At 61.9% G+C, this 111,875-nt stretch carries 108 protein-coding genes and 4 pseudogenes (1 of these 112 only partly in view); 56 read left to right on the top strand and 56 right to left on the bottom strand.

Features of this window, described 5'->3' with window-relative positions; all coding sequences use genetic code 11:
* Positions 1-264: 264 nt before the first annotated feature.
* Positions 265-693: a YqaA family protein gene (locus tag TM49_RS07800; protein ID WP_082074663.1), complete on the top strand. Its 429-nt coding sequence runs from the start codon at positions 265-267 to the stop codon at positions 691-693.
* A gap of 194 nt (positions 694-887) precedes the next feature.
* Here TM49_RS07800 and TM49_RS23860 read toward each other — a convergent pair whose 3' ends face one another.
* Positions 888-1,085 carry a helix-turn-helix domain-containing protein gene (locus tag TM49_RS23860; protein ID WP_045680335.1) on the bottom strand — a complete coding sequence of 66 codons (198 nt, stop codon included), beginning with the start codon at positions 1,083-1,085 and terminating at the stop codon, positions 888-890.
* Between the two features lie 100 nt (positions 1,086-1,185).
* Between TM49_RS23860 and TM49_RS07810 the strand changes: the two genes are divergently transcribed.
* The 7 genes from TM49_RS07810 (at position 1,186) to TM49_RS07840 (ending at position 8,329) form a co-directional block, all read left to right on the top strand.
* Positions 1,186-1,884, top strand: a complete 699-nt coding sequence (locus tag TM49_RS07810; RefSeq protein WP_045680336.1) for a DUF4129 domain-containing protein — start codon at positions 1,186-1,188, stop codon at positions 1,882-1,884.
* The gene (locus tag TM49_RS07815; RefSeq protein ID WP_045680338.1) at positions 1,881-3,215 is read left to right on the top strand and encodes a hypothetical protein; all 1,335 of its coding nucleotides are present in this window, start codon (positions 1,881-1,883) and stop codon (positions 3,213-3,215) included. Before TM49_RS07810 ends, TM49_RS07815 begins: the two co-directional genes overlap by 4 nt.
* Entirely contained in the window at positions 3,184-4,140 is a 957-nt protein-coding gene (locus tag TM49_RS07820; protein WP_045680339.1) for an AAA family ATPase, read from the top strand. The genes TM49_RS07815 and TM49_RS07820 overlap by 32 nt, the downstream gene beginning before the upstream one ends.
* Positions 4,140-5,453, top strand: coding sequence for a DUF58 domain-containing protein (locus tag TM49_RS07825; RefSeq protein WP_045680341.1), 1,314 nt, complete (start codon positions 4,140-4,142; stop codon positions 5,451-5,453). Before TM49_RS07820 ends, TM49_RS07825 begins: the two co-directional genes overlap by 1 nt.
* On the top strand, positions 5,450-6,517 hold the full coding sequence (locus TM49_RS07830) for a stage II sporulation protein M (RefSeq protein WP_045680343.1): 1,068 nt from the start codon (positions 5,450-5,452) through the stop codon (positions 6,515-6,517). The genes TM49_RS07825 and TM49_RS07830 overlap by 4 nt, the downstream gene beginning before the upstream one ends.
* Positions 6,514-7,452 (top strand): RDD family protein, encoded by a 939-nt coding sequence (locus tag TM49_RS07835; protein WP_082074665.1) that lies wholly within the window; start codon positions 6,514-6,516, stop codon positions 7,450-7,452. The genes TM49_RS07830 and TM49_RS07835 overlap by 4 nt, the downstream gene beginning before the upstream one ends.
* Positions 7,453-7,516: 64 nt before the next feature.
* Complete coding sequence (locus tag TM49_RS07840; protein ID WP_144409506.1) at positions 7,517-8,329, top strand: hypothetical protein; 813 nt, start codon at positions 7,517-7,519, stop codon at positions 8,327-8,329.
* Positions 8,330-8,528: 199 nt separating this feature from the next.
* Here TM49_RS07840 and TM49_RS07845 read toward each other — a convergent pair whose 3' ends face one another.
* The gene (locus tag TM49_RS07845; protein WP_082074666.1) at positions 8,529-9,170 is read right to left on the bottom strand and encodes a trimeric intracellular cation channel family protein; all 642 of its coding nucleotides are present in this window, start codon (positions 9,168-9,170) and stop codon (positions 8,529-8,531) included.
* Between the two features lie 129 nt (positions 9,171-9,299).
* On the opposite strand from TM49_RS07845, the pseudogene TM49_RS22985 reads away from it, so the two are divergent.
* A pseudogene (locus tag TM49_RS22985) lies at positions 9,300-9,521 on the top strand (pyridoxamine 5'-phosphate oxidase family protein); the annotation flags it as partial.
* Between the two features lie 97 nt (positions 9,522-9,618).
* A pseudogene (locus TM49_RS23865) lies at positions 9,619-9,762 on the top strand (SAM-dependent methyltransferase); the annotation flags it as partial.
* A 92-nt stretch (positions 9,763-9,854) separates the two neighbouring features.
* Here the strand turns inward: TM49_RS23865 and TM49_RS07850 are convergent.
* Positions 9,855-10,061, bottom strand: a complete 207-nt coding sequence (locus TM49_RS07850; protein WP_045680345.1) for a hypothetical protein — start codon at positions 10,059-10,061, stop codon at positions 9,855-9,857.
* A 152-nt stretch (positions 10,062-10,213) separates the two neighbouring features.
* Complete coding sequence (locus tag TM49_RS07855; protein ID WP_144409507.1) at positions 10,214-11,038, bottom strand: hypothetical protein; 825 nt, start codon at positions 11,036-11,038, stop codon at positions 10,214-10,216.
* A 214-nt stretch (positions 11,039-11,252) separates the two neighbouring features.
* Between TM49_RS07855 and TM49_RS22995 the strand changes: the two are divergent.
* The 3 genes and pseudogenes from TM49_RS22995 to TM49_RS07870 all read left to right on the top strand — a co-directional run.
* Positions 11,253-11,434 (top strand): annotated as a pseudogene (locus TM49_RS22995) (IS66 family transposase); the annotation flags it as partial.
* 181 nt (positions 11,435-11,615) lie between these two features.
* Positions 11,616-11,768: pseudogene (locus TM49_RS23380) on the top strand (IS3 family transposase); the annotation flags it as partial.
* 368 nt (positions 11,769-12,136) lie between these two features.
* Positions 12,137-13,180: a magnesium transporter gene (locus TM49_RS07870; protein ID WP_244464817.1), complete on the top strand. Its 1,044-nt coding sequence runs from the start codon at positions 12,137-12,139 to the stop codon at positions 13,178-13,180.
* A gap of 100 nt (positions 13,181-13,280) precedes the next feature.
* Here TM49_RS07870 and clcA read toward each other — a convergent pair whose 3' ends face one another.
* Positions 13,281-14,633 carry a H(+)/Cl(-) exchange transporter ClcA gene (gene clcA / locus TM49_RS07875; RefSeq protein ID WP_342021361.1) on the bottom strand — a complete coding sequence of 451 codons (1,353 nt, stop codon included), beginning with the start codon at positions 14,631-14,633 and terminating at the stop codon, positions 13,281-13,283.
* A 294-nt stretch (positions 14,634-14,927) separates the two neighbouring features.
* Here clcA and TM49_RS07880 point away from each other — a divergent pair, with 294 nt between their 5' ends.
* Positions 14,928-15,680: a siderophore-interacting protein gene (locus TM49_RS07880; RefSeq protein WP_244464818.1), complete on the top strand. Its 753-nt coding sequence runs from the start codon at positions 14,928-14,930 to the stop codon at positions 15,678-15,680.
* A 10-nt stretch (positions 15,681-15,690) separates the two neighbouring features.
* Here TM49_RS07880 and TM49_RS07885 read toward each other — a convergent pair whose 3' ends face one another.
* Positions 15,691-17,433 (bottom strand): CHASE domain-containing protein, encoded by a 1,743-nt coding sequence (locus TM49_RS07885; protein WP_052699765.1) that lies wholly within the window; start codon positions 17,431-17,433, stop codon positions 15,691-15,693.
* Between the two features lie 333 nt (positions 17,434-17,766).
* On the opposite strand from TM49_RS07885, the gene TM49_RS07890 reads away from it, so the two are divergent.
* Positions 17,767-17,967: a CsbD family protein gene (locus tag TM49_RS07890; protein ID WP_045680348.1), complete on the top strand. Its 201-nt coding sequence runs from the start codon at positions 17,767-17,769 to the stop codon at positions 17,965-17,967.
* Between the two features lie 158 nt (positions 17,968-18,125).
* Here TM49_RS07890 and TM49_RS07895 read toward each other — a convergent pair whose 3' ends face one another.
* A complete protein-coding gene (locus tag TM49_RS07895) occupies positions 18,126-18,287 on the bottom strand; it encodes a DUF1328 domain-containing protein (protein ID WP_045684985.1) in 162 nt (53 codons plus the stop codon).
* A gap of 114 nt (positions 18,288-18,401) precedes the next feature.
* On the bottom strand, positions 18,402-19,196 hold the full coding sequence (locus tag TM49_RS07900) for a response regulator (protein WP_045680349.1): 795 nt from the start codon (positions 19,194-19,196) through the stop codon (positions 18,402-18,404).
* A 135-nt stretch (positions 19,197-19,331) separates the two neighbouring features.
* Between TM49_RS07900 and TM49_RS07905 the strand changes: the two genes are divergently transcribed.
* Both TM49_RS07905 and TM49_RS07910 read left to right on the top strand, forming a co-directional pair.
* The gene (locus tag TM49_RS07905; RefSeq protein WP_045680350.1) at positions 19,332-19,568 is read left to right on the top strand and encodes a NepR family anti-sigma factor; all 237 of its coding nucleotides are present in this window, start codon (positions 19,332-19,334) and stop codon (positions 19,566-19,568) included.
* A 5-nt stretch (positions 19,569-19,573) separates the two neighbouring features.
* Positions 19,574-20,140 (top strand): RNA polymerase sigma factor, encoded by a 567-nt coding sequence (locus TM49_RS07910; RefSeq protein ID WP_425283279.1) that lies wholly within the window; start codon positions 19,574-19,576, stop codon positions 20,138-20,140.
* A 125-nt stretch (positions 20,141-20,265) separates the two neighbouring features.
* On the opposite strand, the gene TM49_RS07915 is transcribed toward TM49_RS07910, so the two are convergent.
* The gene (locus TM49_RS07915) at positions 20,266-20,778 is read right to left on the bottom strand and encodes a Dps family protein (RefSeq protein ID WP_045680354.1); all 513 of its coding nucleotides are present in this window, start codon (positions 20,776-20,778) and stop codon (positions 20,266-20,268) included.
* 218 nt (positions 20,779-20,996) lie between these two features.
* Between TM49_RS07915 and TM49_RS07920 the strand changes: the two genes are divergently transcribed.
* Together TM49_RS07920 and TM49_RS07925 are read left to right on the top strand one after the other, a co-directional pair.
* Complete coding sequence (locus TM49_RS07920) at positions 20,997-22,502, top strand: sensor histidine kinase (RefSeq protein ID WP_045680356.1); 1,506 nt, start codon at positions 20,997-20,999, stop codon at positions 22,500-22,502.
* A gap of 221 nt (positions 22,503-22,723) precedes the next feature.
* Positions 22,724-23,701, top strand: coding sequence for a PRC-barrel domain-containing protein (locus tag TM49_RS07925; protein ID WP_045680358.1), 978 nt, complete (start codon positions 22,724-22,726; stop codon positions 23,699-23,701).
* Between the two features lie 63 nt (positions 23,702-23,764).
* Here TM49_RS07925 and TM49_RS07930 read toward each other — a convergent pair whose 3' ends face one another.
* Entirely contained in the window at positions 23,765-24,436 is a 672-nt protein-coding gene (locus TM49_RS07930) for a phosphoribosyltransferase (RefSeq protein WP_045680360.1), read from the bottom strand.
* Between the two features lie 119 nt (positions 24,437-24,555).
* On the opposite strand from TM49_RS07930, the gene TM49_RS07935 reads away from it, so the two are divergent.
* From TM49_RS07935 to folD, 7 genes are all read left to right on the top strand, one after another.
* Positions 24,556-25,533 (top strand): magnesium transporter CorA family protein, encoded by a 978-nt coding sequence (locus tag TM49_RS07935; protein ID WP_045680362.1) that lies wholly within the window; start codon positions 24,556-24,558, stop codon positions 25,531-25,533.
* Between the two features lie 191 nt (positions 25,534-25,724).
* Positions 25,725-26,069 (top strand): AtpZ/AtpI family protein, encoded by a 345-nt coding sequence (locus TM49_RS07940; protein WP_045680364.1) that lies wholly within the window; start codon positions 25,725-25,727, stop codon positions 26,067-26,069.
* 57 nt (positions 26,070-26,126) lie between these two features.
* Positions 26,127-26,879 (top strand): F0F1 ATP synthase subunit A, encoded by a 753-nt coding sequence (locus TM49_RS07945; RefSeq protein WP_045680367.1) that lies wholly within the window; start codon positions 26,127-26,129, stop codon positions 26,877-26,879.
* 87 nt (positions 26,880-26,966) lie between these two features.
* The gene (locus TM49_RS07950; protein ID WP_018063478.1) at positions 26,967-27,194 is read left to right on the top strand and encodes a F0F1 ATP synthase subunit C; all 228 of its coding nucleotides are present in this window, start codon (positions 26,967-26,969) and stop codon (positions 27,192-27,194) included.
* An 87-nt stretch (positions 27,195-27,281) separates the two neighbouring features.
* Positions 27,282-27,854 (top strand): F0F1 ATP synthase subunit B, encoded by a 573-nt coding sequence (locus TM49_RS07955; RefSeq protein WP_045680371.1) that lies wholly within the window; start codon positions 27,282-27,284, stop codon positions 27,852-27,854.
* Positions 27,855-27,859: 5 nt separating this feature from the next.
* Positions 27,860-28,345: a F0F1 ATP synthase subunit B gene (locus TM49_RS07960; protein ID WP_144409667.1), complete on the top strand. Its 486-nt coding sequence runs from the start codon at positions 27,860-27,862 to the stop codon at positions 28,343-28,345.
* Between the two features lie 99 nt (positions 28,346-28,444).
* Positions 28,445-29,344 carry a bifunctional methylenetetrahydrofolate dehydrogenase/methenyltetrahydrofolate cyclohydrolase FolD gene (gene folD, locus TM49_RS07965; protein WP_045680375.1) on the top strand — a complete coding sequence of 300 codons (900 nt, stop codon included), beginning with the start codon at positions 28,445-28,447 and terminating at the stop codon, positions 29,342-29,344.
* Between the two features lie 13 nt (positions 29,345-29,357).
* Here the strand turns inward: folD and TM49_RS07970 are convergent, their stop codons facing one another.
* Positions 29,358-29,600, bottom strand: a complete 243-nt coding sequence (locus tag TM49_RS07970; protein ID WP_045684987.1) for an Lrp/AsnC family transcriptional regulator — start codon at positions 29,598-29,600, stop codon at positions 29,358-29,360.
* Between the two features lie 94 nt (positions 29,601-29,694).
* Positions 29,695-30,621, bottom strand: a complete 927-nt coding sequence (locus tag TM49_RS07975; RefSeq protein ID WP_045680377.1) for an ArsR/SmtB family transcription factor — start codon at positions 30,619-30,621, stop codon at positions 29,695-29,697.
* A 233-nt stretch (positions 30,622-30,854) separates the two neighbouring features.
* On the opposite strand from TM49_RS07975, the gene TM49_RS23000 reads away from it, so the two are divergent.
* Positions 30,855-31,103, top strand: coding sequence for a 2-dehydro-3-deoxygalactonokinase (locus tag TM49_RS23000; RefSeq protein ID WP_158498616.1), 249 nt, complete (start codon positions 30,855-30,857; stop codon positions 31,101-31,103).
* Here TM49_RS23000 and TM49_RS07985 read toward each other — a convergent pair.
* Complete coding sequence (locus tag TM49_RS07985; protein ID WP_045680381.1) at positions 31,100-32,176, bottom strand: glycosyltransferase; 1,077 nt, start codon at positions 32,174-32,176, stop codon at positions 31,100-31,102. The genes TM49_RS23000 and TM49_RS07985 overlap by 4 nt on opposite strands.
* A 250-nt stretch (positions 32,177-32,426) precedes the next feature.
* On the opposite strand from TM49_RS07985, the gene TM49_RS07990 reads away from it, so the two are divergent.
* The gene (locus tag TM49_RS07990) at positions 32,427-33,173 is read left to right on the top strand and encodes a Crp/Fnr family transcriptional regulator (RefSeq protein ID WP_045684989.1); all 747 of its coding nucleotides are present in this window, start codon (positions 32,427-32,429) and stop codon (positions 33,171-33,173) included.
* Between the two features lie 2 nt (positions 33,174-33,175).
* On the opposite strand, the gene TM49_RS07995 is transcribed toward TM49_RS07990, so the two are convergent.
* From TM49_RS07995 to TM49_RS08040, 10 genes are all read right to left on the bottom strand, one after another.
* Positions 33,176-34,507, bottom strand: a complete 1,332-nt coding sequence (locus tag TM49_RS07995) for an MATE family efflux transporter (protein WP_045680382.1) — start codon at positions 34,505-34,507, stop codon at positions 33,176-33,178.
* Between the two features lie 6 nt (positions 34,508-34,513).
* On the bottom strand, positions 34,514-35,092 hold the full coding sequence (locus TM49_RS08000) for a peroxidase-related enzyme (protein ID WP_045680383.1): 579 nt from the start codon (positions 35,090-35,092) through the stop codon (positions 34,514-34,516).
* Between the two features lies 1 nt (position 35,093).
* Entirely contained in the window at positions 35,094-35,576 is a 483-nt protein-coding gene (locus tag TM49_RS08005) for a CMD domain-containing protein (protein WP_045680384.1), read from the bottom strand.
* A gap of 3 nt (positions 35,577-35,579) precedes the next feature.
* Positions 35,580-36,173: a 2-hydroxychromene-2-carboxylate isomerase gene (locus tag TM49_RS08010; RefSeq protein WP_045680385.1), complete on the bottom strand. Its 594-nt coding sequence runs from the start codon at positions 36,171-36,173 to the stop codon at positions 35,580-35,582.
* A gap of 1 nt (position 36,174) precedes the next feature.
* Positions 36,175-37,614 (bottom strand): NAD(P)-binding domain-containing protein, encoded by a 1,440-nt coding sequence (locus TM49_RS08015; RefSeq protein WP_045684990.1) that lies wholly within the window; start codon positions 37,612-37,614, stop codon positions 36,175-36,177.
* Positions 37,615-37,656: 42 nt separating this feature from the next.
* The gene (locus tag TM49_RS08020; protein WP_045680386.1) at positions 37,657-38,727 is read right to left on the bottom strand and encodes an ABC transporter ATP-binding protein; all 1,071 of its coding nucleotides are present in this window, start codon (positions 38,725-38,727) and stop codon (positions 37,657-37,659) included.
* 1 nt (position 38,728) lies between these two features.
* Positions 38,729-39,508 carry an ABC transporter permease gene (locus TM49_RS08025; protein ID WP_045680387.1) on the bottom strand — a complete coding sequence of 260 codons (780 nt, stop codon included), beginning with the start codon at positions 39,506-39,508 and terminating at the stop codon, positions 38,729-38,731.
* A 10-nt stretch (positions 39,509-39,518) separates the two neighbouring features.
* Positions 39,519-40,490, bottom strand: coding sequence for an ABC transporter permease (locus TM49_RS08030; RefSeq protein WP_045680388.1), 972 nt, complete (start codon positions 40,488-40,490; stop codon positions 39,519-39,521).
* Positions 40,491-40,550: 60 nt separating this feature from the next.
* A complete protein-coding gene (locus TM49_RS08035; protein ID WP_045680389.1) occupies positions 40,551-41,651 on the bottom strand; it encodes an extracellular solute-binding protein in 1,101 nt (366 codons plus the stop codon).
* Between the two features lie 76 nt (positions 41,652-41,727).
* Positions 41,728-42,471 (bottom strand): aspartate/glutamate racemase family protein, encoded by a 744-nt coding sequence (locus TM49_RS08040; protein ID WP_045680391.1) that lies wholly within the window; start codon positions 42,469-42,471, stop codon positions 41,728-41,730.
* A 385-nt stretch (positions 42,472-42,856) separates the two neighbouring features.
* On the opposite strand from TM49_RS08040, the gene TM49_RS08045 reads away from it, so the two are divergent.
* A complete protein-coding gene (locus TM49_RS08045; RefSeq protein WP_045680393.1) occupies positions 42,857-43,318 on the top strand; it encodes an Lrp/AsnC family transcriptional regulator in 462 nt (153 codons plus the stop codon).
* 7 nt (positions 43,319-43,325) lie between these two features.
* Positions 43,326-44,396, top strand: a complete 1,071-nt coding sequence (locus TM49_RS08050; RefSeq protein ID WP_045680395.1) for an NAD/NADP-dependent octopine/nopaline dehydrogenase family protein — start codon at positions 43,326-43,328, stop codon at positions 44,394-44,396.
* Between the two features lie 122 nt (positions 44,397-44,518).
* Here the strand turns inward: TM49_RS08050 and TM49_RS08055 are convergent, their stop codons facing one another.
* Positions 44,519-45,061 (bottom strand): phosphoribosyltransferase family protein, encoded by a 543-nt coding sequence (locus TM49_RS08055; protein ID WP_244464819.1) that lies wholly within the window; start codon positions 45,059-45,061, stop codon positions 44,519-44,521.
* Positions 45,062-45,198: 137 nt separating this feature from the next.
* On the opposite strand from TM49_RS08055, the gene TM49_RS08060 reads away from it, so the two are divergent.
* A complete protein-coding gene (locus tag TM49_RS08060) occupies positions 45,199-45,714 on the top strand; it encodes a gluconokinase (RefSeq protein WP_045680397.1) in 516 nt (171 codons plus the stop codon).
* Positions 45,715-46,161: 447 nt separating this feature from the next.
* Here the strand turns inward: TM49_RS08060 and TM49_RS08065 are convergent, their stop codons facing one another.
* Positions 46,162-48,219: a M3 family metallopeptidase gene (locus TM49_RS08065; RefSeq protein ID WP_045680399.1), complete on the bottom strand. Its 2,058-nt coding sequence runs from the start codon at positions 48,217-48,219 to the stop codon at positions 46,162-46,164.
* Positions 48,220-48,358: 139 nt separating this feature from the next.
* Here TM49_RS08065 and TM49_RS08070 point away from each other — a divergent pair, with 139 nt between their 5' ends.
* Together TM49_RS08070 and TM49_RS08075 are read left to right on the top strand one after the other, a co-directional pair.
* On the top strand, positions 48,359-48,802 hold the full coding sequence (locus TM49_RS08070) for a MarR family winged helix-turn-helix transcriptional regulator (RefSeq protein ID WP_045684992.1): 444 nt from the start codon (positions 48,359-48,361) through the stop codon (positions 48,800-48,802).
* Positions 48,803-48,809: 7 nt separating this feature from the next.
* On the top strand, positions 48,810-50,105 hold the full coding sequence (locus TM49_RS08075; RefSeq protein WP_045680401.1) for a multidrug effflux MFS transporter: 1,296 nt from the start codon (positions 48,810-48,812) through the stop codon (positions 50,103-50,105).
* A 281-nt stretch (positions 50,106-50,386) separates the two neighbouring features.
* Here the strand turns inward: TM49_RS08075 and TM49_RS08080 are convergent, their stop codons facing one another.
* Entirely contained in the window at positions 50,387-51,607 is a 1,221-nt protein-coding gene (locus tag TM49_RS08080) for an argininosuccinate synthase (protein ID WP_045680403.1), read from the bottom strand.
* 214 nt (positions 51,608-51,821) lie between these two features.
* Here TM49_RS08080 and TM49_RS08085 point away from each other — a divergent pair, with 214 nt between their 5' ends.
* The 3 genes from TM49_RS08085 (at position 51,822) to TM49_RS08095 (ending at position 53,785) form a co-directional block, all read left to right on the top strand.
* Positions 51,822-52,700, top strand: a complete 879-nt coding sequence (locus TM49_RS08085; RefSeq protein WP_045680405.1) for an SDR family NAD(P)-dependent oxidoreductase — start codon at positions 51,822-51,824, stop codon at positions 52,698-52,700.
* A complete protein-coding gene (locus TM49_RS08090; protein ID WP_045680407.1) occupies positions 52,690-53,031 on the top strand; it encodes a TfoX/Sxy family protein in 342 nt (113 codons plus the stop codon). Before TM49_RS08085 ends, TM49_RS08090 begins: the two co-directional genes overlap by 11 nt.
* 124 nt (positions 53,032-53,155) lie before the next feature.
* Positions 53,156-53,785: a riboflavin synthase gene (locus TM49_RS08095; RefSeq protein ID WP_045680409.1), complete on the top strand. Its 630-nt coding sequence runs from the start codon at positions 53,156-53,158 to the stop codon at positions 53,783-53,785.
* Between the two features lie 58 nt (positions 53,786-53,843).
* Here the strand turns inward: TM49_RS08095 and TM49_RS08100 are convergent, their stop codons facing one another.
* The 4 genes from TM49_RS08100 to TM49_RS08115 form a co-directional block, all read right to left on the bottom strand.
* Positions 53,844-54,446 (bottom strand): superoxide dismutase, encoded by a 603-nt coding sequence (locus TM49_RS08100; RefSeq protein WP_045680410.1) that lies wholly within the window; start codon positions 54,444-54,446, stop codon positions 53,844-53,846.
* A gap of 143 nt (positions 54,447-54,589) precedes the next feature.
* On the bottom strand, positions 54,590-56,920 hold the full coding sequence (locus tag TM49_RS08105; RefSeq protein WP_045680411.1) for a glucose/quinate/shikimate family membrane-bound PQQ-dependent dehydrogenase: 2,331 nt from the start codon (positions 56,918-56,920) through the stop codon (positions 54,590-54,592).
* A 135-nt stretch (positions 56,921-57,055) separates the two neighbouring features.
* A complete protein-coding gene (locus TM49_RS08110; protein ID WP_052699767.1) occupies positions 57,056-58,321 on the bottom strand; it encodes a DUF2254 domain-containing protein in 1,266 nt (421 codons plus the stop codon).
* 78 nt (positions 58,322-58,399) lie between these two features.
* Positions 58,400-60,514, bottom strand: a complete 2,115-nt coding sequence (locus TM49_RS08115; RefSeq protein WP_045680412.1) for a S9 family peptidase — start codon at positions 60,512-60,514, stop codon at positions 58,400-58,402.
* 156 nt (positions 60,515-60,670) lie between these two features.
* On the opposite strand from TM49_RS08115, the gene TM49_RS08120 reads away from it, so the two are divergent.
* Positions 60,671-61,060, top strand: coding sequence for a DUF930 domain-containing protein (locus tag TM49_RS08120; protein WP_244464820.1), 390 nt, complete (start codon positions 60,671-60,673; stop codon positions 61,058-61,060).
* Between the two features lie 28 nt (positions 61,061-61,088).
* Here the strand turns inward: TM49_RS08120 and TM49_RS08125 are convergent, their stop codons facing one another.
* Positions 61,089-62,381: an NAD(P)/FAD-dependent oxidoreductase gene (locus TM49_RS08125; protein WP_045680414.1), complete on the bottom strand. Its 1,293-nt coding sequence runs from the start codon at positions 62,379-62,381 to the stop codon at positions 61,089-61,091.
* 287 nt (positions 62,382-62,668) lie between these two features.
* Here TM49_RS08125 and TM49_RS08130 point away from each other — a divergent pair, with 287 nt between their 5' ends.
* From TM49_RS08130 to TM49_RS08150, 5 genes are all read left to right on the top strand, one after another.
* Positions 62,669-63,079, top strand: a complete 411-nt coding sequence (locus TM49_RS08130) for a universal stress protein (RefSeq protein ID WP_045680415.1) — start codon at positions 62,669-62,671, stop codon at positions 63,077-63,079.
* Between the two features lie 30 nt (positions 63,080-63,109).
* Positions 63,110-63,430, top strand: coding sequence for a TraR/DksA family transcriptional regulator (locus tag TM49_RS08135; protein WP_045680416.1), 321 nt, complete (start codon positions 63,110-63,112; stop codon positions 63,428-63,430).
* Between the two features lie 192 nt (positions 63,431-63,622).
* Positions 63,623-64,288, top strand: coding sequence for a PAQR family membrane homeostasis protein TrhA (gene trhA, locus TM49_RS08140; RefSeq protein WP_045680417.1), 666 nt, complete (start codon positions 63,623-63,625; stop codon positions 64,286-64,288).
* A gap of 59 nt (positions 64,289-64,347) precedes the next feature.
* A complete protein-coding gene (locus tag TM49_RS08145) occupies positions 64,348-64,851 on the top strand; it encodes a lysozyme inhibitor LprI family protein (protein ID WP_045684995.1) in 504 nt (167 codons plus the stop codon).
* Positions 64,852-64,917: 66 nt separating this feature from the next.
* Positions 64,918-65,412, top strand: coding sequence for a GNAT family N-acetyltransferase (locus tag TM49_RS08150; protein ID WP_045680419.1), 495 nt, complete (start codon positions 64,918-64,920; stop codon positions 65,410-65,412).
* Here the strand turns inward: TM49_RS08150 and TM49_RS08155 are convergent, their stop codons facing one another.
* On the bottom strand, positions 65,413-66,786 hold the full coding sequence (locus TM49_RS08155; RefSeq protein ID WP_045680421.1) for an aminotransferase: 1,374 nt from the start codon (positions 66,784-66,786) through the stop codon (positions 65,413-65,415). It lies immediately after the preceding gene.
* Between the two features lie 184 nt (positions 66,787-66,970).
* On the opposite strand from TM49_RS08155, the gene TM49_RS08160 reads away from it, so the two are divergent.
* From TM49_RS08160 to TM49_RS08175, 4 genes are all read left to right on the top strand, one after another.
* Positions 66,971-68,149: a M24 family metallopeptidase gene (locus tag TM49_RS08160; RefSeq protein ID WP_045680423.1), complete on the top strand. Its 1,179-nt coding sequence runs from the start codon at positions 66,971-66,973 to the stop codon at positions 68,147-68,149.
* 4 nt (positions 68,150-68,153) lie between these two features.
* Positions 68,154-69,323, top strand: a complete 1,170-nt coding sequence (argE, locus tag TM49_RS08165) for an acetylornithine deacetylase (protein ID WP_045680425.1) — start codon at positions 68,154-68,156, stop codon at positions 69,321-69,323.
* Positions 69,320-69,973: a GntR family transcriptional regulator gene (locus tag TM49_RS08170; RefSeq protein WP_045680427.1), complete on the top strand. Its 654-nt coding sequence runs from the start codon at positions 69,320-69,322 to the stop codon at positions 69,971-69,973. Before argE ends, TM49_RS08170 begins: the two co-directional genes overlap by 4 nt.
* A 240-nt stretch (positions 69,974-70,213) precedes the next feature.
* Complete coding sequence (locus tag TM49_RS08175; protein ID WP_045680428.1) at positions 70,214-71,425, top strand: GTP-binding protein; 1,212 nt, start codon at positions 70,214-70,216, stop codon at positions 71,423-71,425.
* Positions 71,426-71,428: 3 nt separating this feature from the next.
* Here the strand turns inward: TM49_RS08175 and TM49_RS08180 are convergent, their stop codons facing one another.
* From TM49_RS08180 to TM49_RS08190, 3 genes are read right to left on the bottom strand one after another with little or no spacing between them, the layout of a single operon-like run.
* Positions 71,429-72,718: a TRAP transporter large permease gene (locus TM49_RS08180; RefSeq protein WP_045680430.1), complete on the bottom strand. Its 1,290-nt coding sequence runs from the start codon at positions 72,716-72,718 to the stop codon at positions 71,429-71,431.
* The gene (locus TM49_RS08185) at positions 72,715-73,230 is read right to left on the bottom strand and encodes a TRAP transporter small permease (protein ID WP_045680432.1); all 516 of its coding nucleotides are present in this window, start codon (positions 73,228-73,230) and stop codon (positions 72,715-72,717) included. The genes TM49_RS08180 and TM49_RS08185 overlap by 4 nt, the downstream gene beginning before the upstream one ends.
* Positions 73,227-74,243, bottom strand: a complete 1,017-nt coding sequence (locus tag TM49_RS08190; protein WP_045680434.1) for a TRAP transporter substrate-binding protein — start codon at positions 74,241-74,243, stop codon at positions 73,227-73,229. The genes TM49_RS08185 and TM49_RS08190 overlap by 4 nt, the downstream gene beginning before the upstream one ends.
* Positions 74,244-74,512: 269 nt before the next feature.
* Between TM49_RS08190 and TM49_RS23620 the strand changes: the two genes are divergently transcribed.
* The gene (locus TM49_RS23620; RefSeq protein WP_158498617.1) at positions 74,513-74,659 is read left to right on the top strand and encodes a hypothetical protein; all 147 of its coding nucleotides are present in this window, start codon (positions 74,513-74,515) and stop codon (positions 74,657-74,659) included.
* A 13-nt stretch (positions 74,660-74,672) separates the two neighbouring features.
* On the top strand, positions 74,673-77,117 hold the full coding sequence (locus TM49_RS08195) for a glycoside hydrolase family 94 protein (protein WP_045680436.1): 2,445 nt from the start codon (positions 74,673-74,675) through the stop codon (positions 77,115-77,117).
* 127 nt (positions 77,118-77,244) lie between these two features.
* On the opposite strand, the gene TM49_RS08200 is transcribed toward TM49_RS08195, so the two are convergent.
* Positions 77,245-77,832 carry a TetR/AcrR family transcriptional regulator gene (locus TM49_RS08200; RefSeq protein ID WP_045680438.1) on the bottom strand — a complete coding sequence of 196 codons (588 nt, stop codon included), beginning with the start codon at positions 77,830-77,832 and terminating at the stop codon, positions 77,245-77,247.
* Positions 77,833-77,976: 144 nt separating this feature from the next.
* On the opposite strand from TM49_RS08200, the gene TM49_RS08205 reads away from it, so the two are divergent.
* Complete coding sequence (locus TM49_RS08205) at positions 77,977-78,384, top strand: RidA family protein (RefSeq protein WP_045680443.1); 408 nt, start codon at positions 77,977-77,979, stop codon at positions 78,382-78,384.
* Between the two features lie 68 nt (positions 78,385-78,452).
* Here the strand turns inward: TM49_RS08205 and TM49_RS08210 are convergent, their stop codons facing one another.
* The 7 genes from TM49_RS08210 to TM49_RS08240 form a co-directional block, all read right to left on the bottom strand.
* Complete coding sequence (locus TM49_RS08210; protein WP_045680445.1) at positions 78,453-79,817, bottom strand: GH1 family beta-glucosidase; 1,365 nt, start codon at positions 79,815-79,817, stop codon at positions 78,453-78,455.
* A 246-nt stretch (positions 79,818-80,063) separates the two neighbouring features.
* Complete coding sequence (locus TM49_RS08215) at positions 80,064-81,248, bottom strand: Gfo/Idh/MocA family protein (RefSeq protein ID WP_045680446.1); 1,185 nt, start codon at positions 81,246-81,248, stop codon at positions 80,064-80,066.
* A gap of 174 nt (positions 81,249-81,422) precedes the next feature.
* Positions 81,423-82,475 carry a sugar phosphate isomerase/epimerase family protein gene (locus TM49_RS08220; protein WP_045680448.1) on the bottom strand — a complete coding sequence of 351 codons (1,053 nt, stop codon included), beginning with the start codon at positions 82,473-82,475 and terminating at the stop codon, positions 81,423-81,425.
* A 175-nt stretch (positions 82,476-82,650) separates the two neighbouring features.
* Positions 82,651-83,595 (bottom strand): substrate-binding domain-containing protein, encoded by a 945-nt coding sequence (locus tag TM49_RS08225; RefSeq protein WP_045680449.1) that lies wholly within the window; start codon positions 83,593-83,595, stop codon positions 82,651-82,653.
* 85 nt (positions 83,596-83,680) lie between these two features.
* Positions 83,681-84,682, bottom strand: a complete 1,002-nt coding sequence (locus tag TM49_RS08230; RefSeq protein WP_045680450.1) for an ABC transporter permease — start codon at positions 84,680-84,682, stop codon at positions 83,681-83,683.
* On the bottom strand, positions 84,679-86,214 hold the full coding sequence (locus tag TM49_RS08235; RefSeq protein ID WP_045680452.1) for a sugar ABC transporter ATP-binding protein: 1,536 nt from the start codon (positions 86,212-86,214) through the stop codon (positions 84,679-84,681). Before TM49_RS08235 ends, TM49_RS08230 begins: the two co-directional genes overlap by 4 nt.
* A 272-nt stretch (positions 86,215-86,486) precedes the next feature.
* Positions 86,487-89,489 (bottom strand): transporter substrate-binding domain-containing protein, encoded by a 3,003-nt coding sequence (locus tag TM49_RS08240; RefSeq protein WP_244464822.1) that lies wholly within the window; start codon positions 89,487-89,489, stop codon positions 86,487-86,489.
* 216 nt (positions 89,490-89,705) lie between these two features.
* Here TM49_RS08240 and rocF point away from each other — a divergent pair, with 216 nt between their 5' ends.
* The gene (rocF, locus tag TM49_RS08245; protein WP_045680459.1) at positions 89,706-90,629 is read left to right on the top strand and encodes an arginase; all 924 of its coding nucleotides are present in this window, start codon (positions 89,706-89,708) and stop codon (positions 90,627-90,629) included.
* A gap of 5 nt (positions 90,630-90,634) precedes the next feature.
* Here the strand turns inward: rocF and mbfA are convergent, their stop codons facing one another.
* Positions 90,635-91,618: an iron exporter MbfA gene (gene mbfA, locus TM49_RS08250; protein ID WP_045680461.1), complete on the bottom strand. Its 984-nt coding sequence runs from the start codon at positions 91,616-91,618 to the stop codon at positions 90,635-90,637.
* Between the two features lie 168 nt (positions 91,619-91,786).
* Positions 91,787-92,824 (bottom strand): glycosyltransferase family 4 protein, encoded by a 1,038-nt coding sequence (locus tag TM49_RS08255; RefSeq protein WP_045680464.1) that lies wholly within the window; start codon positions 92,822-92,824, stop codon positions 91,787-91,789.
* A 207-nt stretch (positions 92,825-93,031) separates the two neighbouring features.
* Between TM49_RS08255 and bglA the strand changes: the two genes are divergently transcribed.
* Complete coding sequence (bglA, locus tag TM49_RS08260; protein WP_045680465.1) at positions 93,032-94,675, top strand: beta-galactosidase BglA; 1,644 nt, start codon at positions 93,032-93,034, stop codon at positions 94,673-94,675.
* A gap of 45 nt (positions 94,676-94,720) precedes the next feature.
* On the opposite strand, the gene TM49_RS08265 is transcribed toward bglA, so the two are convergent.
* The 6 genes from TM49_RS08265 to choV all read right to left on the bottom strand — a co-directional run bounded on the left by TM49_RS08265 (position 94,721) and on the right by choV (position 100,207).
* On the bottom strand, positions 94,721-95,377 hold the full coding sequence (locus TM49_RS08265) for an aquaporin (RefSeq protein ID WP_045680468.1): 657 nt from the start codon (positions 95,375-95,377) through the stop codon (positions 94,721-94,723).
* A 204-nt stretch (positions 95,378-95,581) separates the two neighbouring features.
* Positions 95,582-96,454, bottom strand: coding sequence for an aldose 1-epimerase family protein (locus TM49_RS08270; RefSeq protein WP_045680470.1), 873 nt, complete (start codon positions 96,452-96,454; stop codon positions 95,582-95,584).
* A gap of 60 nt (positions 96,455-96,514) precedes the next feature.
* Positions 96,515-97,843, bottom strand: coding sequence for an omega-aminotransferase AptA (aptA, locus tag TM49_RS08275; protein ID WP_045680471.1), 1,329 nt, complete (start codon positions 97,841-97,843; stop codon positions 96,515-96,517).
* Between the two features lie 107 nt (positions 97,844-97,950).
* Entirely contained in the window at positions 97,951-98,274 is a 324-nt protein-coding gene (locus TM49_RS08280; RefSeq protein WP_144409509.1) for an ArsR/SmtB family transcription factor, read from the bottom strand.
* 92 nt (positions 98,275-98,366) lie between these two features.
* Positions 98,367-99,083 carry a HugZ family pyridoxamine 5'-phosphate oxidase gene (locus TM49_RS08285; RefSeq protein ID WP_179945016.1) on the bottom strand — a complete coding sequence of 239 codons (717 nt, stop codon included), beginning with the start codon at positions 99,081-99,083 and terminating at the stop codon, positions 98,367-98,369.
* A 71-nt stretch (positions 99,084-99,154) separates the two neighbouring features.
* Complete coding sequence (choV, locus tag TM49_RS08290; RefSeq protein ID WP_045680475.1) at positions 99,155-100,207, bottom strand: choline ABC transporter ATP-binding protein; 1,053 nt, start codon at positions 100,205-100,207, stop codon at positions 99,155-99,157.
* A gap of 59 nt (positions 100,208-100,266) precedes the next feature.
* On the opposite strand from choV, the gene TM49_RS23625 reads away from it, so the two are divergent.
* Both TM49_RS23625 and TM49_RS08295 read left to right on the top strand, forming a co-directional pair.
* Positions 100,267-100,437: a hypothetical protein gene (locus tag TM49_RS23625; protein WP_158498618.1), complete on the top strand. Its 171-nt coding sequence runs from the start codon at positions 100,267-100,269 to the stop codon at positions 100,435-100,437.
* A complete protein-coding gene (locus tag TM49_RS08295) occupies positions 100,394-100,975 on the top strand; it encodes a thymidine kinase (RefSeq protein WP_045680476.1) in 582 nt (193 codons plus the stop codon). The genes TM49_RS23625 and TM49_RS08295 overlap by 44 nt, the downstream gene beginning before the upstream one ends.
* Positions 100,976-100,995: 20 nt before the next feature.
* On the opposite strand, the gene TM49_RS23385 is transcribed toward TM49_RS08295, so the two are convergent.
* Positions 100,996-101,667: a helix-turn-helix transcriptional regulator gene (locus TM49_RS23385; protein WP_052699769.1), complete on the bottom strand. Its 672-nt coding sequence runs from the start codon at positions 101,665-101,667 to the stop codon at positions 100,996-100,998.
* A gap of 454 nt (positions 101,668-102,121) precedes the next feature.
* Between TM49_RS23385 and putA the strand changes: the two genes are divergently transcribed.
* Positions 102,122-105,229 (top strand): bifunctional proline dehydrogenase/L-glutamate gamma-semialdehyde dehydrogenase PutA, encoded by a 3,108-nt coding sequence (gene putA / locus TM49_RS08305; RefSeq protein ID WP_045684999.1) that lies wholly within the window; start codon positions 102,122-102,124, stop codon positions 105,227-105,229.
* Positions 105,230-105,239: 10 nt separating this feature from the next.
* On the opposite strand, the gene TM49_RS08310 is transcribed toward putA, so the two are convergent.
* Positions 105,240-107,564 (bottom strand): NADP-dependent malic enzyme, encoded by a 2,325-nt coding sequence (locus TM49_RS08310; protein WP_045680478.1) that lies wholly within the window; start codon positions 107,562-107,564, stop codon positions 105,240-105,242.
* 251 nt (positions 107,565-107,815) lie between these two features.
* Here TM49_RS08310 and TM49_RS08315 point away from each other — a divergent pair, with 251 nt between their 5' ends.
* Both TM49_RS08315 and TM49_RS08320 read left to right on the top strand, forming a co-directional pair.
* A complete protein-coding gene (locus tag TM49_RS08315) occupies positions 107,816-108,205 on the top strand; it encodes a DoxX family protein (RefSeq protein ID WP_045680479.1) in 390 nt (129 codons plus the stop codon).
* 169 nt (positions 108,206-108,374) lie between these two features.
* On the top strand, positions 108,375-109,667 hold the full coding sequence (locus tag TM49_RS08320; protein WP_045685001.1) for an alpha/beta fold hydrolase: 1,293 nt from the start codon (positions 108,375-108,377) through the stop codon (positions 109,665-109,667).
* 20 nt (positions 109,668-109,687) lie between these two features.
* Here TM49_RS08320 and TM49_RS08325 read toward each other — a convergent pair whose 3' ends face one another.
* The 3 genes from TM49_RS08325 to TM49_RS08335 form a co-directional block, all read right to left on the bottom strand.
* On the bottom strand, positions 109,688-110,953 hold the full coding sequence (locus TM49_RS08325; protein WP_045680480.1) for a GGDEF domain-containing protein: 1,266 nt from the start codon (positions 110,951-110,953) through the stop codon (positions 109,688-109,690).
* A gap of 145 nt (positions 110,954-111,098) precedes the next feature.
* The gene (locus tag TM49_RS08330; RefSeq protein ID WP_045680482.1) at positions 111,099-111,803 is read right to left on the bottom strand and encodes an RlmE family RNA methyltransferase; all 705 of its coding nucleotides are present in this window, start codon (positions 111,801-111,803) and stop codon (positions 111,099-111,101) included.
* Between the two features lie 11 nt (positions 111,804-111,814).
* Positions 111,815-111,875, bottom strand: the 3' portion of a protein-coding gene (locus tag TM49_RS08335) for a Ppx/GppA phosphatase family protein (protein WP_052700023.1). 1,511 nt of this gene lie beyond the right edge of the window; 61 of the gene's 1,572 nt are visible here — the last part of the coding sequence; the start codon falls outside the window, past its right edge — the gene reads right to left on this strand; its stop codon occupies positions 111,815-111,817.

Here is a 111,875-nt window from a genome sequence, read left to right on the forward strand (position 1 = left end):
CGGGCAGAGGTTCCAACGGGCGCTCCGGCAGATGGGGCGCTCAAACAATGCTGTCGCTGGCTGCGGCGCGCCATGGATCAGACTGCCCGCTTCCCCGCAGAGGCGGCGGGCGTCTTTTGCGAATGGTCGGTCGGAAAGCGACCGTGACTGTGGTAAAGACGCTGGCGCTGTGCTCAGGACGGCGCTTGCCACCCAGCTGAATGCCTTAGTAACGGTAGCGCCCGGTGCACGACCACATCCGCGTTGACCAGAAATGTGGATGCGTTGTTCTCACTAGCCGGGCTTTTCGCAATTGCGTTCGTCGCAGCCACAATCCTGCCTGCCCAGTCGGAAGCCGCCCTGGTCGGATTGCTGGTTCTCGGCAAGCAATCGCCTGTCCTGCTGATTGCCGTCGCGACGATCGGCAACGTGCTCGGCTCCGCCGTCAACTGGGCGCTCGGACGCTGGATCGAGCGGTTCCGGCAACGACGATGGTTCCCAGTCAGCGAAAAGGCTCTCGGTCGGGCGACAGGCTGGTACCATCGATGGGGGCGCTGGAGTCTTCTGCTCAGTTGGGCTCCGGTCGTCGGCGATGCCCTGACGATGGTCGCAGGCGTTCTCCGCGAACCGATCTGGAGCTTCCTGGCGCTTGTGACGATCGCCAAGGCCGGCCGCTACATCCTGCTGTCGGTCATTGCATTGGGGGTGCTGTGATGGGGAAATTCCGCCAGCACATCCTGCAACACAGCGGAACACCGACCCTGCCTTTACGACCGTATCAGGTCGTCTGAAAGCGCATTTGATCGAGCATCCTCTCTGCGTTTCCGCAGCTTCGACCTCGAAGCGGCGGGTTATTGAGCTTGGCGTACCACCGCATAGTCCCTCGTTCTGAGGTAGAGTTTGCTCAATCATGTGCAGTGCGCCATCAGGTCTCGCAAACGCGTGACGACGACAGCTGCCAGTAGCTCTTCTTTGGTTGCGAAATGTCGGAACACAGTGCCTTTCCCGACACCGGCGTGGCGGGCGATCTCGGCGACGGAGACATCCACGCCTAGTTCCACGAAGGCCTCTTCGGCCGCCTTCAGCGGGGAGGCCTGGTTCTTCACTCCATCTGAAGACTGACAGCAGGTTTCGACATTTTTCGCGCGTTTGAAGCCACCTGGAACACATGCTATGGCCCAAGCAGCATTCTAGAAGGCGGATTCGATGAAGGCAGAAAGCCGTATATTGTCAGCAATTTATGCGACCTTGTTGCTGGTGATGGCAAGCTTTGGCAGCGGTTGTACCAATGCAGCCGAGCCTTCGCAGGCGCCTCCGCGATCACCATCGGGCGAGGCCTATCTCGCTGCCGTCCAGGGAATGGGGCTGCAAACCGACATAACCTACAGTTCCGGTGAAAAGGAGGCGCCCGAGCTTCCCGACAGCCGGTCAGGCGACAATTTCAGCATCGGCAAGACAACAGGATGGGCGCTCCTGGCGTTTATGGTGCTGGCTTTGGCGGTTCTTGCCTACCGCTCCCGCAACATGTTCGCCGAGCTTGCTGGTTCAAATGGGGGAAGAGTTCTGTCTGCGACGGCAGAGCCTGAGGAGGCAGCCCCAACCGCGATCGACCATGACCTTATCGAGCGGCTGCGAAGCGAACCGGATCACCGTGAAGGCCTGAGAGCCGTGCTTCAGCGTTTTCTCGCCCTCGCAGCGCAGGAAAACAGCATTCCGGTCAAGCGCAGCCTGACCACAAGGGAAATCATGCAACGCCTGCCCGGCAGTTTTACGCAGCGGGAGCAGCTTGAAACGCTGGCCATGGAAGTGGAGCGCGTCGTCTTCGGCGGCCACTCTATTGATCCCGAGCAGTATCAGCATTGCCTCGACCTTGCTGCGCCTTTCCTCAGGAGGGCCAGGTCATGAGCGAGCGATCGCCCGCAGGCGCCAACGGAAACTCCCTCCCTGTCATCACGCTGTCCGTGATTGTGATTGCCGGGCTTGCCCTGCTGTACTTCTCATCGTCGAACCGTATTGAACGCAGTGCCATCGGCACAGACGGACTCGGGGTATGGCTTGAGGAACAGGGTGTCCCGGTGTTGAAGAGCGCGCCGGAAGAAACCGCCGGCGAAAAAACGCCGATCCTGCGTATTCTACCACTGTACGACACTGATCTCACAGTCGGGCGCCGGGAAACGGAAGCGCTGGAGGGAGATACCCCGCATACAACGCTTCGCAACCTGTCTCTTGAGACGTTTCGGGCCAAGATCGAAAGCGCGGACACGCTCGTTGTTCTGCCCAAATGGCGCAGCGATATGATAACCAGCGGGACTGCCGATCAGGGTGTCCTCATTCCACCGGGACAGATGACGATCTTCGGCATCTGGCGTGGCCCTTTGGTTGCCAGTGCCGGCGAGGATTTCGTACATTCGGCCATCACAGACGCGCAGACGGGCGACGCGTTTGAGGGCGAGGCAGCGCTGTATGCGCCGCGGGTGCTCAGTGATATCGTCGATGACGCCTGCATGCCCGTTCTGGCCCTTGACGGGCGCGGCACGCTTCTCGCCCGTTGCACCGACCTCTGGGGCGAAGGGGTGAGCTTTTATCTGCTGTCCGACCCCGATCTTGTGAACAATCACGGGCTTGCCAATGGCGACAATGCGCAACTTGCTTCCGTCATCATCAGGGGCTTCACCGAAGGGCGTCCGGCCTATATCGACACGACCACCTACGCCAATATTGCCGATACCAGCGGGCTTGACCCAAGGGAGCGCACGCTTGCTGATCTGGGCCGGTTCTTTGAATATCCGTTCTCGCTGTTCTGGCTTGGCGTTGTCATAGCGGCAGGGCTTGCTCTTTGGCGCGGAAGTTTCCGTTTCGGCTTGCCGATCGGCGAAGCGGGGTCTATCGATCTGGCATCCAAGGTGCGTACAATTGCGGCCTCAGCGCGGCTTTTGCGGCTGGCCGGCAGCCAGGACGATCTCGTTTCGGCCTATATCCGCGCCCGGATGGAAACACTGGATGGCATCGTGCTTGGCGCGTCGCGCCGCCCGATGACGGCAGACGAGATTGCCGTCGAAATCCTTCGCCGTGTGAGGCATCGCGCTCCCGAAACCGGCGAACGACTGGCAACAGCCTATGATCGGGCGGCAAGCCTCAACCGCGACACCCAGCAGCGCTTTTCAGCGCTGATCCCCTTTGAAAAAGCATTTCAGGAGACCCTCGATGCATTTGGATATGCTTCGCGACCTTCGTGACCGGCTGACCGGTGAGATTGAGAAAGCGGTACAGGGACAGGAGGAGATTGTCGAACTCCTGCTGATTTCGCTGTTTGCGCGTGGTCACTGCTTGCTTGAAGGACCGCCCGGAACCGCCAAGACCCTGCTGGCGCGCAGCCTTGCCGCAGCGCTGAGCCTTGATTTCAAACGGATCCAGTTCACCCCGGACCTGATGCCGGGGGATGTGACGGGCTCGAACATATTCGACTTCGATACCCGGCGTTTCGAGCTGGTCAAGGGGCCTATCTTCACGGATATCCTGCTGACGGATGAGATCAACCGCGCGCCGCCGAAGACGCAGGCTGCGCTTCTGCAGGTCATGAGCGAACGTCAGGCGACGATTGACGGTGTTGATCATTCGGTTGGCGACATTTTCTTCGTGATCGGCACGCAGAACCCGATCGAACAGCAGGGCACCTATCCCTTGCCGGAGGCCCAACTCGACCGATTCCTATTCAAGCTCGTTATTGATCATCCGGATGAGGCAGCGGAGTTCGAAATCCTCAAGCGCCACGCCAATCAGGGACTCGACGCGCACGCAAGGCAGGCGGCGATTGCGCCCGTGGCCGGGCTTGACGATATCCGCGCCGGACAGGCGGTGATCGACGAAATCCGACTGGATGAGACGATCCTGCGTTACGTTCTCGCCCTTGCGCGGGCAACGCGTGAGGATGGAGATATTGCCTACGGTGTGTCAACCCGCGCCGCCGATGCCCTGTGCGGCGCGGTCCGCGCCCGCGCAGCACTCGACGGACGCGATTATGCGCTTCCCGATGACGTCAAGAGCCTGTTCATTCCGGTCATGCGCCATCGCATCGTTCTGGGGCCGGCTGCCGAAATTGAAGGCCGCACCCCGCAGGCGGTTTTGGCGTCCATCCTCGACAGAACCGAAGCGCCCCGCTGATGCGTCCGTCTGTCCTGCTCCTGGTTCTGGCATGTGCTGTGGCGACACTGACCGTTGCAGTCCTGGCGATGCCGTCGGCTCCGGTTGAAATTGCCATCGTCACATGGCTGCTGCTTGGCGCCGCCGGCATCGTGGACTGGGTCTTCAGCCCCGGCGCCCGTCACTTCACGGTGGAGGTCAACGCGCCTGCTGAAATCTTTTCGGGCGAGGAAGGGATCGTCGCGCTTCGGCTGAAAAGCAGGGATGGCGTGCGGCCGGTTCCACAGGCCGCGGGCCGTTTGCGCTGGCCGGATGGGGTGGCGGGTCCTGTGGGCTTCATGCTTCTGCCCGAAAGCCGGGAAATCGCCTCTGTCGCTCTGCCCGCGCGCGGGCTGAGGAGAGGCAAGTGGAGGCTCCTGTCCGTCTCGACGCTGCGCAAGAGCCGTCTCGGCCTCCTCGATCTCATCGGCAATCATCCGCTCGATGTCGAGATTGCCGTCGTGCCGAATGTCCGCTCGATCACAGCGGGCGAAGTCGACACGCAACTGGCGGCGACGGAGTTTGGGGCGAAAGCCGCCAGTATCCATGGCGAGGGCTCGGAGTTCCATCAGCTGCGTGAATTCGTTGCCGGAATGGATACCCGGATGATCGACTACAAGCGCAGCGCGCGCCATGGCGCACTGGTGGCACGCCAGATGCAGGCCGAACGCAACCACTCGATCGTGCTCGCGCTCGACAACGGCCATCTGATGCGCGAACCGATCAACGGGCTCGCCAAGATCGACCACATGATCAACGCATCGCTGGCTCTAGCCTGGGCCGGCATCCAGAGCGGAGACAGGGTTGGTCTGTTCTCGTTCGATGCCCGCCCGCGTCTGTTCGTGCCGCCGATGGAGGGTCGTCGCGCCTTTGCGCAGATGCGCTCGCACACGGCGTCTCTGGAATACCGGCTTGTGGAGACCAACCATACTTTGGCGCTCAGCCACCTGCATCAGCGCCTTTCACGGCGCAGTCTGGTGATCGTGTTCTCCGATTTCGTCGATACGACGACGGCTGAACTTCTGATTGAAAACATGCAGGTGCTGAACAGGCATCATGTGGTCGTTTTCGTCAGCCTGCGGGACCCGCTTCTCGAAGCCTATCGCCGCAAACCGGTGAACAGTCTCAACATGGTCTCCGAGATTGTGGCTGCTGCAGACCTTGAGCGGGAGCGAAAGCGCGTGCTGGACAAGCTTTCCCGACTTGGCGTGTTCGTTATCGAGACTGCGCCCGGCGGGTTGCGGCCGGAGCTGATCTCGACTTATCTCTCCATCAGGTCCCGGGAGCTGATATGAAGACAACCGGCGAAACAATTCGTTCAAGTCGTTTTCGCATGGAGCGCGAAGGCGACTGGCTGCGATTGCAGGGCATTCTCGACCAGGCCGAAAGGCGCGGCATGAAAAGTCTCGCCTTCGAAGATGCCCGCGATCTCGTGACCCTTTACAGACAAGCCGTGAATGCGCTTTCGGTGGCGCGCGAAATTTCTCTCGACAGCGCGATTGTGACCTATCTGGAGAGTTTGAGCGCACGGGCCTATCTGCTCGTCTATGCGCCGCGCGCCAGCGTTCGAGGGGGAGTCTCCCGTTTCTTTCTTGCAGGCGCGCCTTTGGCTTTTCGGCGCTCCGGCCTTGAGCTCGTGATCGCCTTCGCTCTGATGGTGCTGGGCGGTGTTGCCGCTTTTGCGCTGATACGGACAGACCCGACCTGGTTTTATGCCTTTGTTCCGGAAGGGCTGGCCGCAGGGCGCGGGCCGCAGGCCAGTGCCGATGCGTTGCGCAGGGTCATTTACGATAGCGAGCCCGGCGCGCTCGACCAGCTCGGTGCGTTTGCGACCTATCTGTTTTCGCATAACACGCGGGTCGCAATCTTCTCCTTCGTTCTCGGCATCATCGCCTGCATCCCCAGTGCACTGCTGATGCTCTACAATGGCAGCATCATCGGCGCGCTTGCGGCCATCTATGTCGAAAAGGATCTGGGACTGGACCTGTTTGCCTGGCTCTCGATCCACGGCGTCACAGAGCTTTCCGCAATCGCCGTTGCGACCGCGGGCGGGTTCCGGCTGGGGCGCGCTGTTCTGTTTCCCGCTGAGAAAACGCGCAAGGCCGCTCTTTCAGACGCCGCGCATGATGCGGTCAAGCTTGCTGTGCTGGCAGCCTTGATGCTTCTGGCAGCCGGGCTTCTGGAGGGCTTTGCCAGACAGCTCATAACTGCGCCGATGTGGCGGATCGTGATCGGTTGGGGCATCGGTGCCCTCTGGTTTACCTGGCTGCTCGGTGCTGGGCGGCAAGAAGGTGCGATCAGGAACCGTCCCGCAGTTGATGCCAGCACAGATAACGCGTTCCCGGAGTCGGCATCATGAAGAACGAGGTCGCTGTCGAAAAGTCTGGCGTTGCCAGGGGAAAGCGCCGGGCGCGAACACACCGAAAAGCGGCTGGCAGGATTCTATCCATTACCCCGCCCGAGGGCGTGCCGTTTGATCTCAATATTGCCAGCTTTTACGCGCGGGCAGGCGCTCAGATCATCGACATCATCATCACGGTGGTGGCCAGCCTGCTGGTGCTGATGGCAGTGGGACTGACAGGATCGGTGGATTTTCAGACGGCCCAGGCGATCGCATCGCTGATCTTCCTGTTCATCGGAACGCCCTACTATATCATCGCCGAACTGCTAGCCAACGGGCGCACGCCAGGAAAGAAGCTGCTTGGCATTCGCGCGGTCGCCGTCGAGGGTAGCGGGCTTTCTGTCCATCAGATCATCGTGAGGAACCTGCTCAAGGAAATCGAAATCTTCACGCCGATCCTTCTCCTGCTCACGGCCTCGCCCGATAATCTGCTCGTCCCGCTTTTGGCACTGATATGGCTGATTGTCGTGATAATCTTTCCCGCCTTTACCACCCATAGCCAGCGCATCGGCGATCTGATCGCCGGCACGACAGTCATTGCAGCCCCCTCCGCGGCACTTCTGCCCGATCTTGCCAGCACAGCCGCGACGCAAGCAAGGGAACGTTTTGTTTTCACACCGGCACAGATGGACCTCTATGGCGCTTACGAATTGCAGGTTCTGGAGAGTTTGCTGCGCGGCGAAAGAAACGAAATGAACCGCCCGCGATTTTCCGACGTCACCATGCGTATCTGCAAGAAGATTGGCTACGAAGAGGCCATTCGACCTCATGAGGAAGAAGAGTTCCTGCAAGCTTTCTATATCGCCCAAAGGGGATATCTCGAACAGAAGAAGCTGTTTGGTGACGCGCGTGCCGATAAGCATTACGGGGCCTCTGGCGTCGATGCGGGCTAGCCGTGCTTTTGCTTTGAAACTATAGACTTTTCGGTCTCATGGGTTAGTAAGCGCGAAATTTCCTATGTCAGGCGATTCTGAAGGAGCAGACCATAAAATGACATCCACAGACGCGACGACCACCAAGCCGTCCTTTGGTGTTAACGAGCGGCTCGGAGAAACGTTCTCCGTATTGCGCCAGCGGTTCTTCACCTTTGTGCTACTTTCTGCCGTACCCGGCATTCTCGTCCAGCTCGCTTCCCTCGCCATGGGGATGGGCGTGGAGAACCCGCTGGATCCGAATTTTTCCGCGACGGGTCCGTCCACGCAACCTTTCGGCATGATCATCCTTGTTTCAGGTGTTCTGCCGATCCTGCTGTACTCGGTCATGACCGGCATGATGGTGCTGGCCGCCTATGACACGAAGTCGGGTCGTCCGGTGCGTTTCGGTGCCTATCTGAAGGCGGCAGCCCGTCGCCTACCTGCGCTGATCATCGTCACGCTCATTGCATCGATCGGCATCGGTCTTGCATCAATCCTGTTCCTGGTGCCGGGGCTTTGGCTGGCCGGTGTCTGGGCCGTATGCGTACCCGCCATCATGATTGAAGGCGTGGGCTTCGGCGCCCTGGCGCGCAGCAGCCACCTGACCAAGGAATATCGCTGGCCGGTCGTCGGGTTTATCGTCGTCACCTACATCATCATCAGCGTCATCACATTCCTGGTCGCATTCGTCGCCGCCTGGCTCCCCGTTCCGGCGATCGTCGTTGCCGTTGTTCTTGGCCTGATCAATGGTGTCACCACCGCCCTGATTTCGATCGCCATTTCGGTCGCTTATGCGCGGCTGCGCGATATCAAGGAAGGTGTGGGTTACGCCGATCTCGCCGAGGTCTTCGACTAGGTTCAGAATCTATCGGTTTGTGGCGTTTGACGTATTAGTCGACGCGCAGACCGATCCTAAGCGACCTTGACTGGCGACATAAAAGCGGACGGCGCGGCTCGCGCCGTCTTTCTCAATGATCGCGGCAAGCCCCATATGGAATGGCAGCAGGTGGCGTTACGCCGCTCCTCGATCTCAAACGTCTTGCACCGTGCCGACGTCAGTGGAGGTCGTGTTTGTAGACGAACTTCGGCATGCTCCAGCCGAACCTGAGTGCCAGCAGACGCATGCAGAGACCGACCCCCAGGGCAAACAGCAGGACGATATTGTGATCGAGCCCCAGCCGCCCACCGCCAGCAAAGATCACGACCGTGATGACCGAGACCGTCGCATAGAGTTCCGCGCGAAACAGGAGCGGGACGTCGTTGCACAGAATATCCCGTAACACGCCGCCGACGCAGCCAGTGATCATGCCGGCAGCGATCACGACAAGAAAAGGTTGATCGAGGCCGATCGCGATGTTGCTGCCGATAATACTGAAGACAACAAGTCCGACCGCGTCCAGAAAGAGGAAGACACGCTGCAGCTTGTACATATGGCGCGCGATGATAATGGTCAGGATCGCTGCACCACCCGTTACCAGAAGAAGCTCCGGCGAACCGACCCATGAAAGCGGATGATGGTTCAAAAGCAGATCCCGGACTGAGCCGCCTCCAAGCCCGGTGATACAGGCAAGCAGGATCACGCCGACCCAATCCATGCTGCGCCGCCCCGCCGCAAGTGCCGCCGTCATGGCTTCGGCGGCAAGGGCGACAAGGTAGATGATGTGCAGAAGATAAAGCGTCATCGGATCGGTAATCATGACAGGCTCCCGAATTTCTTGAGGCAAAATTGTTCATTTACACCGATGCCGCCAGGTTCGAGAAGCTCCGATCTGAGACGGTTCGCACGGTCCGAGAGGCCGGCTGGCACGATCTAAGGACGGTCCGCGGTTGTCCAAGACCGTGCAAAGCTCGAGGAACTCTGGAACCCGGTTGCCTCGAGTTGGTTTGAAGGCAACGACGATCCCGACATCCGGCTAATCCGGTTTACGCCGGACTTCGCCGAGGTTTGGGCCACCAAGGGTTCGATCGGGTTTGCCATCCAGATCGCGAAGGCGAAGTTGACGGACGAGACGCCCGATATGGGGGATCACTTCGAGATCCGCTTCTAGCCGGGCCTGGGGGCGGTGACCGTCTCCGTTGTAAAATTTTCGGTGGCGACGGCCGGTTTACTAGCCACCGCCACTACCACCGCCTTAGGAGAAGCCACCGCCTGAAAGCCAAGACGCGATCACCAATCGCCATCTGGTCTGGATATTGGTTGACCCGCCCGCCGCATTCTTCGAATGGTTTTCGCTGCTGAAACCGGGGGAAGTCCTGATTATTGACGGCAACAAAGGCAAGGAGACCTGGTGAAAATCGGCATCAGGGTTCGATGCCGATCGGCACGATAAGTCTTTGAAATATTTGAAGCGGGTGGGTCCGGGTGCCGCGCCGGATGACGTCTATGAACGTTTGAATCCATAAACTATGGCCGCTGCCGCTACTGCCGTCGGCGCCCAGAAATGGATGAGGCCGATCTGGCTCCAGACGCTGAATTCCTCATGGCATCCGGTGGGGTTCATCCCGCAACCCAGGGGCACAAAATAGGAGAACCACACGAATGTTCCGATGAGGAGCAGGATGCCGAACAACAGGGAGAGTATTTTCATGAGTGATTGCCTTGCCTATTTGCTGTTCAGTCCTTCAATCGTTCGCCGGGGTGGCCCGACTGCCGATCGCACACGCTTCGGGCCAACATGAGAGATGCCGTTTCCATGTGCCCGCAAGACTGTTGCAGACAATCCGCTGTTTCCCTCACGTGCTATCCCGCGAATTCGGTGGCGCGATAGTACATACTCACCAGACGGCGGCGGAACGCCTGTCGCTGCTCATAGTCGGCCGTGGAGGCTGCTCGGCTCAAATCCCCGCATTGTCCCGCAAATCCGACGGCCTCGACGTCCTCCGCGCAGCGGCCAAGCCAGCGGGCCGACTGCTCAGTTGCCCGGCTATGGATTGCCCGCGCCCGGTCGCAAAGCGCCGGCATGTCGTCGCTGCAGCCCATCGCAAAGGCGAGATAGGCAATGTACTCAGGCTGCCATATTTCTTCGTCAACGCCCATCTCATCCGCTCCGGGAATGCTGTCGGCGAGGACTTCGCACCCGTTGCCGTCAATGAAGGGTGCGGGATTGTGCAGGAAGCATGCGCGCGAAAGCTCCGCGAAAGCCCGATCGATCCGCGGCTCTCCGGTGAGGCCGTTGCGATAGACGATACCCAGATATTTGCAGGCATAGGGGCCGATCCCGATCTCGTCGGAGCCGCACACCCTTTCCATCCTCTCCTGCGCCGCTTCATAGTTGCGAAGATCGACGTTCAGGAAATAGATCTTGCCGGCCTCATAACAGCCGCCCACCTGAAAGCCCGCATTGCATGACGCTTCATAGGCTGCGAGCGCCGCCTGCGCATCCCCGCGCTTTTCCGCCGCCACACCGCTCTGCCAGCAACTGTCCACATTGCCCTCCGGTACGCAAGCCAGAATGGTCTGTTCGTCCATCGATACTCCGGCGCTCTGCGTCGGAGCAGCGGCTAAAGCGCCCGTGACAACCGCCACCGCCACAATAAAAAAGGCCGTCAAACTCGATCGCATCATTCCTCCCAGTCGAGGTATTCGGTCTTGCCCGAGATCCGCCCTGCGCCGCGCAGCAATCCAGACGCGGCTTGCTGCTGTTTCACATATCGCGTTTGAACACGGCGCAGAAGCAATCTGAAAGCGGAATGCAGCAGTTTATAGCTCGGATAGGTAAATTATGACTTATATATTCTGTCGTCGCGGCCATTGGCTGAGACCGGTACTCCGGCCGGCAATGTTAACTCAAGCATTTGCGCTTTCCATGGCACAGAAGGCGGCGCGCGCCGACGCCCGAAAGCCGAGGTTGCCAATCTTAAGGCACAAAACGCCGATGCCGATGAGCGCATTGGGCGGCTTATGCAGTCTCTGAAAGCGTTTGATCGTGCCCGCTTCGGTCGGCGATCGGAAAAGCTCGGTCTGAACTGATGGGGTGGATGCCCCTCCGGCCGGCATCGGAGTATGATGCCTGCCCAGCGCCATGGTGGCGCCCACGGAGGAAAGGCAGATAACACAGGTGCAAATTCTTGCGATCGACCTCGCGAAGCGGAACTTCCAAGTCTGTGGAATAGATCGCGGCGGTGCGTGCTGGATGCCCCCACTAATCATGGACGCATTGATGATGGCGGTCTGGCGATGGGGAAAAGCCGATGCTCTGCTCCACCATTCCTTTCAGGGATCTCGATACACGAGCGAACAGTTTCAGCGCCTTCTGGCGGATAATGGCATCACCTGTTCGATGAACCGGGCTGGCACCAAAGCGAATATTTTCACGACGGCCAGATGTGGATAGAGCGCATAGTACACCTATGGATGACTATGGTGCGATACAATATAGGTAACATTATGTGCATCTTTCTACCTCTTCATTTGAAATAATGCAATGAAAACAAAATATAAATGGGTCCTGTCATTTCGGCAGGGGGCACCAGAAGCTTTCCTTACAATCGATCTTTTGTTTTCCGCCTGAAACTTCGGACAAGCGAGGACGACCGACGTGCGAGGCAGTTGTTGCGCGGTTATCCAGCAAATGACTTGCCTGTGGCTTTCGGCCTACTGCGGGTTGTCATCTTTTCTTATGATGATTGATGTAGTGGAGCGGAAAAGCTGAGGAGCCCAGTTGTGAATGAAGCCGTGATGCCGGTGCCGTCCAGTGTGCCACACGAATCCGTAGACCTGATCACGGATCGCCATCCGCTTGTCTTTTCCGCCGGCATGTCCTGCGGCGAGGCTGTTACGGCCTTTGCACGGGCCGAGAATGCCAGCAGCGGACACGCCTGCCTCACCGATGAGAACGGCCGGTTTGCCGGGGTGATCGGGCTTCGGGCCTGCCTGAGGGCAGGGGCCGACGACCCGCTCGAAACGGTCGCCGTGCGCGACATTGCGACGGTGAAGCCGACGGCGGCACTGGATGCGACGGCACTGGATATGGTTGAGCACCGCATCGAATATCTACCGGTCGTCGACGGGGAGGGGCGGCTTGTGGGCGCCATTCGTGGCACCGATGCGAGCCATTATGTCGTGGAAGGGCTGCGTGAAGATGCGGACCGCTTCGCCGGCCTGCACGGCACGACGGGAGACGACTATTTCGAACATTCGATCTGGAGTGACTTCCGCCGACGCTTTCCCTGGGTTCTGGGGCTCGCAATCGCCGGCCTCGCCGCCGGCTATGTCGTTCATATCTACGAGGACGCGCTCGATGCGCTGGTCATCCTGGCGCTCTACATGCCGATGGTCGCCGATACCGGCGGTAATGTCGGGACCCAGTCGGCGAGCCTCGTCACCCGCGCAATCACGGCGGGCGATGTGCGCATCGGCGATTCCGCGCGCATCCTGTGGCGGGAGATGCGGGTATCGCTGATGATGGCGGCGATGCTGTTCCTGTTCGCCTTCCTCAAGGTGGTGCTGATCTCAAACGCTGCCGACGTTCCGGCCGGCCTTTCGCTCGAAGGCATCGGGCTGGCGATCGCGGTGGCGCTTGCGGTCCAGGTGATTTCCGCGACGCTGATCGGCGCCCTCTTGCCGCTTGCGGCCATCGCCGTCCGTCAGGATCCGGCGATCGTGTCCGGCCCCGCGCTCACCACGATCGTCGACCTGACCGGGCTGCTGCTCTATTTCCTGATCACCACATCCATGCTGGGCATCACCGGCGTGGTGCAGTTCTAGCGCAATCCATGGTGAAGCGGATATCGGCTCACCGCCCGGAATTGCGCAATGAGCGCAAGGCGCGGGCGGCCGCAAAGATCGGCCAAGTGGTGCTGACGGATCACGCCAGGCCGGTATTGTCGGGGCCCTTTGCCTGCGGGTTGATGCCGGCCTTCGCCAGCGTCTTCTCCAGAAGCTGGTCGTAGATCGGCCGCCCGCCGATCCATTGGGCGACCAGGTTGGCGGTGACGCAGGTGGCGATCAGCGGCATCACCATCGTGTAGGCGCCCGTCAGCTCGAGCGTGAGCACCGCGCCGACGACCGGGGCACGCACCGAGGCCGAGAACAGCCCGCCCATTGCGGCCATGCCGAAGGCCAGCGGCGCGATGGTGCCTGCCGGCAGCACCGCGTCAAGCAGGCCGCCGAAGAGCAGGCCGACGCACATGGAAAGCGCCAGCATCGGCGCGAAGATACCGCCGGGCGTGCCTGCCGAATAGCTGGTGATCATGGTGAAATAGCGCAGCACCGCCAGCAGAAGGAGAAACATCAGGCCCTTCCGGTGTTCCGACAAAAAGGTCACGGTATGCTCGCCGCCGGTCACCGAAAGCGGCATCAGGATCACGAGCGCGCCGATGGCGAGGCCGACGATTGCCGGAAACGCGAAGCGCACGCGGCCGTTGATGGCTGCCGCCAGCGCCGCCGTGCGCATCAGCCCGGCATTCAGCACGACGCCGAGCACGCCGAGAAGACAGCCAAGCAAGACAAAGGCCGGCAGGAGGAATATCTGTGGCTCGGCGACAACCATGGAAAAATCGGGCGCCCGCCCGCCGATGATCTGCGTCATCACGGTCGACAGGAGCGCTGCGACGATAATGCCCATATAGGTGCGGAAGGTATAGGGAAAGTGCCGGTGGGTTTCCTCGATGATGAACAGGATGGCGGCAAGCGGCGCGTTGAAGGCACAGGCAAGGCCGGCCGCAGCACCCGCACCGAGCATGCCGCGCCGTTCGGTTTCGCTGACCTTGAACGTATCGGTGAGGGCTGCGGAAAATGAGGCGCCGATATGGATGGTCGGTCCCTCCCGGCCGAGAACAAGCCCGGAAGCGATGGCGAAGACGCCGGTGAAGAACTTGACCGGCAGCACTCGCCGCCAGTGCACCGTCCTGAGGCCGAGCATGGCGCCCTCGATTTCCTGCACCCCGCTGCCGCCGGCTTCGGGCGCGTATCGGCGCACGAAATAGGCTGCCGTGACCGTGATGACCATGGTGATCAGCGCCGCGGCGACAACCAGCAGTGGCCCGCTCATATGCTCGGACAAGAGCCGCGGCCAGACCTGAAACCAGTCGATCAGAAGATGGAAGAAGGAGCCGACCGTACCCGTCAGAATGCCGGCCGCTGCCGCCAGAAGCACATAGCGCATCTGCGCATTTCTGTTACCCGGTCTGTCGAGGCTTGCGGCGGGATCATCCATCATTGGCCAACTCGCGCTGGAGGAAAACAGCGCGCACGCCCTTTATGGCTAGCGCGCAACCTTCACCAGCCATACAGAAAAATGGATCTATTGAAACGCCTTCGTGGAGGACTATCCCGGCATATTCGCGCGAGGAGGCCGGATCGGATGCCGATGCGATGCCGGAGCGGTTTTGAGCACTCAGACGCCTGCGCCTGCGGAATCGACGCGAAAACATGAGTAAAATAGTCTTGAAATAGCCTTGTCGCGCGGCTAGGTCTGGGCCGATTATCAATATGATATTGTATGGACATGGATATGCAGGCAATTCCGAACATCGAACGCGTGCGCCACGAACTCAAGCGTCGCGCCCTCACGGTCAAAACGGTCGAAAAACTCACCCCGTGCATGCTGCGCATCACGCTCGCAGGCGATGATCTTGCCGATTTCACCAGCCTGGCCGCGGATGACCATTGCAAGGTGATCGTGCCGGACGAGAACGGCGAAAACGTCATGCGCGACTACACGCCACGCGCCTATGACAATGCGGCGCGCAGCCTGGTGATCGACTTCGCCGTCCACGATGCGGGGCCGGCGACGCGCTGGGCGCTTGCGGCCAAGGTGGGCGATACCGTCGAGATCGGCGGGCCGCGTGGCTCTGCCGTTCTGAAGGGCGCGATCGACAGGATGGTGCTGATCGGCGACGAGACGGCACTCCCGGCGATCGGCCGTCAGATCGAGGAGGCGGCGCCGGGGACGAAGATCGAGGCGATTGTGGCCGTGCCGTCACCCGAGGACGAGCAGGCCTTCGCGACCGCCGCGGACCTTTCGATCCGCTGGATCCACCGGCCTGAAGCACAGGCGACCGAGCCTTCCCATTTCATTGAGGCCCTTGCTGATGTGACCCTCGGTGAGGGGACCTATGTCTGGATCGCGGCCGAGGCCGGCGTGGCAAAGGCCATCCGCCGGCATCTGATGGATGAGCTGAACCACCCTCTGACGTGGATGAAATCTGCGGGCTATTGGGTGAAGGGACAGGCCGATACGTCCGAGAAGAACATTTCCGAGTAGGGCAGGCGCGCTACTTGCCCGCCTTGTCCCGCGCAGCGGCTGCCGAGCGGCGCAGCCTGCTGCGGCGGCGCCAGCGGCTCTTGCGCGAATGCTGCTCCTCCGGGTGCGGGAAGCTGATTTCGACGCGCAGGCCGTTTTCTTCATAGTGCCGTTCGATCGAACCGTTGAGCTCGCCGATGATATTGGCGTCGATCAGCCGGGTGCCGAAGCCCTTGCGGCTCGGCTTTTCGACCGGCGTCTCACCCTGCTCGTTCCAGGTGAGCTTCAGCACGCGCTCGTCGCCGAAGCCGGAGAAGCTCCAGGAGACCACCAGGCGGACACCTTCATTCGCCATGCCGCCATATTTGAGCGCATTGGTCGCAAGCTCGTGGAAGGTCAGGCTGCAGGCCTGTGTCGCCTTCTCGTCCAGTTCGGCCTCCGGCCCATAAACCTCGAAATTGGATTCGTCGCCGCCGAAGACCTGTGCCAGTTCCTTGCTCAAGAGCTCCTTAAGGTCGGCGCGCTGCCAGTGGGAGCGGGTCAGCACATCCTGTGCCGTCGACATCGCCTGCAGCCGGGCGGAATAGGATTCCATGAATTGCGGCAGGTCTTCGGAATGGTGCGCCGTCTGCCGGGCCATCGCCAGCACACGGGCAATTGAATTCTTGATGCGGTGCTTCATTTCCTGAAGCATCAGGTCGCGTTCCTGCAGCGACTTTTCGGTGACACGCTGGACCTCGCGGGCGGCGGCAAGGGCCTTCAGCTGCCACTGCGCCGCCATCGCCAGTGCGACGGCCAGAAGCAGGGCGACCGAGCCGACGACGAAGGGCGTGACGTCGAACTGCGTCTTCTCGAAGGCCGCATCGGGCGTCATTTCCAGTACCCAGATACGGCCGGCGATCTCGATCTCGCGCTTGGTGTCGAGGCCGCTCTTCTTGAGCGATGTCTCGAAATCAGGCGAGATGTACAGCGGAAAGTCGGAAACGTCCTTGTCATAGGCCTTCAGCGCCACAGGCAGAACCGGCCGCTTGCCCATCACCGCCTCGTAAAGATCTCCGGTGCGGAACGGGGCATAGATGAAGCCGCCGAACGGCAGACCGTCGGCATCCGGGGCCGGGTTGTCGACACGGAAGGGCATGTAGATGAGGAACCCGGTCTGCTTGCCGGGCGTGATTTCCTGGACGAGCCGCACCGGTCCGGTCGCCTGCACCGTGTCCGTGGCAAAGGCCTTGGCCATCGCCTCGCGGCGGCTCTGTTCGCTGTACATGTCATAGCCGATGGCGGCATGGTTGCGCTCATCGTCGGGTTCCAGCATGACGATCGCGGCGCGGTATTTCTGGTCTGTCTCTGCCGGCCAGATCCTGACATCCGTGCCGTAATTGTCGGCGATCATCGCCTCGGCCGTGGCTTCATTGCCGGCACGCACGACACGCGCGAAGCCGATGCCCTGAATGCCGTCATAGCGATCCTCGGTGTCGAGCCCGGCGACATAGGTCTTGAAGGCGGCGCGCGTGACCTGTCCGCCGGTCGCCTCGAAGAACGACTTCGTCGCCTCCAGCAGCGACATGTGCTGGTAGAGACGGTTGGTCAGCCGGTCCGCGGCATCGCTGGCGACGATCTCGAACTTGGCCTGGCGGGTGAGATCGGAGGTTCGGTAGATCGAAAAGGACATGCCGAGGCCGATCGCCGTCACGACCACGAACACCAGGACCGGAAGAAACCGGTTTACGGTCGTGATGTCACCGGCCCGTGCCTTGTCGAACAGTTGGCGCATACGTATCAGGCGACCTCGCGGTGACGAAGCGGATTCAGGCTTCGGAATTGCAACAGGATTGGCGACAAAGCCACAACAAAGTCCGAAACCGGCCCGGACGAAAACCGGCTCTTGATCAGCAGCGCGGTTCCGCGCTCACCTCGGCGGACGATAGGAGTTTTTTACGTTACATTCCCGCTTTTTGCTCCATTGTCAATCGCTTGCTGGACGCCAGCGCGCCGGGGCAATGCCCCGAGATCTGGGCTGATACCGGATCGGGGTAGGGAACCCGCGGGCAGGTAAAGGCGTTTGAATGGTGTGAGAATATTTTGCCAAGCTTGAAAGGAGCAGGCCATGAATTGGGATCGTATTGAAGGCAACTGGAAGCAGTTTCGCGGTGAAGCCCAGGCCCAGTGGGGCAAGCTCACCAATGACGATATGGACGTTGTCGAAGGCAAGCGCGAAAAGCTTGTCGGCAAGATCCAGGAGCGCTACGGCAAGGAACGTGACGAGGCCGAACGCGACGTCGACAACTGGATGTCCGGTATCAACTAAGACCTGCAGCAAGACTGCGGGAAGGGAGGAAACAGCGGCCAGCGTGCCGCTGTTTTTTTATGCCGTTTTTGCGGTAACAAAACATAAAAAACGGACCGCGTCGGGGGAGGGAAACGCGGCCCGTCTTTTCCAGCGATGAGGCTTGCTGGAGGAGCTGTCTAGCGTCGTGCGAAGTTCACGATGACCGCGACGGCGAAAAACAGCAGGAAGAGGAAAAACAGAATCTGCGCAATTCCGGCCGACGCACCGGCAATACCGCCAAAGCCGAGTGCCGCGGCGACAAGTGCGATTACCAGAAAAACAACGGCGTAGTAGAGCATGATGATCTCCTTCGTTACGTGAAGGTAAAACGTCTGCCCACTGGCGAGGTTCCCCTGCAAAAACAAAAAGGCGGCCGAAGCCGCCTTGGTGTCGAAATGAGGGTAAACGGCAGATTAAGCCGCTTCCTCATGCTGTTCCTGGAAGAACAGCGCCTGGCTGATCAGCGCCTTCACCATGTCCGGGTTGAACGGCTTGGTGACGAGGAAGGTCGGCTCGGGCCGCTCGCCGGTCAGGAGCCGTTCGGGGAAGGCGGTGATGAAGATCACCGGCAGCGTATCGGTTGCAAGGATATCATTGACCGCGTCGATGCCCGAGCTGCCGTCGGCGAGCTGGATGTCGGCGAGAACCATCTTCGGCTTGGAACGCTGGTAAAGGTCCACGGCCTCCTTGTGGGTGCGGGCAATGCCGGTGACCCGGTGTCCGAGGCTTTCGACCATCTGTTCGATGTCCATCGCGATCAGCGGTTCGTCCTCGATGATCATGATGTCGGTCGCAACCTGACGGGCGATCTCGGAGGAGGCCTGATCGATGAGTTCCGAAACGGTATCCGCCTCGACGCCCAGGATTTCAGCGGTTTCGCGATGCGAGAAGCTTTCAAGCGAAATCAGCAGAAAGGCCTGGCGCGGCTTGGCCGGCAGTGCCAGAAGATTGGCTGCTGCGCGCTTCTCCCAGGAATAGGGAGAATCAATTTCTTCAATTTCGATGGTGGTGGAACTGAACAGTCGGGAAAACAGTTTATAAAGTGCGACCTTGTCGTCACGGCCCTCGGGGAAGAGAGATACATCTTCAATCAGGGCTTCGAGCACGGCGGCAACATAGGCATCGCCTGAAGTCTGCGATCCTGTGACGGCACGTGCGTACCGCCTGAGATAAGGCAAGTGGGCGGCGATACGGGTTGATAGCGACATATTTGGTACTCTCCTGCCTGCAGTAGGTCTTGCGTACAGTGACGCTGTTCAAACGTCCTTCAAACTCGATAATGCCCAGTTCAAAAAAAAGTTCCGCAAGCTCGGAACTTTTTATCGGTACCCACGTTTTTTCCGATGAACAAGTGTAAACGCAATCATGAAGCGGGGCGAATACAAGTGAAGAATAATCCGAGCCTTAACCAAGGCACGACCCTGCCAGGCACAGCGAGGAGTCCCGAGGAGGCGATAAGTCGCCGTCTCAAGGCACTCTACCATGCTGTGGAGCAGGAGGACATACCGGATCGTTTTCTGAATCTACTCGAGCGACTTGATGCTGCCGAATCGGCCTCCAAGCGCGAAGCGGAGGGCTGAGTGTCGTGGTCAGGGACGATGATACGAGTTTCAAACGCGATATGCTGAAAACGGTGCCGAGCCTCCGTGCCTTTGCAGTCTCTCTCTGCGGGCACCAGGATCTGGCAGACGATCTCGTGCAGGATACGATCATGAAGGCTTGGGCGAAACAGGAAAGTTTCGCCGAAGGCACCAACATCAAGGCATGGCTGTTTACCATTCTGCGTAATGAGTTCTACAGCCAGATGCGCAAGAGCGGGCGCGAGATCCAGGATACGGACAACGCCTTTACCGAAAGAATGTCGACGCATCCGTCCCAGTACGGGGCGATGGATCTGCGTGACTTCCGCAAAGCGCTCAATCGACTGCCCGACGATCAGCGTGAGGCGATCATTCTGGTTGGCGCTTCCGGGTTCTCCTACGAGGAGGCCGCGGAAATCTGCAATTGCGCCATCGGCACGATCAAGAGCCGGATTGCGCGGGCGCGTGGCAAGCTGCAGGAGATGCTGGACATCAAGGGCGAAGCCGATTTCGGCCCGGATGCCAATTCGGCGGCCGTCATTGGCAGCGCCTTTATCTCCAGGCCTGCCTGATCGGTCAGAAATGAAACAAACAAAAACGGCGTCCCGGCGGGGCGCCGTTTTTTGTTTGTTTCGATGGCTGGAAGAAAAAGCCGGCCGCGGGCTTCAGTCCCTGCGGCCGGCTCATCTTGTCTTGCTTACTCGCCGATGATGGCGCGCAGCATCCACAGCGCCTTCTCATGGAAGGTGAGGCGTGCGGTCAGCATGTCCTCGGTCACCAGGTCACCGGCATCGCCAGCCTTCTCGCCGGCTTCGCGCATGGCACGCACGGCGGCTTCGTGATCATTGATGAGGTCCTTGATCATGTCCTCCGCGGACAGCGTGGCGATGTTGCCGGCATCGGGAACGAAGGTGGTGACTTCGCGCATCTTTTCCGGTGCGAGGAAGCCGATGGCGCGGATGCGCTCGGCAATCGTGTCGGCAGCCTCGAAAAGTTCGCCATAGTGCTCCTCGGTTAGAAGATGCAGAGAGCGGAACAGCGGGCCGACCACATTCCAGTGGTAGATATGGCTCTTGATGGTGAGCTGGTAGGTTGCGCCGAGAATCTCGGAAAGGCTTTCCGCCATCTCGGCGCGGTATTCCTTCGAAAGGCCTGTGTTCAAGCGGCTTTCATGAGCTTTCGGTTTCAGGACAGTGGCTGACTTCGCCATGGGAACCTCCTTGTGGATGGCTGCGTTTCATGTCAACAAAACGGCGTCACATCGGGTTTGTTCCTGAACGGTATCGACGGCTATTGTGAAAAACGATTCGATTGCGGAACCTTAGGGCTCTCCCTGCGTTTTCGAGTTGGTTGGAAATGAGTGCGCCCAGTGCGGGCGGCGGCGAGAGCGATCTCGCCGCGCTAGAAAATTGAAGAGCGTTAAGGCCTGTGGAACATCTGCCGTCGGAACTTGTCGATGCGATCAAGGACGAGAAACGTCTGAAGACCTTGTCGCAATCGATCATGCGCGCCGCCGAGCAGGACGAGGATTTCGTTGCCATCGTCGAAGCGGCCGCACAACGCTTTTCCGCGCCGGCAGCCCTCATCGTGATCGCCGATTTTGACGAAAACTGGGTGCAGGCCGTGCATGGCATGGAGCCGGCCGATGTGCCGACCCGCTCCGGCCTCTTCGTCTATCCGCTTGCGCTTGAGGACGAGCCGGCCCTGATCGTCAACAATCCCGCCAAGGAAAATCAGCTCGCGCCGTCCGTTCCCCAGTTCGAAGGGGCAAAGGTAAAGTTCTTCGCCGGCGCGCCGATCCGTGTCCATGGCGTCAAGGCCGGTGCGCTCTGTGTCATCGATGCCGAAAATCACCGCGATATCACCGAAGCGGATGCGAAAGCGCTGGCCCGACTTGCCGACCTCGCCGGCTCGCTCTACGAACTCAAGGAAGCCGCCCGCGGCAAGGTGACCGCCGACATGAAGCTGTCGCGGGCCGAACGACGCCATTCGATGGCGCTCCGGGCGGCCAATATCGCAGCCTGGAGCTGGGACGGTGTCAGCGAGACGATCGAATGCGACAATTCCCTGCGCCAGATGCTGAACCTGCCCGTCGGCGAAACCGTCACGTGTCGCAAGGTCCTGGGTGCGGTCTCTCCCGAGATGCGCTTTTCGATGCTGCGCCGGTTCAAAGCGGCGCTGGATCGCGGCGAGGAGTATCAGTGCGAAATCAAGGTCGCATCAACCGGGCGCTGGCTGCTTTCGCTCGGCGGCGCCTACGAAAATGCGCTTCTTGACGATGAGCGCGGACCGGTTTTCGGCGTCGTTGTCGATATTTCCACGACCAAGGAATCGGAGCAGAAGACGCGGCTGCTGCTGAGGGAACTGAACCACCGGGTCAAGAACACGCTCGCCATCGTCCAGTCGATTGCCGGCCAGACCCTGCGCCGCTCGCGGTCCTCGGCCGAGTTCAACATGGCCTTTTCCGGCCGCCTGCAGGCGCTTTCGGCCGCCCATACCCTGCTTTCCGACGAGCAATGGGGCGCGATCGCGTTGGAACGACTGTTGCGGTCGCAGATTGCGCCCTATGCCGAGACCTACGAACGGCAGATCGATATTCACGGCAATGCCATCTATCTCGATCCCGACGAGGCGCTAGCGCTCGGTCTGGTCATCCATGAGCTCGCCAGCAATGCGGCGAAGTTCGGCGCTCTGTCGAGGAGCACCGGCGTTGTCGACATCACCGCGGATTGCACCGGCGGTCCCGACGATGCCCACCTGGAACTTGATTGGGTCGAAGTCGGCGGTCCGGCGGTTTTGCCGCCCGAGCACAAGGGCTTCGGCTCCATCCTGATCGAGCGCAGCCTCGACAAGATCATCGGCAGCACCGTCGAGGTCGAATACGCGGAGACCGGGTTGCGCGCCCGCATCCGTATGCCGCTGCGCTACTGCTGACCCTTGCATCCTTGATGTTTTCTCGACGGCCGGAGCCCCCTCCGGCCGCTTTGCCGTTTGCGGTCATAGCCCACGAAAAAACTTCGCGAAATTTTGCTACATGAGAGGAACAAGGTGAGCGGCCCGACGTTTTTATTGTGTGAGACGGGTGAGATAAAACAAAGATAAAAGATTTGTATCGCACCTTTCCTGGATGAGAAACGAACAGGAGGAGTATTATCATGCTTCGCAAGATTCTTTCGACTACAGCACTTGTTGCCGTTATTTCCACGGGTGCAGCTTATGCTCAGGATTCGACCAATCAGGACATGAACAAGGAGCCTGCTGCCCAGACCGATATGGGCAACCAGGGTACCGGCATGGATCCCGTTTTCCCGGACATGCAGGCCACTGAAGACGGTTCCGACTTCTTCAGCTCCAACGACAAGCAGGTTCTCGCGAGCTCTCTGCTCGGCTGGCCGGTTTACGGTCCCGGCGCTGACGACCAGGGTCGCGAACAGGTCGGTGACATCAACGACATCGTCATGAATCCGGATGGCGTTGCCAATGCCGCAGTGATCGGCGTCGGCGGTTTCCTCGGTATCGGCGAAAAGGCTGTTGCAGTATCCTTCGATCGTCTGAGCTGGGAGCCCGGTGAAGACGGCGATGACCTGCTCACCATCGACGCGACCCGCGAAGAGCTCGAAAACGCGCCGGAATTCGATACCGATGGCGCGAACATGATGGAAGTCGGTACGGCTGACACGAATGCCGATATGGACAACCAGGACATGGCGGCGACCACCGGCACCGGTACGACCACCGACATGGGTACGACCGGCACGGATATGGCCAGCACCAATGATGGTTCGATGGCCATGGATCCGACGGAAGGCATGTCGCCTGTCGCCATCGACCAGGTCTCCTTTGACGAGCTGGTCGGTTCACCGGTCCTCAGCGCCGATGGCGACAGCGTCGGTGAAGTTTCGGAAGTCGTTTCGCACGGCGACCAGAACGAACAGGTTCTGATCGTTGACGTCGGTGGCTTCCTGGGTCTCGGTGAAAAGCCGGTTGCGATTTCCGCCAATGCCGCAGAAATCATGAGCGACGGCGACACCTACGTGATCAAGACCACCTATGACCGTGAGACGCTTGAAAACCAGCAGGCTTACACGGAGCAGGATCTGAACGAAAATCCGGAAGCGGTTCTGTTGAACTGATCATCCGACTGACGTTCCTTGCAAGAGCCCGCGATCTCCGGATCGCGGGTTTTCTGCGTGCCGTCAGCGATGCCACCTGCCGGTCCGGTCGCGGCTGAGGAGCGGTGTCGAAAAGGCGGCGACGGGCTCGGGGCAGGCTTCGATGGCGGCAAGGCTCTCGCTGTAGCGCCGGGTCTGCAGCATGGCGCTGCCGATCGCCACGGGTTTCACGCCGATTGCCGCAAGCAGTGTGAGGGCGGAGACGATCGAACTCCCCGACGAGATCACGTCGTCGACGAGCGCCACCCGCCGGCCCTCGATCAGCGGCAGCATGCGGGGGTCGATGAAGAGCCGCTTGCCGGCGCCCGGCGTGGTGACAGAGGAGAGCGGAACGGAAAGCGCGTCCTCGTACCAGAACTTGCGGGAATTGCCGAGCGGCACGTAGCGGCGGTGCCCAAGGGCGCGGGCGACGCCGGCGGCAAGTGTCAGGCCGAGCGTCGGCAGGCCGATGACAACTTCGGGCGCGGCAGGGCGGAGGCGTTCGGCCAGTTTCAGCGCAAGCGTTTCCGCAACATCGAAGGAGGCCTGGTTGATGATCAGCGAGGCGAGACCGTTGCCCGTATCGCCAAGCGCGCGGATCGGCAGCAGCAATTGCCGGCCGTCGTCGAGTTCGGCCGGGTAGGCATGCTCGAACGGGCCGTCGGTTGGGTAAGTGGCAGGCGGCAGCAGGTCCTGCCAGAAGGCGTGCGGGTCCATGGCGATCTCGCGGGCGGGGTTTGCGCAAATGCCGCAAATTTCGTTTATATGCGTATCGGCGTTTCTATTATGCTCTGGCGGACGGACGGGCAAGGTATCCTCATTATGGCAGGCAAGGCATGATACATCTCTACAAGGTCGGCGGCCTCAAGACGGCCTTGCCTTCGGCCGGTTCTCCCGTGCCGCTGGAGGATGATGTCGTGTGGATCGACATGCTCGATCCGACCGAAGCCGACCTGCGTCATGTCGAGGCGATCGTCGGCGTGGAGCTGCCGACCCGCGAATCGCTCAAGGATATCGAGCCGTCGAGCCGGTTCTATACCGAAGGCGAGACCGTCTACATGACGGCGTCTCTGGTGATGAATGTCGATCTTGGCCTTGCCCATCTCACAGATGTCGGCTTCGTGCTCGCAGGTGGTCGGCTCATCACCATCCGCCATGCGGAGCCGAAACCGTTCTTCCTGTTTGCCGCCGACATGAAGCGTCTGGACCTGCAGCCGGGCCAGGGCTCGAAGGTGCTTGCCTATCTGCTCGACACGATCGTCGACCGCACCGCGGAAATCCTCGAGCTTGCCGTGTCGAAGATCGACAACCTTTCGATCGCCGTCTTCGGCGAAGGTGCGCGCGGGCGCCGGCGCCCGCCGGCCGAGCTCGAATCGCGGCTGATCGAGATTTCGACCTATCACCGCCTGGTCAGCAAGACCCGCGACAGCCTGACGACGCTGGCGCGCCTTGCCACGTATGTCCAGTCGCTCGGCCGTGTGCGCGACGACAAGCAGACCAAGGATCTCTGCCGCATCGTTTCCCACGACATCCAGTCGCTGGCGGAGCATGCAAGTTTCGTCTCCTCCAACATTTCCTTTCTGCTCGATTCGGCGCTCGGCCTCATCAACCTCGAGCAGAACAACATCATGAAGCTGTTCTCGGTGGTTTCGGTGGTTTTTGCCCCGCCCATGCTGATTGCCGGCATCTACGGAATGAACTTTGACAAGATGCCCGAACTGCACTGGGCGATCGGCTATCCGGCAGCGCTGGTGGTGATGTTGGCGACAATGGTGCTGGCGATCTACTGGCTGCGCTCGCGCGGCTGGTTTTGAACCGGGAAAAATTGCCGGAAATCATTGTCTGCAATTGCTTTTTACGCTCAAATCGATGCTTAATGGAACTGCTTGACTAGGCTATTGAGGAAAACTATGGTGCGGCCGACTTCAGAGCGGGTGCAGGGCACCCACTCGCTGCGCGCCGGGCCTGAGGGGGCTTTGCGGCACAAGGGACAAAAAGAAGGGTCATGGCGCAGGACGGGCAGGACGATCTGGAAGCGCGCCGCAAGCAGCTTGAAAGCGAGCTTGGCGCGCTGAAGAGGAAAAAAGGAACAGGGGACCGCGAAACACCGAAAACCACGGATAGTGACCGGCGCGAGATGTCAAAAGCGCTGAAGCTCTCGAGCGAGTTCATTTCCGCCATTTTCGTCGGGTTTATCCTTGGCTACCTTCTGGATCGATTTGTGGGCACCAGCCCCTGGGGGATGATCGGCTTTCTCCTCCTCGGCTTTGGTGCCGGAATATTGAACGTGTTGCGCTCTGTCGGCCGTGTGGCCGAGCCGGAAGACCGGATAAAGCGAGACGAGAACTAAAACTGCCGGAATGCGCCGGCGATGTGCCGTAAGGCAAGACGAGAAGAGAGAGCTTAGGTGGCAAACGATCCGACCCATCAGTTTCAGATCCACAGCATCGTTCCGATCAATGTCGGCGGTCTGGACCTTTCCTTCACCAATGCCTCGCTGTTCATGGCTGTGACGGTCGCGGCAGCAGCGGGTTTCATGTATCTGGCCACCGCCAAGCGCGGCCTTATCCCCTCGCGCACCCAGTCGGTTGCCGAGCTGCTTTATGAATTCGTCGCCTCGATGCTGAGAGAGGGGGCGGGCACGAAGGGCATGGTGTTCTTCCCGTTCGTGCTGACGCTGTTCATGTTCCTGCTGACGGCCAACCTCATCGGCATGTTCCCGTATTTCTTCTCGGTGACGAGCCAGATCGTGGTGACGTTCTCGCTGGCATTGCTGGTGATGGTCATCGTCGTCGGTTACGGCGTCTACAAGCACGGCGTCCATTTCTTCAAGGTCTTCGTGCCGTCGGGTGTTCCCGTGGCGCTGCTGCCACTGGTGACGCTGATCGAGATCGTTTCGTTTCTCTCGCGTCCCATCAGCCTTTCCGTCCGTCTTTTCGCCAACATGCTGGCGGGCCATATCACCCTCAAGGTGTTTGCCGGATTCGTCGTTTCCCTGAGCGCGATCGGCACGATCGGAACCGGAGGCGCGATTCTGCCTCTGGCCATGACCGTCGCTCTGACGGCGCTGGAATTCCTTGTCGCCTTCCTGCAGGCCTATGTGTTTGCAGTATTGACGTGCATGTATCTCAATGATGCCGTCAATGCGGGAGATCACTAAGGAATAAAGTCATCCGGTTCGGCTGGACAGCTCGAACCGGCCTCGCTATTAAGCCGCAACAACCCAATTCTTCTAAGGAGTTCTTACATGGAAGCGGAAGCAGCAAAGTTCATCGGCGCCGGTATCGCGTGCCTTGGCATGGGTGCAACTTCGATGGGTCTCGGCCGCATCTTCGGTGACTACCTCACCGGCGCGCTGCGCAACCCTTCTGCCGCAGACAGCCAGTTCGGCCGCCTCGTATTCGGCTTCGCCGTTACCGAAGCGCTCGGCATCTTCTCGCTGCTGGTTGCTCTTCTCCTGCTCTTCGCCGTTTAATTTTAAACGGTCTAAGGTTCCGGCCCCGGCGCATGGCGACGATCGCCACGCCGTGGCCAATCCTATCGAAGACCTTTGGAGGCGAGCATGTTTGTGACACCGGCCATGGCGCAGACGCCTGAGTCTGAGCTCCATACCGAAATGGCCCAGCTGGAACACCATGAATCCGCGGTGTTCCCGCCGTTCGATTTTGCGACATTTCCGTCACAGATTCTCTGGCTGGCCATCACGTTCGGCATCTTCTATCTGGTGATGAAGAGGGTGATCGTTCCGCGTGTCGGCTCGATCCTGGAAGACCGGCACGACCGGATCGCCCAGGACCTCGACGAAGCCGAACGGCTCCGCAACGAGGCCGATGAGGCCATCGCCGCCTACGAGAAAGAGCTTGCCGAGGCCCGTGCCGAGGCGCGTTCGATTTCGGCCGCTGCTGCCGACAAGGCTCGCGCCGAAGCGGAAGCGGAACGTGCACAGCTTGAGGCCGAACTGGCCGACAAGCTTGCCGAAGCCAATGCGCGGATCGAAAAGGTCCGTTCGGATGCGCTGCAGGAAGTCGGCTCCATCGCCGAGGAAACCGCCGCGCAGATCGTGACCCATCTCATCGGCGGGCGCGTTGCCAAGGGTGACGTCGAAGCCGCAGTGACCTCGGTCAGGGAGGCCTAATCATGGTGGCTCTTGACGCAACATTCTACGCCCTCATCGGCCTGGTTCTGTTTTTCCTGGTCGTGGCCTATTTCAAGGTTCCGGTGATCATGCTGCGCTCGCTCGATTCGCGGGCGGACCAGATCCGTGACGAGCTGGCCGAAGCAAAGCGCCTGCGCGAGGAGGCCCAGCACGTCCTGGCCGATTATCAGCGCAAGCGCCGCGAGGCCGAGGACGAGGCCAAGGACATCGTTGCCGCGGCCGAACGCGAGGCCCAGTCCATCAAGGACGAAGCCCGCCGCAAGACCGAGGAATATGTCGAGCGCCGCACGGCTTTCTCCGAGCAGAAGATCCGCCAGGCGGAGCACGACGCCATCGAGGCAGTGCGCAGCGCGGCCGTCGACGTCGCCGTCGAAGCGTCCCGCATCGTGCTGGAGAAGAAGGCGACCGCCGCCGTGCAGTCGAAGCTGTTCTCGAAGTCGATCGACGCGGTCAAGTCCAAGCTCAACTGAGCGGCCGGACCGGATTGAAGGATAGCAGGCAAGCGCTCAGGCGCTTGCCATTTTTGTTTGTGGCGCCAGTTCGCGCCGACAGGTTTGGGAATGATACGGATGGCAAGGCTCATTGACGGAAAGGCGATCGCCGCCGAGGTTGTCGGCAAGGTCAAGGACGCGGCGGAGACGCTGAAGGCCAAATCCGGCACGGTGCCGGGCCTTGCCGTCGTCATCGTCGGTGATGATCCGGCAAGCCATACCTATGTCGCCGCCAAGGGGCGGAGGGCGAAGGAATGCGGCTTTCATTCGGTGCAGATCACGCTTTCCGCCGAAACCACGCAGGTCGAGCTGGAAAAGGTTGTTGCCGGGCTGAACGAGGATCCGGCCATTCACGGTGTGCTGGTGCAATTGCCGCTGCCGAAACACCTCGACGAGTTTCCGGTCATCCAGATGATCCGTCCGGAAAAGGACGTCGACGGGCTTTCGGTGGTCAATGCCGGCAAGCTTGCGATCGGCGATTTCAGGACGGGGCTGATTTCCTGTACACCGGCCGGCTCCATGGTGCTGGTGCGGCGCGTGCATGGTGACGATCTCTCCGGTCTCAATGCCGTCGTCGTCGGCCGATCGAACCTCTTCGGCAAACCGATGGGCCAGTTGCTGCTCGCCGCCAACGCCACCGTGACCATGGCGCATTCGCGCACGGCCGATCTCGCCGGCATCTGCCGCAAGGCCGATATCCTGGTTGCCGCCACGGGGCGGGCCGAGATGGTGAAGGGAGACTGGGTGAAGCCCGGTGCCACCGTGATCGACGTCGGCATCACCCGGGTTCCGGCGCCCGAGCGCGGCGAGGGCAAGACCCGCCTGCTTGGCGACGTGGCTTTCGATGAGGCGGAGAAGGTGGCCGGCGCGATCACGCCGGTGCCCGGCGGCGTCGGGCCGATGACGATCACCATGCTGATGGCCAACACCGTGATTGCCGCCTACCGCGCGAGCGGCCTCGAGGCGCCGTCGTTCTGATCGGCTGTCCCGTTCAGCTAAACGCCTTGAACGCCACCAGTGTGAAGGTGTCGGTGACGCCTTCGATGGTCTGCAGCCGCGATATGACGAAGTGGCCGATATCGGCCGCGGGTGGCAGATAGAACTTGGCGATCAGGTCGTACTGGCCGGAGGTCGAGTGAATTTCGGAGGTCTCCTCCACCGTGCGCACCACGACATCGGCGACATCGTAGGCTTCTCCCGGGGCGCATTTGAACTGCACGAAAATCGTCTGCATGGGCTTCCTCGTTCTGGCTGCGGCGCGCATCGGCGCGGGCGCCCGAACCTATAGCATGCCAGCGCATTTTTGAAAGGCGCCAGCGCTCCTGCCATCAGTCGACGCGCACTCTGAGGACGATGTCCTGGTCGTAATTGCCGAAGCCCTTGCCGAAGATGTTGATGCCGCCCGGATGACGGGCGTCGGCGCGCACGGAAATGCCGAGGCGGATCGAGTGGTGCTCCGGCAGGCGAAGGGTGGCGAGCGTGACGTCGGAAATGCGGACGCCATCCACATAGGCGCCGTCCGGCGTCACCCGGAAGCGCTTCAGCATGCCATATTGCGAGCCCTTCAGCTTCCACCAGTCCGGCGTCAGCACGCCGCGCCGGTCGCCGAAATCGCCGGGCGATGTCCACTGGCCGATATCGATGCCGTTGATGGTGATGGTGATGTCCGACGGCCAGTCCGGATTGGTGCCGGGCACTTCCGATGACAGCTCCATCGAGAATTCGATCTCCGAGACCGCCCGGTTGTTGAGCCGGGCATTGTTCGGAAACTGGTATTCGATCGCGCCGCGCGTGAACCACAAGAGCCCCGCCTTCATGCGAGCCGGGTCGAGGAAGGAGTCCGGCACGTCGAGCAGGCCGATAATGCCTTCCGGCGTGCAAAGCCCGCACGGGGCGCTGACGTCGAAGGCGGTATAGAGCCCGACAGGCATTGCCACCTCGATGGCGTCGTCAACGCCGTCGTCGGCAGTATCACCGAAGGAAACCACGACTTCATCGTAAATGCTGGTGCAAACCTTCTGATTTCCCTTGCGGGCGCGCTGGCTTTCGGTGCGGATCAGCCCGGCATCCTCGAGCATCTGGATGCTGAGCGAGACGGTCGATTGCGGCAGTTCGAGACAGGCGCCGATATCCTTCACATTCATCGGCCCCTTGCGCCTGAGGAGCTGCAGCACGGCAACCCGCGCCGGAGCCGCCAGCCCCTTCAATACATGCATGTCCTTTTCAGGGTCGATCACGAGGAAATTACGGGGCATGGGCTCGCTGCTTCGGGAGGTGTCGTGAAACTTTCATATCAGGATTTTTGGCGCGGTCAAACTGCCGCGAGCGCTGTGCGACAAAGGACGCTGAGGGCATGGTCAGCTCGGCGTAGAGCTGGGCCGAGGCACCCCATGTCGGTCGCCCTGCCGATATGGCGACGCTGGCCGACCCGTGCCATGGCCGTCGAGGTGCCGGGCGCCGTGCGGCTCTATATTGCGCCGGACGTGCCGTGCGAGACGCCGCCATAGCGCCCTATCTGTCCGGGGTCGTGATCGGCCACGAACTCCTCTCCGCCCGCCACCGCTTCCGCGAAAGCCTGGCCGGGGGCGTGCCGCTCTTTGTCATCGGTGTGGAGGGGATTTCCGAGCGCTACCGGACCGCCATGCGCCCACTCGATCTTCAGGCGCCGACAATGCCCGGCAATACGGCGCCGGCCGGCCTCTACCGGTTCGCCCTGGCGCTGCAGGGCGGGCTCTAGCGGGACGGGCCGTTCGGCAGCGCCGCCCGCTCGGGGGTAGCGCCGGATGTCGCCGTGCGCGTGGGCTCGGCCACGATCTGCGGCGTCAGCTTTCGTTTCCAGGCTGCGGCAACCTCGCTGAGGCGATGGCCGGGCGCGGTGGCTATCGCGGGGAAGTCGCGGCGCCAGTCGTCAATGCGCGCACCCACCGCGCTCAGATCATTGGTGTCGACGCACTGGCCGGGTGTCAGCAGGATCTCGTCATTGGAGCCGAGGCCCGCATGGGCAAGCACGGGCGTGCCGACCGCATTCGCCTCGGCAAGCGTCAGGCCGGAGGTCTCTGCAAAGCGCGACTGCGGATGGAACACGCAGAGCGAGGATCGCATGATCTCGATGCGGGCCTTGTCACTAAGCTTGCCGAGAAAGTGCACGCCGTCGGGCACGGTGTTTTCCGGCCAGACGAGATTATCGTGCTCGGCCACTTCGAGCCGGAGCGTGGGCCTTGTGCGGCGCAGGGCTGCGAATTTCACCAGCGCCTCGGAAAGCCCCTTGTGCGGTGCGCCCGGAAAGAACAACCGGTCGATATCGCGTGGCGTCGTATCCGGCTTCAGTTCGTCGGCGACCGGGTCCGGAATGGATGAAATGGCCGGCAGCTTGTCGTTGGCATCGGCGAGAAAGGCGTGGACGTGCTTGGCCAGGCTTTCGGACGCGCAGACAATCTCGATGCCGGCGGCCGCCAGGGCATCGCCCATCCGCCGATTGTGGCGGCCGGGCGGGGAATGCATCCAGAGAAAGACGGGGCAACCCGGACCGAGCTTGCTCACCTTGAGCGCCGTCTTCCAGGAGCTCACGACAATGACATTGGAAACGCTTGTCAGGTCCTCGACCTTCAGCATGTCGAGCGGACGGTAAAGCCCGCCGGCATCCCGGGTCACATCCGTGCGACCGGCCTGGTAGAACTGGAAGCGGCAGTCATTGCTCAGCGCGCCGGCAAGGCGCAGGATGGCGGCCTCCGTCCCGGTCTCTTCATCGAGATAGGCAAACTCATAGGGCGAAAGGCAAACCGGATCGATTACGGCAACGGCGGAAGTCATTAGTAGCCCTCCCGCCTGCAACGTTCAGTTGAACAGGTCATGATTGTGATCCTCGTGTTACCACGGGCATAGCTGGCACACGATCTCGCGCATTAAACTGGTTTGAAATTAGCCATGTTTTTGGGAAAATATTTTTACCTGTCAGTGAACGTTTCCGCGCTCAGGCGGATTGCGGTTCGAGCCCGACTTCAGCCATATTGCGCGCCGGGAAGGCAGCCTCCTTCCTTTTGTTCGTCCCGAGGGAATGAAGATGAATACGGATTCGCCAAGCTGTCTCGTGCAGAAATTGTCCCACTATGTTGCTCTTGACGAGCATTCGCTCGACAGCATCAGCCGTCTGGAGCGGGACGAGCGGGATTTCTCCAAGAACGATGAAATCTACCAGGGCGGCGATGAGAACACCTATCTGTATGTGGTCAAGCGCGGCTGGCTCTACAGCTACGCCGACATGAAGGATGGCCGCCGTCAGATCACGGAAATTCACCACCCCGGTGACATCGTCGGTTTTCCGGACATCGCCTTCGACCAGCGCACATCGGTACTCAGGGCGGCCGAGGACGTTCGGCTGTGTCCGTTTCCGAAGAAGGACCTGGACGAGGTGTTCAGCCAGGCGCCGCAGCTTGCGGCGCTGCTGTTTGCACTATCGGTGCGCAACCAGGTCATCCTCACCGACTTTCTTCGTGCCGTCGGGCGCATGAGCGCGCGCGAGCGCATTGCCTATCTGCTGCTCGACCTGCGGTCGCGCCTTCGGATTGCCAACAAGTCGATGACCACGACCTTTCGCCTGCCGCTCAACCAGACCGAAATCTCCGACGTTCTCGGCCTCACCAATGTCTATGTCAGCCGCAGCTTCGCAGCGCTGGAGAAGGACGGGATGATCCGCCGCAGCAACGGCCATGTCGAAATCCTCGAAGAGGAAAAGCTGGCAAAGATCTGCGATTTCGTCGACCGGCATGTCGGCCTCGACACGAGCTGGTTCCCGCCAAGCAACGGCTGAGATCAGGCCGGCGAAAAGGTCCGGTCGGCAAGCTTCGGCAGCATGAAGCGAAAGACGACCGATCGCACGCCCTGAAACAGCAGCATGGCGATCCACAGGCCGTGATTGCCGTAGAGCGGCTGCAGCACGGCCCATGCGGCGAAATAACAGGCGAGCGATATCAGCATCAGCGTGCGCATCTCGCGCGACCAGGTGGCACCGATGAAGACCCCGTCCATCTGGAAGGCGATGACGCCGATGAGCGGCATGATCGCCGCATAGGGCAGATAGGTGTGGGCGAGCGCCTGGGTTTCCGGGATCGGCGCGATCAGGGCGACAACGGAGGGGCCGGTGAGGAAGAAGGCGGCGGAGACGAACAGCGCCATCGCCACGCCCCAAAGCGTGGTGAGCCTGATCACCCGGTTGAAGGCGGGGCGATAGAAGGCGCCGACGGCGCGGCCGGCAAGCTGTTCGGCGGCGGTGGCGAAACCATCGAGAAAGGCGACGCCGAAGAAATAGTAGCGCAGCAGAACCGTGTTGGCGGCCAGGATATCGGTGCCGAGCACGCCGGACTGCCGGGTAAAGAAGGAGAGCCCGATCAGGAGCGCGAACGAGCGGATCATCATGTCGCGATTGACCGAGAACATCCGCTTCATCGTCGAGAAGTCGGGCCGCTCCCACAGATGCCGGTCGGTGCGCTGCAGGATCAGGACAACGCCGGCGATAGCCGTCAGCCCTTCGGCGACAAGGCTCGCTGCGCCAGCACCGGCAAGACCGTAGTCCAGCCAGAGCACCCAGAAGAATGCAAAGAACAGGTTGAGGCCGTTCAGCACCACCTGCAACAGCAGCGCGGTGACCGCCTCGCCGCGGCCGATCACCCAGCCGAACACGACGAAATTGAACAGCGCAAACGGCGCCGACCAGACCCGCCACGTATAATAGGTCCAGGCCGCCTCGCCGACGGGGCCATCGGCATCGAGCACGGCAAGGCCAAGGTGACCGATGGGCACGTGCAGCAACAGGATCAGCAGGCCGGAGACGAGCGCGATCAGAATACCGCCCAGCAGCATTCGCTGCTCCAGCCGCCGATCAGCCGCGCCGACGGCCTGCGCGGTGAAGCCCGTGGTGGCGCCCCGCAGAAAATTGAAGGTTGTAAACAGCACGTCGAAGATCACGGCCGCCAGCGCCACGCCGCCGATCAGCACTTCGTCGCGCAGCTGCCCGACGACGCCGGTGGCAGCAAGACTGACGAGCGGCGTCGAGAAATGCGCGACCATCATCGGCAGGGCGATGGTGAGCACCTGCCGGTGGGTGACCTGAAAGGGGCGCGGGACCCGTGCCGCCGACTGTTCCAAAGTGACCTATTCCTTGATGTGCGGCTCGCCGAGCGTGTGCATCAGCCGGTTCGCCCAGCCGAAAATGGCGACGGCATGGATTAGGTCGAGAATCTCGAGGTCGTCAAGGCCTGCCTCGCGCAGGTGGTAGAACTGGTAGACCCCGACATTGTCCGGATGGGCGGTCAGGTCGACGCCGAAGTTGAACAGCGCCTGGTCGTAATCCGGCAGATCGGCGTCCAGTCCCTTCTCGTAGATTTCCTGAATGACCTCCGGGCGCTTTTCCACCTGGATGTGGCGGTTGGCGTGGACGGCGGCGCAGTAGATGCACTTGTTGACGAAGGAGGCGGCGAGCGCGCCCATCTCGCGGCCGCCGCGCGACAGGCCGTCCTTGGAATACATGATGTCGTTGAAGAGCGGCGAGCGTTGCTGCAGCGTTTCCGGCTCCTGTGCCAGAACCAGCACATAGTCGGAAACCTTGGTGTTCGACGGCGTGATCTGCAGCGCCTCGCGCTGCGCCTCTGTCGCTTCCTCGAGATTGACCGGCTTCACGTAAGGGTGCCAGTCGAGCGGTTCGAGGGTGAAGGTGTGGACGGCTTCGGACATGTCAGTGGTCCCTCAGCATCTTGAGCCCGGCGACGACCAGGATCTGGTAATTGACGAAGGCGACGAGGCTCGACAGGGTGACGATGTCGCGATCATCAAGGCCGGCTGCATAGAGCTTTTCGATGTCCGCCCGCGTCGCATCCTTCGGGGTGCGGGTGACGAGGTCGGTGCGCTCCAGGATGGCGCCGAGCCTTGCATCGGCCTCGCCCGGCCTGAAACCGGGATCGGTGATAGCCTCGACGCTTGCGTCGCCGTAGCTCGCGAGAAGTTCGCGGTAGTGCTCTTCGAGTTCGGTTGCCGACCACAGCCGGCACATGCGGGCGGCGAGGGCAGCGCGCAGCGCATAGGAGAAGTTTCCTGCGTCCTTCGGCGTCAGCGCCGCCTCATAGCTGGTCTGGGTCAGCGTCTTCAGTTTTTCGCGCCGGTTTCGAAGCGCCGTGATCTCGGCGTCGTTGCCCAGCACCTTGTCGATGACATCGGTCATGGTTCAGTCCTCGGAAAGAGCCTCGTCGAGAAAGTCGAGGCGGTCCTGGCCCCAGTAGAGCACGTCCTTGTAGATCCATGTCGGCGTGCCGAATACGCCACGGGATTTCGCCTCCTCATGGCTGTCGATCCAGGCCTGCATGATGTCGGGCTCATCCTCCATCGCCTGCAGCGCCTTGCCGTCAAGGCCGATGCGGTTGGCAACGTCGATGCGGACTTCCGGCAGCGTCACGTCGAGTTCTTCGCTCCATAGCGCATGCAGCAGCGCATGCGAGAGTTCGAGCGCCGGAAGACCTTCGCGGTCGGCGGCGATCACCATGCGGGCGGAGAACTCGTTGTTGGTCGGATAATGCGCCGGTTTCAGAACCAGCGGCATGTTGAGGCGCTTGCGCCAGCGGTCGAGCTCGACGGCGTGGTAATCCTGCCGCGGCTGAGGCCGCGAACGCAGCGGCACGCCGCCATTGTCGGGCACGATCCGGGTCGGACGAACGACGACATCGAGATCGTGTTTTTCGATCAGTGCCTTGAACTGCGGCCAGCCGAGATAGGCCCAGGGCGAGGAAAGGGCGTGGTAGTAGTAAACGGTCTTCTTGGTCATTTCAGGCCCTTTCAACGGCGTCTGCATCGGTCCATTCGGACCCGTCCAGCTCGGGTTTTTCGTAGGCGAGCAGGTCTTCCCAGTGCTTGTCCAGTTCGTCACGGAACAGGCCGGAGGCGATGCCGCGCACAAGCCACAAGGCGCCCTCGCTGATCGCCGGAATATCGCCGGAAACCTTGCCGAGGCTCATCGCCGAACCGTAGTTGAAGCAGTGGATATCCTTCAGGAAAGGCGCATCGCCCTCTTCCTTCGGTGTGAAGGAAAAGTCGGAATTCAGCCACGGGAAGCGGCCGAGGCCGGGGTTTTCTTCGCCGGCCGGCGGGGTGTAGCGGTCTTCCCAGCAGGCGATCCTATCGTTGAACAGGGCAAATTCCGGCCGCACCATCGGGTCCACGGAAAAGCCGGTGCCGAGGATCAGGAAATCGCAACGGAACTCGCGGCCGGTGACCGTGGTGATCACCACTTCCGCGCCCTGCTGCTCGACCTTGGCGATGCCGCAGTTGAAGTGGAAATAGGCGTTGTCGTGGCGACTCACCCTCAGCGTCGAGCCATGCGGGGCAGGGGTCTGCTGCTTGTCGCCGTAATCCATGATGCGCCAGCGCCATTCGGGCGAAAGGTCGGGCAGGCCGGCGGTGATGCCGTAGGAGCCGATGCCCATCAGCTTGTTGATTGTCGGCATCTTCGGGCGGCGCGCCAGCAGGCGGACTTCCGCCGCGCCATGCTCCAGCGCTTCGGCCGCATTGTCGACGGCAGAAGCCCCGACGCCGATGACAACGACGCGCTTGCCCTTCCACTTGTCAAAGTCGACAGGATCGGCCGAATGCGCCCAGCTTGAACGCGGCAGGCCGGAAACGAAATTGGGGATCGTGCCCTTGCCGAGCCCGTCGCGGCCGGTCGCCCAGACGAGCTTGCGGGTGTAGATCACCTCGCCGTCGGCCATCTCGAGGGTCAGAATGCCGTCTTCGCGCGGCACCACGCGTTCGACGGAAAGGCCGTTTTCGACCGGGATCTCCATCACGTCGCGATACCAGGTCAGGTAGTCCTGCCACATCGGCCGGGGAATGCGGTAAAGCGCGTCCCACTTCTCGGTGCCGAACTGGGCGCGATACCAGGCCTGGAAGGTCAGCGAGGGAATGCCGAGCGCCGGGCCGAGCAGGTTCTTCGGCGAGCGGAGCGTCTCCATGCGGGCATAGGTGAGCCAGGGGCCTTCCATGCCCTTTTCGGCCTTGTCGATGATGCGGACATTGCGGATGCCCTGACGGTTGAGCTGGACGAAGGCGGCAAGGCCGCACATTCCGGCGCCGACAATCACGATGTCGCTGACCGGCTTGCCGTCGATCGGACCTGCCGGCTTGACCCAGTTGCTGGCCGGGTAATTGAGATAGCCAAGATCTTGCCTGACCCGCGCATTCAGCGTCTCAAGCGCCTCTTTATTCGTCATCGTCTTGTCCTGCATCGTTTGCTTCTAGTGTCGCCGGCGATATCAATCCGCCAAAACCACCGCGTCTTCTTCGCGCCAGCCGATATAGACGTCGTCGCCGGAAAGATGGGCGAGTGCCACCGGATCCAGTTGCGCCACGAGCGACTGGCCTTCGTTGAGGTTGACGGTGAGCGCTGTGAAATTGCCCTTGAACAGCCGGTTCGAGATCCGTCCCTTGAGAGCGATACGGCGGTCGGGGTTATGATCGACGGCATAGATCGCCTCAGGCCTCAGCGCTACTGTCACATGCGCGCCGGTGCGTGGCGCCGGTCCCGTCAGCGTCGCGTGGATGACATGGCCGCACCAGTCCAGAGTCGCGATCTGGCCATCGACGGAGACAACGGTGGCATCGAGGAAGTTGGATTCGCCGATGAAGGTCGCGACGAAGCGGTTGATGGGGCGCGCATAGAGCTCGTGCGGGCTGCCCTTCTGCTCGACGCGGCCATTGTTCATCACCACGATCACGTCGGACATGGTCAGCGCCTCTTCCTGATCGTGGGTCACGAACAGAAAGGTCTTGCCGGTATGGGCCTGGATGCTCTTCAGCTCGATCTGCATCTGGTGGCGGAGTTTCGCGTCCAGCGCCGAGAGCGGCTCGTCGAGGAGCAGCACGTCCGGATCGGGCGCAAGCGCCCGCATCAGCGCCACGCGCTGCCGCTGGCCGCCGGAAAGCTGGTCGGGCATGCGATCGGCGAATTCCTGAAGCTGGACGAGTTCGAGGAGTTCCATCACCCGGGCGTGGATCTTCTCCGAGGCCATGCCCTTCAGTTCGAGGCCGAAGGCGATGTTGCGGGCAACCGTCAGATGCGGGAACAGGGCGTAGTCCTGGAACACGATATTGACGTTGCGCTTGTGCGGCGGCAGGTGCGTCACATCCTTGCCGTCGAGCAGGATTTCGCCGGAAGAGGGCGTCTCGAACCCGCCGAGCATTCGAAGCGATGTCGACTTGCCGCAGCCGGAGGGGCCGAGAAGGGTGACGAACTTGCCGCGCTCGATCTCAAGGTCGAGGGCGTTCACCGCCAGCGACTTGCCGTAGTATTTGTTGACATTGCGGAAATGGACGAGAGGCTGCATTTCAGTTCCTTGCGCGGCGGACACGGCGTTCGGCGTAAAGGCCGATGGCGGCGGTGGCAATGAGGACGAGAGTCGCCATGGCGTTGATTTCTGGCGACATGCCGCCCGAGATCTTGGCGAAGATGAGCATCGGCAGCGTGGTCTGGTAGCCGCCGAGGAAGAAGGTGCGGACGAAATCGTCGATGCTGGTCAGCGCGCAGAAGATCATGCCGCCGACGAGCGCCGGCCCGAGATAGGGCAGCGTCACCCGGAAGAAGGCGATGAAGTTGTCGGCGCCAAGGTCCCTGGCGGCATCGATCAGGCTCGATGGCATCGACCGGAGCCGCGTCATCGCCATGATGACCACAAAGGGCACGGCGTGAACCGTGTGGCCGAGAATGATGGCGAAGGTGCCGGTCGGCACGTGGATGAGGCGAATGAAGATGCGCATCGCGATCGCCTCGATCATGCCCGGCACGACGGCGGGCAGGCAGGCAAGCGCAAAGATGATCGCCCGGCCCCAGATCGCTTCGTTGGCGGCAATCAGCGCGATCCAGACACCGACAATGGTGGCGACCAGCGTGACGATCGCCGCGATCATCAGCGAATAGCCGACGGCGCCGAGGAACTGCTTGTCCTGAATGACCGAGGCGTACCATTTGAGGGTAAAGCTGTCGATCGGGAAGGAGATGAAGTTCGAATCCTTGAAGCTCATCGCCATCAGCAGCGCCAGCGGGATGCACAGATAGGCGACGAAGGCCCAGTAAAAGCCGGTGAGGAAGACGTTTTGCGGGTTTTTCATGGGGCTCTCCTCACATCAGCCGGACGTTCTTGCCGCCGACGACGCGCATGAACAGGCCGACGGTCGCAAGCGAAAAGATCAGCATGATGATCGAGAAGGCAGCGCCCGCCGGCCACTTGTCGTTGGAGCCGTGGAACAACTGGGCGATGATTTCCGGGAAGATGACGGTGTTCGGTCCGCCGAGAAGCAGTGGTGCGGCGAACACGCCGACGGCGGTCAGGAACACCAGCGAGCATCCGGAAATGATGCCGTCACGCGATAGCGGCAGGATGACGCGGCGGAAGCGCTGGAACGGACCGGCGCCGAGATCGGAGGCGGCATCGAGCAGGCTGTTCGGAATTTTCTCGATCGAGGAATAGAGCGGCAACAGCATGTAGAGCGCGATCAGGTAAACGACGCCGAAGCCGAGCGAGAAATAGGTATAGAGCATCGGGATCGGGCGGTCGATGAAGCCGAGTTCTCTCAAAAGCGCATTGACCGCGCCGCGATTGGCGAGAAGCATGATCACCGAAAAGACGCGGATGATCTCGCCCGCCCAGAAAGGCGTGAGCAGCAACAGCAGCGCCTTGTTGCGCGAGGCGGGGCGGATGACCTTGCCGATGTAATAGGCGACCGGATAGACGACAATCAGCGTTGACGCCGTCACGATCAGGGAGAAGATGATCGAGCGGATGAACGGCACGAAATAGAGCGGCTCGGCGAAGAACAGCTTGTACTGGGCAAGCGTGTAGTTCGCGGCATCGCCATCCATCACCGGATAGTTGGCCATGAACGAGATGTTCGCCATCTGCAGGATCGGGCCGAGATTGAAGAAGGCGATCCAGGCGAGCGGGACGGCGATCAGCACGATGAGCCGTGCCCGCCGGTTGGCGGCAATGGCGCCGATCGTCATGGCGTAGAGCGGCGAACGCGCAAGCTGGCCGATCCAGCTGTTGTAGCGGATCCTGCGCGCGGGCATGCCTGCCTGTTTCTTGTCATTCATTGCGGGGTTCCATGCTGTCGTGTCGAAGGTGGGGCGGGCCTTGGCCCGCCCTGCCAGGTGTTACGCGGCCTTGATTTCGGCGACGGCCTTGTCGATCATCTCGTTCTTCATGTCGCGGTTGACCTCGGCGAAGAACTGGATGCGGGCGATCTGCTCTTCCGGCAGCGCGATCGCGGCGCGTTCGCGATCGGAAAGCAGCGCGTCGACGCCGGCGAACGCGCTGGCAAAGCCCGACTGGCGTACCATGGCGGCACCCACGTCCGGATTGGCGAGCAGCGCGCCGAAGAACTTGTAGGCAGCCTCCGGGTTCGGCGCGTTCTTGACCAGGTTGAACGAATAGAGGAAGCCGTAAGTGCCTTCCTTCGGGATCGACAGCTCGACCGGGAAGCCATCCATGATCAGCTTGGAAGCCGCGCCCGACCAGGACTGGGCGACATAGACGTCTTCGTTGACCAGCATCTGCTGCACTTCGGAGGCGCCGTCGTAATATTTGCGGACCATGTCCTTGTGCTCGATCAGGAAGTCGCGGGCGGCGTTGGTCGCGGCCTGGGCTTCTTCCGGCTTGCCGACATATTCGACATAGTCGCCGTCATAACCGAGATACTTCATCGTGATCGAGAGGAAGTCGGAGATGATGTAGGTGGTCATGCCCTTGTATTCCGGGTCGAACATCAGTTCCCAGCTGTCGGAGGCCTTGGTGTAGTCGGTGTTGCGGACCATGCCTTCGAAGCCGGCCAGAAGCGGCACGCCGTAGACCTTGCCATCCGTGGTCAGCTGCGGAGCGCCCTGATACGGCTTGGCGAGATTGCCCCAGTTGGCGATCTTGTCGGTGTCGAGCGGCTGCAGCAGGTCGGAGGCGAGGAACTGGCTGATACGGTGGCCGGCGACAGTCACGATGTCGGTCGTCGGGTCGGCGCCTTCGGCAGCGAGCAGGTTATACTGCTTGCCCTGGTCGTCGGTCAGGCGGATGCGGATTTCGATGCCGGTGTCGCGCTGAAACTGGTCGATGAAGTCCTGCGGCAGGAACTTGTCGTAGGTGGTGATGTTGAGAACGCTGTCGGCGGCGCGGGCCGGCCGGATGATGGACGGGGCTGCGAGGAGGCCGGCGCCGGAAGCCATCAGCTTCAGCGTCGAGCGACGTGTCGGAATGAGGAATGTCATAGTCATTCTCCTGATTGGGGTTTTACCACCGCCAGTCCCTCTCGGCTGGCGGCGCCTTCAACGCACCGGCTTCCCTCTAGTGCATAGCGAGACGCCGGCTCTCTTTCCCCTCCGCTGAAAGGTCTTCTTCCAGGGAGAACTGGACGGCTGCCTCGGCGTGAAGCAGCGTCGAATCGAATGTCGGAAAGTCGAAATCCTCGGGCGCGATCAGCAGGCCTATCTCGGTGCAGCCGAAAATCACGCAATCGGCGCCTTCACGGCGCGCCTTGGCGACGATCTCGACATAGCGGTCGTGCGAGGCCGGGCTGATGACGCCGCAGCAGATCTCGTCGAAAATGACGTCGTGCACCGTCTGGCGGTCGGCCTCGGCCGGCACGATCGGCTCCAGTGCGAAATGCGCCCGCAGGAAGTCGACATAGAACGGCTTTTCCATGGTGTAGCGCGTGGCCATCAGCAGCGGGCGGTGCATGCCGGCCTGCTGCACGGCCCGGCCGGTCACGTCTGCAATATGGATAAGCGGAATGGAAATCGCCGCCTGCACGTCTTCGGCGAGGATATGCATCGTGTTGGTGCAGATCAGTACCATGGCGCAGCCGCAGGCCTCGAGCTCGCGTGCCACCGCTATCAAATGCTCGGCCGCAAGGTCCCAGCGCCCGGCCTTCTGCAGGGCGACGATCTCGGCGAAATTCACAGAACGAAGGCACAGATCAGCCGACGCCAGCCCGTCGCCCATCCGGCGCCGGACTTCCTCGTTGATGTGCCGGTAATATACCGCGGTGCTCTCCCAGCTCATGCCGCCAATCAGTCCTATTCTTTTCATTTGGCATTCTCGTTTCTGTTTCAGGTAGGAACAAGTGAATTTTATCCCATCCTGCAGAAGAGAATTTTCTGATTTCCGCTCGTTTGCCGATTCAGGTGTCGCGCCAGTCTATTAAATTCGACAAACGTAGATAAATATCCTACGTTATAGCCATTGATTAAATTCTGTAACTCATGCCTAAATAAGCGGCGACTTTCATAATCACCCAAATTCTAGGCAAATCATGCGCAAAAATGGTTTTTTGGCAAGGGATTTCCCGCTATAACAACCATAAAGTACGGTCTTTTGCCGGGCGTGATTTTGCGTTTTGCAAATCTGGCGGGAAAATATCTCTCCAATCCCGGTGAAAAACGAAAAATCCTCGCGGCCAGAAAGGGAAACCGCCATGTTCGATGAAATCGACCGGAAAATCATCGATATCCTGCAGCGTGAGGCCGACAAGACGGTCGGCGAGATCGCCGAGGCGGTCAATCTGTCGCACACACCATGCTGGCGGCGGATCAAGCGCATGGAGGACATGGGTTTCATCCGCAATCGCGTGGTGCTGATCGACCGCAAGATGGCCAATATTCCGATGACCATCTTCATCTCCGTCAAGGCGCCGCGTCACGCCATCGAATGGCTCGACGAGTTCCGCAAGCAGATCCGCGACATTCCGGAGGTCACCGAGGCCTACCGGCTGACTGGTGATACGGATTATCTGCTGCGCATCGTCGTTCCCGACATCGAGACCTATGACCAGGTATACAAGAATCTGATATCGAGGCTCGAATTCTCCGACATCAACTCCTCCATCGCGATGGAGGAGATGAAGTTCACCACGGCCCTGCCGACGAAATACATGTGAGGACATCATGAAGATCGCCATTCTAGGGGCCGGCTCCAATGCCTACGGCCTTGCCGCCTTCACCGCCGATGCCGGCCATGAACCCGTGCTCTGGTCGCCCTCGGGCTCGCGCGGTCGCGGGCTCGCCGAAGGACAGATGCTTGAGGCAACCGGCGCGCTCGAATTCGAGGGGCCCGTCGGCGTGGCGGATACGGCCGCAGAAGCGGTCTCCGGCGCGGGGCTCGTCATGATCGCGATGCCGGTCAACGGCCACCGCATGGCGATCGACGCGCTGGTGCCGGCGCTTGATCCCGGCACGCCGGTGATCATCTCCTCACACAGCTCCTTTGCTGCGCTCTATCTCTCGCGTGCACTGAAAAAAGCGGAGAAGGCGACGACAATCATTGCCTGGGGCACGACGCTTCTGACCGCCCGGCAGAAGAGCGACACCACCGTCACCGTCAACACCATCCGCCAGAAGGTCGATATGGCGACCGTGCCATATTCCGCGATGGAGGCGGGGCATGCGCTCTGCACCGATCTCTTCGGCGATCGCTTCGTGCCACGTGACGGGCTGATTGCCGTGGCGCTGTCGAACCTCAACCCGCAGAACCATCTCGGCATCGCGCTGATGAACCTGACGCGCATGGAAAAGGGCGAGAGCTGGGGGCAGGGCGAACATGTGACGCCGGCCGTCGGCAATTTCATCGAGGCACTCGATGCGGAGCGCCTCGCCGTCGTCGATGCCTTCGGGCTGAAGACCAAGACCGTGCGCGAGCATTTTTCAACCTCGTTCCACGTGCCGCTCGCTTCGGTATCGGAGATGAACCAGCAAATGCATGCCGAAGGGCGGGGCGGCTCTGGCCCATCGTCTTTCGACAGCCGCTACATCTTCGAGGATGTGCCGTTCGGCCTTGTCGCCACAAGCGCGCTTGCGCGCATGGTCGGCGTGCCGGTCCCGCTGCATGATGCCGGGATCGCCATCTTCTCGGCGGCCTGCGGGCGCGATCTCGCCGCCGACAACGATCTTCTGCCGGCGCTCGATTTTACCGCCATGGACCGGACGACACTCGAGACCCTCTGCCGCGAAGGTTATTGAAGGCTGGCGGGACCGTTTCAGAAGGTGTCGGGGATCGGCCGGAACGGGCCGCCATCGCTTTCGAACTGCGGGATATGGGCGAGGCTTGCGACGAGCGCGGAGTCTTCGCCGAGCGTCTTTCGCTAGTCATGCGCCTCCGTCAGGATGACGCCGATGCCGGCGACCATGCCTCCGGCCTTTCGCACGAGGTCGAGCGATCCCTGCAGGCTGGAACCGGAGGCGACGACATCGTCGACGATCACGACTCGCTTGCCGGCAAGCAGCGGCAGCGATCGCCGGTCGAGCATCAGCTTCTGCTCGCCCTTCGAGGTGATCGACGAGATCGTCTGCGTCAGCGCGTCGCCGAGATGGATTTTCGGCGATTTCTGCAGGACCACATAGTGATCGAGGCCGAGTGCGCGGGTGACTTCGATGGCGACAGGAATGCCGAGGGTCGCCGCGCCGACGACGATATCGGGCTTCAGCGGCGCCAATCTGTCGGCAAGCTGCTTGCCCGCATGGGCACCGAAGCGCACACCGAGATCGATCACCATCATCAGCGATATGGCGAAGTCGGGCCGGATCGCAACGAGCGGCAGATCGACCGGAAAGCCGGCGACGTCGACATGCCAGGTCTGGTCGGTCACGTGGGGCATCGGGTTTTCTCCGGTTCTGCTTTCGCGCAAGCATGCATTTCCTCCCGATGAAGACAAGCATCAAGCCAGGCCTATCTGGCTGAAAAATGCAGAAGATTTGCGCTGCCGCAATCGACCGCATGGGGATCTGATGCTAGGAGGAGCGGGCAAATGATCTGGAGTGCGTCATGGAAATCAATCGTCCGGCTTTGGTGGTCATGGGAGTTTCGGGCTGCGGCAAGTCGAGTGCCGCCGCGGCCATTGCAGGCACCATCGGTGGCCGGATGATCGAGGGCGACTCGTATCACCCGCCGGAAAACGTCGAGAAGATGCGCAACGGCATACCGCTCAATGACGAAGACCGCGCCGGCTGGCTCGAGCGACTTGCGGGCGTTCTCGCCGATGGCGTTGCCGCTGGCGAAATCCCCGTGCTTGCCTGCTCGGCGCTGAAGGCCCGTTATCGGGATGTTCTGCGCAGCAGGACGCCAGGGCTGGGTTTCGTATTCCTCGAACTGACCCGTGAGGCCGCCTTCGAGCGGGTCGGCCATCGCCCCGGCCACTATATGCCGTCAAGCCTGGTCGACAGCCAGTTCGCCGCGCTTGAGCCACCGGTCGAGGAAGATGGTGTGCTGACGGTCGATGCGACCCGCCCGCTGGCCGACATTGTGACGGATGTGCGCGACTGGCTTTCCAGGGGTATCTGACCCCGGCAGCCCTCAGGTCAAAATTTGCAAAAAAGGTTGGAACTTTCGGGCGATTGAGCCGTTGGCTCAGCGTGGGTGTTTTTCTGCCTTTTTTGCCCTCACCACATCACCGCAAATTGACTCGTCCGCCACATTTTTAACATGGAAAATCTTACTTATGCGTAATAAAGCATATGAAACGCGCGGTTCACGACGCGAAGAAACGGCAATAGGGTCATCTAGAAACTTGAGAAATATACGCTTATTTTCCTGCAGTTGCCATTACAAGCTACGCTTCGGGGCCAAATCGTGCCCATACTGCTTCCGTGTTACGCCCTTTTACAATCGCATTTCGTTCTGGGTGCTCGCCGCCGTTCTGGTGCTGCTCGTGGCGGGCCTGGCTCTCGGCGTCGATGATCTGTTCTTCGCAGGCGAGACCCAGAACCTGAGTTGACGGTCGCCCGCTGCTCAAAGCAGGCCACGTCCCTTCAGCATTGCCTCCGGACCCGGCATCTTGCCGCGGAAGGCGCGGTAGGCTGCCTCGGCATCGACCGAGCCGCCCTTGGTCAGGATATTGTCCTTGAGCTTTGCCGCGACCTCCGGGTTGAAGACATCGCCGGTTTCCTCGAAGGCCTCGAACGCATCGGCATCGAGCACTTCCGACCACATGTAGGAATAATAGCCAGCCGCATAGCCATCGCCCGAGAAGATGTGCAGGAAATGCGGTATTGCATGGCGCATGGCGATCGCGTTGGGCATGCCGATGCCGTTCAGCACGCCATTCTGGAAGGCGACTGGGTCGGCCGGCGGCTCGGCTTCGGTGTGAAGACGCATGTCGACGATGGCGCAGGCGGTATATTCCACCGTCTGGAAGGCCTGGCCGAAGGTTGCCGCATCCAGCACCTTGTCCATCAGCGCCTTGGGCATCGGCTCACCGGTCGCATAGTGCAGCGCATATTTCTCGAGGACCGAAGGCACGGTCAGCCAGTGTTCGTTGAGCTGTGAGGGCAGTTCGACAAAATCGCGGTCGACGCCGGTACCCGAAACCGACGGATAGGTGACATCGGACAGCATGCCGTGCAGCGCATGGCCGAATTCGTGGAACAGCGTGCGCGCGTCATCCAGCGACAGCAGCGCCGGCTTGCCCTCGGCGGGCTTGGCGAAGTTGCAGACATTGATGACGATCGGCAGCTCGCCCTGGGTGCCGTTCGGCAGCGTCAGCCGGTGCTGGCTCTGCATCGCGTTCATCCAGGCGCCGGAGCGTTTGGATGAGCGGTTGAAATAGTCGCCGAGGAAGATCGCCTTCAGCGTATCGTCGCTGTCGCGGATCTCGTAGACGCGGACGTCGGGATGATAGGATTTGACATCCGGCTTCGCCACGGCGCGCACGCCATAGAGCCGCTCGGCGACGGCAAAGCAGGCTTCGATGATCTTTTCGAGCTGCAGATAGGGCTTCACTTCGCTTTCGGAGAAGGAGAATTTGCGGGCCTTCAGCTTTTCGGCGTAGTAGCGCCAGTCCCAGGCTTCGATCTCGCGGTTGGCGCCTTCCTCGGCGGCCAGCGCCGAGAGTTCGTGCTGGTCGTCCTCGGCCGCTTTCACCGCGCGCTCCCAGACATCGAGCAGCAGCAGGTCGACAGCGCCCGCGGTCTTCGCCATGGTGTTGTCGAGCTTCATCGCGGCGAAGTTTTCATATCCGAGCAGGCCCGCCTTTTCGGCCCTGAGCGCCAGCGTCTCCTTCATGATCTCGCGATTGTCGTGCTCGCCGCCGGAAAGGCCGCGCGCCGTCCAGGCCTTGAATGCCTTTTCGCGCAGGTCACGGCGCGCCGACAGCGTCAGGAACGGCTCGACGATCGAACGCGACAGCGTCACTGCGTGGGCATCCGGACGGTCGCGCTCTGCAGCCGCGCCCGCCATGGCATCGATGAGAAAATCGGGAAGGCCGACGAGTTCGTCCTCCTCGGTGAGGAACATCGCCCAACTGCTCTCATCGGCGAGAACGTTCTGGCCGAAGGCGGCGCCGAGTTCGGCAAGCCGGCGGTTGACGGCGGCAAGCCGCTCCTGCGCCTCGCCCTCAAGCTTCGCGCCCGAACGGACAAAGCCCTTCCAGTGGCGCTCCAGCACCCGCGTCTGTTCCTCGTCGAGACCCAGCGTCTCGCGCGTCTGCCACAGCGTGTCGATGCGCTGGAACAGCGCCTTGTTGGCGCCGATGGCGGAATAGTGGCCGGAGAGTTTCGGCGCGATCTCACGTTCCAGCTTCTGGATATCCGGGTTGGTATGGGCGCCGGCCTTGGTGAAGAATACCGCGGCGACCCGCGACAGCGCATCGCCCGAGACTTCAAGTGCCTCGACCGTGTTGACGAAATCCGGCGCCTCCGGATTTTCCGCGATCGCATCGATTTCGCGATTGTGCTCGGCCATGGCCCAGTCAAATGCGGCAGCAAAGTCGGTATCGGCAATGCGGTCGAATTCCGGAAGTCCCGAAAAACCGTCCCAGCGGAAGAGGGCGTTGTTGATACCTTCGGTCATGTCGCATCATTCCTTTCATTCTGCCTGCCGGCCTATTCATGTGTGTGCGATACAAGCCGGTTCAAGGCAAGTGGCTTGATCGCCACTCGGAAAAATAGTAAGCGGCGCTTATCAATTCAAAGATGGTCAGGACATGGCGATGCCGGAAGCGACTGCCGACAGACTCGGCTTTCTGCTGAGTGATGTCGCCCGGTTGTTTCGGGCGGAACTTGAGCGCGAGCTGGCGAAGGCGGGTCTCGGCGTGACGCCGGGCGAGGCGCGCGCGCTTGCCCGCATCTCCGGTAGCGAAGGCGCCCGCCAGAGCGACATTGCCTTGGCGCTCGGCATCGAACCGATGACACTGTCGCGCTATCTGGACGGGCTGGAAAGCGCCGGACTGGTCAAGCGGACCGCGGACCCGAAGGACGGCCGGGCCAAATGCGTGACGACAACGGAAAACGCCGAAGCGCTGCTGACGGAAATCCGGGCGCTGGCCGACGACCTTTTCGCCCGGCTGCAGGACGGGCTTGCGGACGACGAGAAACAGATGCTGCGGCGCGCGCTCCGCACGATGCGAGACAATTTTGCGCGGCTTGAAAGATAAGGGGACCATGAGCGATACCAAAGGAACCACCGGCAAGACGCTGATGAGCGAGGGGCGCACCAGTCTGCTGGGCGCGGCGCTCTCCATGCTCGGGCCTTTTTCCCTGTCGCTCTATACGCCGGCCATGCCGGCGCTGACGGCCGCCTTCGGCACCACGGATGCCGCTATCAAGGCCTCCCTTTCGGTCTTCTTCGGCGGCTTTGCCTTCGCCATGCTGGTGACCGGCCCTCTGGCGGACGCGTTCGGACGGCGACGCACCGTCGTCGGCTTTCTGGCAATCTATGTGGTGGGCAGTTTCCTTGCGACATTTGCCGATGATGTGCCGATGCTGCTGGCCGGGCGGCTGATACAGGGTATCGGCGCCTCCGTCGGCCTCACCGTCGGCCGAGCGATCGTGCGCGATCAGTTCATCGGCGAACCCGCAGCGCGGATCATGAACATGATCGGCATCATGCTGGCGGTCGGCCCGGCCATCGCTCCCACTTTCGGCGGGCTGATCCTGCATTTCATCGGCTGGAAGGCGATATTCTTCACCATGATCGCTTTCGGCCTTGGTCTCGGCGGGCTGGTTCTGCTCTTGATGCCGGAGACCGGCCATCCGGATCCCAGGAAGGCGCGGCCCCTGCCGCTGGCCAAGGCCTATTGGCGGCTGCTTGGCAGTCCGCATTTCATGGCGGCCTCGCTGGTGATCGCGGCCTCTGTCGGCACGCTCTATGCGCTCGCCTCGATCCTGCCCTTCGTGCTGATCAACATTGCCGGCCTGACGCCGTCGCAGTTCGGCATGGGCATGCTGATGCAGACGGGGCTCTATTTCTCGGGCTCCGTCACCTTCCGCTTTGCGCTCCGCCGGTTCACCTCGCGGGCCATGGTCGGTGCCGGCCTGGTGTTCATTGCGCTCGGCGCCACGGCGCTCGCGATCTCGACCGAGGTTCTGCCGATTTCCTATCTCTCGGTGATGTTGCCGGTCGGCCTGTTTGCCTTCGGCATCGCCTTCGTCATGCCCTATGTCACCAATGCGGCTCTGCTTCCGTTCCCGGATATCGCCGGCTCGGCGTCGGCGATGATGGGCTTCATGCAGATGGGCTCCGGCCTCGTCACCGGCATGATCGCCGCCGCGCTCGGCTCGCCGGTGCTGGCCCTGCAGGTCGTGGTGCCGGCGATGGGCGCCATCGCCGTCATCTGCTACATCTGGCTACGCTTTGCCGACCGGCTTCCGGAGGAGCCTTCGGATGAAGGGGGCAACGCCGCCGAAGCCGGCGACGACTGGAGCGAAAGCACTCAGCGCCCGGCCGCCATGAAATGAAAAAGCCGGAACCTCTCGGCTCCGTCCCAGAACGCTGACAAACCCTTGAAGGCGTATGTTGATCCTCCGTTGGCCTCCTCACAGGGGGCATGCTCGGACTCGATCCGAGCATCCAGGCGGATTAACGCATTGAGTTGGCGGGGACTTATTGTGAGCTCTTGCCAAACTGCCTGGATCCTCGGGTCAAGCCCGAGGATGACGCCGAGTTTGAGGAGAGTTTGCCAACAAACCGAGCCGGAACCTCTCGGTCCCGGCTTTCCAGAGCAAGTTATCTGTCCGCTTCAGCTCCGGTCGCGCTTCGCAAGCGTCCGGAGGCGCAGGGAATTGAGCTTGATGAAGCCGGCGGCGTCCTTCTGGTCGTAGGCGCCGTGGTCGTCCTCGAAGGTGACGAGGGCTTCGGAATAGAGCGATTTGTCGCTCTCGCGGCCGATGACCATGACGTTACCCTTGTAGAGCTTCAGCGTCACTTCGCCCTCGACATGCTCCTGGCTCTTGTCGATGGCGGCCTGCAGCATCATGCGTTCCGGCGAGAACCAGAAGCCGTAATAGACGAGCTCGGCATAGCGCGGCATCAGTTCATCCTTCAGGTGCGCCGCTCCGCGGTCGAGCGTGATGCTCTCGATCGCGCGATGGGCCGTCAGAAGAATGGTGCCGCCGGGGGTCTCGTAAACGCCGCGCGACTTCATGCCGACGAAGCGGTTTTCGACGAGGTCGAGGCGGCCGATGCCGTTGTCGCGGCCATAGTCGTTGAGCTTGGCGAGAAGCGAAGCCGGGCTCAGGCGCTCGCCGTTGATGGAGACGGCATCACCCTTTTCAAAGCCGATCTTGATGACGGTCGGCTTGTCGGGGGCGGCTTCCGGCGAAATGGTGCGCATGTGCACATATTCCGGCGCCTCGACAGCCGGGTCTTCCAGCACGCGGCCCTCGGAGGAGGAGTGCAGCAGGTTGGCGTCGACGGAGAAGGGGGCCTCGCCGCGCTTGTTCTTGGCGATCTGGATCTGGTGCTTCTCGGCGAATTCCAGAAGCTCGGTGCGGCTCTTGAAGGTCCAGTCACGCCAGGGCGCGATGATCTTGATGTCCGGGTTCAGCGCATAGGCCGACATTTCGAAACGAACCTGGTCGTTGCCCTTGCCCGTGGCGCCATGGGCAATCGCGTCGGCGCCGGTCTTCTCGGCGATCTCGATCAGGTGCTTTGAAATCAGCGGCCGGGCAATCGAGGTGCCGAGCAGGTAGACGCCCTCATAGACGGCATTGGCGCGGAACATCGGGAACACGAAGTCCTTGACGAATTCCTCGCGCACATCCTCGATGAAGATTTCCTTCACGCCGGCGTTTTCCGCCTTCTTGCGCGCCGGCTCGAGCTCTTCGCCCTGGCCGAGGTCGGCGGTAAAGGTGACGACTTCAGCGCCGAGTTCGGTCTGGAGCCATTTCAGGATGATCGAGGTGTCGAGGCCGCCGGAATAGGCCAGAACGACCTTCTTGACGTCTTTGTGCGTTGCCATGTTGTTTCAAGTCCATCTGGTGTTTGGCATTTGAAGCCGTTTTAGCGGCTTTGCCGCGCCGCGCAAGGGAAACTGGCACTTGGGGTCCCGCAAACCGGCCACTCTCATGCGAATTTGCGGATTGACACGCTAGCACTTCTGAAAAACAGTCTTGCCAGAGAGAAACCGGATGTCCATCTCAGGGACAGGAACGGCAAAAATCGGGAGGAAGACCATGGGCCAGAAAGATGCGGGCCACGAAGCCCTGAAGGCGGGCAATGCGGCCGTCATCACCGGCGGTGCCTCGGGCATCGGCCTTGCCGCCGCGAAGGCTTTCATCGGCCTCGGCATGAACGTGATGATCGCCGACATGAAGGGCGAGCGGCTGGTGGCCGCCAAGGCTCAGCTTGAGCCGCTGGCGAAGGAAAAGGGCGTCAAGGTGCTGGCGCAGCCGACGGATGTTTCCGATCTTTCGGCGCTGGAAGAGCTCGAATGCGCCGCCGTCCAGGCCTTCGGCAAGGTGCATGTGCTGATGAACAATGCCGGCATCCAGCCGGAGACCGGCTTCTTCGGCAAGCAGATGCCGTGGGATCGCATCATCGATGTCAACCTTCTCGGCGTCATCAACGGCACCCGGATCTTCACGCCGGGCATGGTCGCGCACGGCGAACCGGCACTGATCATCAACACCGGCTCCAAACAGGGCATCACCACGCCGCCCGGCAACCCGGCCTATAACGTCGCCAAGGCCGGCGTGAAGGCGCTCACCGAGGCGCTGCAGCACGATCTGAGGAACCGCGAAGGCTGCAAGGTCGAGGCGCATCTCCTGATCCCCGGCTTCGTCTTCACCGGTCTGACCGCCAATGGCCGCACCGAAAAGCCGGAAGGCGCCTGGACGCCGGAACAGACCGTCGACTTCATGCTGAAAAGCATCGCCAAGGGCGATTTCTACATCCTTTGCCCGGATGGCGAGGTCGACCGCGCCACCGACGAGAAGCGGATGATGTGGGCGATGGGCGACATCGTCGAGAACCGGCCGCCGCTGTCGCGCTGGCACCCGGATTACGCCGACGCCTTCAAGGCCTTCATGAGCGGGAGCGGCGATGGCCATTGACGAGGCGCTCTCGGCCCGCCTCCGTGACCGGCTCGCCGGCCTCGAAGGGGTCAGCGAGAAGAAGATGTTTGGCGGGCTCTGCTTCATGGTCAACGGCCACATGGTGGCCGCCGCAAGCCGCAGGAACGGCGAGGGGCGCTACCTGTTCCGCATCGGCAAGGAGAATGCCGATGCCGCGGCAAGGCTCGGCCAATCCGAGCCGATGATCCATAACGGCCGCAGGATGTCCGGCTTCTATTTCGTCGATGCCGACGATTGCTCCGATGCGGATTTTGCGGAATGGATGTCGGTCGCCGTCGAAAACGCATTCTCGCTACCGCCGAAGCCGTAGACGCAGTGTCGCCGCTCCGGCCCTTGTGTTCGCACTCTCCGCCTCTCATATTGCCGCAAGCGCCGCCCATCCGGCGCGCGAACAGCGCCCCGTGACCGGCGGTGCGCCAGCAGGAGATTTTTCCATGTATACCGGCATCGTCCAGGCCGTCCGGCCGCTCGCCGACGTCACCGCCTATGCCGGCGGCAAGACCTTCACCGTCCGCTTCACCGATGAACAGCTCGAGGGCCTGAAGCTCGGCGCCAGCGTCAACATCGAGGGCGTCTGCCTGTCCGTCACCGGCATTTCCGGCAACAACGTCACCTTCGACGCGATGAACGCGACGCTGGAGCGCACCAATCTCGGCGCGCTCGAAGCGGGCAACGACGTCAATGTCGAACGCTCGGCAAAGATGACCGACGAAAACGGCGGCCATGTGATTGCCGGCCATATCGCCACCACCGCGGCGCTGGAGGAAATCAGGATCGCCGATGACGGCGCCCTGATCCGTTTCCGTGTGCCGGAAGAGTGGGCGAAATACATCTTCCCCCGCGGGTTTCTGGCGGTCAACGGCTGCAGCCTGACGGTCGCCGAGGTGGACGACAACCTCTTCACCATCAACCTCATCCCCGAAACGCTGCGCCAGACCACATTTTGCCGCTACACGGCAGGCGACCGTCTGAACATCGAGGTCGACCACCAGACCATGGTCCTGGTCGACGTCATCGAGCGTACGGTGACGCGGGTCCTGCCGGGGCTGGTGGCGAAGGGGTGAGGCACAAAAAAGCCCGGCGCTGAGGCCGGGCTTTTCAAAAATGTCGAAGGCAGTCGCCTTACTTGGTGGCACCTTCGTAGAGTTCGGCGACGTAGTCCCAGTTGATCAGGCTGTCGACGAACGCTTCCAGGTATTTCGGGCGGGCGTTGCGGTAGTCGATGTAGTAGGAGTGCTCCCACACGTCGACGCCGAGGATCGGCTTGGCGCCGTGGACCACCGGGTTTTCACCGTTCGGCGTCTTCATGATTTCGAGCTTGCCGTCCTTGACGGCGAGCCAGGCCCAGCCGGAGCCGAACTGGCCGGTGCCGGCGGCGATGAAGTCAGCCTTGAACTTGTCGTAGCCGCCGAGATCGGACGAGATCGCGCTTTCGAGCGCGCCCGGCAGCTTGGTGCCGCCGCCGTCCTTCTTCATCCACTTCCAGAAATGCATGTGGTTGAAGTGCTGGGCGGCGTTGTTGAAGAGCGGCTGGTTGGAACCATAGGCCTTGACCATCACCTCTTCGACCGGAAGCCCGCCGAGGCCGGCCTCTTCCGCCAGCTTGTTGCCGGTGGTCACATAGGTGTTGTGGTGCTTGTCGTGGTGAAATTCGAGCGTCTCGGCCGACATATAGGGCGCGAGTGCATCATATGCATAGGGCAGTTCAGGAAGTTCAAAAGCCATGTTCAATACTCCTCATTCAATAAATGGACGCTTGCGAAATACATAGGTAGGCCTGCTTTGAAGGGCAACCGGTAAATTCGGAAATAACCCGGTGAAATGCCGGAGTGCAAGGGCATTCCGACGTTTCACTGGTTTCACGGCGCTCACCCCTCCGGCAGCTTGTAGGCGAGGATGTAGTCGCCTGTCTTGGTGCCGACCGAGCCGTGACCGCCGGCGACGATCAATACGTACTGGGTGCCGTCCGAGGTCTCGTAGGTCATCGGCGTTGCCTGGCCGCCGGCCGGCAGCCGGGCTTCCCAGAGCTGTTCGCCGGTGGTGACGTCATAGCCGCGGATGTAGTTGTCCATCGTGGCGCCGAGGAAGGCGACGCCGCCGCGGGTCATGATCGGACCACCGATGCCGGGAACGCCCATCTTGATCTTCAGCGGAACGGGCGTCATGTCCTGGATGGTGCCGTTCTTGTGCTTCCAGACGATATCGCCGGTGGTGAGGTCAGCTCCTGCGACATAGCCCCACGGCGGCGCCTGGCAGGGCACGCCGAGCGGGCCGAGCAGGGTCGTGAAGGCAACGGCATAGTCGGCGCCGTTGTTGGAGTTGATGCCCTGGGTCGGCACGCCGGGCGTCGATTTCGGTACCAGCGTCGAGGTGTAGGCCATGTAGACCGGCATGGCGAACATCACCTGCCGCTCCGGATCGACGGCGACCGAGCCCCAGTTGAGCGTACCGAAATTGCCGGGATAGACGATCGTGCCATCGACGGACGGCGGCGTATAGCGGCCCTCGTAGTTGTACTGCTTCAGCTTGATGCGGCAGACAAGCTGGTCGAGCAGGCTCGCCCCCCACATGTCCTTGCCTTCAAGCTTCGGCGGATTGAAGGAAAGCACCGAGACAGGCTGGGTCGGCGACAGGTTTTCGCCTTCGAGGCCACCCTCCTGCGGCGCCGGAACCTCCTTGACCGGAATGATCGGCTCGCCGGTCTCGCGGTTCAGCACGAAGATTTCGCCCTGCTTTGTGGCCTGCACGAGCGCCGGTACGGTCTCGCCGTCGATGGTCAGGTCGAGAAGGGCGGGCTGTGCCGGAACGTCCATGTCCCAGAGGTCGTGGTGGACGCCCTGGAAATTCCAGACCGGCTTACCGGTATCGACGTCGAGCGCGACCACCGAGGAGGAGTATTTCTCTTCAGAAGGCGAGCGATCGAGACCGATCTGGTCCGGCGTGCGGTTGCCGATCGGGGCGTAGATCAGGCCTAGATCACTGTCGCCCGACATCACCGACCAGCTGTTCGGCGAGTTCTTGGTGTAGGTCTCGCCGGGGCCGATCGGTTCGGTCTGGTCTGGATTGCCGGTGTCGAAGTTCCAGATCAGTTCACCGGTGTCGATGTCATAGGCGCGGATCACGCCGGACGGGCTGTCGGTGGAGTAGTTGTCGTTGACCGAGCCACCGACCACGATCTTGCCGCCAATCGCCAGCGGTGCGGAGGTCGAATAATAGTAGCCCTGCGTCTTGTAGGGCATGTTGGTTTCGAGATGTAGCGTGCCGTTGTCGGCGAAATCCTCGCAAACGGTACCATCTTCGGCGTTGAGCGCGATCAGGCGGGCGTCGGAGGTCGGCAGGTAGACGCGGGTCTTGCAGCGTTCGCCTTCGGCAATGTCGGGGTCGTCGTAATAGGTGACGCCGCGGCAGGTCTGGTGCTGGCGGTTGCCATCAACCGGAACCTTCGGGTCGAACTTCCACTTCTGGTCGCCGGTCTTCGCATCGAAGGCCATGGCCCAGCTATGCGGCGTGCAGACGTAGAGCGTATCGTCGACCATCAGCGGGGTATTTTCGTAGGTGGTCTCGACGACGTCGTTCGGGCCCTTCATGTCGCCCGTCTGGATCTGCCAGGCTAGCTCGAGATTGCCGACATTCTCCGGCGTGATCTGATCAAGCGGCGACCAGCGCTGGCCCTTTTCGGTGCGGCCATAGGCGTGCCACTCCTGGTCCGGTATGGCACCGGCTGTCTGAGCGCTTGCGCTGCGGGCATCCGGCAGGGAGCCCTCGATCGCGTGGGGATCGGTAAACAGCGAGATCGCCGCGACCACGATCGACACCAGCACTGCGGCGACCAGCGGCCAGGGGCCACCACGCGCCGGCGCGGTCTTTTCGGGAAAGCCGTATTCGTCGCGCAGGATCGGCCGGCGCACCCACGGCAGCAGCAACCACAGGCCGAGCAGCACGACGAGGCCGCCGCGCGCCCCAAGCTGCCACCAGTCGAGGCCGACCTCGAGTAGCGCCCAGACAAGGGTTACCAGTATGGTTGCGGCGTATATCCAGTAGGCGAGCGCCGAGCGGATCAGCACAAAAAAAGCGGTCGCCAGAAACGCGGCGCCCGCGATCAGATAAAACCAGCTGCCACCGAGCGTGATCAGCCAGATGCCGCCACCGCCCAGAAACAGGCCGATCACGGCGAAGATGAATGCTGTCAGCAAGATCATTGAACGAGTCCCCCGTGGATTCCACAGCGCTCCTGACCACCGCCTTCAGGCGCAGTCGAGAGCCATCAGGCCTCCGCCGAGAGCGGGGCCATCTGAGTGTAGAACGACCGCGGCTGCGGAATGTTCCTGACAAGCTCAGTCCGTCAGGCGGCCTTTGCGGGCCATGGCCTCCAGACGCTTGATGTCGTTTTCGAAATCGAGCATCGCCCGGGCCCGCTCCAGCGCCTGCGCCGAATAGATGCGGGCGCTTTCGCCGTAGCCGGGAAACGGCAGCAGGGACAGCGATTCAAACGCGTGCTGCAGCCTCAGACCGACCTCCACCTTGTCCGCACCATCGCGGGAGATGCCGGTAAAGGCGGCATCGAAGAAATCGTCGGTCTCGATCCTGGGCATCACGACGCGCTCATAGTGCACTTCCGCTTCTCCCGGCGTGCCGGCCGCCATGATACGCACGAGGTTGCCAATGACATCGATCGCAGTGCCGGGATCGTTGATGCCGGGCGAGAGCGCCCGCATGGCGATCTGGGAGAGCACGGTCAGGCCATAGAGCGGATCCTGATCGTAGCTGCGGGCAGCGCCGATGGTAAAGGCCTCGTGCACCGCGTTCAGGGTCTCTTCGTCAACCTTGGCGCCAGATTGCAGTGCGAGCCCGGCAATATGGCGTCCGGGCGTGACGAAGGTCCCGGTGCGTTCCAGCACGTAGATATCCGCGTCCAGCTCTTCGGCAATATCATTGAGGGCAGGAACGTCGATGAAGCGCAGGTAGCCGATCTCGTCGTGTTCGATCATCACCAACCCATCCGGCAGGCTTCCTTGCTGCGTGCGAGCATGAAGGCAGGGTGCTGCGCGATAGGCCTCCATCGAAGGACTTGCCGCCGATTCCACCTGCGTGATCGTCTTGGTCACCTGGCCAAGGTGACCGAGGTAGTTGATCCAGCGCAGCAGCGTCACCACGATCAGCACGATCACGCCAATCGTGACCACGAACAGCACCAGCCGCCCGCCGCCGCCATAAAGCGACGTGTTGAGCGCGATCAGTCCGACAAGGCTGAAGATGAAGGCACCGAGAAAGGTGGAGAGCGCGGATTGCGCGGTCCGGTCCTGCAGGATCGTGCCAACAGCGCGTGGCGTGGCATTGCTGGCAGCAGCCGTCGAGGCCTGGACCAGCGTATTCAGCGAGAACACCAGGACGGAGAGCATGCTGGAGGCGATGATCGTCAGCAGGCTGTCGACCGCGCTGCGACCGATGATGTCCTGCAGGTCCTCCGGGATGACCGGATCGGCCATGATCCCCAGAAGCGCCGTCAGAACGGCGGCGATGCAGTAGAGTGTCGCAATGAACCACACCTGCCGCATCGCCTGGAGCGCCATCCAGAGGCGCTTCGACATTTCAAATTTCATCCGGCCCCGCCTTGTCTTCAAGCCTGATCAACGTGTGATCGGGGATTTTGGTTCCGAGGCCGGATGCCGCCGGGTGTCTCAGCTGTCGGCCTTGCCCGCGACCTTCAGCGCGAAGGCATATTCCAGCGCCAGTTCCTCCAGCCGCTGGAAACGCCCCGATGCGCCGCCGTGGCCTGCGTCCATGTTGGTGCGCAGCAGAATGGGGGCCGTGCCGGTGGTGTGCTCGCGCAGCCGCGCCACCCATTTCGCCGGCTCCCAGTAGGTCACGCGCGGGTCGGTGAGGCCGGCGAGCGCGAAGATTGCCGGATAGGGCTTCGTTGCGACATTGTCGTAGGGACTGTAGCTCGCAATGTAGTCGTAGGCCTCTTCGGAGGTGATCGGGTTGCCCCATTCCGGCCATTCGGGCGGGGTCAGCGGCAGCGTGTCGTCAAGCATGGTGTTGAGCACATCGACGAAGGGCACGGCAGCGATGATGCCGGCGAATTTCTCCGGCGCCATGTTGGCGACGGCGCCCATCAGCATGCCGCCCGCCGATCCGCCCTCGGCAACGATATTGCCGTAGCTGGTGAAGCCTTCGGCCACCAGCGCATCGGCGGCGGCGATGAAGTCGGAGAAGGTGTTCTTCTTCGAGCCCATCTTGCCGTTTTCATACCAGGCAAAGCCCTTGTCCTTGCCGCCGCGGATATGCGCGATGGCGTAGACGAAGCCGCGGTCGACCAGGGAGAGGCAATTGGTCGAGAACGAGGCCGGAATGGTGATGCCGTAAGCGCCGTATCCGTAAAGCAGCGCCGGCGCGGTGCCGTCGAGCGGCGTATCCTTGCGGTAGACGATGCTGACCGGTACCAGTTCGCCATCCGCCGCCTTCGCCTGGATGCGGCGGGTCACGTAATCGTCGGGATTGTGGCCCGAGGGCACTTCCTGTGTCTTCAGCAGCGTGCGCGCGCGCGTCGCCATGTTGTAGTCGTAAAGCTGCGACGGCGTGGTCATCGAGGAATAGGAGAAGCGGATGATATCCGTGTCATACTCGTTGGCGCCCTGCAGGCCGAGAGCATAGGCCTCCTCGTCGAAGGCGATCGCGTACTCCTCGCCGGTGGCGCGGTCGCGGATGACGATGCGCGGCAGGCCGGCAAAGCGTTCCAGCCAGACCAGGTGACGTGCAAAGGCCATATGCGCAAGGATCAGTCGGCCTTCCTGGTGCGGCACGAGCTCTTTCCAGTTCGCCTTGCCGGGCGCGGAGACGGGCGCCTCCATGATCTTGAAGTCCTTGGCGCCGCCGTCATTGGTCAGGATGTAGAAGACATCGCCGCCTTCGGTCACATCGTATTCGACCATGGTCTCGCGTTCGGCGACCAGTTCCGGCGTGGCGTCGATCTGTCCCGTCGGAATGATCCGCACTTCCGAGGTCTGGTGATCGTGCACGTCGATGAAGATGAAATCGTCGAGCAGCGAGCCGCCGAGGCCGACGAAGAAGCCCGGATCCTTCTCCTCGTAGACCAGCCGGTCGTCGCTCTGCTTTGTGCCGACGATGTGGTGGAACACACGCGACGGGCGATGGTTGTCGTCCACTTCTGTGTAGAAGAAGCTCTTGCCGTCAGGCGCCCAGACGCCGCTGCCACCGGTGTTGGCGATCACGTCGTCAAGGTCGCGGCCAGTCTCAAGATCGCGGACCCTCAGCGTGTAGAACTCCGAGCCCTTGTCGTCATAGCCCCAGAGTGCACGGCTGTGGTCGCTGGTGTGGTCGAAGCCGCCGAGGTCGAAATAGGCCTTGCCATCGCCCTCCTTGTCGCCGTCGAGCAGAACGGTCCGGAGCACGACATCGTTGAAATCGCCGTCGCGGGGAATACGGTAGATATAGGGCTGCTCGCCGCCGGTGCGGTAGGCAGAGCCATAGGCATAGGGGCCGTCCTTGCCCGGAACGGAGCTGTCGTCCTCCTTGATCCGGCCGCGCATTTCCGCAAAAAGTTTCTTCTGCAGCGCCTCGGTGTCGGCAAGGGCTGCCTTCATGTAGGCATTTTCCGCTTCGAGATGCGCCCGGATGCCGGCATCGAGGATCGTCGGGTCCTTGAACATCGCCTGCCAGTTGTCGGCTCTCAGCCAGGCGTATTCGTCGGTGCGCTTGCGGCCGTGGCGGGTATCGTGCTGCGGTTTCGTCTCGGCTTTCGGCGGGGCGGGGAGATTGCTGAACTCAGTCACGATGGCGGGCCTTCCGGTTTCGGTTTCGTCGATAAATAGGTGGACCGCAGGAACGCATCAAGGCAAAAGGGCCCCCGGCCGCAGACTTGCCATATTCAGCTGCATTCTACATGCTTCTGTAATATAGTTACGTGCGTAGCGTGAAGGAGTGATTCATTGAGAACGGCTGGGCTGGCGCTTTTCGTGATCTTGGCAACGACGACGCAGGCGATGGCGCTGAACCAGCGCATCACCACCGAACTTAAGAGTCTCGATCCGGAAGAGGAACTGGAACAGCGCTGCGATGTCGAGGCGCTCAGCCAGATCAACGATGCCCGCAAGGACATGTATCCGGACAAGGTGATCGCCTATACCTTTGCGCCGCCGAGCGTCAAAGGCAACACGATCGACGCCCATGGCGCGGCATTTCGCTCCCACGAACACTGGTATCGCCTGACCTACCACTGCGTCACGGATCGCTCCGAACTGACGGTCAAGTCCTTCAGCTTCAAGATCGGTGCGGAGATTCCGCGCGCGCAGTGGGACAGGCTCTACCTCTATCCCTGAGCGGGACCGGCAGAGCCCGCCTCTATGCTCAGTCCTGATCCTCGAACGTCACCGCCTTCAGCTTGTCGATCCTGAGCGCCTGCAGGGCGAGCTTTTCATAAAACGGCTCGCTGACGCCGGTCTTGACCTTGCGCAGGAAGTACTTCTCGAAGCCGGCCTTTGCGGCATGCACCCAGCGGCCCTCCGAGGCCCAGTTGACGTTGCGCGGCGGGATCTGCGGCTGCGCCACGAAGGCGACACCGCCATCGCCGAAATCGGCGAGGCAGACAGCATTCCACGTCGCCTGGGCATTCGGCTTCTGGCCGGCAAGCAGCCGTTCGATATTGGCGACTGTCGCCGTCGCCATCGATTCGATCATGAAGCCGGTCTTCGGCACGCCGACGGGCACCGCGGTCTTGCCGATCGGCGGGATCGCGACGCAGACGCCAAGGGCGAAGATGTTGTCGAAGGTCGGGTTGCGCTGGTGCTTGTCGATCAGCACGAAGCCGCGCGGATTGGTGAGGCCCTCGATGCCGCGGATGGCGGAGACGCCGCGGAAGGCGGGCAGCAACATCTTGAAGGCGGCCGGCAGCTCGTGTTTCGCCTTCACCGTGCCGTCCTCGCCGATCTCCTCGGCAATCACGCTTTCGCCGGTGATGCGCTCGATGCGGGCATTGGTGATCCACTTGATATGGCGCGCCCTGAGCTCGCTCTCCATCAGACCCTTGGTGTCGCCCACCCCATCGAGGCCGAGATGGCCGATATAGGGTTCCGGCGTGACGAAGGTCATCGGCACCCGGTCGCGCACCTTCGCGTCCCTCAGCGCCTTGTCGAGGATGAAGGCGAATTCATAGGCCGGACCGAAACACGAGGCCCCCTGAACCGCGCCGATGACGACGGGCCCCGGCTGTTCGACCAGCGCGTCGAAGGCGGCTTTCGCCGCGGCCGCGTGGCCCGTTTCGCAGACCGATTGCGAATGACCGGCCGGCCCGAGCCCCTCGATCTCGTCGAAGGCGAGTTCCGGCCCGGTGGCGATCACCAGGTAGTCATAGGAAAGCGTGGTGCCGTCGGTGAGTTCGATCGTGTTCTCGGCTGGATTGAGCCTTGCGGCGCCCTCCGGCCTCAGCGTGATGCCGCGACGTTCGAATACCGGCGCCAGATCGACCTGCACCGCCTCGGGCGTGCGCCAGCCGACCGCCACCCACGGATTGGAGGGGACAAAGGAATAGACCGAGCCCTTGTTGACGACGCTGACCTTGTGCTCTCTGCCAAGCCGCTCCCGCAGTTCATAAGCGGCGATCGTGCCGCCGAGACCGGCTCCCATTACGACGATATGTGCCATTTCATCCTCCCGAAAAGCACTGACCGGCGGCGCATGCTTCCAAGAGCCGTCCGCCCTTCTGCCGCACTCCCAGAGCGGCATTCCTGCATCATAAATATGTATTAATGCGTATCTTCGCAATAGTGTAGTTTATTGCTATCCTGCCGAGGCATTCTGGACCCCTCCAATCCGGCGGATATTGACCTTAGTCAATGCAGGCAGCGCGCTTCGGGAGGAGTTTGAAGATAGTCAAGGCCGCCGCCAGCCCCCAAAGAACGCGGGGCGTAGCGATGCCATAGGAGGACTACATGTTCAGGAAGATCATCGTGCCGGTCGATATCTCGGTTCTCGAGAAGGGGTTGGACATTCTCAACAAGGCGGCCGACCTGCTTGATGAAGGCGGCCAGATCGTGCTGCTCAACGTCGTCGAGGAGGTTCCGTCCTATCTCGCTATCGACATGCCCGTCGACGTCATGGACAACGCCGTACACGATGCCGGTGACCGGCTTCGCGAGCTGATGCACAACGCGAAGGTCGATGCCAAGATCGAGATCCGCACGGGTCCGCCCGCGCGCGAAATCCTGGCGGCGGCGAAGAGCCATGCCGCGGACCTCATCATTATTGCCTCGCATCGGCCCGATTTTTCGAATTATCTGCTTGGCTCGACGGCGGATCGCGTCGTCAGACACGCCACCTGCTCGGTGCTTGTGCGCCGGTGAAAGCGGACAATGCGGTTCAGGGAGGAAGTCATGGATACCGCGCATTTCAAGACATTGCTGCAGGCCCGCAAGGACGAGATCCTTGGCCGCCTGCAGAAGATCGACACCGACCTCGGTCGCACTCGTAATCCGGACAGTGCGGAACGGGCGACCGAGGCGGAAAACGACGAGGTGCTGGAGGAATTCGGTCATGTCGGCTCCGATGAGCTGAAGGCCATTGATGCCGCCCTTGATCGCATCGAGGCCGGCAGTTTCGGCACCTGCGTCAAATGCGGCGGCAAGATATCCGCCGACAGGCTCGAAGCCGTGCCCTATACGCCATTCTGCAAGCGCTGCGCCGCGCAGCTGTGACCAGCGACCGGCGCCGTTTGCCGATGCGGGCACGCGAAATTGATCAGGCGGCGAGAACGCCCGTATCGCAAAGCGAGCGCCGCCGGTCATCGACCTTCGCTTGCCGCTCGCGGCGCGAAGGGGGTTCAACAAGCCGCACGGGCGCGTTATTATCCGGCTCCATTCTTCGCAATTGCAGCAGGCGAAAACGGATTGCCCACCATCAAGACGCAGAACCAGTACGATATCCCGGAACTGATCGCCGACGGCGTGGTGCACGGCATCGGCATCGTCATGGCGCTCATCGGCGCGACGATCCTGATCTTTTACGCCGCAGTCTGGCTTCCGGCCGGCCAGATCGCCTCCGCCGCGATCTATTCGGCCGGCCTTGTCGTGACGCTCGGCATTTCCTGCTCCTATAATCTCTGGCCCGTTTCGCTGGTCAGGACCAAGGCGGTGCTGAAGCGGCTCGACCACAGCTCGATCTTCGTCCTCATCGCCGCCACCTACACGCCGTTTCTGCAGCGCGGCATAGCCGATCCCTTCATCTTCGGCCTGCTTGTCGGCATATGGACCATCGCCGCGCTCGGCATTGCGCTGAAGGTTTTCTGGCATGGACGTTACGATCGGCTTGCCATCCTGCTTTACCTCGCCATGGGGTGGAGCGGCGTCATCGTCGCGCGGCCGCTGTTTCCGCTTCTGCCGCTTGCCACCACCATTCTGGTCGTCATCGGCGGCATCATCTATTCGGCGGGCGTGATCTTCCACGTCTGGGAAAAGCTCAGGTTTCAGAATGCGATATGGCACGGCTTCGTCGTGGCCGCGGCAGCCGTTCACTATGCGGCGGTGTTGACTTGCCTTGCCGCGCCCGGGGCCTAGATATGGATGAACGGCGCGATGGCGTCGCCTTGCATATGAAAGCTCCAGGGGAGGACAGAATGAAGCGGTCTTTGGCACTCATGGCGGTGGCGGCACTTTGCGCGAGCCCGGCACTGGCGGATGACGAGGTGCAGTATTCAAACGACCAGGTCACGAGCTGCCTTGCCGAACATGCCGAGACGCCACGCGTCTGTATCGGCCTTTCAGCCGCGGCCTGCCAGAATGCCTCGGACGCAGGCTCGACCACGATCGGTCTGCAGGAATGCTCGGCAAAGGAGACGGCGTTCTGGGATGCGCAGCTCAACGCCACCTATGGCGAACTGATCAAGCGTGCCAACGAGGTCGACGCCATGTCGGTCGATGACCCTGGCGTCACCGAGAAGATTACCGACACGCTGCAGGACATGCAGCGCCGCTGGATCGATTTCCGCGATGCGACCTGCAAATACGAGGTCAGCCAGTTCCAGGGCGGCACGATCATGGGGCCGGTCAATGCATCCTGCCTGCTCAGGATGACCGCCGAGCAGGCAATCTACCTCGCAGGCTCGTGGCCCACCAACTGAGCCGATGGACGCGGCGTTCCGGCTTCTGTAAAGGAGGGCGACAGTCTTCCTTGCAGGTCCCTTGCCATGCCGATACGCCACGCCACCGAAGCCGATCTTCCGGTCATTCTCGACATCTACAATGATGCGGTCATCAACTCGACCGCGATCTGGAACGAGATCGTGATTGATCTCGACAATCGCAAGGCCTGGCTTGCCGCCCGGCAGGCCCGGAGCTTTCCCGTTCTCGTGGCCGAGGAAGAGGGCCGGGTTGCGGGCTATGCCAGCTATGGCGACTGGCGGTCCTTCGACGGCTACAAGCACACCGTCGAGCATTCCGTCTATGTCCACAAGGATCATCAGGGCCGGGGCCATGGCCGCAAGCTGATGGAAGCGCTGCTCGACCATGCGGGGGAGGCCGGCCTCCATGCGATGATCGCCGCGATCGAGGGGGAGAATGCCGCCTCCATCGCGCTGCATGAGAAGCTCGGCTTTGTCCATATCGGCCGCTATCCCGAAGTCGGCACCAAGTTCGGCCGCTGGCTCGATCTGGTGACGATGCAGTATACCTTCGGCGGCTGATTATCCTCCGAGCACGGTGGTGACGGCCTTCTTCGTCGCCGAGACCACCTGATCGGCCTCTTCCTTCGTGAGGCAGAGCGGCGGCGCATAGCCCAGAATGTCGCCTTCCGGCATGGCGCGGGCGATGACGCCCTCGGAAATCAGCGCTGCCGCCAGTTTGGGCCCGACCTTTTCTTCCGCGTCGAAGAACACCCGGCCGTCGCGTTCCTTCACGAATTCGACGGCCATCAGCATGCCCTCGCCGCGGATGTCGCCGACATGGGAGTGATCGCCCAGCGCGTCGCGCATCGCGGCCCGCATATAGGTGCCGGTCTCGGCAGCATTTTCGACAAGGCCGAGTTCATCGATGAGTTTCAGATTGGCGACACCGGCGGCCGCGCCGATCGGGTGGGCGGAATAGGTCCAGCCGTGGCCGATCGGGCCGTTTTCATCCGTGCCCTGCTCCAGCACCTTCCACATCTTCTCCGAAACGATGGTGCCGGAAAGCGGCGCGTAGGCCGAGGTCAGGCCCTTGGCGATGGTCATCAGGTCGGGCTTCAGGCCGTAGTGATCCGAACCGAACATCGAGCCGAGACGGCCGAACCCGGTCACCACCTCGTCGGCGATCAGCAGGATGTCATGTTTTTCGAGGACGGCGGAAATGGCCGGCCAGTACCCTTCCGGCGGCGGCACGATGCCGCCCGTGCCAAGCACCGGCTCGCCTATGAAGGCCGCGATCGTGTCGGCGCCCTCGCGCTCGATCCTGAGTTCCAGTTCTTCCACGCAATGGGCAACGAAATCGGCCTCGCTCATGGCGAGGTCCTTGCGGCGGAAATAATAGGGCGCGGTGGTGTGGAAGACGCGCTCCAGCGGCAGGTCGAACTTCCTCTGGAAGCCGGCAAGCCCGGTCAGCGAGCCGGTCATCAGCCCCGAGCCGTGATAGCCGCGCCAGCGCGAGATGATCTTCTTCTTCTGCGGCCGGCCGAGGATGTTGTTGTAATACCAGACAAGCTTGATGTTGGTCTCGTTGGCGTCCGATCCTGAAAGGCCGAAATAGACCTTGGACATGTGCTCCGGCGCACGATCCATCACCATCTTGGCCAGATTTATCGAGGCTTCCGTGCCGTGGCCGGCATAGGCGTGATAATAGGCGAGTTCCTTCGCCTGATCGGCGATCGCCTCGATGATGCTCTCGCGACCATAACCGACATTGACGCAGTAGAGCCCGCCGAAGGCATCGAGCAGCGTCTTGCCGTCGCGATCCTCGATGAACACACCCTTCGCCGTCTTGACGATACGGCTCGCGCTTTCGCCGCGCGCATGCTGGGCGAGGTGGGTCGAGGGGTGGAAAAAGTTCTCGCGGTCGAAGCGGTCGAGCTGGTCGTTGGTAAGCATCGCTGGTCCTTACTTTGGAAACGAGAAAAATCTTGCGCGCGCCGCAGGGTGCTGTCATGTTGTGTACAACATGGATTGACGGTTCGAATGTCAAGCAGAAATAGGTCAAAAAGTGGCCGAAATATTGGCCTTCGGCGTAGAATTCTGATTTCTGTCATTTCGTTGTGCACAAAAGGGTGAGCTCATGGTCGTCCTGCCGTTTTCCCAGAGTGAATATGATCGCCGCATCGCCCGCACCCGCAAGGCGATGGAGCGCTACGGGGTCGACGTGCTGTTCGTCACCTCACCGGCCGGCATGAACTGGCTGACCGGCTATGACGGCTGGTCCTTCTACGTCGACCAGGGCGTGATCCTGACCGGCGAGGGTTCACCCTACTGGTGGGGCCGGCTGATGGACGCCAACGGCGCGCGGCGCACGACGGCGCTGGATGACGAGCATATCCTTTACTACGCCGACCGCTACATCCAGGCGGACGACTGCCATCCGATGGATGACCTTGCCGAAAAGCTTGCCGATCTCGGTTTTGCCAAGGCAGCTGTCGGCGTCGAGATGCGCGCCTATTACTATTCCGCCGCCGGCCATGCCGCCCTCGCCGAGGGCCTGCCGAACGCGAAGCTCACCGATGCCTCGGGTCTTCTCGACTGGGAGCGGGTGGTGAAGTCCGAACCGGAGATCGCCTTCATGCGCAAGGCGGCGGCCATTTCCACCAGGGTGATGAACCACGCGATGGAGATTGCAGAGCCAGGCATGCGCAAGAACGTCTTCGTCGGCGAGCTGATGAAGACGGCCATCGAAGGCAATGGCGACGACTGGGGCGATTACCCGGCGATCATGCCGCTCTTGCCCTCAGGCGCCGATGCCTCCGCGCCGCACCTTACCTGGAGCGGTGACGCCTTCAAGGTGGGTGAGGCGACCTTCATCGAACAGGCCGGCTGCTATCGCCGCTATCATGCTCCACTCTCCCGCACCGTCTTCTTCGGCACGCCGCCGGACTACATGAAGGCGGCGGCCGATGCGCTGATCGCCGGCCTTGCTGCCGGCATCGAGGTGGCGCGGCCCGGGAACCGTGCCGGCGACATCGCGCGGGCGCTAGAGACCGAACTCTGGAAGGTCGGCATCGAGCGGCCGAACCGCGCAGGTTATGCCACCGGTCTCGCCTATCCGCCGGACTGGGGCGAGCATACGGTGAGCATTCGCGCCAGTGACGAGACGCTGCTGGAGCCCGGCATGACGCTGCATTTCATGCCGGGGCTGTGGATGGACGACTGGGGGCTGGAAATGACCGAGACGATCCTGATCCGGGAGAACGGCACGGCCGAGGCGCTCTGCAGCGTCGAGCGCAAGCTCTTCGTGAAAGACTGACCGCATGGAGGCACTTGACCGCTGCCGGTCCATCCTCGCCGACCTTGTCGGCTTTCCGTCTGTCTCGTCCGACAGCAACCTGCCGGTGATCGCCTGGCTTGCCGAGCGCCTTTCCGATGCCGGCGCCCGTGTCGAGATCCTGACCGATGCGACCGGCATCAAGGCCAATCTCTTTGCCACACTCGGCCCGGATCGACCGGGTGGGTTGATGTTTTCCGGCCATACCGACGTCGTGCCGGTCACCGATCAGGTCTGGACCAGCGACCCGTTTGTGCTGACCGAGCGTGAGGGCCGGCTTTACGGGCGCGGCGCATGCGACATGAAGGGTTTTCTTGCCTGTCTGATGGCCGAACTCGACCTGCTGAAGGTCGCGGCCCGGGAAAAGCCGATCCATTTCGCCTTCACCCACGACGAGGAGGTGGGTTGCGTCGGTGCCCGCGCGCTCGCCGCCTGGCTGGCGGACCGCGACATCCGTCCGGCGCTCGCCATCATCGGCGAACCGACGGGCATGCAGGTGATCGAGGGCCACAAGGGCTGCTGCGAATATACCGTGACTTTTACCGGTCGTTCCGGCCATTCCTCCGCGCCGGAGCTTGGCGTCAACGCACTCGAATATGCCGCGCGCTATGTCGGCAAGCTTCTGGAGCTCCGGAACGGACTGATCGCGCAGGAGCCGGAAGGTTCGCGCTACATGCCGCCTTATGCGACGTTGAATGTCGGCGGGATCGAGGGCGGGCTGTCGCACAATGTGATTGCGCCGAAGGCCGTGTTGAAATGGGAGACGCGTCCCGTCACTGCCGGAGACCTCGCCTATGTGAAGCGCGAAATGACAGCCTTTGCTAACGAGGTGCTTCTGCCTGGGATGCGGGCGGTCGCGCCCGAGGCGGCGATCGAGACCGAGATCATCGGCGAGGCGGCGGCGCTGTTTCCGCGCGCCGAAAACGCCGCGCGCGGCCTTGTCTTCGCGCTGACGGGCGAGACGACGGCAGATGTCGTGCCCTTCGGCACGGAGGCCGGTTTCTTTCAGGAGATCGGCATGGATGCCGTGGTCTGCGGGCCGGGCTCGATCAGCCAGGCCCACAAGCCGGATGAATTCATCGCGCTTTCGGAGCTCTCCCGCTGTCTTGCCATGCTGGAACGGCTTCCGGAGCAGTGGACGGAGCATTGGGCATGAGCGACAGTCCGACCGGCCGCGATAGACTGGCGCAGATCCATGACATCATCCGCGAGCGCATCACCATGCTCGACTATCCGCCGGGCGAGCGTCTCTCGGAGACCGCGCTGGCCGAAGAGTTCGGCACCTCGCGCACGCCGCTGCGGCGCGTGCTGGCCCGGCTGGAGGATGAGGGGCTTCTGCGTTCCGTCCACGGCGTCGGCACCATCGTCACCGATGTCGATCTCGATGAGCTCGATCAGGTCTATCGGCTGCGCAAGGAACTGATCATCCTGGTGGGGCAGCTTGATCCCGAGCCCGTCACGGCGGACATGCTGGCGGCCTTCGAGGCGCTGCATCACCGCGCTGTGACGCTTGCCGACGATCCCTCGCCGCGCGGCTTTGCCGCCCTCGATCGCGACATGTTTCTGGCGCTGATGGAGCTTTCGGGAAACCGGCCGCTTCGGGCGATCAGCGAGCAGCTCTATTTCCGCACCGCCCGCATCTGGCTTCAGGCCGTGACCGCCGACAGGATCGATCTGAAGAGCGAGGTCGACATCTATGTCCGCGAGACAGCAGAGATTTTCGAGGCGCTTTCGGCGGGCGATCTTGACGCCGTCTGTCACCTCCGCCGTGCCCATATTGCCCTCAGCATCGCGCGGATGCGGTAGAGGCTTTTCCGGGGTGTGACGGCGCTTTCATACGCAGGTAGCGATACTGCCAGTCCTTGCAGCCTGGCCCGGCTGTCGTTCGCCGCCGAGAGGGCGTTTCTGCATTCTCTCTCTGGCAGCGCACTTGACGCCCAAAACAAAGCCGGCTAGATAACGTAATGTTATAACATAAAATAACGAAGCCGTTCGAGCGGCGCATGTCCGCCATCAACGCAGTTCCCATAGCGACAAGGAACACTCATGCTGCAGTCCACCGACACCCGTCTTCCCGTCACCGTGCTTTCAGGCTTCCTTGGCGCCGGCAAGACGACGTTGCTTAATCATATCCTCAACAACCGTGAGGGCCGTCGGGTGGCGGTCATCGTCAATGACATGAGCGAGGTGAATATCGACGCGGATCTTGTGCGCGAAGGCGGCGCCGATCTGTCGCGTACCGAGGAGACGATGGTCGAGATGACCAATGGCTGCATCTGTTGCACGCTGCGTGACGACCTCCTGACGGAGGTGCGGCGGCTTTCGGAGGAGAAGCGCTTCGACTATCTGCTGATCGAGGGCACGGGCATCGCCGAGCCGCTGCCGGTGGCGGCGACCTTCTCCTGGCGCGACGAGCGCGGCCAGAGCCTTTCCGATCTGGCACGGCTCGATACCATGGTGACGGTAGTCGACGCGGTGAACCTGCTCGGCGAATATGGCGGCCATGAATTCCTGAAGGATCGCGGCGAGGTGGCAGGCAGCGGTGACGAGCGCACGCTGGTCGATCTTCACGTCGAACAGATCGAGTTCGCCGATATCGTCGTCGTCAACAAGGTTTCCGACGTGACGCCCGAAGAGCGTGAAAACGTCGTCAAGATCGTCAGGGCTCTGAACGCTGACGCCAAGATCATCGAGACGGATTTCAGCCGTGTCGATCTCGACGAGCTGCTCGATACCGGGCTTTTCAGCGAGGACAAGGCGAGCCAGCATCCGCTCTGGGCCAAGGAGCTCTATGGCTTTGCCGATCACATTCCGGAAACCGAGGAATACGGCATCTCAAGCTTCGTCTACCGGGCACGCGCGCCCTTCGATCCGCTGAAATTCGACGCCTTCACCCGGATGAATTTTCCAGGGCTGATCCGTGCCAAGGGGCACTTCTGGCTGGCGACGCGACCGGATTTCGCGGGCGAATTCTCGCTGGCTGGCGCCATCGTGCGCAGCGGCCCGCTCGGGCGCTGGTGGGCGGCGGTGCCTGAGAGCCGCTGGCCGAACGCGCCGGAGCTTCGCCGAATGATCGATGATTGCTGGGACGACGTCTACGGCGATCGCCGCCAGGAACTTGTCTTCATCGGAACCGGCATGGACAAGGCGGCCATCCGCGCCGCGCTCGATGACTGCCTGATCGACACCGGCCCGGCCTTCAACGATCGCGACTTCGCGTTCCTCACCGATCCCTTCCCCTCATGGACAAGGCGTTGAGCCTTACATCATCGAGGGGATGAACAGGGCCACGGCGGGAACCGCGATCAGGAGCGCGATGCGGACGAGATCCATCGCAACGAAAGGCAGCAGGCCGGAGAAGATGGTTCTGAGGCTGACGTCGCGGACCACGGTGTTGAGCACGAAGGCGTTCATGCCGACCGGCGGCGTGATGTAGCTGACCTCAGTGATCACGACCACGAAGATGCCGAACCAGATCAGATCGAAGCCCTGTGCGGCGACGATCGGATAGAAGATTGGGACCGTGAGCGTGATCATCGACAGGCCTTCCAGCACGCAGCCGAGCAGCAGGTAGATGATCAGGATGGCGATGATCGTGGCATAGGGACCGTCGCCGAAGACGGTGAGCGCCTGCTGGATGTCGCCGGTCATGCCGGAGAGATTGACGTAATTGGTGAAGGTCAGCGCGCCGAACAGGATGAAGAACATCATCGCCGTGGTCTTGGCGGTCGAATAGAGGATGTCGCCGAGATCGGAAAACTTCAGCCGGCCGGAGAGGATCGCCAGAACGAAGGCGCCGAAGGCGCCCATGCCGGCGCTTTCCGTCGGCGTGAAGATGCCGAGATAGATGCCGCCCATGACGAAGACGAAGAGCAGGATGGCGCCGGCCGTGCCCTTCAGCGCAAGGATGCGGTCCTTCAGTGGCAGCTTTTCCTCGGTCGGCAGGTCGACCTTCAGAAATTTCACGGAAATCATCACGGCGATGGCATAGCCGAGAATGCCGATAATGCCTGGCAGGATGCCGGCCATGAACAGCTTGCCGATATTCTGCTGCGTCATGATGCCGTAGAAGACGAGGATGACGGAGGGCGGGATCAGAATGCCGAGCGTGCCGCCGGCGGCGATCGAGGCGGTGGCGAGACTGTCGGGATAGCCGAAGCGGCGCATCGAGGGTAGCGCGATCTTCGACATGGTGGCGGCCGTTGCAAGCGACGAGCCGCAGACCGAGGAAAACCCGCCACAGGCCGCAACCGTTGCCAGCGCCAGCCCGCCCTTGCGGTGGCGAAGCCAGGCATTCGCGCTGTCATAGAGTTCGCGGGCAATGCCGGATTGCACCACGAAGTTGCCCATCAGCAGGAAGAGCGGCATCACGGTCAGCGTGTAGGAGCGGCCATTGTCGAAAAAGGTCTGACCGAGCAGCGCCATCGACGGCTTCATGCCGATGATCGACGCGGTGCCGGCTACACCGATCAGCGTCAGCGCGAACGCGATCGGCATCCCGCTCAACAACAGCAGGATGAGCGCCGCTATGCCTATGGGCCAGTCGATCATGGCGTTCTCTTGAAGAGGGCTGCGAGCGCGAGCGCCAGCGTGATGACGGCCGAGATGCCCGTGAATATGGCGCAGAACCAGATGACCGGGGCCACGGGGAGCCGCAGCGAATTGGTGACGAGATGATAACCGTCGACCTGCCCGCCATAGGCCCAGAGCCGCCAGCAGATGACGGCGAGCACGCCGGCGGAAATGAGCCCAGTGATGAACAGGCGCGGACGCTCGGTGATGCGCGGCAGCGACTTGGTGACGAGATCGACGGTGACATGGCCGCCATCGAGGCAGACGGCCGGTAGGCCGAGGAAGACGATCGAGACCAGCAGCAGTTCGGAGACTTCGGCGGCGCCCTTGACCGGCGCATTCAGGAGATAGCGGCCGACGACGTCGACGACCGTCAGCCCCATCAGCGCCATCAACAGCGCACCGGCGGTGATCGACAGCAGAATGCGAATGCCGCGGGCGATGGGGCCCGCGGCAGATGGATCGCCAGACGAAAAATCAGCGTCGCTCATTCGCCCTGCAATTCTTCGACGTTCTTCTTCATCAGGTCATAGGCTTCCTTGGAAGAGAGACCGGTATCGTCGATTTCGGAAAGCTTGGCGTCGACGACAGACTGGGTCTTTTCCTTGATCTCAGCGACCTGCTCGGGCGTCGCATCGTGGAAGGTGACCTTGCCCTGCATCGCCTCGTAGCCGGCCTTGTCGGCGGCATCCCAGGCCTGGCCCGCAAGCCGCGCCAGCGCTTCGCCGGAGACGCTGTCGATCGCTTCCTGGTCTTCAGGTGTCAGGCCGTTCCAGGTGTCCTTGTTCATCACCACGAAGAAGGAGGTGTTGAACAGGCCGCCGGGGATCACCATCGCCTGGTCGACGATATCGGTCAGGCCGAAGAAATTGACCGATTCCATCGGGAAGGTGATGCCGTCGGCAACGCCCTGCGACAGCATTTCATAGGTCTGCGAGGACGGGCCCTCGACCGGCACGCCGCCAAGGGCGCTGACGAGTTCGTGGACGATGCCGCCGCCGACGCGGATCTTGGCGCCGTCGATGGCCGAAAGCGAGGAGAGGTCCTTGCCCTTCATGAAGATGTCGCCGGGGCCATGGGTGAAGACGCCGAGAACATGAACGTCGTCATATTCGCCGGCCTTTTGCAAAAGCTCTTCCCAGGTGCGCCAGTAGGCGACCGAGGTGATTTCGGCAGTGTCACCCCAGAACGGGATTTCGGCGAGATTGGTGGTGCGGAAGCGGCCGGGATTGTAGCCCTGTACGCCGAAGGTGATGTCGGCGACGCCGTTGACGGCGAGGTCGTACTGGGCGGGCGGGGGACCGAGCGGCGCCGGCAGGATGTTGACCTTGACGCGACCGTCGGTCGCTTCCGCGATCGAGGCGGCGAAGGGCTCCATGACATCCTTGACCAGCGGGTGTGAGGGCGGCAGCCAGTTGGCAAGCGTCAGTGTCTCGTCCGCAAGCGCGTTGCCGGCGAGGAGCAGGCCTGCAAGCATGGTGGCCGACTTCAGCATGGTCTTCATATCTCGGTTCCCTGATGATTTTTTAGGAGACCTGAAGCTGGACCAGAGCGCGGCTTATTGTCAATTGGGAAAGCGTGATCGCGACATCTTGTGCGGTGAACGGTGCGAAATTTTCCGCAACACAGGATGGCTGCGTGGCGGGGCCGGAACGAAAATCTGAAACGTTTCAGTGAAGTCGCGATTTCCTGTGCTGGGATGGCTTATAAAGGGGCGTTTTCCGCTATTCAGTCCCTTTGGAAGTCCAAATCCGGATTTCCGGAAACTGTTATTTGAAAGAGTTTAAAGCGCTTTGGATTGCAGAAAATGATCAGTTTTCGCATGGTTTTGCTTTTGGAAGCCGTAAAACCGTGCTAGGGAAAATTCCGCTGGAGGAAGCACAGCCGCCGGACCTGAAACGATGCGGTCAAAAGACCTGAACGGGAGCTCATCATGAAATACGGTTCTTTCGACGACGCCGCGCGCGAATATGTCATCACGCGCCCCGACACGCCGTACCCCTGGATCAACTATATCGGCTGCGAGGGCTATTTCGGCATTCTGTCGGCCACGGGCGGCGGCTATTCCTATTACCGCGATGCGCGTCTGCGCCGCATCACCCGCGGACGCTACAACAACGTACCGCAGGACAATGGCGGCCGTTATGTCTATGTACGCGACAATGAGGACGGCGATTTCTGGTCGCCCTCCTGGATGCCGACCCAGTCTGAGGTCGAGGATTTTTCCTGCCGCCACGGCATGGGCTATTCGACGATCGGCTCCAGGCGCAACGGCATCCGCGTTTCCAACCGCTATTTCGTGCCGCTCGGCGAGACGCTGGAAATCTGGCAGCTCACCGTCACCAATGAGCGGCTGCAGCCGGCCGATCTTTCGCTGTTCTCCTCTGTCGAATTCTGCCTGTGGGATGCGCTGGACGACCAGAGCAATTTCCAGCGCAACCTGTCGACCGGTCAGGTCGAGGTGGAAGACGGCGTCATCTACCACAAGACCGAATATCGCGAGCGCCGCAACCACTTCGCCTATTTCGCCTGCTCCGAGGAACTCGCCGGTTTCGATACGAGCCGGGACGAATTCCTCGGCAACTGGCGCGGCTGGGACAAGCCGGCAGCGGTCGCCGAAGGCAAGTCGCGCAACTCGGTCGCCCATGGCTGGTCGCCGATGGGCTCGCATCATGTGAAAATGACGCTCCAGCCCGGCGAAACCCGTCAGCTGATCTTCGTGCTCGGCTATCACGAGAACGACAAGGCAGAGAAATTCGATCCGCCCGGCTCGCAGACACTCAACAAGAAGACGGTGAAGCCGGTCATCGACACGTATCTGAAGGTCGAGAATGTCGAGGCCGCCTTTGCCGCTCTTGCCGCCCACTGGGACAAGCTTCTCGGCGTCTATCAGGCCGAAACGCCGGATATCCACACCGACCGCATGGTCAATATCTGGAACGCCTATCAGTGCATGGCGACGTTCAACATGTCGCGCTCGGCCTCGTCGTTCGAAAGCGGCATCGGCCGCGGCCTCGGTTTCCGCGATTCCAACCAGGACCTGCTCGGCTTCGTCCACATGGTGCCGTCGCGCGCCCGCGAGCGTATCCTGGATATTGCTGCGACCCAGCTTTCCTCGGGCGGTGCCTATCACCAGTACCAGCCGCTGACGAAGAAGGGCAATAACGACATCGGCGGCGACTTCAACGACGATCCGCACTGGCTGGTGCTCGGCGTTGCCGCTTATCTGAAGGAGACCGGCGATTTCTCGATCCTCGAGGAACAGGTCGTGTTCGACAACCAGCCGGGCACGGAAGAGCCGCTTTATGCGCACCTGACGCGGTCGCTCTCCTACGCGCTCGATCGGCTCGGCCCCCATGGTCTGCCCCTCATCGGTCGCGCCGACTGGAACGACTGCCTCAACCTCAACTGCTTCTCCGATACGCCCGGTGAGAGCTTCCAGACCACCACCAGCAAGGAGGGCAAGGTCGCCGAAAGCGTCTTCATTGCCGGCCTGATGGTGCTGTCGGCGCGCGAGCTTTCCGATATCGCCCGCGAGACCGGCCGCGCCGAAGACGCCGCCTTCTACGCCAAGGTCTCCACCGACATGGATGCGGTCATCCGCGAGCATGGCTGGGACGGCGACTGGTTCGTGCGCGCCTATGACGATTTCGGCCGCAAGGTCGGTTCGAAGGAGAATGAGGAAGGCAAGATCTTCATCGAAAGCCAGGGTTTTTCCGTCCTTGCCGGCGTCGGCATCGAGGATGGCAAGGCAAGGAAGGCGCTCGATTCGGTCGCCAAGCATCTGGCGACGCCGCACGGCATCGTCGTGCTGCAGCCGGCCTTTACCAAATACTATATCGAATACGGCGAGATCTCGACCTACCCACCCGGCTACAAGGAAAATGCCGGCATCTTCTGCCACAACAATCCGTGGGTGATGATTGCCGAGGCGATGCTGGGCAATGGCGATGCGGCGTTCGATTACTACACCCGCATCAATCCTTCGGCGCGTGAGGGTATTTCCGATACGCACCGGCTGGAGCCTTACGTCTACGCCCAGATGATCGCCGGGCGCGATGCGACCCGCCATGGCGAAGCGAAGAACTCATGGCTGACGGGAACGGCGGCCTGGAACTACTACGCCATCACCCAGTTCATCCTCGGCATCCGTCCTGAATATGAGGGCCTGCGCGTCGCGCCGGTCATCCCGGAACGCTGGAACGGCTTTTCCGTGAAGCGCACCTGGCGCGGCGTGACCTATGACATCACCGTCACCCGCAAGGGCGCCGGCAACACGGTGGCGCTGACCGTTGATGGCAATGCGATCGAAGGCAACCTGATCGCCCCGCCGGCTGAAGGTGTCACGCGCGTGAAGGTCGAGGCCGTGATCGGCTGAAGCGGATCGGACGCCGCGCGTGCACTGCGGCGTCCGACAACGCGGGCCTTCTTCCTCCCGCGAACCTTATACCCGCATTCCTGCCGACGCAGGTTTGCGGGTTTTTTCTGCGGGATGAGACGGTCGGCTATTCGGCGCGCAGTCCGCTCGCGAGCAGGCGAAAGGCTTCGATGGCCCTGGGCAGTCTCGTCTCGGGGCTTTCGCTCGCGGCCACCCAGAGCGCGGCATTGAGCGCCGCGCCGCTCAGCAGTCTGGCGGCGGCATCGGGATCGACCTGCTTCATCGTTCCTTCGTCGACAAGACGCCGGACAGCGCCAAGTGTCTCCTGCAGGCAGGCGTTCTGGCTCGGCCATTGCGAGGGATCGCCGAGAAAGGCGGGACCGTCGAGAAGCACGATCCGCTGGACTTCGGGCTCCAGCGCCATCTCGATGTAGGCGACGCCTTCCGTCATCATCGCGTCCCAACCGTTTTTCTCTTCCGCTGCCTTGAGTCTGGCGCGGGCCGCCATTTCGCTGTCGATCTGGTTGACGACGGCAGCCAGAAGACCGCGCTTGTCGCCGAAATTATGATAGAGCGCGCCGCGGGTCAGGCCGGCGGTCGCTGTCAGGTCGTCCATCGAGGCGGCTGCGAAGCCCTTTTCGGCGAAGGCAGTGCGGGCTGCGGCTATCAGTTTTAGGCGGGTTTCTTCCATTTTCTGAGCGCGCGTTGCGGCCATTCTACTCTTCCTTTCACATACAAGTCGTATGTAACTTGACATACGGGGCGTATGTAATTAATTCACATACGAAACGTATATCAAGGATGCTGTTCGTGCCAAGCCTTTTGCCGGTGCGGCAGTTAACCAGAAGGAAAACGCGATATGAGCAAGCGAAACGCAATCTTCCCCGCGAGCGAAAAGCGACACGCCCTTTATGAAGCCCATGGCTATTCGCCTGCCGTCAGCAGTGGCGATCTGATCTTTGTATCAGGCCAGGTCGGTAGCCGGCTTGACGGCTCGCCCGAGCCGGACTTCGAGGCGCAGGTCCGGCTGGCCTTTGAAAACCTCGGAAACATTCTGTCCGCGTCCGGCAGCAGCTTCGATGACATTGTAGATGTCACCTCCTTCCACACAGATCCCGAAAATCAGTTCGAAACGATCATGAAGGTGAAAAACGAAGTCTTTGCAACAGAACCATACCCCTCCTGGACCGCTGTCGGCGTAAACTGGCTGTCCGGTTTCGATTTCGAAATCAAGGTGATTGTGCGCGCGCCTGATGCAGAAGCATAAGGTTGCCAGGCATTAAGAAGAAAGCCCGCCATCAAGGCGGGCTTTTCGGTCTGCGTTTAAAGGTCGACTCAGGCGTCTTCGCGGTTCAGGAATTCCTCGGCCAGCGCCTTGTACCACTTGCCGGAATTCTTCAGCGTGCGTTCCTGGGTCTCGTAGTCGACATAGATCAGGCCGAAGCGCATGTTGTAGCCTTCCGCCCATTCGAAATTGTCCATCAGGCTCCAGGCATAATAGCCTTTCAGCGGAATACCGGCGTCGACGAGGTCGGCGGCAATGGCGATATGGTCGGAGAGGTATTCCGTGCGCGGTGCGTCATCGACGACGCCGTCGACGGGCGCCATGTTGTAGCAGGCGCCGTTTTCGGTGATGTACATGTCGGGCAGCGCGTAGCGGTCGTAGACCTGCTCGGTCAGCATCTTCATCGCCGGGGCATAGGTTTCCCAGCCGATATCGGTGATCACGTTATAGACCGGGTCGCCGACAGTGATGGCCGGGAAGTCGGCGCCGCTTTCGCTGTTGTCGGCCACGCGCTCGGGCTTGTAGTAGTTGAGACCCCACCAGTCGATCTTCTGGTTGATGATCGCGAGATCACCATCTTCGATCGGCATGCGGTCTTCATAGGCGGCCATGAAACCGGCCGGATAGGCGCCCTTGAAGATCGGGTCGAGGAAGACGCCGTTGTTGAACTCGAAGCTGCGCTCTGCAGCCGCGCGGTCGGCTTCGGTGTCGTTGACCGGATAGACGGCCTGGAGGTTGAGAACGATACCGGCCTTCACCTCCGGCGCTTCCTGGCGGATCGCCTCGATGCCAAGCCCGTGGGCGAGGTTGACGGTGTGGAGGGCGGCAAGGGCCGCGTCCATCGACTTTTCGCCCGGCGCATGAATGCCGTAGAGGTGGCTCAGCCAGACGACGCACCAGGGCTCGTTGAAGGTGGAGACGAAGTCGAGCCGGTCGCCGAAGCGCTTCATCACGGTCTGGACGTGGCGCTGGTAAGCATAGGCCGTGGACCGCGCCGTCCAGCCGCCATCGCCGGAAAGCGTCAGCGGCAGGTCCCAGTGATAGAGCGTGGCATTGGTCTTCAGCCCGCGTGCCTTGCAGCCATCGATCAGGCGATCGTAGAAGTCGAGGCCGGCCTCGTTCACCGGTCCGCGGCCGTCCGGGATGATGCGCGGCCAGGCGATGGAGAAGCGATAGGTCTCGACGCCGAGATCGTTCATCAGGTCGAGGTCGTCTTCGAGGCGGTGATAGTGGTCGCAGGCGACATCGCCGGTATCGCGATTGTGGACGCGGCCGGGCATGTGGCTGAACGCATCCCAGATGGAGGGCTTGCGACCGTCTTCGCGGGCGGCGCCTTCGATCTGGTAGGACGCGGTGGCCACGCCGAAGATGAAATCTTTCGGGAAACGGGCTGCGAGTTCTTTCGGGTCCATCATCTGCGGTCATCCTTCAAAACATATCCGGGGCCGACCCCGGACAGCATCACATATAGGGGAGGTGTCGCGATCGGAAACCACGCGCCATCCGTAAAGTGCCGGCGGCCATTGCTGGCAACCGGCACTTTTTCGTAATCGCTATCTAGAAAATCGCGGCCGCTTTGTACACCAATGGTGACGGGAAACTGAAACGTTGCAGAACTTACGCGTACAACGTTGCGGATTTGCGTCACTGGCTGACGGATATCAGATGTTTGGCTTCACCCAGGCGGCATTGTTCGTGGACGATTCGACGCAAGCCTCGATGAAGGCGAGACCGATGACGCCATCTTCGATGGTGGGATAGACCACGTCCGGGGCCGTCTTGCCGTCGCGGAAGGCCTTTATCGCAAGGGCTGCTTCCGAATAGATGTTGGCGAAGCCCTCGAGATAGCCTTCCGGGTGGCCGGCAGGGATGCGGGAGACACGGGTGGATTCCGGCATGGCGCCGGCGCCGTTGCGTGTCAGCATCTGCTTCGGCTGGCCGAAGGGGGTGAACCACAGGATGTTCGGATGTTCCTGCACCCATTCGATGCCGCCCTTGGTGCCGCAGATGCGGATCTTCAGCCCGTTCTCGAAACCGGGGGCCACCTGGCTTGCCCACAGCATGCCCTTCGCCTTCACGCCGTTCTTCTCCTTGAAGCGCAGCATGATATGGGCGTTGTCGTCGAGCTGGCGGCCTTCGACAAAGCTGTCGAGATCGGCGGCGAGGCTTTCGACCTCGGCGCCGGAAACGAAGAGAGCGAGGTTCAGCGCGTGGGTGCCGATATCGCCGATCGCGCCGCCTGCGCCCGAACGTTTCGGGTCGGTGCGCCATTCGGCCTGCTTGGAGCCGGAACGCTCGGCGGGCTCCGTCAGCCAGTCCTGCGGATATTCGGCCTGGATCAGGCGGATGTCGCCGAGATCACCCTTGGCGACCATGGCGCGGGCCTGGCGGATCATCGGATAGCCGGTGTAGTTGTGGGTGAGGATGAAGAGCGCATTGGCCTTGTCGGCGATCGCCTTCAGTTCCTTCGCCTCGGCAAGGCTCGAGGTCACCGGCTTGTCGCAGATGACGTGGATGCCTTTTTCCAGAAAGGCCTTGGCCGGGCCAAAATGCATGTGGTTCGGCGTCACGATCGCGACGGCCTCGATGCCGTCCTCGCGGGCGGCTTCCTTCTCGGCCATCTCTTCATAGGAGCCATAGGTGCGCTCCGGATCGAGGCCGAGTTCCTTGCCGGAGGCGAGCGCCTTTTCCGGCGTTGACGACAGCGCGCCTGCAACGAATGTGTAGTGATCGTCAAGGCGCGCCGCCATGCGGTGCACACCGCCGATGAACGCGCCCGAGCCGCCGCCCACCATGCCGAGCCGGATGCGGCCGGAGTAGATTTCGTCTTTACCTTCAATCGCCATTTTCGTGTTCTCCTGAATTTCGTGTTCGGGGTGAAGACCCCTCATCCGGCTGCCGCCACCTTCTCCCCTGAGGGGAGAAGGGACTGTGTGGTTAGTCTCCGCCTATCACCCGATCAGCAAACCTCCTCGCCCCGGAGGGGAGAGGGCTGGGGTGAGGGGAGCGCTGCCAGCGAATTAAAGCCCGAGCATCCGCTTGTTGGCGGCCTCGTCGGTGCCGCCGCCGGCGAAGTCGTCGAACGCCTTTTCGGTGACGCGGATGATGTGGTGCTTGACAAATTCCGCACCTTCGCGGGCGCCGTCTTCCGGGTGTTTCAGGCAGCATTCCCATTCGACCACGGCCCAGCCGTCGAAATCATTGGCCGCCATCTTCGAGAAAATCGCCCCGAAATCCACCTGGCCGTCGCCGAGCGAGCGAAACCGGCCGGCGCGGTCGACCCAGCCCTGATAGCCACCATAGACGCCCTGCCGGCCGGTCGGATTGAACTCCGCGTCCTTGACGTGGAACATCCTGATCCGGTCCTTGTAGATGTCGATGTTGTCGAGATAGTCGAGGCATTGCAGCACGTAATGCGACGGGTCGTAGAGCATGTTGGCTCTGCTGTGCTGGCCGACATGGTCGAGAAACATCTCGAAGGTCGCGCCGTCGTGCAGGTCCTCGCCCGGATGGATTTCGTAGCAGATGTCGACGCCGTTCTCGTCGGCGTGGTTCAGGATCGGCATCCAGCGCTTGCCGAGTTCGGCAAAGGCGGTCTCGACGAGGCCGGCCGGCCGCTGCGGCCAGGGATAGAGGAACGGCCAGGCGAGCGCACCGGAGAAGGTGGCGTGGGCATTGATGCCGAGGTGCTTCGAGGCGGAGATCGCCATCTTCACCTGGTTGACGGCCCATTCCTGACGCGCCTTGGGGTTGCCGCGCACTTCCGGCACGGCAAAACCGTCGAAAGCTTCGTCATAGGCGGGGTGGACGGCGACGAGCTGGCCCTGGAGATGGGTCGAAAGCTCCGTCACCTCGACGCCGTTTTCGCGCGCCTTGCCGGCGAATTCGTCGCAGTAGTCCTTCGATTCCGACGCTTTCTTCAGGTCGATGAGCTGGCTGGCCCATGTCGGCACCTGCACGCCCTTGTAGCCGCAGTCGGCCGCCCATTTCGTGATCGCGTCCCAGCTGTTGAACGGCGCTTCGTCGCCGGCAAACTGGCCGAGGAAGATGCCTGGCCCCTTGATCGTCTTCATGATTTTCCTCCCGGAAATTGGTCTTGCGAACTTGCGTCCCCGCTGAAGGGAACGGATGCGAAACGGGTGGGTTCCGGCGGCGCAGGCAGCAGGCTTTCGCCACGCCCAGACGCGCCGCCGAAGAAGTCTTTCAGGCCGGCATGGCCCTAATGGGGCAAGCGACCGGTTACCGAACTCAGTAAGGTGAATCCGGGAAGTAGTAGTCCTCGGCATTATCCTCGGTCACCAGCGTGGCGTCGAGGATATAACTGCCGGCAACCGGAACCTGATCCATCAGGCCCGCAACCGTCAGCTCCATGGCCGTGCCGATCATCGCCGGCGGATAGAGCACGTCGACGGGGATCATGTCGTCGCCGTCCATGACCTTCTTGATCATGTCCTTCGAGCCGGCGCCACCGATGACATACTGGATGTCGTCGCGGCCGGATTGCTCGATCGCCTGGAGCACGCCGACAACCATATCGTCGTCCTGCGCCCAGACAACGTCGATCTTCGGATATTTCGTCAGATAGTCCTGCATCACGCGGAAGGCGTCGTCGCGGTTCCAGTTGCCGAACTGCTTTTCGAGAACCTTGACGTTGGAGCCTTCAAGCGCGCCGTCAAAACCGTCCTGACGTTGCTGGTCGATCGGGATCGGCAGGCCGCGAATGACGACGACTTGCGCCTCCGGCGTGGTGTCGGCGATGTATTCGCCGGCGACGGCGCCAAGCGCCGGGTTGTTGCCGGCCACGTAGAGATCACGCACGGCGTTGTCGTTGTTCGACGGGGCACGGTCGACCAGTGTGACAAAGGCCCCCTGGCTTTTCACCTGCATGATGGCGTTGACCAGCGGATCCGGGTCGGTCGGCAGGATCACCAAAGCGTCGATGCCCTGGACGGCGAGGTCCTGCACGGCGTTTGCCTGGCTTGCCGGATCCGGCGAGGTTTTGACGATGACGTTGAGATCGTCATATTCGCTCATCAGCTCCTCGGCCACCCGCTCGGCATGGTAGACGATGCCGGCCGTCCAGCCGTGGTCGGCCGCCGGGATCGAGACGCCGACGGTCAGTGCCTGGGCTTGCGTGATGCCGGCAAGCGATGTTGCCGCCAGAAGCGTTGCGCCCAATACGATATTCTTCATGTTCACTCCTCCCAAAGTGGCGGACCGGTTCAGTCCGGAATGTTCCGGGCTGCGGGCGGTCCGATGGACCCGCAAACAGTTGGCCTTATTGCCGGCGGAACAGCGAGCGCTGCACCAGCATGGCGATGATGATGATCGTGCCCTGAATGGCGGCGATCAGATATTCGGAAATGAAGTTCGACAGCAGCATGATGTTGCCGACGATCTCCAGAATGAAGGCGCCGCAGATCGTGCCCCAGATGCGCCCGACGCCGCCCCTGAGCGCGGTTCCGCCGACGACAACGGCGGTGATTGCCTGCAGCTCCCACAAGATGCCGGTCGTCGCGGAGGTCGAGCCGAGGCGCGGCACGTAGAACAACACGGCGACGGCAACGCAGAGGCCCTGGATCAGATAGGTCATGATGCGGACATTGCGTACCGAAATGCCGGAATAGCGCGCCACCTCCTCGTTCGATCCAACCGCGATCACATGCCGGCCGAAGCGGGTGCGATAAAGCACGAAGGCGCCGATCAGGGCCGTCACGATGATGGCGATGACGGGCACGGGGATGCCGAGCACCGTGCCGAAATAGGCAGGCCGGTAGGCGGACTGGACCTCGAAATCGCGCAGCGTGATGGCGCCGCCCTGCGACAGCCATGTCGTCAGGCCGCGAAAGATGCCCATGGTGCCGAGCGTCACAATGAACGGCTCGATCCGCCCGACCGTGGTGATGACGCCGTTCAGCAGCCCGCAGGCGATGCCGATCAGGATGGCGAGGACCATGGCTGCGGCAATCAGCAGGTATGGGTTCGAGATGACGGCGGTGTTGATGAACATGATCATCAGGCTGGCGACGAAGGCGACCATGGAACCGACCGAAAGGTCGAGCCCGCCTGCCGAGATGACGAAGGTGGCGCCGACGGCGATGATGGCGATGAAGGCCGAGCGGGTGGCGACGTTCATCAGGTTGGTGACGGTAAGAAAATTCGGGTTGGAAAACGTGCCGAGCACCAAGAGCAGCGCCAGCGCCAGAAACGGCGCGAGCATCCTGAGGTCGAGGCGCGCCATCAGGGTCGCTCTCGGTTGTTGTTGCGCGCTGTCGCTCATGCCATGGCTTCCTTTCGCGCGGCGCCGGAAACCCCGGTCGCCAGTACCACGATCTCGTTCTCGTTCATGCGGTCTCCCGTCACTTCGCCGGCAATTTCGCCCGAGCGCATCACCAGGATGCGGTCGCAAAGCCCGATCAGCTCCGGCATTTCCGACGAGATGACGATGATCGAATGGCCCCGGTCGGAAAGTGCGGCGATGAATTTGTAGATCTGTTCCTTGTTGCCGATGTCGATGCCGCGCGTCGGCTCGTCGATGATGACGATGTCCGGATCGAGCAGCATCATCTTCGCCAGCAACAGCTTCTGCTGGTTGCCGCCGGAGAGTTCGCCGGCCGCGAGCTCCTTCGATCCGGTGCGGATATCGAATTCGCGGATGGCCTCGTCGAGGGCGATATCCTCGGCCTTGCGGTCGATCTGCAGGTTTCTGGTGAAACGGTCGAGCGAGGAAAGCGTGAGGTTGGTCCTGAGGTCTTTGGAAAGCAGCAGGCCCTTGCCCTTGCGATCTTCGGAGAGATAGACGATGCCGGCCTTGAGCGCGGCGATCGGCGCGTTGAAGCTGACCTTCATTCCGTTGAGGCGGAGGTTGCCCTTGCCGGGCCTGAGGCCGAGGATGCCCTCCATCAGCTCGGTGCGGCCGGCGCCGATCAAGCCGGCGAAACCGAGGATTTCGCCCTTCTTCAAGGAGAAGGTGCAATGCGTGGCATGGCCCGCAACGGAAAAGTTCTCGACCTCGAGCACGGGTGATCCGGCGGTCTTGCGGGGGCGGTCGGGGTAGAGTTTCGAGACATCGCGGCCGACCATCAGCTTGGCCATGTCGGCCGGCTCCAGCGCCGCTGCGTCATGGCTTGCCACAAGGTGGCCGTCGCGCAGCACCGTCAGGGTGTCGGCAATCGCCTTCACCTCGTTGAGGCGGTGGGAGATGAACAGGACGGCAACGCCGCGGTCGCGGATCGCACGGATGACCTTGAGCAGCGCCTCGGTCTCGAACGGTGTCAGCGAGGCGGTCGGCTCATCGAAGATCACCACGCGGTGCGGTGTCAGCAGCACGCGTGCAATCTGGACAAGCTGTCGCTGGGCGATGGAGAGGCGCGAGACGGGTGTCTCTGGATGAATATCGGCGCCGAGCTCCTTCACGGCGCGGCGCGCCTCCGCGTTCATCACCCGATCGTTGACGGCAAGGCCACGGCGAAGCTCGCGGCCGAGGAAGATGTTCTGGGCGACGGTAAGATCGGGGGCGAGCAGGATTTCCTGGTGGACGAGCACAATGCCCGCTGCTTCCGCCTGCACCGGATTGTCGAAGGTGATCGGCTTGCCGTCGATGCTCAGCGTGCCGGCGCTCGGCTGCAGGTTGCCCGCCAGAAGCCGCATGAGAGTCGACTTGCCGGCGCCGTTTTCGCCGATGACGGCGTGGATTTCGCCAGCGCGCACGGTAAGGTCGATACCGTGCAGCACCTCGATCGGGCCGAAGGATTTGGTCAACCTTTCCGCCTGCATGATCACCGACTGCGCTTCCCCGTCCCCCATCGTCATCCCCGGTCTGCCGGCATTGCCGGCGCGAAATCCGCTCGCTCTGCAGTCACCCTGTCAACGCTGCCGCTGTGCGGCGCGAGATGTCGGCGTGCTGAGAATGGCGGCTTCCGCTTGTCCTCCCATGATCGCCCCGCGCTTTTTGTCCGGCAAGGCTTTTCAAACGAGCGCGCTCCTCCACGCCCGCGGGTCGCATGTTGGTCGTTGCCGACCGCCAGCATCCCTCGCGCTCAGGTTAACGTCAAAGCTGATGTACGTAAACCAGATTCTCCGCTTCAACAGCCGTTGCCGATGACGCGATCGCGACCGCTGCGCTTGGCCTCGTAGAGCCGGTCATCGGCCTCACGAATGAAATCCTCGAGGCTCTCCTCGTCCCTCGGTATTGCCGAATGGAAGCCGACGCTGATGGTCAGTCTTTCGACGGTCGGATCATCCGTGGAGGGCGATGCGCTGACCTTCATGCGCAGTGCGTCGAGAAAAGCATGGATGCCTTCGGGTTCGCCGCCGGTCGTCTGGGCGATGAATTCCTCGCCGCCATAGCGGGCCACGAGATCGCCCTGCCGCTGGAAGTGCTCCCTCAGGATGGCCGCCAGGTGAACGAGGCACTGGTCGCCGAATATATGACCCTTGCGGTCGTTGATCGGCTTGAAGTGATCGACATCGATCATCGCCAGCGTGAAGCGGATCTCCGCTCGCCGGCATTCCTCGAAGGCCATTTCCGCGTGGGCGATGAAATGGCCTCGATTGTAGAGCCTGGTCAGCGTGTCGGTGATCGAGGCCTGGTGCAGCAGGCTGTTGGCGTTGTTCAGCGCCCGGTTCAGCGATCTCAGCTTGCGCACCCAGTAGAGGAACAGCACCAGAACCACGATACCGGCGGCGAGGATGGCAAACAGCAGACGGTAATCCACCGTGCGCTTGAACGGCGCAAGCTTCTGCCGGCCGAGGATGCTCTCGACCGCTGCGGGATCGAGATTGACGATCAGCTTGTCGAATATCCGGCCGAGCTGCGGCTCGTCCGGCGTCGTGGCGATGGTGATTTCGATACGCTCCGGAATGCGGCCTGAAATCTTGACGTCGTTCATGTCCATGCCGGCGATCAGGTAGGCGATGCTGTCCAGCGGGCCGAGGATGGCATCGAGCCTGCCGGCGGCGACATCGCGCAGACCCTGGCGCTCGCTGTCGATTTCGACCAGCTCGACATCGGGATAGCGGTTGGCGAGCAGTTCCCGCGGCACGTGGGAGGGCACGACGCCCACCTTCTGGCCGGCAAGGTCGCGCATGCTGTCGATAAACGGTGCCTGCAGCGGGCTTGCGACCGCAAGGGCGACATCGAGATAGGGGGTGGCGAGATCGAAGCGACTGTTCTGCATGTTCTCGCGGGCGACGAACGGCAGCACATCGCAACCCATGGCGTCCGAGCCCTTGTCGTCGTCGAGCGGATGGGTTTCGATCTGCCGCCTGAAATCGCCGTGCTCGGCGAGAAGGTCGAGCAGCTCGGCGACCGCGCCATCGAAGGACCCGGTACGATCAAGCGTGGTATAGGGCGGCGCTTCGGGATCGACACAGACCCGCAGCGGGCCCTTGTTAGCAAGATAGCGGCGCTCGTCCTGGTCGAGCAGGTCGTGGGACCGTTCCATGCCGGCGATCGGCGGCCCGAGCCAGCGGCGCTCCATCTCTTCCCACCGCGACAGCGGGATCGATTCCAGCGCATGGTCGATGATGCTGAGAAGGTAGGGATAGCGCGGCGAGATGCCGTAGCGCAGATCCTCGCGCTCGACGCCGTCCATCAGGAACTCGCCGCCGATCTGGATATTGATGAGCCCGAGCTGGCGAATGATCGCGTTGCCATTGGAAAGCGCGGTCAGCGCCACATCGACTTCACCATCGGCAAGCGCCTGCATCAGCGCCGCCTGGCTGTCATATTCGTGGACGTCGGTGAAACGGCTGCGGACCGTATCCGCATAGTAGATGTCGCGGGGAATGCCGATGCTGCGGTCCTGAAGATCGGTCAGGTTCCGGTAGGGGCCGGCGCCCGAGCGCATGAAGACGGCGGTCGGGATGCGGTGATAAAGGTTGGAGAACAGCGTGTATTCCGCGCGTTCCGGCGTATAGGAAATGTTGGTGACAAGGTCGAGCTCGCCATCGCGGAAGCGCTGCAGCAGGTTCGGCCAGTTGTCATAGACCGGTTCGAAGACAAGCCCGGTGGCTGAAGCGATATACTGGGTGATGTCTTCGGCAAAGCCCTTGCCCTGACCGTTATCCAGATAGCTGAACGGTTCGTAATCGCTCATGAAGCCGATCTTCAGCGGCGGCGCCTCCTCGATGAAGGCCTGCTCCTCCGGCAGCAGCCTGAGCGGTCCGGTGCTCATCGAGCGTTCGGTTCGATAGCTGAGCCACCGGGTGGTGATCGCATCGAGCGTTTCCTGCGACAGTGCGTTGACGGCCTTGTCGAGAATGCCGGCGAGCATCTTTCTGTCGGAATCGCCATCTTCGGTCAGTACGCCGAGGCGGAAATCCTCAAGCGCCACCGCCGTCAGCGGCGCGACGCCGACATTGGCGACGTTGGTGAAGCCGTTCTCACGGACGAAGAAATTGCCGGTCATCTCCGCGGCAAGCACCGCATCGACCCAGCCGAACGCCACGGCAGCCATCAGGTCGCGATAGGTCGCGTATTCCACCGGCTCGATGCCGAGCTTGCGAAGCGAATCGGCATAGTAAATGTCGCGGATGATGCCGATGCGCTTGCCCCTCATCTCCTCGATCGTGACGGGCTTGGCCAGCGGATGATCGACGTTCTCGTAAAGCACCGTGCGCCGCAGGTGGTAGGGCTCGGTGAAGGTGATGAACTGGCTGCGGCCCGGCGTCAGCGAGATGTCGGCAATCGCATCGAGCCCGCCATCCTGGAACTGGCGGTAGATCTCAGACCAGGAGCCCATGCGCGGGCGGAAATCGAGGCCGGTCATGGTGCCGATGCGGTCGATGACATCGACCGTCCAGCCGAGAATGTTGCCGTTGCGGTAGAAGGAATAGGGGTCGTTGTCGGCGACCACGCCGACGCTGGCGACGGGATGCGCGGCAATCCAGGCGCGCTCGGCATCGGAAAGGTCGAGGTCGCCCGCGCGTGCCGGCGAAAGGCTCGCGAAAAAGCTCACGGCGAGGAAGGCGAAAAGAAATACACAGGCGAGACAATGCCGCCACAGCATGGACGGCCGCGCCCCGCCACGCATCTGGAAGCAACTTTCCCCCTTGTTCTCCAGCGCCTTCCGGTATTGCTGCAAGTCTTCTTCTTTCAGCTTCTTCCGACGTCTCCCCCCTGACGGTAACGCCGGTTTTCCTGATGCCATACCACAGAATTGCTCTGCAGCGCTCTGCCTTCTTCAACAATACCCCAAAATTTAGGTTACTGGCGCCGGGCCTCAACCGTTCAGCCGGGGCTTGCCCAGGCGCCGTTTCTGACCCAACTTGACGGCAACCGAGACAGAAAGGACGACGACATGCATTGCACGTTGCTTGGCGTACCGGTGCAATCCGGAACCGGCCGCAGAGGCTGCGACATGGGGCCGAACGGGCTGAGGGCCGCGGGGCTTGCCGAAGCCATCGCCGCACTTGGCCACACGGTGCGCGATGTCGGCGACCTGAAGCCGGCGCCGCAAAGGCCGGTCAGCCACCCGAACGCCAGCATCAAGGCGCTGCCGGAAACTGTGGCCTGGCTTGATGCGCTGGTTGAGAAGGCCTACGAGCTCTCGGCAGGCGCGCTGCCGATCTTCATGGGCGGCGACCATGTGATGGCGGCGGGCACGGTCGCGGGTGTGGCCGGACACGCCAAGGACAAGGGACGCCCGCTATTCGTGCTCTGGCTCGATGCCCATCCCGATTTCCATACGCTGGAAAGCACCGAAAGCGGCAATCTCCATGGCACGCCGGCAGCCTATTTCACCGGCCAGGAGGGCTTTTCCGGCATCTATCCGGATCTCGTCGCCCCGGTCGATCCGGCAAACGTGTGCATGGTCGGCATCCGCAGTGTCGACCCGGCCGAGCGGACCGGGCTCAGGCAGGCGGGCGTGACCGTCCACGACATGCGGGCGATCGACGAGAATGGCATCGCCGTGCTGATCAAGGCCTTTCTGGAAAGGGTCGAGGCCGAGAACGGCATGCTGCATGTCAGCTTCGACGTCGATTTCCTCGATCCATCGATCGCGCCCGGCGTCGGCACCACGGTTCCGGGCGGGGCAACCTTCCGCGAGGCGCATCTGGTGATGGAGATGCTGCATGACAGTGGTCTGGTCACCAGCCTCGATCTTGTCGAGCTCAATCCGTTTCTCGACGAGCGCGGCAAGGCGGCGATCCTGCTGACCGAACTCACCGCGAGCCTGTTCGGGCGCCAGGTGATGGACCGCCCGACCCGCAGCTACGGCTGACGCCATCAGCCGCTGCCGATCAGCATGCCCGCCGCCAGCACCAGCCCGCCGCCGAGCACGACCTGGAAGGCGGCGCGCATGAACGGCGTTTCCATATATTTGTTCTGGATGAAGGCGATGGCCCAGAGCTCGAAGAACACCACGACGATGGCGACCGAGGTGGCCGTCCAGAAATGCGGGATGAGATAGGGTAGGGCGTGGCCGAGGCCGCCGAGCGCGGTCATGACGCCGGAGGCAATGCCACGCTTGATCGGCGAGCCGCGGCCGGAGAGTTTGCCATCGTCATGGGCCGCTTCGGTGAAGCCCATCGAGATGCCGGCGCCGACGGCGGCGGAAAGGCCGATCAGGAAGGTCTGCTTGGTGTCCTGCGTAGCGAAGGCGGCGGCAAAGATCGGGGCGAGGGTCGACACCGAGCCATCCATCAGGCCGGCAAGGCCGGGCTGCACCCAGGTCAGCACGAACTGGCGCCGCTCCTTCGTCGCTTCTTCGTCGCGAACCGAACCGGGCGTGTGTTTCTCGCCGAGCATCAGCGCGGTTTCCTCATGGCCTTCCTCGGCCATGGCGAGGTCGCCGAGGAGCCTGCGGGTATCGGCATCGCTCACTTCGCTCATCGCGGCGCGGTAGAAGCGCTTCGCCTGTTCTTCCATGCTCACGGTTTCGGCGCGGATCTTGTCCAGCGAAAGCGTCTTGGAAAGCCAGTCCGGCTTGCGGTCGTAAAAACCGCGCACGTGCTCGCGGCGGATCAGCGGAATATCGTCGCCGAAGCGGCGCTTGTGCATGTCGATCAGTACCTGCCGGTGACGGTCCTCGACCAGCGCCATGTCATCGAAGACCTTCGCGCTGTCGGGGTAGTCCGGGCGAAGGCGGGCCGCATAGGCCTTGTAGATCCGCGCATCGTCTTCTTCCGACGAGATCGCAAGCGCAAGGATTTCCTGCTCGGAAAGTGAGGTGAAGGCGCGCCGCGCACGCGAAAACAGGTTGAATGCCATGATCAGGGATCCTGATGCCTTTCTTGATTTAGAATAGTTCTAAAACAGATGGCGGGAAAACACAATGGGCCCGGGCTCAATTAGCGTTGAGTGGAGCGAAAGTGCCCGAAGCAAAAGGCTGGCGGCAGCGGCCGTTCCGGCGGTAAGTGCCGGGCGAAGTCTGGCCGGTCAGGCGTCGTGGGCCTGAAGCATGTTGTCGTAGAACTGGCGGGCGGCGGCTTCCCAGGTATAGGTGAGGGCAAGTGCGCGCGCTGCCTCGCGGGAGCAGGAAAGCGCCTTCAGGCAGGCCTTGCCGAGATCGTCGTCCAGTGCGCCGGCATCCTCATGGCCGCCGAGGATATCGGCGGGGCCGGTGACGGGGAAGGCGGCGACGGGAACGCCGCTTGCCAGTGCCTCGATCGTGGTGTTGCCGAAGGTGTCGGTCTTGGATGTGAAGACGAACACGTCCGCCTCGGCATAGGCTTCGGCCAGCGCCTCGCCCTGCAGCATGCCGGCGAAATGAACGCCGGGGTATGTTTCCTCAAGCTCCGCTCGCGCCGGTCCGTCGCCGACGACGACGATGCTTCCGGGCAGGTCGAGCGCCAGAAGCGCCGGCAGGTTCTTCTCCACCGCCACGCGGGAAACCGTCAGGAAAATTGGGCGCGGCAGGCCGCCGAAGGGGTGTTCGCTTTGCGGTCGCGGATGAAACAGTGTCGCATCGATGCCGCGGCTCCAGCGCATCAGGTTCTTGATGCCGCGCGCCTCGAGCTCGCGGGCAAGGCTGTCGGTCGCCACCATGCAGCCATTGCCGGCATTGTGAAAGCGGCGGACGATGCCATAGAGCAGGTCGATCGGAACGGGCAGGCGCGCCGAGACGTATTCGGGAAAGCGCGTGTGGTAGCTGGTGGTGTAGCGCATGCCGTGCTTGCGGCACCATTTGCGGGCCCGGAAGCCGAGCGGTCCTTCGGTGGCGATGTGGATATATTCGGGCCGCGTCGCCTCGATCTTGCGGGCAACCTGGCCATAGGTCGCAAGCGCCAGCCGGATTTCAGGATAGGTCGGCATGGGCATGGAGCGGAACAGGTCCGGCGTCACCATCGACACCTCCACGCCGAGCTTGGCGAGTTCATGATTGGTGTTCTCGATCGAGCGAACGACACCGTTGACCTGGGGGTGCCAGGCATCGGAAATAAGGGTTAACCGCTTCGGTGCGCCGTCGTCAGGCATCCACGTCACCTCGCATTGTCCATTGTCATGCCGTCGCGGCCCGCGATACGGTGTCCGGACCGATGGAACATTCGCCCTGCTAGTTCCTTACTGTGTCAGGGATATTACAATCATTTGCGCCGCATGCCGGCGGCATGGTGTCTTCACAATTACGCACAACTTCCGCAATTATAGTCTCATACCAGCTCACTTCAGAAGGATTTCCGCATGACCGCAGAAAAGAATGACAACTGGTGGCGTGGCGGCGTCATCTACCAGATCTATCCGCGGTCATTTCAGGACACCACAGCAGACGGCATCGGCGATCTTCCGGGCATCACCAAGAGGCTCGGCTATGTCGCCGATCTCGGTGTCGACGCCATCTGGCTGTCGCCCTTCTTCAAGTCGCCAATGGCGGACATGGGCTACGACGTTTCCGACTATTGCGATGTCGATCCGATGTTCGGCACGCTCGCCGATTTCGAGGCGCTTGTCGCGGAAGCCCACCGGCTCGGGCTGAAGGTCATCATCGACCAGGTTCTCTCCCATACCTCCGATCAGCATCCCTGGTTCAAGGAGAGCCGGCAGAGCAAGGACAATGACAAGGCCGACTGGTTCGTCTGGGCCGACGCCAAGCCGGATGGCACGGCGCCGAACAACTGGATGTCGATCTTCGGCGGGCCGGGCTGGGAGTGGGACGGCACCCGCAAGCAGTATTACATGCACAATTTCCTTGCGAGCCAGCCGGACCTGAACTTCCACTGCCAGGAAGTGCAGGACGCCCTGCTGGAAACCGTGCGTTTCTGGCTCGATCTCGGCGTCGATGGCTTCCGTCTCGATACCGTGAACTACTATTTCTGCGATGCCGAACTGCGCGACAACCCGCCGATGGATCACGACGACAATGCAGCCGGTCTCGATGCGCCGGACGTCAACCCTTACGGATTCCAGCAGCATATCTATGACAAGACGCGGCCGGAAAACGTCAAGTTCCTGCAGCGTTTTCGTGCGCTGCTTGATGGTTACGAGGCCCGCACCTCCGTCGGCGAGGTGGGCGATGGGGCACGGTCGCTGAAGACGGTGGCGGATTACACCACGGGCGGCGACAAGCTGCATATGTGCTACACCTTCGACTTCCTCGGTCCCAATTTCTCGCCGGCCCATATCCGCGATTGCGTCGAGGATTTCTTCGCCACGGTCGAGGATGGCTGGGTGTGCTGGGCGTTTTCCAACCACGATGTCGACCGTCATGTTTCGCGCTTCGCAAAGACAGAGGCGGAGCGGGAGCCGGTGGCGCGGCTGGCGCTTTCCATCCTTGCGACGCTGCGCGGCTCCGTCTGCCTCTATCAGGGCGAGGAGCTTGCCTTGCCGCAGGCCGAACTCGCCTTCGAGGAGCTGCGCGATCCCTATGGCATCCGTTTCTGGCCGTCCTTCAAGGGCCGCGACGGCTGCCGCACGCCAATGCCTTGGAACAAGGGTGAGCCGCATGCGGGCTTCACCACGGCCGAAAAGCCCTGGCTTCCCGTGCCGGCCGCGCACCTGCCGCTTGCCGTTTCCGAAGAGGCGATGAAGCCCGAAAGCGTCTACAACCACTACCGCGCCACGCTCGCCTTCCGCCGCGAGCACGACGCGTTGCAGGATGGCGATATCGTCTTCCATGACAGTGATAATGAGGATGTGCTGATCTACACCCGCATGAAGGGCGAGACGACGCTGCTGTTCGTCTTCAACTTTTCCGCGGAGCCGCAATCGGTGCCGCTGCAGGTCGCCGTCGAGCATGTGAAGTCCCTCGACCTGCCCGGCATGACCGGCGTCCTGAATGGCGCCCATGTCGATCTCGGCGCCTTTGACGGCTACTGCGCCAGGATATGACGCAAAGGGGTGCCGGGTGAGCCGGCGCCCCTGAGTTTTCCGGTATCAGGCTTCAAGCGTCCTGAAGCGGTAGAGCAAGGCACCGAGCGCGCCGCCGGCGAGCGGCGCGACGATGAAGAGCCAGAGCTGTGAAAGCGCCTTGCCGCCGGCAAGGATGGCAGGGCCGAAACTGCGTGCCGGGTTGACCGAGACGCCGGTGACCTGAATGCCAACCAGGTGGATCGCAACGAGCGTGAGGCCGATGGCAAGCCCGGCAAATCCGATGGGGGCCGCGCTCGCGGTCGAGCCGAGGATGACGATCACGAAGATGGCGGTGAACACGATCTCGAAGATGAGTGCAGCCGGCATTGCATATTCGCCGAGATAGCCCGGTCCCCAGCCGTTCTGGCCGAGATTGGCGGTCGAGCCGGCGATGATGGCGAGGATGAGTGCGCCGACCAGCGCCCCGGCAAATTGCGCCAGCCAGTAGCGCAGCATCTCCGATGCCGGCATGCGGCCGGCGATGAAGACGCCGAAGCTGACCGCTGGATTGACGTGGCAGCCGGAAATGGGCCCGATGCCATAGGCCATGGCGACGATGGCGAGCCCGAAGGCGAAGGCGATGCCGGTCTGCCCGATGGCTGCGCCGCCCAGAACGGCCGCGCCACAGCCGAAGAGCACGAGCACGGCCGTGCCGATGAATTCTGCTACGAGTTTTTTCATGTTGAGGTCCCCGAAAAACGGCGGCCCTCTCCGAGTGGCACGCCGGCAATTGAACGATCAATGCGGAGCGACCCGGGTCTTTTTTGCAAGCTATGCAGTAGAGATCTAATTTATGCAATTGAAATGCGCAGAAGGCATCGCTTTGCACACGGAAATTGTAGCGTTGTTGTCCGCTCGACTGGAAATCAGTGGGCGCGGCGCCGGTCAGCCGTCGACTTCGACCGACCAGGAGAAGCGTGCGCTCTTGCCTGGCGCAAGCGTCTGCGTATAGGGCCGGTCTTCCAGCGCCGGGCCTTTGCCATGGGCGGCGGCCATGCCGTGCCAGGGTTCGATGCAGACATAGGGCGCGCCGACCTTGGTCCAGAGCGCCAGGTTCGGCAGGTTCTCGAAGGCGAAGTGAAGCGCCGGGCCGTCCTCGGCGCTGAAGGTCAGCCGGTCGCCGGCGCCTTCGGGAAACACCATGGCATCCGCCGCGAAATCCGAATGCTTCAGCGGCAGGACGCCATCTTCGAAGGGCGAGGGGAGCGGCGTCAGATCGAGCAGGCCATCGCGGAGGCGGATCATTGCGGGCTCGGCACCGTTTTCAAGCGTGACATGGTGCACATGGCCCGCATCCATGCCCGGCATCGGCCACAGGAAAGCGGGGTGGAAGCCGAAACCGAACGGCATCGGCGTTCCGCCCTGGTTTTCCACAGTGACCGAAACCGTGAGCTTCGACCCGTCGAGCGCATGGGTGACGGAAAGCAGGAAATCGAAGGGATAGACGGCGCGTGTCTCGTCGGAGGCGTTGAGCTCGAACCGGCATGCCGTGCGCGTCTTTTCGGCAAGCGTGAACGTCGCCCGCCGGGCAAAGCCGTGCTGCTTCATCGGATAGGCTTTGCCGGCGATGGTCAGTTCGTCATCAGGTGCCTTGCCGACAATCGGAAACAGGATCGGCGCACGGCCTGTCCAGAATTCCGGATCGCCGTTCCACATCCATTCGCGACCGTCCGCAGTCGTCAACGACCGGGTTTCCGCGCCGACGGCAGAAACCGAGACGGTGAGTTCGTCATTGGCGATGGTGATGGTTTCGGTCATGGCGGCAGCTCCCTCTGCAATAGGTGGCGATGGGGCCGACGGGGGACGGCCCGGTCGCACTCAGATATTGTTCATCAGCACCGTGCGGAGCTTGTCGAACAGCTCGTCGATCTCGGCCTTGGAGATGATCAGCGGCGGCGAGAGGGCGATGATGTCGCCGGTGGTGCGGATCAGCAGGCCGCTCTCATAGGCCTTCAGGAAGGCGTTGAAGGCGCGCTTGGTCGGCTCTCCGGGCAAGGATTCCAGTTCGATGGCGCCGATCAGGCCGAGATTGCGGATGTCGATGACATGCGGGCAATCCTTCAGGCTGTGCAGGCCTTCCGCCCAGTAGTCGGAAAGTTCGGCGGCACGGGTGAGGAGGCCCTCGTCCTGATAGGTCTCGAGCGTGGCAAGGGCAGCGGCCGAGGCGATCGGGTTTCCGGAATAGGTGTAGCCGTGCATGAATTCGATCATGTGTTCCGGGCCGTTCATGAAGGCATCGTGGATCTCGTCCTTCACCAGCACGGCGCCCATCGGGATGACGCCGTTGGTCAGCCCCTTCGCGGTCGTCATGATGTCCGGCGTAACGCCGAAATAGTCGGCGGCAAAGGGCGTGCCGAGGCGGCCGAAGCCGGTGATGACTTCATCGAAGATGAGCAGGATGCCGTGCTTGTCGCAGATCTCGCGCAGGCGCTTCAGATAGCCTTTCGGCGGGATCAGGACACCGGTGGAGCCGGCCACCGGCTCGACGATGACGGCGGCAACGGTGGAGGGGTCGTGAAGGGCGACGACCCGTTCCAGCTCGTTGGCGAGGTGCAGGCCGTGCTCGGGCTCGCCCCTGGTGAAGGCGTTCTGGTCCGGCAGGTGGGTGTGCGGAATATGATCGACACCGGTCAAAAGCGTGCCGAACATCTTGCGGTTGGTGACGATGCCGCCGACCGAGGTGCCGCCGAAATTGATGCCGTGATACGCGCGCTCACGGCCGATCAGGCGGAAACGCCCGCCCTCGCCACGTACGCGATGATAGGCGAGCGCCATCTTCAGCGCGGTATCAACGGACTCAGAGCCGGAATTGGTATAGAAGACGTGGCCCATGCCCTTCGGAGCGAGGTCGACGAGGCGGTTGGCCAGTTCGAAGGCCTTGGGATGACCGAGCTGGAAGGCCGGGGCGTAATCGAGTTCACCCGCCTGTTCACGGATCGCCTCGGTGATCTTCGGGCGGCAGTGGCCGGCATTGACGCACCAGAGCCCGGCCGTGCCGTCCAGCACCTCGCGCCCATCATTCGTGGTGTAGCGCATGTCCTTCGCGCCGACGAAAAGGCGAGGCGCCTTCTTGAACTGACGGTTGGCCGTGAACGGCATCCAGAACGCTTCAAGGTCGTTGGGCGCCACGTTGCGACGATCGGACATCTGCTGCTCCAAAAAGAAAGAGACCCGTTGCCGGGCCGTGATCACGTTTCTGATTGGAAGCACGTTATCAGCGCATCACGCGCCGTCAAGCATCAAGCGTGGCGCGCTCAGCCGGCGAGCCGGTCGCGCCAGTTGCTCTTGTCGCTGTAGATGTCGTCGAGTGTCTGCAGTAGTTTGCGGACGGGTTCGGCCTTGGTGCTGTAGTAGATCGTCTGGGCCTCGCGCCGGGTCTCGACAAGGTTCTGCGCTCGCAGCTTCGACAGATGCTGGGAGAGCGCCGACTGGCTGAGGCCGACGCGATTGGCGAGCGCGCCTACCGGCATTTCTTTCTCGATTAACACACAGAGGATCTCAAGCCGTTTGGGATTGGCCATGGCCGAGAGCAAGGTTGCAGCAGTGGATGTCTTTTCCGACAGGATTTTTGCGCTCACGATCTTCGTCCTGCTTTGGGGCTTAGCCCGTTATCATTCGTGCGGTCTAAATAAGAATTAACTCAAAATAAATTTTAAAAATACTCCTAAATTTAGGGTATCTTTTCAAGACTACTCGCCAAAAGAGCAACAAAGTTGTGAGCATCGATCGCGGTAGAATTTAAGTCTAAACGCACGTATTCAGAGCCGTTTTTCAGATCCACCCCTTCGGGGTCGGCGTCGATGCAGTTGTGTTTGGTTGTGTTAGCGTCTGCTAGTAAAGAATTTGCTGAACTGATCGCCGCCTCGGCGTCGAAGCCCACATAGGTCGAAAGTGCGTCTTCACTAACCAAATCGCTCGCATCGAGCGCATAGGCGCGGCCGAAACCACCATTGAGGCTTGCCGAAATCGGTCGCAACCGGAACAGGAAAAAGTCGGGGAAATCAATGTAAAGTGCCGCCTTGGGGTGGCGGCGCAGGAAGCGGGCCCGCAGACGTGCGTGGTCTTCGCTGCCCTTTTCGACGCGCACCGCCCGGCACAGGGTCGTCATGCGCGGATGGGCGAGCGGATCGCCCTTTCCGGGCACGCCGGTCAAGAGCGAAACCCGATCGTCCGCCATGATCGCGCCGAAATGAGTCGCAAGTTTGGAGATCGCGATCGCCGGAACGCCGTCGATGTCGGTCGCCAGCAGAGCCCGGCTGACGAAGGGGAAGCCGGTCTCGGGCTCGATGACGGCGAGCGCTGCGTATTGGGCCTCGCGGATCAGGGCGCGGCCGAGCCGGATGGCATTGGCGTCTGTTTCCCGAAGAACATCGCTTTTCCGGGGCATGAGGGGTCTCCTGGCGTCATCGCGTTGCCTTGCGGGGCCATCGGTCAAATGGGTATCGACGGCGTTAATGCTCAGTGCGTCGCATTGCCGCGCCGGGCGAGACCCGCGGCGGCCTCGCGAGCGGAAATCGTGCCGATCACGCGGCCCTTGTCAATAACGCCGATGGTGCCGGGGTTCTGGGCCAATGCCCGCAGCACCTCCGCCATCGGCGTTGCCGGCCGGGCCGTCGCTGCGACCGATGTCTCTAGCTGGGCGCGGCTCGTCACCGGCAGCATGATGTCCTGCGCCGTCATGTAGTTCAGCGGATTGATGTTGCTGACGAAATCGAACACGTAGTCGTTTGCCGGCCGGCGGGCGATGTCGCGGGGCGTACCGGTCTGCACGATGCGCCCGCCCTCCATGATGGCGATGCGGTTTCCGAGCTTGAAGGCCTCATCGAGATCGTGGCTGACGAAGAGGATGGTCTTCTTCAGCCGTTCCTGCAGCGCCAGAAGCTCGTCCTGAAGATGCATTCTGATCAGCGGGTCGAGGGCGGAAAAGGGCTCGTCCATCAGCAGGATCGGGGCGCCGGTGGCAAAGGCGCGCGCCAGTCCGACGCGCTGCTGCATGCCGCCGGAAAGTGCTGCGAGCGGCTGATCCGCCCAGTCCGCAAGATTGACGAGGGCAAGCTGCTCTTCCACCCGATCACGCCGCTCCCTGCCCTTGATGCCCGAGAGTTCGAGGCCGAAGCCGACATTCTCGGCCACCGTGCGCCAGGGCAGAAGGGCGAATTGCTGGAACACCATCGACACGGTGTTGGCGCGCAGCCTGCGCAGGGCGCGCGCACGGGCCCTGTAGGGATCCACCGGACCTGTTTCAGTGTGCACCAGCACGCTGCCGCGGGTCACCGGCGCCAGACCGTTGACGGCGCGCAGCAGTGTCGACTTGCCGGAGCCGGAGAGGCCCATCAGCACGACGATCTCGCCTTTGCTGATAGTCAGCGAGGCGCCGGAAACGCCGACGATATTGTCCGTGCGGCGAATGATCTCCTCCCTGCCGAGGCCGGTATCAAGGAGCGGCAGCGCCTTTTGCGGCTTCCTGCCGAAAACGATGTCGATGTTATTCAGCTCTACGGCTGCAGGCATGGTCTTGCCTTCTGTGAAATGAGGTCGCCCTCAAATAACCCAGAGCAGGAGAGAGGGGAATGGCCGGGTTGCCGCACGCGGAAAAAAACGCCGGCCGGATGTCCGGATTTTCTGTGGCCATGCCGATTTTCGGCTTTGTTCTTCAAGCCGAATCCCGGCACAAGGAAACCAAAACGGAAGAGAGCGATGGCCAAGCTTCATTTCTATTACGCCACGATGAATGCCGGTAAGTCGACGCTGCTGCTGCAGGCTGCCTACAATTACCGCGAACGCGGGATGCATGCGGTTATCCTGCTGGCCGACCTCGACGATCGCGCCGGCAAGGGGATTGTCTCGTCGCGCATCGGCTTGACCTCGGAGGCAGTGACCTTCGGGCCGGATACCGACCTGTTCGAGCTTGCGCAGTCTCTCAATGCCGAGCAGGCAATCGATTGCCTGTTTGTCGACGAGACCAATTTCGCGACGGCGGCGCATGTCTGGCAGCTCGCCCGGGTGGTTGACGAGCTCGACATTCCGGTCATGGCCTATGGCCTGAGATCGGATTTCCGCGGTGAGCTGTTTCCGGCCTCGCGTGAGCTTTTTGCGCTTGCCGACGAGGTTCGCGAAGTCCGCACCATCTGCCATTGCGGTCGCAAGGCCACCATGGTGGTGCGCCTCGATGCCGGTGGCAATGCGTTGCTCGAGGGGCCGCAGATCGAGGTCGGCGGAAACGAGCGCTATGTATCGCTTTGCCGCAAGCACTGGAAAGAAAAGACCGGGCGGCGCTGAGGTCGCGCCCGCGGCCCGGCTCAGTCGATCAGCTTCAGGCGGATGGCCTTGGCCACGAGTTGCGTGCGGTTCACGCAATCGAGTTTACGGATGGCATTGGCGAGATAGGCGTTCACCGTATGGTCCGAAAGCCCGATAATGCAGCCGATCTCGGACGATGTCTTGCCCTCGGCCGACCAGCGAACGACCTCCAGTTCTCGTGCTGAGAGCAAGGTGTGCGATCGGGATGATTCGTTGCTGAGTTCCTCGAAGCGGTTCGCCGCCCTCTCGGCCAGTACGGCGAGGTCGCGCTCTTCCTCCGTCGTCAGCGGCCGCCGGTCTCCGAGAAAAAGGACGGCGAGCCTGCCCTGTGGCGAGGGGACCGAACAGATGATCCCCATGCTCATCCGCATGCGCTCCATGCGCTTGCGGACGGGGGCGCGTGCCTCATCAGAGGGGTCGATCAGTTCCTGCAACTGCCACTGAAGCGGCGCCGCCGGGCGCTTTCGCGCCGTCGCCGCGATGGGCGAAGTCGGCAGTAATCCGGCAGCGTCATAGACATTAAGCAGCGGAATTGGCAGCGTTGTCATGTGGACGAGCGGAACGATCTTTTCCGAGCCGCTGTCGGGGAAATCGAGGAAGGTGACATGCCGGAAGCCGAATGCGGTGGCCATACGCTTGACGACCGGAAACAGGCCGTCGGCCGTTTTCACCCTGTCAACCGCCCTCAGTAGCGATCGCTTTCTGTCGTGAGTGGAAAAGTCCATATCGTGTGCCGTTCCCAGATAGTATTGCCGCCGAAGATCGGTCCTCCCGCAAACGGCAATGCGATGGATTCAGAAAGGCACCCGATTTTGCTTTTTCATTATATGTTATAATTCTCACAGCTTAAATGGCAAGCCAATGTTGTTGCTGTTGGTCAAAAATTCTCATAAGTTGCGACAACGTAAACTGCCGTTTGTTCTTTGTTGGCCCCAAAATTGACTGTAGTCTAGTTTTCGCAGTCGTCGCGTGATGCGAAAATGCCGCATCACCGGCTTCGACGTAGCGCGCAGGCGATACCTTTTTTGGTGGTTTCCACCGCGGACTTTCGCACTAAAATTGAATAGTACGGCGCGGCAGATATAGTGCTAAATGCCGTCCATCAATTTCGCGAAAGGCCAGGACATGTCCGATTCTCCCATCTTTAGCGCACCCTTCGGTGGCGACGACGATCGTCTGATCAAGGGGATGATCGGCCGACTTGCGGCGCTGAAGCTCGATGATGCGACGATCGATGCGGAAGCCCGCGACATGATCGGGGCGATCCGCGACGACAGCAATGCCAGCGTCGGAAGCGTCGAAGACTTCATGCGCGAATACGGACTTTCGACGCGTGAAGGCCTGGCGCTGATGGTGCTTGCCGAGGCGCTTTTGCGTGTGCCTGACGCGGAGACCCAGGAGCGGCTGATCGAGGACAAGCTGAAGGAGGGCGGCTGGCAGGACCACAAGGCTCATGGCGACCGTTGGTTCGTGTCCTCTTCCGCCTGGGCGCTCGCCACGGCCTCGCGCATCATCAAGCCGGGCGAAACGCCTGACAGTGTTCTGCGCGGACTTGCGCAGCGGATCGGCATGCCGAGCATGCGGATCGCCACGCGCCAGGCGATGCGCTTCCTCGGCCGTCAGTTTGTGCTCGGCGAAACGATGAAGGATGCGCTTGCGCGGGCGAAGAAGAACGAAGCCGAAGGCTATCGCCATTCCTTCGACATGCTGGGCGAGGGCGCCCGCACCCGCGAGGACGCCGCCCGCTATTTCAAATCCTACGCCGACGCGATCGAGGCGCTTGGCGGTTACATGCAAAAGAACGGCAAGGACCGCACGCTGCCCGACCGGATGGGCATTTCGGTGAAGCTCTCGGCCATCCATCCGCATTATCTCGCCACCCACCGCGAGGCGGTGATGCGCGAACTCGTGCCCGATCTGCTGAAGCTCGCGCAGATGGCGAAGGCGCATCAGCTCAATTTCACCGTCGACGCCGAGGAGGCCGACCGGCTGGAGCTATCGCTCGATGTTATTGCCGCCGTCTTCTCCGACCCCTCGCTTGACGGCTGGGACGGTTTCGGCCTTGCTGTGCAGGCCTATCAGAAGCGTGCAGGCGCGGTGATCGACTATATCAACGACCTCTGCGAGCGCACCGGTCGCCGGATGATGGTCCGCCTCGTCAAGGGCGCCTACTGGGATACCGAGATCAAGCGGGCGCAGGAGCGTGGGCTCGACGACTATCCGGTCTGGACCCGCAAGCCCGCGACCGACATCGCCTATCTGGCGGTGGCAAAGAAGATGCTCGACAGCCGGCCGCGCCTCTACCCGCAGTTTGCCACCCACAATGCGCTCACCATCGCCTCGATCTTCGCCATGGCCGGCGAGGATCGCTCCGGTTTCGAGATGCAGCGCCTGCATGGCATGGGCGAGACGCTTTATGACCACCTGATCGCCCGCAAGAATGCCGTTCCCTGCCGCATCTATGCGCCGGTCGGCGGCTATCGCGATCTGCTTGCCTATCTCGTCCGGCGGCTGTTGGAAAACGGCGCCAACTCTTCCTTCGTCTCGATCGTCGGCGACAAGAAGGTGCCGGTGGACACACTGCTCGAGCGGCCGCAGGACAAGCTGAAACTGGAAGACGGCCACAGTGCCCGCAATCGCCACATCCCATTGCCGAAGGCACTTTACGCCGACCGCAAGAACACGTCCGGCATCGAGTTTGGCCATCGCGAAAGCCTGGCTGCCTTGCTGAAGGGGATGGGCAGGAACGATCCCTTCGTCGAGGCTGTGCCGCTGGTTCCGGGGCTGAAGCCGACTGGCGAGACAAAGCCGGTCCATTCGCCGTCTGCGCCCTCCGAAAAGGTCGGCACCATCGTCTGGGCCGAGGCGGATGCCGTCGGGCCGGCCTTCGAGGCGGCGCGAAAGGGCTTCCAGAGCTGGTCGCGTCGTCCTGTCGCGGAGCGTGCCGCGGCGCTTGAGAAGATGGCGGATCTGATCGAGGAAAACCGTGCCTTTCTGATGCGGCTTCTCTCCGACGAAGCCGGCAAGACGCTGGATGACGGGCTTGCCGAAATCCGCGAGGCGGCCGATTTCTGCCGCTACTATGCGGTTCAGGCTCGAAAGATGTTTGCAAATCCGCTCGACATGCCGGGCCCGACCGGGGAAGACGACCGCTATTCATGGCGCGGGCGTGGCGTATTCGCCTGCATCTCGCCGTGGAACTTCCCGCTGGCGATTTTCATGGGGCAGATCTCCGCAGCCCTTGTCGCCGGCAATGCCGTGATCGCCAAGCCGGCGCCGCAGACGCCGCTGATCGCCTTCGAGGCGATCAAGCTTCTCCACAAGGCCGGTATTCCCGAGGATGTTCTGATCCTCCTGCCGGGTGGCCCGGAACTTGGCGCCGCGATCACCGAGCACCCGCTGCTGGCCGGCGTTGCCTTCACCGGCTCGACGGCCACGGCCCGCGCCATCAACCGCACGCTTGCCGGCAAGGATGGGCCAATCATCCCGTTGATCGCCGAAACCGGCGGCCTCAACGCGATGATCGTCGATGCGACGGCGCTGCCGGAGCAGGTTTCCGACGATGTCGTGATGTCGGCCTTCCGCTCTGCCGGCCAGCGCTGCTCGGCGCTTCGCGTGCTCTATGTCCAGGCCGACATCGCCGACCGGCTGATCGAGATGATCAAGGGGGCTGCGGCCGAGCTGACGCTCGGCGACCCGTCGAAATGTGACACCGATGTCGGACCGGTCATCGATGCCAAGCAATGGCAGATGCTGACCGACCACGTCGCCGAAATGCGCGAGACCCAGACTGTGCATCTCGCCACCGTAGCGCCGGCTGTCGGCACCTTCTTCGGGCCGCACATCGTCGAACTCGACAAGCCGGAAGCGCTGACCAAGGAGGTCTTCGGCCCGATCCTGCATGTCGTGCGCTACAAGGCTGGTGAACTCGACAAGGTCTGCGACAAGATTTCCGCGAGCGGCTACGGTCTGACGCTTGGGGTCCACAGCCGCATCTCGACCACGGCCGAGCGTATCGTCAACCGCATGGATACCGGCAATATCTACGTCAACCGCAACATCATCGGTGCGGTCGTCGGCACCCAGCCTTTCGGCGGCTCCGGCCTTTCCGGAACGGGTTTCAAGGCCGGCGGACCGGCCTATCTGCTGCGCTTTGCCCTCGAGCAGGTCGTCTCGGTCAATACCGCTGCTGCAGGCGGCAATGCCAGCCTGATCGGCATTTCGGACGACTGATCGGCAGTGATCACTCCGCCGCTTCGCGCAGATCCTTCTGCGCGATGTCGGCCTCGACGATCGCAAGCGTCGCCATGTTGACGATGCCGCGCGAGGTCACGGAAGGCGACAGGATGTGCGCCGGAAGTGCACTGCCGAGCAGGATCGGGCCGACATGCAGCGCATCCAGCATCGATTGCACCACCGACATGGTGATGTGGGCGGCGTCGAGCGAGGGGAAGATCAGCAGGTTGGCTTCGCCCGAAAGCGTGCTGTTGGGCATGGCGCGGTGACGGAATTCCTCGGAGATCGCGGCATCGCCCTGCATCTCACCATCGATTTCGAGATCCGGCATCCGTTCGCGCACGATGGCGAGCGCTTCGCGCATGCGCGCGGCGCTCTCGGAATCGCGGGATCCGAAGTTGGAATGCGATACCAGCGCCGCCTTCGGCACCATGCCGAAGCGGGCGACGGCATTGGCCGACTGGATGGTCGTTTCGGCAATCTCCTCTGCCGTCGGGCAGAAGGTGACGTGCGTGTCGGCAAAGAAGGTGGCACCGCGGTTCGAGATCAGCAGGCCGAGGCTCGAGAAATCGCGGACGTTCTCGCGCTTGCCGATGATGTCGGAAATATCGCGCAGATGTCGGTCGAACCGGCCCTCGACACCGCAGAGCAGCGCATCGGCATCGCCGCGCTTGACGGCAAGCGCGCCGATGACCGTGGTGTTGGTGCGCACGATGGTGCGGGCGCGGTCCGGTGTCACCCCGCGACGGGCGACGTGGGCCAGATATTCATCGACATATTCGCGGAAGCGTGAATCGCTTTCGGGATTGATGAATTCGACGTCTTCGTTCAGGCGCATGCGCAGGCCGTAGCGCTTCATGCGGGTTTCGAGCACGTTCGGGCGGCCGATCAGGATGGGTTTGGATACGCCCTCCTCGATCAGCACCTGGGCGGCGCGCATCACCCGCTCGTCTTCGCCATCGGAGAAGATCACGCGTTTCGGTTCGGCGGCCTTGGCGGCGGCAAAGACCGGCTTCATCACCAGGCCGGAGCGGAAGGCGAAGCGATTGAGCTGGTCGAAATAGGCCTCGTAATCCTCGATCGGCCGTTCGGCGACGCCGCTTTCGGCAGCAGCACGGGCAACGGCGGGCGCGATGCGCAGGATCAGCCGCGGATCGAAGGGGGAGGGGATCAGGTAATCCGGGCCGAAGATCAGCGGCTCGCCGCCGGTTGCCTGGCGCGGCACTTCCCAGACCTCTTCCTTGGCGAGGCCGGCGATGGCGCGCACGGCGGCCATCTTCATTTCCTCGTTGATGGTGCGGGCACCGCAATCGAGCGCGCCGCGGAAGATATAGGGGAAACAGAGGACGTTGTTGACCTGGTTCGGGAAGTCCGAGCGACCGGTACAGATCATCGCGTCCTCGCGCTCGGCACGGGCGAGGTCGGGCATGATCTCCGGCACGGGATTGGCGAGCGCCAGCACCATCGGCCGGTCGGCCATCTGCTTCAGCAGCGCGGGTTTCAGCGCACCCGCGACCGAGAGGCCGAGGAAGACATCGGCGCCGGCGATGTGATCGGCGAGCGCATGGGCATCGCTTTCCTGCGCATAGACAGCCTTCCACTGGTCCATGTTGGTTTCACGGCCGGGATGGACGAGGCCATCGATATCGAAGACCCAGATGTTTTCGCGCTTCGCCCCAAGCGAGACAAGGAGGTTAAGGCATGCAAGTGCTGCAGCGCCCGCACCGGAAGCGACGATCTTGACGTTTTCGATCGACTTGCCGGCAAGCTCGAGGCCGTTCAGGATCGCGGCGGCGACGATGATGGCAGTGCCGTGCTGGTCGTCGTGGAATACCGGAATCTGCATCTTCTCGCGCAGGATGCGCTCGACCTCGAAGCATTCCGGCGCCTTGATGTCCTCGAGGTTGATGCCGCCGAAGGTGGGCTCGAGCGCAGCGACCGTCGACACCATTTCGTCAATGGTGGGCGCGTCGATCTCGATGTCGAAGACGTCGACACCGGCGAATTTCTTGAACAGCACCGCCTTGCCTTCCATCACCGGTTTGGAGGCGAGCGGGCCGATGTTGCCGAGACCGAGAACGGCGGTGCCGTTGGAGACGACGGCGACGAGGTTGCTGCGCGAGGTATACTTCGCCGCATCGCCCGGATTTTCGTGAATGGCAAGGCAGGGCGCGCCGACGCCCGGCGAATAGGCGAGCGCCAGGTCGCGCTGGTTGCCGAGCGGCTTGATGGCCTGGATTTCGAGTTTTCCGGCGCGGGGATAGCGGTGGTAGAACAACGCCTGCGACTGCAGATCATCGGCGGTCGTCGTCTTGTCCGAGTTCTCGCTCATCTCATTTTCTCCTTGGCCGGCCTTTGCTGCGCGGTTCCTCCTGGGTTGCGCGACTATATGGGCGGCTCTTGCGAACTGCAATCCGCCGGCAAGTGCGGGCAGCGTTTTTGTCCACTATCGGCTTACCATGCATCGCCGGCGATGACGCAGTGTTCACCGGGAGCGATATTCCCCTGGCTACTTTTTTGGGTATTGTGCCTCGACCTGAGGTACCCTGTTTAAGGCGTCACCCATAAAAACGGAGTCAAAGCATGAATCTCAACAAAGTGCTGCAGCCGCTGGCGCCTTACTTCCTGGCCCTGCTGCGCGTCGTCACGGGGCTTCTGTTCCTGGAACACGGCACCCAGAAACTTCTTCATTTCCCGGTGTCGGATTTCCATCCGCCGCTCTTCTCGCTGCTCGGTCTGGCCGGCGCCCTTGAAATCGTCGGTGGTGTGCTGATCATTCTCGGCCTCTTCACCCGTCCGGCGGCCTTCATCCTGTCGGGCATGATGGCTGTTGCCTATTTCATGATGCATGCACCGAACAGTTTTTTCCCGGCGCTGAACGGCGGCGATGCGGCGATCCTGTTCTGCTTCATCTTCCTCTACCTCGTCTTCGCCGGTCCGGGCGCCTTCAGCCTCGACGGCAAGCGGAAGTAACGCGTTCAAACGTGCGAAAAAGCGATTTCGAATGAAGGCGGGCCCCTGCGGCCCGCCTTTTTCTTGTCTGCCAGCTTGGCTTGCCTTCGGAATTCGGGTCTTTCCGCGACAAGCGAAAAGCGTTAGGGCTCTTGGCGCGCGCGAATGAACAAGAAAGGAGCGGGCCATGATGCCACGGCAATACATCATCCCCGGCATGATGATACGCGACATGCTGGTGCCGGTCCCGCTCGACTGGGCCAAGCCAGAAGGTCCGATCATCCAGATTTTCGTGCGCGAGATCGTCGATCCGATGCGGCGGCGCGAGCAGCTTCCGGTGCTCTGCTTTCTGCAGGGTGGGCCGGGCGGCAAGAACCCGCGTCCGGTCGCCGGCGGGCCGCCGTGGCTGAAGGAGGCGCTGAAGACCCATCGCGTCATCCTTATCGACCAGCGCGGAACCGGCAAGAGCGCCCGCATCGACGCCACCACCATGGCTCGCTTCGAGACGGGAGAGGCGGCGGCCGACTATCTGATGCATTTCCGCGCCGACAGCATCGTTGCCGATTGCGAACATGTGCGCAAAAACCTGATCGGCGACCAGCGCTGGGAAACGCTCGGCCAGAGCTATGGCGGCTTCATCACGCTCACCTATCTTTCGAAGGCGCCGGAAGGGCTTTCTGCCTGCTATGTGACTGGGGGGCTTTCCGGCATCAGCGCCACGGCGGAGGACGTCTATCGCCGTACCTATCCACGGGTGATGGCGAAGAACCGCGCTTTCCACCAGCGCTTCCCGCAGGACGCTGCCCGGCTTGACCGCGTTGCCGACATGATTTCGGCAAACGATGTCCGCTTGCCTGACGGCGATCGGCTGAGCGTGCGCCGTCTGCAGACGCTCGGCCTCGGGCTCGGCATGGCGCCGGGCTATGACCAGCTGCATTTCCTGCTCGATGATGCCTTCGCCGATGCCGACGAAAGCCGGTTCTCCGACGGATTCCTGTTTTCCGTCATGGCTGCGACCGGTTTCGACGACAATCCGCTGTTCGCGCTCGTCCACGAGAGCATCTACGGTCAGGGCGCGGCGCCGACGGCCTGGGCGGCAGAGCGCGTGCGCGCCGAGTTCCCCCGGTTTGATCCCGCTCGCAGGCCCCTGCTTCTGACCGGCGAGATGATCTATCCCTGGATGTTCGAGGAAATCCGGTCGCTGCGGCCGTTCCAGGCTGCCGCGGAAGCGCTTGCGGCGCGTGGCGACTATCCGCCGCTCTACGATGCGACGCGGCTTTTTGCCAACGACATCCCGGTTGCCGCGGCCGTTTATTTCGACGACATGTATGTTGATTCCGCGTTCTCGCTCGACACCGCCGCAAGGCTCGGAAATTGCCGGGCCTGGGTCACCAATGAATACGAGCACGACGGCGTCCGCCAGGGGCCGGATGTCTTCCGCCGTCTGATGCAGACGGTGCGGGAAAACGGCGGGCCGATCTGAGCCGACAGTCGGGGCCAACCCTAAGGGTGGTGCTCGGCCAAGCCTTCGGGTGAGACGGCGGGTAAAGCAAGCGGGCGGTCGGACGCCCGAAACCGTGGCTTGTGGCTGGTGCCGCCGCCACCGGCCATGGTCTCCGCATCGAAGACTTCATAGCGGTCACGCCCGGCATTCTTGGCGGCATAAAGAGCGATATCGGCGTTGACCAGGATTGCGTTCTCGTCGTCTTCCATTCCGGGGGTGTAGCAGGCGATGCCGATGCTGACGGTGAGAGCGATCTCCCGTTCGCCGATCCGGAACACCTCACCGCGCAAGGCCTCGGAAAGGCGCTTGGCAAGCCCGATGGCGCTGGCTTCGTTGCGATCGCGCATCAGCAGGCAGAACTCGTCACCGCCCGTCCGGGCAAGTAGATCCGAAGGTTCCAGTTCGCCGACGGCGATTGATGTAAAATGCTTGAGAGCGCTATCACCGGTTGCGTGGCCGTAGCCATCGTTCCAGCGCTTGAACCGGTCGATGTCGATGATCATGATACTGTAGACACCCTGCTCGGCACTCGCCAGCGCATGGGTTGCCTGAAGCTGGTGCATGAAATGTCGCCGGTTCGAGATGCCGGTCAGGTCATCCTGCCGCGCCTCGGCCTCTGCATCGGCCAGCCGTCCCTCGATCATCATCACGGCAATGCCGAACAGCAGCAGAAGGGAGGCGGAAAACATCAGCAGCCGCGCATAGAGGTGCATCGGCATCAGCGCAGGCGAGGGATGGGCCGATAGACCGAGCATAGCGCTTGTGGCGGCGCCAAAGAGTGCAGCGATGACAAAAACGATCGCGCTCGCTGCCGCAAGGCCTGTGCCGGGCCCGAGCGCGCGGCGAGGAAGGAGCACGGCAAGCAGCGCCAGCATGATCAGGGCCAGGGCTTCGAGATAGATCGCCTCGCGCAGCAGCCATCGCTCCCGGTAGAAGGCGAGCACGGCAAGCGCGAAAGCCATCAGCACCAGAAGCAGCCGCCGATCGGTCGGCAGCGCAAAGAAAGCGCGGATGCCGATCAGGATCAGGCTCAGGCCGAGAAGGACACTCGCTTCCGCCACGACGCTCATCCAGCCTCCGCCATATGACGACTGGAACACGGAAACAGCAGCACCGAAGCTGAGCAGAAGGCTTGCGGCCAGAAGATAACGGGCCAGAGGGACGCTCCGGCCGCGGAAGCCCGTCGATGCCCAGATCACGCAGGAAAGCAGCGCGGCAGCAAGCTCCACCATGTGAAGCGTGTTCAGATCCAGAAGCGGCAGCATGCAGTCCTCAGGTGACGGAATGGCGGCGGCGGGCAAATGTCGAAGGCCGATCGGTTCTCACCCATATAGCCTGATTGTGAGATTTTTCTATCGATTAACCTTAATAAACATGTTCAATCCTTGCTCAGGCCGTCTTTAGCGTCGGTCAGACGTCCGTCTGACGCCCCTTGAACGACTTGGCGAGCAGAAACATCTCGACCGATTCGGAGCGGGACGCCTGCGGTTTCACGTGGACGACCTGCTTGAAATTCTGTTTCAGCATGGTCAGCAGATCCTGCTCGGCGCCACCCTGGAAGGTCTTGGCGAGGAAGTGGCCCCCTTCGGCCAGCACTTCGACGGCGAAGTGGGCGGCAACCTCGCACAGGTGCATGGTGCGCAGATGGTCCGTGCGTTTGTGGCCCGTGGTCGGGGCTGCCATGTCGGAGATGACGAGATCGGGCGGACCGTCGAGCGCTTCCGTGAGAAGCGCCGGAGCGGCATCGTCGAGGAAGTCCATCTCGAAGAACTTCACGCCCGGAACCGGCGCCATTTCAAGGAAATCGATCGCCGCGACGCGGATGTTGTCATCCGACGAATTCGTCACCTTCGCCGCGATCTGCGACCAGCTCCCGGGCGCCGCACCGAGATCGATGATCCGCCGCGCCCCCTTCAGGATATGGTGCTTCTCATCGATCTCCAGCAGCTTGTAGGCGGCGCGGGCACGAAATCCCTCGGTCTTGGCGCGCTGCACATAAGGGTCGTTGATGTGACGTTCCAGCCAACGGCGCGAGGAGGCCTTGAGCTTGGTCTTCTTCACCTTCTGGCCGATCTTGCGGCCGGTGCGTACGGGTTTTGCCGGCGTCTTGGCCATGATTGCTATCCTCAGTCTGAATGGTTCTGGCGGTTGAAGCCGTTCCGGCGGCGCGGGCGGCGCCAGACGCCG

It is taken from the genome of Martelella endophytica (assembly GCF_000960975.1).
Classification (GTDB): Bacteria; Pseudomonadota; Alphaproteobacteria; order Rhizobiales; family Rhizobiaceae; genus Martelella; species Martelella endophytica.

What these genes read in the sequence shown, in the direction of transcription:
- TM49_RS07950 (WP_018063478.1), top strand. Translation starts at nt 26,967, where the DNA reads ATGGAAGCGGAAGCAGCAAAGTTCATCGGCGCCGGTATCGCGTGCCTT.
- TM49_RS08025 (WP_045680387.1), bottom strand. Translation starts at nt 39,508, where the DNA reads ATGAAAAACCCGCAAAACGTCTTCCTCACCGGCTTTTACTGGGCCTTC.
- TM49_RS08315 (WP_045680479.1), top strand. Translation starts at nt 107,816, where the DNA reads ATGAATCTCAACAAAGTGCTGCAGCCGCTGGCGCCTTACTTCCTGGCC.
- TM49_RS08060 (WP_045680397.1), top strand. Translation starts at nt 45,199, where the DNA reads ATGGAAATCAATCGTCCGGCTTTGGTGGTCATGGGAGTTTCGGGCTGC.
- TM49_RS08100 (WP_045680410.1), bottom strand. Translation starts at nt 54,446, where the DNA reads ATGGCTTTTGAACTTCCTGAACTGCCCTATGCATATGATGCACTCGCG.
- TM49_RS07810 (WP_045680336.1), top strand. Translation starts at nt 1,186, where the DNA reads ATGAAGGCAGAAAGCCGTATATTGTCAGCAATTTATGCGACCTTGTTG.
- TM49_RS08185 (WP_045680432.1), bottom strand. Translation starts at nt 73,230, where the DNA reads ATGAGCGACGCTGATTTTTCGTCTGGCGATCCATCTGCCGCGGGCCCC.
- TM49_RS08230 (WP_045680450.1), bottom strand. Translation starts at nt 84,682, where the DNA reads ATGAGCGACAGCGCGCAACAACAACCGAGAGCGACCCTGATGGCGCGC.
- TM49_RS07885 (WP_052699765.1), bottom strand. Translation starts at nt 17,433, where the DNA reads ATGCGCCAACTGTTCGACAAGGCACGGGCCGGTGACATCACGACCGTA.
- TM49_RS08050 (WP_045680395.1), top strand. Translation starts at nt 43,326, where the DNA reads ATGAAGATCGCCATTCTAGGGGCCGGCTCCAATGCCTACGGCCTTGCC.
- TM49_RS07890 (WP_045680348.1), top strand. Translation starts at nt 17,767, where the DNA reads ATGAATTGGGATCGTATTGAAGGCAACTGGAAGCAGTTTCGCGGTGAA.
- TM49_RS07985 (WP_045680381.1), bottom strand. Translation starts at nt 32,176, where the DNA reads ATGACTTCCGCCGTTGCCGTAATCGATCCGGTTTGCCTTTCGCCCTAT.
- TM49_RS07925 (WP_045680358.1), top strand. Translation starts at nt 22,724, where the DNA reads ATGCTTCGCAAGATTCTTTCGACTACAGCACTTGTTGCCGTTATTTCC.
- TM49_RS08005 (WP_045680384.1), bottom strand. Translation starts at nt 35,576, where the DNA reads ATGACCGATGTCATCGACAAGGTGCTGGGCAACGACGCCGAGATCACG.
- TM49_RS07815 (WP_045680338.1), top strand. Translation starts at nt 1,881, where the DNA reads ATGAGCGAGCGATCGCCCGCAGGCGCCAACGGAAACTCCCTCCCTGTC.
- TM49_RS08085 (WP_045680405.1), top strand. Translation starts at nt 51,822, where the DNA reads ATGGGCCAGAAAGATGCGGGCCACGAAGCCCTGAAGGCGGGCAATGCG.
- TM49_RS08205 (WP_045680443.1), top strand. Translation starts at nt 77,977, where the DNA reads ATGAGCAAGCGAAACGCAATCTTCCCCGCGAGCGAAAAGCGACACGCC.
- TM49_RS07830 (WP_045680343.1), top strand. Translation starts at nt 5,450, where the DNA reads ATGAAGACAACCGGCGAAACAATTCGTTCAAGTCGTTTTCGCATGGAG.
- putA (WP_045684999.1), top strand. Translation starts at nt 102,122, where the DNA reads ATGTCCGATTCTCCCATCTTTAGCGCACCCTTCGGTGGCGACGACGAT.
- TM49_RS07940 (WP_045680364.1), top strand. Translation starts at nt 25,725, where the DNA reads ATGGCGCAGGACGGGCAGGACGATCTGGAAGCGCGCCGCAAGCAGCTT.
- TM49_RS08150 (WP_045680419.1), top strand. Translation starts at nt 64,918, where the DNA reads ATGCCGATACGCCACGCCACCGAAGCCGATCTTCCGGTCATTCTCGAC.
- TM49_RS08155 (WP_045680421.1), bottom strand. Translation starts at nt 66,786, where the DNA reads ATGCTTACCAACGACCAGCTCGACCGCTTCGACCGCGAGAACTTTTTC.
- TM49_RS08105 (WP_045680411.1), bottom strand. Translation starts at nt 56,920, where the DNA reads ATGATCTTGCTGACAGCATTCATCTTCGCCGTGATCGGCCTGTTTCTG.
- TM49_RS07820 (WP_045680339.1), top strand. Translation starts at nt 3,184, where the DNA reads ATGCATTTGGATATGCTTCGCGACCTTCGTGACCGGCTGACCGGTGAG.
- TM49_RS07915 (WP_045680354.1), bottom strand. Translation starts at nt 20,778, where the DNA reads ATGGCGAAGTCAGCCACTGTCCTGAAACCGAAAGCTCATGAAAGCCGC.
- TM49_RS08020 (WP_045680386.1), bottom strand. Translation starts at nt 38,727, where the DNA reads ATGCAGCCTCTCGTCCATTTCCGCAATGTCAACAAATACTACGGCAAG.
- TM49_RS08015 (WP_045684990.1), bottom strand. Translation starts at nt 37,614, where the DNA reads ATGACGAATAAAGAGGCGCTTGAGACGCTGAATGCGCGGGTCAGGCAA.
- TM49_RS08170 (WP_045680427.1), top strand. Translation starts at nt 69,320, where the DNA reads ATGAGCGACAGTCCGACCGGCCGCGATAGACTGGCGCAGATCCATGAC.
- TM49_RS08215 (WP_045680446.1), bottom strand. Translation starts at nt 81,248, where the DNA reads ATGGCGATTGAAGGTAAAGACGAAATCTACTCCGGCCGCATCCGGCTC.
- TM49_RS08175 (WP_045680428.1), top strand. Translation starts at nt 70,214, where the DNA reads ATGCTGCAGTCCACCGACACCCGTCTTCCCGTCACCGTGCTTTCAGGC.
- TM49_RS07835 (WP_082074665.1), top strand. Translation starts at nt 6,514, where the DNA reads ATGAAGAACGAGGTCGCTGTCGAAAAGTCTGGCGTTGCCAGGGGAAAG.
- clcA (WP_342021361.1), bottom strand. Translation starts at nt 14,633, where the DNA reads ATGATGGATGATCCCGCCGCAAGCCTCGACAGACCGGGTAACAGAAAT.
- TM49_RS08160 (WP_045680423.1), top strand. Translation starts at nt 66,971, where the DNA reads ATGGTCGTCCTGCCGTTTTCCCAGAGTGAATATGATCGCCGCATCGCC.
- TM49_RS07990 (WP_045684989.1), top strand. Translation starts at nt 32,427, where the DNA reads ATGAATACGGATTCGCCAAGCTGTCTCGTGCAGAAATTGTCCCACTAT.
- TM49_RS08090 (WP_045680407.1), top strand. Translation starts at nt 52,690, where the DNA reads ATGGCCATTGACGAGGCGCTCTCGGCCCGCCTCCGTGACCGGCTCGCC.
- TM49_RS08135 (WP_045680416.1), top strand. Translation starts at nt 63,110, where the DNA reads ATGGATACCGCGCATTTCAAGACATTGCTGCAGGCCCGCAAGGACGAG.
- TM49_RS08330 (WP_045680482.1), bottom strand. Translation starts at nt 111,803, where the DNA reads ATGGCCAAGACGCCGGCAAAACCCGTACGCACCGGCCGCAAGATCGGC.
- TM49_RS07935 (WP_045680362.1), top strand. Translation starts at nt 24,556, where the DNA reads ATGATACATCTCTACAAGGTCGGCGGCCTCAAGACGGCCTTGCCTTCG.
- TM49_RS08075 (WP_045680401.1), top strand. Translation starts at nt 48,810, where the DNA reads ATGAGCGATACCAAAGGAACCACCGGCAAGACGCTGATGAGCGAGGGG.
- TM49_RS08320 (WP_045685001.1), top strand. Translation starts at nt 108,375, where the DNA reads ATGCCACGGCAATACATCATCCCCGGCATGATGATACGCGACATGCTG.
- TM49_RS07970 (WP_045684987.1), bottom strand. Translation starts at nt 29,600, where the DNA reads ATGCAGACGATTTTCGTGCAGTTCAAATGCGCCCCGGGAGAAGCCTAC.
- TM49_RS08080 (WP_045680403.1), bottom strand. Translation starts at nt 51,607, where the DNA reads ATGGCAACGCACAAAGACGTCAAGAAGGTCGTTCTGGCCTATTCCGGC.
- TM49_RS08110 (WP_052699767.1), bottom strand. Translation starts at nt 58,321, where the DNA reads ATGAAATTTGAAATGTCGAAGCGCCTCTGGATGGCGCTCCAGGCGATG.
- TM49_RS07850 (WP_045680345.1), bottom strand. Translation starts at nt 10,061, where the DNA reads ATGAAAATACTCTCCCTGTTGTTCGGCATCCTGCTCCTCATCGGAACA.
- TM49_RS08235 (WP_045680452.1), bottom strand. Translation starts at nt 86,214, where the DNA reads ATGACGATGGGGGACGGGGAAGCGCAGTCGGTGATCATGCAGGCGGAA.
- TM49_RS07880 (WP_244464818.1), top strand. Translation starts at nt 14,928, where the DNA reads ATGCAGGCAATTCCGAACATCGAACGCGTGCGCCACGAACTCAAGCGT.
- TM49_RS08180 (WP_045680430.1), bottom strand. Translation starts at nt 72,718, where the DNA reads ATGATCGACTGGCCCATAGGCATAGCGGCGCTCATCCTGCTGTTGTTG.
- TM49_RS08295 (WP_045680476.1), top strand. Translation starts at nt 100,394, where the DNA reads ATGGCCAAGCTTCATTTCTATTACGCCACGATGAATGCCGGTAAGTCG.
- TM49_RS07855 (WP_144409507.1), bottom strand. Translation starts at nt 11,038, where the DNA reads ATGATGCGATCGAGTTTGACGGCCTTTTTTATTGTGGCGGTGGCGGTT.
- TM49_RS08310 (WP_045680478.1), bottom strand. Translation starts at nt 107,564, where the DNA reads ATGAGCGAGAACTCGGACAAGACGACGACCGCCGATGATCTGCAGTCG.
- TM49_RS08145 (WP_045684995.1), top strand. Translation starts at nt 64,348, where the DNA reads ATGAAGCGGTCTTTGGCACTCATGGCGGTGGCGGCACTTTGCGCGAGC.
- TM49_RS08040 (WP_045680391.1), bottom strand. Translation starts at nt 42,471, where the DNA reads ATGAAAAGAATAGGACTGATTGGCGGCATGAGCTGGGAGAGCACCGCG.
- rocF (WP_045680459.1), top strand. Translation starts at nt 89,706, where the DNA reads ATGCATTGCACGTTGCTTGGCGTACCGGTGCAATCCGGAACCGGCCGC.
- TM49_RS08210 (WP_045680445.1), bottom strand. Translation starts at nt 79,817, where the DNA reads ATGATGGACCCGAAAGAACTCGCAGCCCGTTTCCCGAAAGATTTCATC.
- TM49_RS08265 (WP_045680468.1), bottom strand. Translation starts at nt 95,377, where the DNA reads ATGAAAAAACTCGTAGCAGAATTCATCGGCACGGCCGTGCTCGTGCTC.
- TM49_RS08225 (WP_045680449.1), bottom strand. Translation starts at nt 83,595, where the DNA reads ATGAAGAATATCGTATTGGGCGCAACGCTTCTGGCGGCAACATCGCTT.
- argE (WP_045680425.1), top strand. Translation starts at nt 68,154, where the DNA reads ATGGAGGCACTTGACCGCTGCCGGTCCATCCTCGCCGACCTTGTCGGC.
- TM49_RS07900 (WP_045680349.1), bottom strand. Translation starts at nt 19,196, where the DNA reads ATGTCGCTATCAACCCGTATCGCCGCCCACTTGCCTTATCTCAGGCGG.
- TM49_RS08190 (WP_045680434.1), bottom strand. Translation starts at nt 74,243, where the DNA reads ATGAAGACCATGCTGAAGTCGGCCACCATGCTTGCAGGCCTGCTCCTC.
- TM49_RS08035 (WP_045680389.1), bottom strand. Translation starts at nt 41,651, where the DNA reads ATGACATTCCTCATTCCGACACGTCGCTCGACGCTGAAGCTGATGGCT.
- bglA (WP_045680465.1), top strand. Translation starts at nt 93,032, where the DNA reads ATGACCGCAGAAAAGAATGACAACTGGTGGCGTGGCGGCGTCATCTAC.
- TM49_RS08220 (WP_045680448.1), bottom strand. Translation starts at nt 82,475, where the DNA reads ATGAAGACGATCAAGGGGCCAGGCATCTTCCTCGGCCAGTTTGCCGGC.
- TM49_RS08195 (WP_045680436.1), top strand. Translation starts at nt 74,673, where the DNA reads ATGAAATACGGTTCTTTCGACGACGCCGCGCGCGAATATGTCATCACG.
- TM49_RS07930 (WP_045680360.1), bottom strand. Translation starts at nt 24,436, where the DNA reads ATGGACCCGCACGCCTTCTGGCAGGACCTGCTGCCGCCTGCCACTTAC.
- TM49_RS08095 (WP_045680409.1), top strand. Translation starts at nt 53,156, where the DNA reads ATGTATACCGGCATCGTCCAGGCCGTCCGGCCGCTCGCCGACGTCACC.
- TM49_RS08065 (WP_045680399.1), bottom strand. Translation starts at nt 48,219, where the DNA reads ATGACCGAAGGTATCAACAACGCCCTCTTCCGCTGGGACGGTTTTTCG.
- mbfA (WP_045680461.1), bottom strand. Translation starts at nt 91,618, where the DNA reads ATGGCATTCAACCTGTTTTCGCGTGCGCGGCGCGCCTTCACCTCACTT.
- TM49_RS08045 (WP_045680393.1), top strand. Translation starts at nt 42,857, where the DNA reads ATGTTCGATGAAATCGACCGGAAAATCATCGATATCCTGCAGCGTGAG.
- TM49_RS08000 (WP_045680383.1), bottom strand. Translation starts at nt 35,092, where the DNA reads ATGTCCGAAGCCGTCCACACCTTCACCCTCGAACCGCTCGACTGGCAC.
- choV (WP_045680475.1), bottom strand. Translation starts at nt 100,207, where the DNA reads ATGCCTGCAGCCGTAGAGCTGAATAACATCGACATCGTTTTCGGCAGG.
- TM49_RS08070 (WP_045684992.1), top strand. Translation starts at nt 48,359, where the DNA reads ATGCCGGAAGCGACTGCCGACAGACTCGGCTTTCTGCTGAGTGATGTC.
- TM49_RS08125 (WP_045680414.1), bottom strand. Translation starts at nt 62,381, where the DNA reads ATGGCACATATCGTCGTAATGGGAGCCGGTCTCGGCGGCACGATCGCC.
- TM49_RS08030 (WP_045680388.1), bottom strand. Translation starts at nt 40,490, where the DNA reads ATGAATGACAAGAAACAGGCAGGCATGCCCGCGCGCAGGATCCGCTAC.
- TM49_RS07955 (WP_045680371.1), top strand. Translation starts at nt 27,282, where the DNA reads ATGTTTGTGACACCGGCCATGGCGCAGACGCCTGAGTCTGAGCTCCAT.
- TM49_RS08010 (WP_045680385.1), bottom strand. Translation starts at nt 36,173, where the DNA reads ATGACCAAGAAGACCGTTTACTACTACCACGCCCTTTCCTCGCCCTGG.
- TM49_RS07840 (WP_144409506.1), top strand. Translation starts at nt 7,517, where the DNA reads ATGTCAGGCGATTCTGAAGGAGCAGACCATAAAATGACATCCACAGAC.
- TM49_RS08285 (WP_179945016.1), bottom strand. Translation starts at nt 99,083, where the DNA reads ATGCCCCGGAAAAGCGATGTTCTTCGGGAAACAGACGCCAATGCCATC.
- TM49_RS07905 (WP_045680350.1), top strand. Translation starts at nt 19,332, where the DNA reads ATGAACAAGTGTAAACGCAATCATGAAGCGGGGCGAATACAAGTGAAG.
- TM49_RS08255 (WP_045680464.1), bottom strand. Translation starts at nt 92,824, where the DNA reads ATGCCTGACGACGGCGCACCGAAGCGGTTAACCCTTATTTCCGATGCC.
- TM49_RS23625 (WP_158498618.1), top strand. Translation starts at nt 100,267, where the DNA reads ATGGCCGGGTTGCCGCACGCGGAAAAAAACGCCGGCCGGATGTCCGGA.
- aptA (WP_045680471.1), bottom strand. Translation starts at nt 97,843, where the DNA reads ATGTCCGATCGTCGCAACGTGGCGCCCAACGACCTTGAAGCGTTCTGG.
- TM49_RS07845 (WP_082074666.1), bottom strand. Translation starts at nt 9,170, where the DNA reads ATGATTACCGATCCGATGACGCTTTATCTTCTGCACATCATCTACCTT.
- TM49_RS07895 (WP_045684985.1), bottom strand. Translation starts at nt 18,287, where the DNA reads ATGCTCTACTACGCCGTTGTTTTTCTGGTAATCGCACTTGTCGCCGCG.
- TM49_RS07975 (WP_045680377.1), bottom strand. Translation starts at nt 30,621, where the DNA reads ATGCCCCGTAATTTCCTCGTGATCGACCCTGAAAAGGACATGCATGTA.
- TM49_RS08270 (WP_045680470.1), bottom strand. Translation starts at nt 96,454, where the DNA reads ATGACCGAAACCATCACCATCGCCAATGACGAACTCACCGTCTCGGTT.
- folD (WP_045680375.1), top strand. Translation starts at nt 28,445, where the DNA reads ATGGCAAGGCTCATTGACGGAAAGGCGATCGCCGCCGAGGTTGTCGGC.
- TM49_RS08200 (WP_045680438.1), bottom strand. Translation starts at nt 77,832, where the DNA reads ATGGCCGCAACGCGCGCTCAGAAAATGGAAGAAACCCGCCTAAAACTG.
- TM49_RS08325 (WP_045680480.1), bottom strand. Translation starts at nt 110,953, where the DNA reads ATGCTGCCGCTTCTGGATCTGAACACGCTTCACATGGTGGAGCTTGCT.
- TM49_RS07825 (WP_045680341.1), top strand. Translation starts at nt 4,140, where the DNA reads ATGCGTCCGTCTGTCCTGCTCCTGGTTCTGGCATGTGCTGTGGCGACA.
- TM49_RS08130 (WP_045680415.1), top strand. Translation starts at nt 62,669, where the DNA reads ATGTTCAGGAAGATCATCGTGCCGGTCGATATCTCGGTTCTCGAGAAG.